Raw genomic sequence first — 115,343 nt, 5'->3', positions numbered from 1 at the left:
TCTTCATCTATTTTATTATACAGGCTGTCCCGCTCGACTGGAAGTTTTACCGCCACCTGTTCAGCACCGATTTGCTGCATCTCAATTTCTATGGGCTGTTCAGCCTGTCGAAATACGCGCCGCAGTTTTTCGGTATAACCGGCTTTGGCAACTGGCTGGTAGCCGCCGCAATAGCAGCGATGGGTACCGTGGTATGGCAATTTGTGCAAAAACGTGAGCCGGACTATGATGCTTTGCACTACTGGTTGCGTGTGATATTACGCTACCGTTTGGCTATCGGCATTATTGCGTATGGGTTAATCAAACTGTTCCCCTTGCAAATGCCTTACCCATCGTTAAGCAACCTGCATACTAATTACGGCGATTTTTTTGCCTGGAAAATTTACTTCCACACCATCGGCATTACGCAGGGTTACGAAACCTTTTTAGGTTTTGTAGAGATACTGGCCGGCGTGCTGCTTTTCTTCAGGCAAACCACAACCTTTGGTACAGGTATTATACTGGGTTTTACCGGTAACGTGCTGGCGGCCAATTTTGCCTATGATGCTGGCGAGCAAGTGTACAGTGCCTACCTGGTGGTTATCGCGTTGTTTTTGTTTGCGTATGATGTACCGCGTTTGTACAATCTGCTGGTGCAGCAGCAATACACCATTGCCAACAAGTTTGTGCCGGTTTTCAGAGATAATAATCTGAAAAAGGTACGTATTGCATTGCGCGCCGCGTTTGTGCTGTTTGTAGTGTTATTGGGTTTTAGTACTTATGCCAACTACACCAGCGGCCCCTACAAATTACCCCGCACACCGGGGCTGAAGGGTAGCTACGGCTACTATAATGTAAAGCAGTTTAAGTTGAATGGCGAAACCATCCCGTACTCCGTTACCGACCCTAACCGTTGGCAAAACGTGGTGTTTGAAAAGTGGGCTACCATCAGCATAAAAATTGCGAAGCCCATTAAACCCGACAGCGATACCGGCGGAGGTTATTATTTGAATGATATCGACCGCAACTTTGAGTCGGCAGGGGTGGGTGGCCGCAGGTATTTTGCTTACACGCATGATACGGTTGCTAAAACCATCGTGCTGAAAAATAAGAACAAAAATCACGCTGAAGAAACATTCAATCTTACTTACACACAGCCAAATGATTCAACCATCATACTAAAAGGGTTTAACGAGAAAAAGGATTCGGTATATGCCGAGCTTAACCGCATTACCCGCAAATATATGTTGTTTGAGGGCCGCCGTAAACCAGTTAAACTATAAGCTATGGCAATTGCAGACGTTTTTGAAGCTGAAGTTTCAACCAGGCGAAATCAAAACATTACTACCGCACCCGCAAAGGTGTGGAAAGGCTACGAAAAGGTAGCCTTCAGGATCTTGTTTATCTTCTTTTTTCTATTAACTGTACCTGTTGACCCTGAGTATTATACGCAATGGTTCAACATCGACTGGACTAACCCTCATATACGCGATTTGGGTGGCCTTGGTGGTTATGGCTACCGGTTTACAACCATAAAAACAGAGAGCGGTATATTTGGGTTAGCCAGTTATGTTAATTGGGGCATAGCGTTATTAATTGGTATTGCAGGCGGTTTGGTATGGACGCTTATTGATCACAAAGCAACCAATTACCGGGTGTTATATTACTTTATAACAGTAGCAGTTACCTACGCCATGATAACCCGCTTGCAGGGGCTAACCTTTTCCAAAATATTCCCCTCGCAAATGCCGCCGCTGGCCGAAACGCAGCTGAACACGCCGCTGGGCGATTTTGTGGCACAAAAACTTTACTGGATACAATTGAGTTTAGTTCCTAAATACGAGGTATTTTTAGGCTTCGCCGAATTACTGGTAATGGGGCTGCTGTTCTTTAGGGGAACCCGCGCGTTAGGTGGCGCTTTGGCTATCGCGATGATTGGCAATATCGCTATATCAAACCATGTGTATGATGGTGGCGTGCATGTGCTGGCATCGTTTTACGCGCTGGGAGGCGCTTTTGTACTGTGGCCTTATTTACGGCCAATTTGGAACCTGTTGGTGAACCAGAAAGATGAAGTGCTTACCATTTACCAATTCCCGTTTAAAAAGCCCTGGCAAAAGGCTATTCGTATCGGTTTGAAAGGGTTTACCGTTGCTATATACTTTGTGTTGAGTGCTTATTTGCATTACGATAACTACGAGCACGACTCTTACAAAGTACCGGCACGCTCGGGGCTTACCAACTCAAAAGGGTTTTACCGTGTAACCGAGTTTAAGGTGAATGGCGAGGTTATCCCATATTCTTCGCTTGATTCGCTACGCTGGCAGGATGTAACGTTTGAGAGGTGGTCTACCATATCATACACCGTATTCAACACCTTTAACATACATGGCGAAGCAGGCCGGGGCAAGCAGTTTAAGGATGTCGACCGTACTTATGAATCGGCGGGAACCGGAGGCGGCAGGCGGCATTATTATTACGAGGCCGATACCGTTAAACACACGCTCACCTTATTCAACAAAAATAAAAAATATGTTAACGAGCGTCTGCACCTGCACTATCAAAGGCCGTCGGCAACACGATTTATTTTGACAGGTACTGACCAGTACCAAAACAACATTTACGTGGTGCTTGACAAACAAGACAAAAAATATCCATTATATGAGGGAAGGCACGCTGCGCTAACCTATCAACCTTAATTAATATTACCATGGCTGATGTTATTACCGAACCTGATGTTGCACAGGAAAAAAAACTGAAAACGATACAGCAACCGGCCTACGAGTTTAATGAGTGGACCAGTATCGAAAAGGTGGTTTTTCGTGTGGCGTTCATTTTTTTTGGCTTATTTGCCATACCGTTAGATCTGGGTTTTTACCAGTTTTTATGGACGATTGATTACTCGCATTTAACCTACCGGGAAATCAACGAGTCGATAGCATTTTATAACCCACAGTTCATCAATATCTTCTCCGAAGGTGGTTTCTTCGGGTACGAAAGTTATGTGAACTGGCCCTTTGTGCTGCTTATCGCAATAGCAGGTGCAGCTATCTGGACATCGCTCGACAAAAAGAGCCGCGATTACAATAAGCTTTACTATTGGGTAAGGGTACTGGTTACCTACCGTGTGGCTTACGCTGCCATTGCCTGGGGTTACAAAAAGATATTTATTATGCAGATGCCCGCAGGCAATGAAGGCCTGTACAATACCGAATTTATCGACTTCTTCGCCAAACGCCTGTATTGGGAGGCCATCGGAGTAGCCACAAAATATGAGTTTTTTTTAGGCTTCGCCGAATTTATAGGCGGCTTTTTGCTGTTGTTCCGCAAAACACGGGGCATTGGTGCGGCTATTACCTTTGTGGTATTCGGCAATATCGCTGTAGCCAACCATGCTTATGATATTGGCGAGCAGGTGCCAAGTGCCGGTTTGGCGTTGCTGTCGCTGTTTCTGATGTGGTATGATTTGCCTGCCATCTGGAACCTGATTGTAAACCAGGTAAACACCCGCGTGGTGCATTACTACCCGGTTTTCAAACAAAAATGGCAAAACTATCTTCGCCTCGCGGTTAAATGGAGCGGCAATTTTGTATACGTTATACTGTTTTTCGCACTTGAAGTTTATGGCTATATGCACAACGATTTTTACAAGCTACCCAATACACCGGGATTAGCAGGCAGCAAAGGGTATTACAATGTAACCGAATTTAAGTTAAACGGTAAGGTTGTGCCTTATTCGCCGTTTGATTTAAAGCGCTGGCAGGATGCGGCCTTTGAAGAATGGTCGTCGCTTAGTTTCAAGGTACACAACCGTCCGCAGCAGATAGAAATGTTCGCGGCAGGCAGTTATCCGCGTAACGATGAGGTGTACGATGGCAAATGGTATTTCGATTGGCGCGGTGATGTGCGCCGCTTTGGCGATACCAAAAAACACAAGAAATACGATCCTGCCAAACGCGATTTGAACATTACCTGGGAGTTATCGGGCCTGGGTGGACGCCAGTATTATTACTACAAGGCTGATACCGTAAATCATGTGCTGCATCTCATCAACAAAAATAAAGCGCACCGTGACCAGACGCAGGAATTGCACTACAGTCGACCGACAAAAGACAGGGTTATACTGTGGGGGACAAACGAGTTCAAGGATTTGATTTACGTAGTACTCGACCGTACGCATCAGCAATACCCGCTTAAAAATGGCCGCCATGCAAATTTATCATATATACCTTAACAATATTTTCATTAAAATTAAAATCACCCAAGACAACAATGAGTAAAAATTTAATTCCCGAAGATTGGGCCATTGTGCTGTTAGGCTTCATCATCATCGGCCTCTCGCTGGCCGGTGTACTACTTGCAACGCCCGAGTACAACTGGGCAACTTCTGCCGACCTGACATCAAAAGTACTGGTTACCGGTAACCTGCTCAAAATAGGCTTGCAGTTTGCTTTTGTATATATTATAGCCATATTGGGTGCAGTTTTAACCGGAAAGGCTGTTGCTAATACGCTTAAAGTATTTCCATTTATATACCTGTTAACAGTATTGGCGCTTATTTTAGCAGGCAACAGTACCATTAAAGATTATAATCTTGAAGCTGTTATTTTTAGCCTTATAATAGGTTTGCTTATAGGTAACCTGTTTAAGCTGCCGCAATGGTTTAAAAACGCGCTTACATCAGAGTTTTTTGTGAAAATAGGTTTGGTGCTTTTAGGTACTACCATCATTTTTGCGGATATATTGAAGGCCGGTTCGCTTGGACTGGTGCAGGCTTTGCTGGTAGTGGTTTCAGTTTGGTATTTTTCTTACTGGATATGCAAGCGCCTTAAAATTGATGATGAGTTAACCATGATGCTATCAAGTGCGGTATCCATTTGCGGGGTATCGGCAGCTATAGCCACTTCGGGCGCTATTAAAGGCGATTCAAAAAAGCTGTCATTAGTTATATCATTGGTGCTGATAACCGCCGTACCTATGATGGTGTTTATGCCTTACATCGCCAAAGCGTTAGATTTATCTCAGGAAGTTACAGGTGCCTGGCTTGGCGGTAGTATTGATACCACCGGAGCGGTTGTAGCATCAGGTTCGCTGGTAGGCGAAACAGCGCTTAAAATAAGTACCATTGTTAAGTTTTCGCAAAACGTATTGCTGGGTGTTGCCGCCTTCGCTATTTCTGTTTACTGGACATACACCAAGCATCCAAACGCTCATGACAAAGAGAACAAACCAACGCTCGCCGTGATATGGGACCGCTTTCCCAAATTTGTTATCGGCTTTATCGCTGCTTCGGTACTGTTTTCATTTTTCCTATCGGGAGATGCTATAGCGCCGGTTAAGTTGCCCCTTAAAAATTTGCAGGGATTATGGTTTGCGCTGGCCTTTACCAGCATCGGTTTAGAAACGAATTTTCGTGATCTGATAAATAAAGAAAGCCGAAAACCTGTATATGCTTTTTTAGTGTCGCAAGGTTTTAACGTGGTTATTACACTGGTTATAGCTTACTTATTATTTTAAATATGCCGCTCGAGAAACGTGATTATGATGCAGTTGCAGTAGGTTCGGGGCCTAACAGGCTTGCGGCGGCTATACTTTTGCAGCAACAGGGCTTGCAGGTAATTAGCAGGACTATGGCAGGGGTAACTAAATTCAAAAAGCAGTTCTTGAAGTAGGTGCAAAAAAACGCTCTGATAAAAGCTAATGTTTTGATAAGATTGGGATTCTTCAGAAGTATCCGACCTGTACTCGGTGCTTACAAATTTAGGGTAAAGTTTTTTTTGTCGAACTTTGCAATCATATCAAACTAATTACCTTTATTTAATAAAGGATTTAAGAACTCTTTAAAAACAGCAAGTAGTTAGGAGTGTAGTAAAATATTGAATTGTTAAAACATTGAAATATAGCGGATTAAAAGCAGGGTTCGAATCCTTCCCTCGCCGCTAAAAAAACCGAAACTAAAAATTCAATTTTTTATATGTCTTTTAATAATTGTAAAAAATTGATTGTCAGAATTTTATAATTCTTAAACCAAAAAAATCTGCGGTACATTATCCTGCTTTTAACTGTCGACATGGAATTTAATAGTGGATTTTCACCGGTTTTATTTATCAAATTCCGTTAAATGGGTGCCCAGTGGCGGCAGACACACCCTGTTTCGCAATGCTTTTTATAGGTGGGTACACGGTTCATCAAGATGCTGTATTCCCAATTAATATTGCTACCAACTTTTAAACTAAGGCTTAATTAGAAATTCCGGGATATGAGACCACAATGAGCACCTGAAATTTGCTTGATGTTAATCCGTTACCAATTATGAGTGTTAAATTCACGAGTATCACGGATAAACGTGCCAACAGGATAATGTCTCTTAAGAATGTCGGGTAAAGTTTTACCTGTTCGTTTAGTTTCTTAAATTTTTTTCACTCAGTAATTTCCTTGAATATCAATTTGATTACTTTGTTGCTTAGCAGAACAATATTGATTTCTCGGTAACGCTCATTCATTTGTTCAGCAATGCCAGCTGAGGTGGCCGAAATTTTTTGGATACTCTTCTGATAGTGCTTGCGAGCATTTATCCATGAAGAAAGTTACTGTCTTTAAGTCCGTTTCGCTTTTGGAAGCAAAACCGGAAAGAAATTCTAAAATTAAATTTTTAGGGGAATGATGGAACCACACTTTCTCGGTCTCGGGTCGAGCATAATGAACACAAGCGGGCGGAGTTGGCCAAGAGCGCAAACTGTTTATTTTATTAATCTTCGCCTCACACGAAGCCTTTTAGACAGCATAACTGGTATCGCAAGTAAATCAGCACAGATCATCTTAAGCGAAGCCGGTAGCGACATGAGCCGGTTCAATACTGCAGATCACCTTACCGCATGGTGCGGGCTGGCGCCGGGTAATCATGAAAGTGCAGGCAAAATCGGTTATAAATATAAATCCGTAAGTAAAGTATATTGATGAGCCGGAGATTATTCACGCTGTTCAATTTAAACAAATCGAGAATAGCGGCGTGTTGTATTCAATCTAAAACAATTGCTTGGTACGCATAGATTGCTTACAATTACTTAAATAGTATGTACCTCAAATCTTTATTCAAAACTAAGTGGCGAATTGAACCAGACCGTGTAGTTATCTATCTTACCGGCTGTTTTACATTTTGCGGTATTTATAGTTGTATCTTCAGCGGGGTTATTGGCTGTATACACGGCATCCCGCACCCTTACTAATATCAGCCTTGCTGATCATAGCCTTACTTGTTGGATTTGCCTCATATATCGAATTTAACAACAGGCATGTGCAACCTATCGTCATTTAAATACTTTGAGCAATACGGTATTGTTTACGCCATCAAGACCAAAAGACAGGTGCCTTGATATTCGCGCCTTTTTCTAGGGTTAGGCGCCTGAATGTTCACGGTGCCCGTTGGCAACTATATTGATAATAGCTTTCTTGCTACCGATGGGGCTTGTAAAACGCACAGGCTTATTCAGCTTTTTTAATATGCATTACGATTTCAGCAACTTTACTGGCATATCGGGATGGTTTTTAAACGAGATTTAAAAAATTAAAACGGTCATGTAAATAACGCCATTGTTCTCTCTCTTTTGACGACTGAACCTGTAATCTGTCCATACCAGTTGCCATTTACATTGTTATAATGCAGAATTTTCAGGCACGCGCGATTAATAGTAGCTCAAAGCGGATGCAGGTAGAGCTACGTTAACGCGTACTATATTCTCTCAAACGTTCGCGTATGTAAGCACCTGTTTCTGTCAGCTGTGAAACAGGCCAGCCACCCTTGGCAGAGGCTCCTGGCTGAATGATGGAGCACAGTTCGTTACGCTTATCGGAAATGGACCAGTTTATCCAGCTTATCTGGTTCTTTTCCAGATAGGTGAACCAGGCTTGCCACTCTTTGTAGTCTATACGGCCGCTGCCAGTAGCTTCGGTTCCGTTGCATTCGGATACAAATATCGGAATGCCCTTATTTAGCGCGTATGTACAGTCATCGCGCAGCCATTTGCCATGTGATGCCGCGTAAAAATGCACTGTATACATAATATTGTTAAACCCCGTGATAGGCGATTTAGCTACGGTTTTAATACTTTGATCCCATTTAGGATTACCCACCAGAATAACGTTGTGGGCATCGTACTTTCTGATCGTTTTAATAATTTCTATGGAGTAAGCCTTAACGTCATCCCAGGTTTCATGGTCAGGCTCATTATACAGTTCATAAATTATATTGGGGTACCCGGCATACGTTTTTGCCATTTCAGTAAAAAACTCCTTCGCTTCGGTCGTATGAATATCATGGGCATGGAAATCAATAATAACATAAATGCCGTTTTTTATGGCTGCATCTACAACCGTTTTTACCAGTTTAACCTGGGCAGCGCGGTTGCCTTTTACATATCCACCTGAAAACTCAACGCCCATGGCGGCCCTCAGTACATCTACCTTAAAATCGGTAGTCATCCAGTTAACCACATCCGCGTTCCAAAACTGTGGCCAAAAATTACTCCAGCCATAGCTTTGTCCCCTTAGCATAGCATTATCGCCTTGCTGGTTTTTAAGGTATCGCCCGCTTACATGTAGTTGGCCATGAATGGCTACAGGAGTACCCGGTGGTGCTTTAACAATTGGTTTATCAATAATATTAAAAGAATTCTTGCCGCCTGAATTTTCTGCGAAAAGCGTATAAACGCAAGCGGATAAAATTAAAGACGATAGGATGATATATAATTTTTTCATTAAAAGTAGTGGGGGATAACGTGCATAGAAAATATGCCTGCATCCGCTTAAATCCTATTTTTTATTTACTACCACAAATACCGCGCCCCGTGCCGGTACGGTTACCCTGATGCCGTTTGCAGTTGCGGCTGAGCGGGCCTTTATTGAGCTGTAACCTGCAGGGCCGCCTGCCTCGAGTGCAGTGCCGCTACCATTCACAGTTACCTTGCGCGAAAATTCGCCATTATCATTACCGCCCTCCAGGCTATACCAATAAAAACGGCTGCCCGGATTAAAGTTGTTAAACTTCAACAATACATTTTGCGCTGTTGATGATGTGTTAACCAGGCTTACATTAGCTTCGCCGGATGAATAGGTTGTGGCGTAGCTTTTAACGGCGGTAGTTCCTGTTACGGCGGAAGGGATCATCCTATCGCCCAATAGCTTTTGAAAATAGTACATATAGTAAAATGATGGCCGGAGGTTCCATTTCGGGATACCCGGTTCATCGCCACCGCTAAACAAGCCATGATCGTTGCCATTATCCCAGCCGTTTACCAAATCCCAGCGGGCGGCCATGCCATACTGGTTTTTTATAGCCTCCGCCTGCACTATCACGGCAAATAAGCCGCTCACGTTAGATACCTGCTGCTTGGAGCCTGATGCAAAAATGTTCCATTCATCAAGCGCGATAGGTTTTGGGGTAGCGCCATATTTTTGAAACTCCTGCCCCATAAAATGTGCCATCTCTGTTGTTACGGTAGATGCCGAGTTTAATATGGCCGTAGCGTTTTTGTTACCGCTGCTGGTGTAATAATTATGGATCACATAAAAATCGGCCTTGTTTTTTGATGCGTTCAGCACCCCGGCGTTCCAGGTTTTAGTGGTTTGTGTTTGCCATGATTCGGTAGCCGCTGCTTCGTAAAGCACTACACCTATATGGATGGTTTTATTGATGTCTGCCGCTGCTTTGCGCATCGAATCAATAAACACATTGGCATGATTTCCATAAAGCTCACCGGTAATTATCTCAGGCTGGCCGTCTTTATTAGCTGCCTTATTTATACGATAGCCTGCCTGCCAGCTCCCGTAATGCTCATTGCCTATTTCCCAGTATTTGGTACGGCCATTATCAAAACGTATCCATTGGGCTGCCAGATGCGCAGCATTAGCTACCGGCGTGGCTGATGTACTGTAACGTGCGTACGAATAATTTACAGAAATTATACCTTTTGAGTTAGTGCTTTGTAATAGCTCATAATAATTATTAAGGTTGAACTGCCAGTTGAGGTTTGTTTTGCCATATAGATAACTGGCAGGCTGGGTAACACCATTTTCATTTACAGCGGTGTTTGGCACATCATCCGGGAGGTGGCCTTCTTCTTCATTCCAAAAATAATTATTGGCGGAGTTTCCGCCGGGGAAACGAATAGTACCGGCGTTCAGATTTTTTACATCGGTTACAGCCTGCGCCGGTAGCGGCCCCATCCACCACACCGCGTTATGCCCAAAAATGGTGCGCGGTATCCTGGTGATCACTGATGAAGCGTCAATGGTGACCGTTCCTGCAGCTTGGGTAGGAATAGAAGCTTCGGCATAGTCGGGCGTGGTAAATTGCCGTGCAGACCATTCATCAGCAAAAAAACCAATCGTTTTTGCCGTTTCCGGGTCATCAACAGGCACTACCTGCGTAACCGGATCTATTGGAGGATCAACTTTTTTATCATCGGCGGGTTTGCTTTCTTTTTTGCACGATACGGCAGCAATAACCCAAAGGCACATCAGTGTGCAGGTATTCAATAGTCGCATAATATATACAGGTAATAATCGGCTTAAAATATGGTGTAGCACGCTGCAATACTATCAAAATAAACAGCCAACCAAATTATCACGCCGTGCAAAAACGTATCATTTAATGCCCTAAAATGCGTTATAGCTACAATTATAACTTGCTTTTGCCGATCACATAGTTTTTAGGGCTTATACCATACTTTTTTGAAAACGAGCGGCTGAAATTGGCAGGTTCAGAAAAGCCTACTTTATAAGCTACTTCGGCTATGGTAAACTCACCGCTCAATAACAGCGTGGCCGCTTTCTCCATCCGTATGTCCGTTACAAAATCATGTACCGTTTTGTCTGTAAGCGCGCTTATTTTTCGGTAGAGTTGCCTGCGGCTCATTTGCAGGCGTTCAGCAAGGGTGTCAATATCAAAATCAATATCCGCTATGTTATCCTCCACAATTTTGACCGCCTTTTTCAGGAATTGCTTATCAATAGGGGATAGTTCAGTTTGCACATGCTTTTCTTCAATTTTGGTGCTGTACAATTCGCGCAGTTTTTTGCGCGAATCCAGTATGTTCTGTATCCTCACTTTAAGCAAAGCGGAGTTATAAGGCTTGGCAATGTACGCGTCAGCCCCTGTTGTGTAGCCTTCGATCCGGTTCTCTTCGGTTTGTCGTGCTGTTAAAAGTATAACGGGTATATGGCTGGTTTTTTCGTCTGTTTTAAGTTTATGGCAAAGTTCGAGCCCATCATGGCCGGGCATAAGTATATCGCTTATCACCAGGTCGGGCACAATGTGCAAGGCCATTTCGTAGCCTTCCAAGCCGTCGCACGCCTGGTATACCTGGTAAGTTTCCGACAGTTCCTGTGTAATGTAATGGCGCAGGGTTTCATTATCCTCAACCACCAAAATAACAGGTGCATGAGCATTAACGGTGTCAGGTATAATCAGCAAAGCGGTTTGCTCTTCATGTTCGTAGGCTTGTTCTGTTTTAGGTTCAGAGATATTTTCATGCTCATCATCCAACCCTAAGCCGACAGGTATCTGCACAATAAAATCAGTGCCTTTGCCTTCTTCACTTTCAACCCTGATATTGCCGTTGTGCATGGTAACCAATTCCTTTGTGAGCGCCAGGCCTATACCGCTTGATTCCTTGGCAAAACGTTGGGTGCCCTTTACCTGGTAAAAAATGTTAAATATCTTTTCCTGGAACTGCTCCGGTATGCCTATCCCGGTGTCGGTAACATGTATCTCAATAAATTCCGTGTTGTTTACGTTTATTTGTTTTACAAACACCGTCACCGTTCCGTTATCGGGCGTGTGTTTAAAGGCGTTAGCAAGCAGGTTGGTTAATATTTTATGCAGCTTATCGCTGTCGAGCCAGGCGTAGGTGACGTTATCGTCTATCCGGAGTGAATATTGGATGTTACGCTCGTTGGCTTTCAAACTAAAATTGTCAAATACATCCGAAACCAATGCTGCCACACGCACTCTTTTCAGATCGGGGTGCATATTGCCACTTTCGAGTTTTCTAAAATCGAGCAGTTGGTTTACCAGGGCCATTAGCCTTAACGCATTTTTATAAGCCAGCGCACTGTATGAATTTACTTTTTCAACACTGATATCACCTGTGGAAATTTTGCGGATAGGGTCAATGATCAGCGATAAAGGCGTTCGTAGCTCGTGCGATATATTGGTGAAAAAGTTAAGCTTTAATTGATTTAACTCCTGTATTTTGCCTGCTGTTAATTTTTGATATTCAATTTCACTTTTCAGCTTCTCCCTCGATACTATTTCGCGGTAGATGGCATACAAAATACCGGCAATAGCCGCTATATATATAAGGTAAGCGGTATTGGTTTTCCAAAACGGGGGCTTGATAATTATTTTAATGGATGCGCCCTGCCTGTTCCAAATGCCATCATTATTTGAGGCTATCACCCTGAAGGTGTAATCGCCCGGATCAAGGTTGGTATAGGTAACCTTTCTTTCATTTTTTATGTGATTCCATCGCCTGTCAAATCCTTCAAGGCGATAGGCATACCGGTTTTTTTGAGGGATGGTATAATTCAGCGCGGCAAATTCTATAGTAAATACCGACTGATTATGAGAAAGCTCGATCTCGCGCGTTTCGTTAATATTGAGTTGAAGCGGAGAGTTCTTGTTGGCTACGGGTACCGATTTGTTAAACAGCAAAAAATCGGTTATTACAACTGGCGGAATGTGCCGGTTGATTTTTATTTCATTAGGATCAATCAGATTGAAACCATTAAGCCCGCCAAACAATAAATCATTGTTATTTAACGTGATCCCTGCCCCTAAAAAAAACTCGTTGCCTTGCAGGCCGTTAAGCACTGTAAACGTTTTGAATTTTTTGGTACGCGAATCATACTGATTAATGCCATTGTCGGTACTGATCCACAGCGTGCCGTTTTTATCCTCACTAATCGAATTAATAATATTACCGGCAAGTCCGTTTGATCTGTTGAAGGGCTTAAAGCGGTGGGTAGCATTATCAAATAAATGCAGGCCGCCACCCATGGTGCCAACCCATATGTTTTTTTGTTTATCCTGGTAAATAGCGTAAATAATATCGCTTTGCAGGCCACTGTTAAGCGTGTTATAATAGGTGAATTTGCCGGTTTTATGGTTAAGCATATTCAGGCCACCGGAGTAGGTACCTATCCAGATGTTTCCGTCAGCATCTTCACACAAACTCCTGACGAAATTACTGCTGATGCTTTGGCCATATTGGGTATACATGTAATTTTTAAACTTGCCGGTAGCCGGATCAAGCATACTTACCCCGCCGCCGTTGGTACCGGCCCAAATGTTGCCTTGCTGGTCTTCTATCAAAGTATATACAGCATTGTTCTTTAGCCCGGTATTATAAAATACGGGATGCATGGTGCTAAGATCCATTTTGATCAATCCGTTGCCATAAGTACCTGCCCACAAAATCTTTCTATCAGCCGATAGCTTAAGCGCCAAAACAGAAAGAGAGGGGAAATAATGTTGCTTTGATTGCGGGTTAAAGCCTGTAAACCAATTGTTTTTACGCTGCCAATGATATAAGCCACCACCATCGGTGCCTACCCAAACATCACCATCAGCCTCTTCGGCAAAGGAGCTTACGGTATTGGTGTTCAGGTTTTCGTTATTAAAATTACGGTATAGTTTAAAGCTGGTTTCGTTTTTGTCGTACTTGTTTATGCCACCGTTATAAGTGCCCACCCATAAAATACCCACATTATCAACTAATAGAGAATATACCGAACTGTGACTTAGTGACCGTTCATCAAAAGGCAATTCCTGGTAATGCGTGAATGTTTTTGATGATAGCTCAAAATGATCGAGCGCGCTTTCTGTTGCTACCCACAACTTTTTGGCCCCATCGTTACTTATCGCGTTAACTACATTGTTGCTCAGGGTTTTATTGTTGTTGGGCGCATTTTTGTATACTTCAAACTTTCTACCATCTGCGCTTAGCTTGTTAAGTCCGGCATTAGTGCCTACCCAAAGGTTTCCCGAAGCATCCTGGTTTATGCAATTAACCTTATTGTCGCTCAGGCTGGTTGCATCGTTACTATTATTTAAAAAAGTTTTACACCTGCCTGTTTTAGGATTCAATAGGTTAAGGCCCCCGGCAGTTCCTACCCACAACCTGTTTTTTCTATCCTGATATACGCAATTGATGGTGTTGTTTGACAAACTGCCTGACCTTGCGTCAAATTGTTTTACCTGCCCAGTTTTACGGTTTAACAAATTCAGCTTGTTAAATGTACCCACCCAAAAATTTTTTTGACGGTCTTCATATATTGCGGTTATGGCCAGGTCGCTTATTAAAGTTCCTTTAGGCCCCTTGACGCCTACCGGAATAAAGGCATCCTTACCGCGATCATACAGCACCAGCCCGCCATCGCTCGTGCCTATCCATAAGTCGCCGTTACTATCCTCAAAAAGGCAATTTATGTTATTTCCGGCTATGCTTGTGCTATCTTTTAAATTGTGCTGATAAACCTTAAAACTGTAGCCATCGTACCTATTAAGCCCATTTTGGGTGCCAAACCACATAAAGCCCAACTTATCCTTCAAAATACAATTTACCTTGCTTTGCGATAAACCATTAAGCGTAGTAAGATGCGTGAACTGCACATTGGTTTGCGCATAGCTCTTACCTAATAATACAAACATGCAAAAAAGCAGCACCAGCCTCGCAACGGGTTTAAACATAATTAAACGAGCTATCGGTAATGTTATGAACGGTTTATAAAGCGCACATTATTCGATATCGCGCTTGGAATTTTATCCAAAACAATATAATCTAATTGTTAATACCTAATTGTATGCCGATTTTTTGTAAAAATCTACGCTGTGTAGTTAGTTAATCGTGTGTTAGGCGATCTGTTAAACTGAATTGACCGGCAAGGATGTATAGCAATGCTGTCTGTCATATTTTGATAAGTAAAAGTTGTGTGAAACTGAAGTAAATAGTGACACAAATCCGCCTGTTTTGGTATTGGACTGATATGAAGGGTTTAATCTAAAAGGCACTCATTGATAAGTAATTAATGCTTATATGTATGCGCATTTTAAGGGTGTGAAGTATATGTTTTTATTGATAAATTATTGTATATCAATTAATTATTTACGGTTAACATTTGTTTTATTAATATTTACATTACTTGTATACAATAATTAGTACGCATTATAATTTCAGCAACAGTAAATGCGATGAATCCTGTTTCGCATTGCCGACCAATTTTTATAAACCGATTTCTTAATAAACACAACAACTATGGTAAAAACTGTTACTACCAAATAACTGTGCTCAAATTTGCGATTGATTTTGACAGTCATGCGTTTTAAATTCGCCGTTATTTTCACTGCGCATTGTGTAATGCGCCTTCACTTCATAAATCAGTAACGCCAAAGCCAATTATAGCGTGGTGACAAAACCATGCTTGTGCTATATATCCAATAAACCTAATTAATTAACCATGCTACAAATTTTACGAAGTATTTTTATGCTGTGTTTGCTTGCCTGTGTTTCCATAGGCGCTTATGCGCAGAACCGGGTAATAACCGGTACGGTTACTGATCCGAACGGCGAGGCGCTCCCCGGCGCCACCGTTACGGTTACCGGTACTACAGTATCTGTTGCTACCAACAAAATGGGCGCTTTTTCCATTAATGCCCCGGCCGCCGGTAACAGTTTAACCATAACCTTTTTAGGGATGGAAAAACAACAAATTTCCATCGCCGGAAAAACAAACGTTAATGTTTACCTGAAACCATCAGCAACATCGTTAGAAGAAGTTGTGGTAAAGGTTGCCTACGGCAGCGCCAAAAAGGCCAACTTATCAAGTGCGCAAACATCTATCTCAGCCAAAGAGCTTAATCGCACGGTAAATACTACGGTTGAGCAGGCGCTGCAGGGCCGTTCGGCGGGTGTTTACGTTACACAAAATTCGGGGCAGCCGGGTGGGGGCATGTCAATCAATATCCGTGGCGTGAGTACCATCAATGGCGCTACCGATCCGCTATATGTTATTGATGATATACAAATAGCGCCAACGCAAATCGGTTTTGGCCCGCAAAGCTCAAGCAACCCGCTCGCGGGTATAAACCCGGCTGATATTGAGGATATACAGGTACTGCAAGGCCCGGCAGCCACGTCATTATACGGCTCACGTGCTACTAACGGTGTTGTGTTGATCACTACCAAAAGAGGTAAAGCGGGCGATGTTAAGCTTACTTACAATTATCAATATGGCTTGCAAACCGCCCCCAAACATCTGGATGTGATGGATTTAAGGCAGTATGCGCAAATGGTTAAGGAGTACCATGCTATTGCCGGTGGCGAAACACCGCTTGAATTTCTTGATCCGTCATTACTGGGTAAGGGTACTAACTGGCAGGATGAGCTTTTCGGCAACAGCGCGCGCCAAAATCATACATTGAGCCTTAGCGGTGGTACCGAGAAAACCAAGTACTATTTATCAGGCGATTACCTTGACCAAAAGGGTGTTGCAGCAGGTTCGGGCTTCAAACGCTACTCTGCACGCTTAAATATGGATAGCAAGGCCAAGGAATGGTTAACATTTGGTACCGATCTTAACTTTAGCCAAACCAAAGAGAACCTGACAACCAGCCAGGAAAATCTAATATCCAACGGTATTCAGCTAACACCGCAAATACCTGTTAAAAACATAGATGGTTCATGGGGCGGTGGCGATTTGAATAATGGTGCCAACCAGTTTGCGCCGGTTAACCCGGTTGCTATTGCCAACCTGGTAACCAACAACTTTTTAAGGCGCGAATTTCGCGGTGGTTTAAGGGCCGATGTAAAAATATTGCCCGAACTGCATTTCAAAACATCGTTAACTACAAACGTTGGTTACTCTGAATCGCAGAACTATATACCTACCTACAAAATTGGCTGGGCAGAGAATGTTACCGCTGCTTTTACCAACGGTACAGGTTCAAATACATATTGGAATTGGAACCAGTTGCTGGAGTATAACAAAAGCTTTGGCAGGCATAACTTTAACCTGATAGCCAGCCACGAGGCGCAGGCCGGTACATGGAAAAACCTGTCGGCACGCCGAACTGGGTTTTTAACCAACGATATATTTGATATTGAGGCAGGTGATCCCAACACGGCAAGTAACGGCGGCGGATCAGGGCATTGGGCTTTAGAGTCATTCCTGGCCAGGTTGAACTATAACTATGCCGACCGCTACATCGTTTCAGGAGCCATACGTGCAGACGGTTCATCCAACTTCGGGTCAGAGAATGTTTGGGGATATTTCCCTTCGGTATCGGCAGCCTGGCGTATTACTAACGAGGAGTTCTGGAATGTATCAGCTATCAATGAGTTAAAATTACGTGTTGAAACCGGCTTAACCGGCAACCAGGGTGGCGGCGCCGGTATTTATTCGCCTTTGGCACCCGGTGCAACGCCAACAAGTACCGGCTTTTTACCAAGCAAATTTGCTAACCCGAACTTGAAGTGGGAAGAAACGCGTACCTACAACGTTGGCCTGAACATCGGTTTGTTTAAAGACCGTATTACCCTCGAAGCCGATTATTATGATAAACAAACCAGCAACCTGTTAATGGATCTTTCGCTGCCTTGGTATATGGGTACTAACGGTACAGGCGCTGTTGGCGCTCCGCTGGTAAACATTGGTACCTTATCAAACAAAGGCTGGGGTATAACATTAAATACCACTAACATCACTAATAAGGATTTTACATGGAACACCAACTTTAACATATCGCACTTTAAAACCGTTATCAAAAAACTCAATAGTGAGTCGGCGTTTATTTCACGTACATCGTGGTGGTTAGATAACTGGACGCAAAAATCAGCCGTAGGCTCAGCGCCGTGGTTATTCCAGGGATATATTGAAGAAGGCTTGTTTCAATCGGTTGACGAGATTAACAGCAGCGCCGTGCCGGTTGATAACAACGGCAACAGGTTGCCAACCGCCGAAGTTAATGGTGTTTGGGTTGGCGATGTAAAGTACAAGGATATTAACGGTGATGGTAAAATTGACGTAAATGACCTTACCAACATTGGTAACCCGTGGCCTAAACTGTATGCCGGTTTCACCAACAACTTCTCGTACAAAAACTTCAACCTCAGCGTACTGGTAACAGCCGCTTATGGTAATGATGTATATAATTATTTGGCACGGGCAAATTCAAACCCTAACAATATCAATCTGAGCCGTAATATGCTGGTTAACGCCATGAATTATGCACGTCCGGTAACCAATGCTGATGGCTCGGCCTCGCTGGCCAACCCGGGAACCAACGTTGCCAGGATATCATTCGGGCCAAACGGCAACTACGCCCGTATTACTGATAAATGGGTAGAGGATGGTTCATTTATCAGGCTAAAAAACGTAACCCTGTCATACAATGTGCCGGCCGCTTTTTTGGCTAAGCAAAAATTTGTTCGCGGTGCGCGCCTTGCTTTCGGTGTACAAAACCTGGCCACCATAACCGGTTACAAAGGTCTTGACCCTGAAGTGGGCTCATATGTAGGCCGTGATGCGCAGGCTACTAACCAGGCTATAGGCCTTGACAACGGGCGCTATCCGCTTACGCCGTTCTACACATTCAGTTTCGGGATTGACTTATAATATTTAAGATATGAAGATCATTAAAAATAAGATTTTCTGGGGCGTTTATTTACTCCCCGTAATTTTGCTGTCGGCATGTAAAAAAACCTTTTTAGAAAAGGTACCTACCGACGCTATCGTAGATGCCAGCTTTTACAAAACAGACGACCAGGTACTTGCCGGTACGGCTTTACTATACAGCAAGGTTTGGTTTGATTATAATGATAAAGCATCCTATAACCTTGGCGATTTTAGGGCAGGTACGGCTTTTTCAGCTTATAACGACCGTGGTAACGTATTGTTTAATACCACAGGCGATAACCCCGATAACTCTGCTGCCTGGCGTGCCTTCTTCATCGTGGTAGCGCAATCAAACTTAACCCGTCAAAACATTGAAACCTATGCTGGCGATGGTGTATCGGCTACGGTAAAAAAACAAGCCATTGCCGAAACACGCTTTATGCGTGCCCTGGCTTACCGTTTTTTGGTGATGAACTGGGGCGAGGTACCGGTTATTGAAAATAACACCAAGCTGTTGTTAGATACCAGCCTGCGTAAAAACACAGTACCAAGTGTTTGGAAGTTTATTATTAACGATATGCGCGCAGCGGCTAATGATTTAACTGCTACACCTGTACGCCCGGGCCGGTTAACTAAGTGGGCAGCCGAAGCGATGCTGGCACGTTTTTACCTCAACAGGGCAGGGGTGGGCAGTAACAGTGCGGGGCAACGCAACCAATCAGACCTGGACAGTGCCAAGTATTTTGCCGACAGGGTGATTAAGCAAGGCGGATATGCGCTGCTTCCTAATTATGCCAATTTGTTTTTGTTTCCGTATGATAATAACACCGAGTCCATCTTTTCATTGCAATGGGTGTTTTCGCCTGGTGCCTGGGGTACGCAAAACTCTACACCTGCATATCTGGCCTACAGTGGCGATATAGCTAACGGCGATGGCTGGGGTGGCGATAAAAGCGCAACCTGGTGGATGATGAAACAGTATGACGGCTTTACCGTAAATGCTGCCGATAATGAACTTAAGGGCCGTACGCTCGATCAGCGGCTCAAAGCTACGTTCATGCTTCCGGGAGCTTCGTATCCTGAAATCACCCAGTCAATACCAGGCGGTGAGCAAAGGCTGGTGTTCCCTTTTACGGGTAGCGACAATAATTTCCTGTCAATCAAAAAATATGTAACCGGTAAAGCTAAGGATAACGCAGGCCTTGCAGCACAGCAATATTACGGGCACGATACTTATATGATGCGCCTTGCGGAGATGTATTTGATTTATGCCGAAGCCGAATTAGGCAACAGTTCATCAACTACCAATGCGGTTGCGGTAGATTACTTTAATAAAGTGCACATGCGCTCAGGTTTACCTGCGTTTGAAGATCCGCTAACACTGGATGTAATATTTAAAGAACGTGTGTTGGAGTTTGCAATGGAGGGCATGGCCTGGTACGATCTGGTAAGCATGCATTATTATAATGCGCAAAAGGCATACAGCATCCTTAACGCGCAGGACAGGGGCTTGTTTTTCACCAAACCCGATCAGTTCCCGAACCCTACACAGTGGACGCTTACCAAAACGCCATGGGCCACTACCGATAGGGTAATTAACGCTAACAGCGGCAATTTTCTGCTGCCTATACCTACACCCGAGCTTGATCAGGCACCTAACCTGAAAAAGCCGGCAGTTGATTATTACGCACAATAACATGACTTATCAAAAATCAGATAGAGATGAAAAATATATTTAAGACATTATTAACACTTGTAGCGGTTACGCTTACGGTGTGCATCTATTCGTCATGCTCAAAAAATGATAAGGACGAAACAGGCACCCCAACTATAAGTTACATCAGGATAACAGACCCAAGCTCATCCGATTCATTATTGGTGTCGGCGGGACAGGGCAATCTTATAGCCATAGTAGGTACTAACCTGCAAAACGCTCGTGAAATTTGGTTTAACGACAGAAAGGCCATCGTAACTACCACTTATGTTACCAATACCTCGATACTGGTGAGTGTACCCAGCGAGATACCGGTAGATATTACCAATAAGATCCGGATCATTTTTGCTGACGGCAAAACGCTGGAGCATGATTTTAAGGTGAGTATAGCAGAACCGGTAATCTCCTATATGGATTGCGAGTATGTGCCTACCGGCGAAATAGCCACCATAAACGGCAACTATTTTTATCAGCCGCTAACGGTAACCTTTGCGGGAGGTGTTGAAGGCGAAATAGAGTCAATTACCGATGCGATTATTAAGGTACGCGTTCCGGCGGGTGCACAACCCGGCCCGATTACGGTGAAAACCAATTTTGGCGAAACTAAATCCGATTTATTCTTCAGGGATAACCGTAATATCATCCTCAGCAGTGATCCGTTTACCGGCTGGTGGAACTCTTCATTCGTGGTTAGTTCTCCGGGGCCTGACGATCCGATCGCCATCAACGGCAACTACATTCGCGTAAAACGTGTAATTGGCGCCTGGGGCTGGACAGAAGTTGCCGGAGGTCCGCCTGATGCTATGGGGCCGATCAGTAAGAATATTCCGGATGCTGCCATTCTGAAGCCTGAAGATTATAACCTTAAGTTCGAAGTGAACACCGTTAAGCCTTATAACAACAATACCATACGGTTCAATTTCGGCTTGTCTGATTTTAATAACGATGCTTACTTATGGAACCCACCTATTGATACCAAAGGCAAATGGCAAACTATAACCATTCCGTTTGATGAGTATGCAGATGCCTTTAAGTCGCCGTTAACGGTGAGGCCTAATGGTTACTACACGCGTGTGCTATTCCTCGGCCCGGGAGAGTTGGATGCAGATATATCGTTTGATAACTTCAGGGTAGTACCTAAAGTAAATAAAGACTAAAGCTTTTATAACCCACTCAAAAAAGATGAAATTAACATATCATAAACCTTTACTTACCGTAATTACCGGCTTTATGCTGGTAATTACGATGGCCATGTCATGCAAAAACACCGATAACGAAGTTAACTCTGGTAGGGTAGAATTACAGAGTTTCGGGCCTGCAGGTGTTAAACACGGCGAACAGATACGCTTTATTGGTAAGAATCTGAAAAAAGTAACCGAAATTGATTTGCCCAGCGCAACCGTTTCAAGTTCAGCTTTTGTTGAGCAGAAGGATGACCTGATTGTCATAACCGTTCCGCAGGAAACAGAAAAAGGTTTTGTAACCCTTAAGAGCGCTGATGGGGATGTTACCTCAAAAACGGAGATACAGTTTGAAGTACCGGTAACCATAGCATCAGTACCTGCTACTGCGCGCGCCGGCGATAACATTACCATAACCGGCGATTTTGTGAACTGGGTAACCGGTGTGCAATTTGCGCCCGATGTTTTGGTTGAAGATTTTGTGAGCAAATCTTTAACGCAGATAGTAGTTAAGGTACCTGCGGATGCTGCTACCGGCACTGTGGTTTTTTACACCGGCGGCACTAAACCATTGGTTATCGAATCAGAGAACGAACTGGTTATTACCCCCTGAGCCTTATATAATAATTGTATGCGTTAGGTATAATAAAGGCGCCTAACATCCCTAAACTCCTGCAGCGTTATATTTAACCGCAGGAGTTTTTCTATTTATAATAGTGCGGCAACAATCTTTTTAATGCGGATTGTGATAGGTATTTGATAGATTTGATAACCTGATTATGACGAAGGTCTTATTTACACGATACCTGTTTGCGGCATTATTGTTATGGCAAAACGCGTTTGGCCAAAATGATGAATACGCTTTTTCGCACATCAATGTAAATACAGGCTTATCGCACAACAATGTAACCGCTTTTTTAAAAGATAGCCGTGGTTATTTATGGATAGGCACGCAAAACGGCCTCAACCGCTATGATGGTAATACCTTTAAATTATACCAGCATAATGTGAATGATCCGGCATCAATAAGCGACAATTTTATCATCAGCATATTTGAAGGACCGGGCGATAAGTTCTGGATCAAAACACAATCGGGTTACAGTATATATGACCAGGCCACTGAAAACTTTAACGATGATGTAGGCAAGTACCTTAAACCTTATGGTGTACCCGATTACCGGGTGATGAAAATTGTAAAGGGCCTTAACGGTAACTATTATTTTTTACATGCAGTTGAAGGGCTGTTTATATACAACCCAGCAACAGGCAAAACCCGCAGCTATCCATCAATTAAAGGTAATCCGGCTTCACTGTATTCCATAAACGTGGCAGATATGTATCCCGATTCAAAGGGGAATATCTGGATAGCGTATAAGGATGGCGTTATAGATAAATTTGATATTGGGAAAGGTAAAATAACCTATCGCTCAACCGCCATTGCTAACGCGCTGGTAAGCAAAAGCTACCAGATGTACCGGATTTTTGTTGACGCGCAAAACGATATCTGGTTCTATTCTGGGCCGATAGGTACTTATTACTTAAACCCGAAAAGTAATGCCATAAAGCATTTTTATAAGGACGCACCCGGCCACAGCCTTAACGCCAACATCGTGAACAGTGTAATACAGGACGATAAAGGCAAGATATGGCTGTCTACTGATCCGGGCGGTGTGAACCTTATCGACAAAAGAAATTTTACCATCAGCTATCTGCAAAAAAAGGAAAACGATGATAAAAGTCTAAGTCAGAACAGTCTTACAGAATTATACAAGGACGAAGCGGGTACCATCTGGGTAGGCACATATAAAAAGGGAGTTAATTATTACCATCAAAATATTGTTAAGTTCCCGTTGTACAAGCATAATCCACTGCTTACAAATACTATTAATTATGACGATGTTAACGCTTTTGCTGAGGACGCTAAAGGCAATTTATGGATCGGTACTAACGGTGGGGGACTGATTTACTACGACCGCAAGGCTGAAAAATTTACCACCTATCGAAATAATAAGAACAACACAAACAGCCTGTCAAACAACGTGGTGGTGAGCCTGGCGATAGACCATGAACAGAAGCTTTGGATAGGTACCTACTTTGGCGGGCTTGATTGCTTTGACGGCAAAACCTTCAGGCACTACCGGCACAGTGATGCTGATCCGTACAGTTTGTCTGACGATAGGGTGTATGAAATAAAGGAAGACCACTTGCACAGGTTATGGATCGGCACTTTATCCGGCGGCTTAAATATGCTGGGTCCTGATCGTGATAAGTTTACGATATACCGTGCCTTCCGCGAAAATTCAATTCACTCTGATTATGTTTTCAGCATTATTGAAGATAGCAGAAACAATATCTGGGTAGGCACGTCTGACGGGATCGATGTAATTGCGCCCGATAATAAAATAAAGCATTACAAACACATAAATGGCGACGTTAATAGCCTGGTTTACAACAATGTTTATGCTTTACTTGAGGACAGATACGGCAATATCTGTATAGGTACCCGCGAGGGTTTGAATATCCTTGATCCTAAAACCGGTAAATTAAAGCTCTATCGCAAACAGGATGGATTGCCCGATAACAACATTGTATCATTAGAGCAGGATAGAGAGGGCAATTTATGGATGGGTACTGCTAACGGCTTATCAAAGGCTCAAGTATCTATGGCTAACGGACAGATGAAATTACAATTCATCAATTTTAATGAGCGGGATGGTTTGCAAGGCAGGCAGTTTAATGATGATGCATCACTGATCACCCGCAGGGGCGAGCTGCTATTTGGCGGCGGCAACGGTTTTAACCTGTTCATTCCTAAAGACATCCGGCTTAACAGAACCGCGCCTAAGCTCATTTTTACCGATTTTCAATTATTTAATGCCAGCGTAAAACCCGGCGGCGAAGTAAATGGCAAGGTGATTTTATCAAAGCTGATTACAGACACCAGGAACATCAACCTTGATTATGATGATAATTTTTTCTCCATAGATTTTGCCGCGCTCAACTTTCTGAATCCGGAGAATGTGAGGTACAGTTATAAACTACAGGGTTTTGATGAGGACTGGATAACGGCCGACAATAAAGTACACAAAGCCACCTATACAAACCTTAGTCCGGGTACTTACACGTTTATTGCCCGTGCCGCCGCGATAGACAATTCATGGCCTGTGCAAAAAATATCATTGCGTATAAAAGTTTTGCCGCCATTTTGGCAAAGTACTACGGCTTATTTATGTTATATAGCTTTTGCCCTTGCTATACTGTTTTTTATACGTTACCGTGGGATTAAAAAGTTGAAAGCGCGTTTCGCGCTTGAGCAGGAGCGGGAAGAAGTAAAGCGGCAACGCGAAATAGACTCAATGAAGATAAAGTTTCTTACCAATATCAGTCACGAGTTTAAAACGCCGATATCATTAATAATGGCGCCTGCCGATAAATTGTTAAAAGATCCCAAGCTTAATGAGCAGGGTAATGATCTGGCTATTATCAAAAAGAATGCTAACCGGTTGCTGAACCTGGTAAACCAGTTGCTGGATCTGCGTAAAATGGAAACCCGCGAATTAAAGCTGGATTTGAAAGAAGGTGAGATCATTGCCTTTATAAAAAATATTACACATTCCTTTAATGATATTGCCGAGAAGGGTAACATCCAGCTCGCGTTTGATACGGATACATCCCTGCTCAAAACCGTTTTTGATCAGGATAAAGTAGAACGCGTTTTATTAAACCTGCTATCAAACGCGTTTAAGTTTACACCTGACGGCGGTAATGTAAGCGTTCTGTTAAGCTGTAAGCAGCATGTACAGGTAAGTGAGCACTGCATCCTGAAAATAAACGTAATTGATACAGGTATTGGGATACCGCCCAATAAGGTTGATAAAATTTTCGAACGCTTTTTTCAGCACGATGCGCCGGTTGCTATGATGAATCAGGGCAATGGCATAGGACTGTCTATCGCTAAGGAGTTTGTTAAAATGCATAACGGAAATATCAATGTAGAGCATGTAGCCAACGGCGGAAGTTGTTTTATTGTTGAACTGCCTTTGCCCGTACTATCAATACAAACAGCCGGAACAGCAGAAGTGGTAATTGCAAAAATCAAAGCTGTTGAGCCTGAATTGCAAAAAAAGAAAAAGGTGCTATTAGTTGAGGATGATGACGATTTTAGGTACTACCTGAAAGATAATCTGGCGGAGCATTATAATATTGTTGAGGCTGTAAACGGTAAAGAAGGCTGGCAAAAAGCGCTGGCATTTCATCCCGATTTAATCGTGAGTGATATTAGTATGGCTGAAATGGATGGTTTACAACTGTGCAGCAAAATAAAGTTAGATAACCGTACATCTCATATCCCCATAATTTTACTTACCGCCATGCCGAATGAGGAAACACTGCTGGAGGGATTGAATACAGGCGCCAATGATTACCTCATAAAACCGCTGAATTTTGAGGTGCTGCTATCAAAAATTAAAAACCTGCTTGCACTCCAAACAGTAACCAAGGATAACCAGCGTAAAAAGATAGACATTCAGCTAAGCGACCGCAACATACCTTCTGCCGACGAGAAATTTATGGCTGCGGCCTTGCGGTATATTGAGGCCAATTTACAAAATGCTGATTTCACTGTAGAAGAACTCAGCAAGCATATGTGTATGAGCCGGGTATCATTGTACAAAAAAGTGCTGTTGCTTACCGGCAAAACCCCTGTTGATTTTATCCGCTCGATAAGGTTGCGCAGGGCGGCCCAGCTTTTAGCCAAGAGCCAGCTATCGGTATCAGAAATATCATACGAGGTAGGTTTTAATACGCCCCATTACTTCGCAAAAACCTTTAAGGTAGAATACGATATGCTGCCCTCAGATTACATTAACCATTTCAGGAACGAAAAGGTGATTTAAGATTTTATTCGCTTTTAAAGTTATTAACTTTTTTAGAGTTAGCTATAAAACAGTAAAACCGGCAGTCTTCATACTGCCGGTGTACCTACTATTGACTTATCCGTTTCAAAAGTTATTCCTTCGTAGTCTGAGCTTATGTATTTGCGTAATTCAACTTTACCGTTGAAGGCGTTTTTCCAACGTTCTTCCATTGATGTCTTCGGTGCAAAACGTGATAAACTCGTCATAGTGACCTTCCGCCAAGACGCTGTTCGCCAACAAAAAAACTTCTGTATTAGTCATAACAAACATTTTTAAATGTGTTTTATTCGCCAATCTGTACGCCGATTTTACCATAGAAATCAGGATCACTATCTCTAAATTCAAGCAGGCTGTGTGCCTTACCTATTTCTGCCAACGGGTAAATTTTATTTAATACAGGTTTCAGTTTGCCTGATTCGATCAGTTTGGTGAGTTCGTCCAGTTTGTTCCGGCTCTGTCTGGTGAACACAAAATGATAGGTTGCATTTTTTCCCCACGCGTGGATTAGGTTTTGCGGTCTTTCAATGTCAACCAATGTTACAACCTGTCCCAGTTGATTTAAGATCCTACCACTGTCTGAAAGTGTATCTCCGCCGATCGTGTCGATCACCACGTCCACACCTTTATTGTTGGTTAGTCTCAATATTGCGTCTATATAACTTTCTTTCTCATAGTCAATTACATAGTCCGAACCTAAGCTTTTCAGAAATTCATGGTGCACAGATCTGGCTGTCGTGAATACGGTCGCACCCATCGCTTTGGCCAGTTGAATGGTTGGTATACCTACACCGCCGGCACCACCGTGTATCAGGATAGTTTGATTGATCTTCAATTGTGCCCTTGTATAAAGCATCTCCCAGGCTGTTCCGGCAGCCAAGGGAAATGTTGCGGCTTCCAGATGGCTTAAATTTTTAGGTTTAATGCCAATAATTGACTCTTTGGCAACATGATACTCTGCATAGCTTCCGTGGCCATTGAAAATTTCGGGGGTGTAATACACTTCGTCGCCGACTTTGAAATTTTTAACGCCGGATCCAACTTCTACTATCACGCCGGATACATCATGACCAGTAATTACCGGAAGCTGCAATTCATTTTTATAGTCGCCGCGGCGAACCTGAAAATCCAGGGGATTTACTGAAGTCGCCAGGACTTTCACAAGCACCTCGTCAGATCCCGGGGTAGGGGTAGGCACCTCTAATATTTCGAATTTTTCAACCGAGCCAAACTCGTTTAACACTGCTGCTTTCATATTACATTTATTTTAATGGTTTGTTAAACTTTTTAGTTATTTAGGTAAATTTCTAAATTGTACTTTAAATTTTTTATAAGTTATCTATTAGCAACTGTGCAAATTCTTTTATCGCTTTTTCGTTGCGTTTGTAGTAAGTCCACTGATCTTTTCTGGTTGCGATCAAAACGTCAGCCGTTGCCATATTTTTAAGATAGACCGAAACTGTAGGAATAGACATTTCCGCTTTTTTAGCGATATCTGAAACACAAACCCCCAACTCCGGATTGTAGTCAGCCAACTCTTCCGCCGGAAAATTTGCGAAAGGGTCTTTCAACCAGTTCAAAATATCCAAACGTGTTTGGTTAGAAATTGATTTAATTACTTCTAAAACTTTCATCGAACAAATTTAGGTATTTACCTAAATACCTACAAGCGTATTGTTCAGAACTTACAATTTTATGATAATTATGTTTAACTCGATGTTTAGCAGAGTTAAATTAGCTACTTTGGAAGTGGTTTTACTAAAAGCTATTATGGCACTATTAAAATATGTCGGATTGCTTTCAAAACCAGCTTGTTTTGATGTCGATGCTTTGTAGACTACTTTTTTGTATATATGTTATACGATCTTTCCTTTACTACGAAACGTCCCCAAGTAACCAGATATTCCAATAAGGGGATAAGTGTTTTGCCAAAATCAGTTAATGAATATTCAACTTTCAAGGGCGGTTTTGTATTAAAAACCTCCTTTTTTATGATCCCGTCCTCTTCTAAACTCTTCAGTTGAATTGAAAGCATTTTTTCGGTGATATTTGGGATCAATTTTTTTATTTCATTGAATTTTTTTACCTTCTATCAAGTACCAAAGAGCTGACCGATGAGGCCAGTGTCCAAAAAGCCTTTGACCTGATCATCGCTGAAGAGGGCTGGATCGACGTATTGGTAAATAATGCCGGCAGCGCGATCTTTGGCGTGGCTGAAGCTTCAACACCTGCGGATGTACAGTGCATGTTCGATATCAATGTGATCGGGCCATGGAGGCTCATGAAGCAGGCATTGCTGTATATGCGTAAACAAGCAGTGGGCCTTATAATCAATGTAACCAGCGGTTATGGTAGGGTAGTTTTCCGTTCTCAGCCGTCTATGCCGCTTCAAAATTCAGACTGGAAGGTTTAAGCGAGGGACTATATTATGAAGTTCGCCCTTTAGGTGTTGATGTAGCCATTGTTGAACCGGGCGGTTTTCCGACAGAGATGTCAACCAAGATACAGTTTGGTGCCGATGCTGCCGTCAATGATGGGTACAAGGCACTTGACGAATATGTGGGCAAGCTGGTTACTGCAATGGGGGAGTTAACTGAGACTTACAAACCAGATCCTCAATTAGTGGCCGATGCGATCGTTAAACTGATCGGCACACCAAAAGGTGAAAGACCATTGAGAACAGTGGTAGACCTGTCTACCGGTAAATTCATCGAGGCGATCAACACATCTACCCAGGTGGAGTTTAACAAGACGTTTGAAGCATACGGTCTGAAGGAACTTTTAGCTTAAGTACGGATCATAAATGCAACCGGCATAACAACCTCTGAATGTCTGAACTTGCTCATGCCTGTTCCAGCCATTCAGGGGTTTGTTGTTTATTTATAATATTTTATGAAGGCACTGGTTGAACCGGGTTGAGACAAACTCATTTTCAAAGACAACCATCGCCGCTCTTTATACCTATCAATACTTTTTTTAAAAGAAGGAAACGCACTCAAAGAGATTATCAGCTAAACGCTGATCAATCATTCCAGCTGGAACTCGCCGTCAGCTTTAATCCGGATAGCATCGCTGATCAGCGGAGCCTGGAATTTAACGCCGATATTGAAATCCTTACGGCTGATGGTACCGGTGACCCTGTAGCCAGCGGTAAGTTTTTCATTCATAGGATTTTTTATCGTTCCTATGTAAAATAGTGTCAGCGCTACCGGCTTCGTCACGCCATGAAGCAATAATTTACCATTTAACTTAAATGTGTTTTTTCCAGCCGGTTTGATGCTGGTACTTTTAAAATTTAGCTCCGGAAATTTTTTTTCATCGAGGAAGTCTTCCGATTTAAGATGCTCATCCCGCTTTTCTACCCGTGTATCGATCGATGCAACCTTAGCTGTCATTTCAATCGTCGCATCGCTAAGATCTGGCTTCCCCGCCACGAGGGTGGCCTTAAAATCGTTGAATGTGCCTGAAACGTCTGAGATGCCCATATGTGTTGCGGTAAACATCAGTTGCGAATGCGCCTGGTCGCTCTTCCAGGTTTTTCCAGTCAACGTGAATGCTGTCAATGTAAACAATACTAAGGCGGTAATAATTGATTTTTTCATATGGTAAAGGCTACGTGTTATATGCAAAGTTTGGCTTGAAATCACAACAGGTAAGAGCAGTACAATTCGATCACTATTGATACCGATCAGGCCACTCATCGGCGCTATCGCACTGAACACAAATATCACCGGTATCCTTCAGAATAAAGATGACATATGCCGTATAATATTGTAGATTAAGGTCGTTTTTGAATCGCGCGTGTTCAAAGCCGAGCACGCTTCTTCGGTTTATGGCTGCTTTATTTTGAATCTGCCTCGAAGATGAAGGTTTTAAATGCCATTTTGCCATACCGGAACTTTCAGATAACACAATTTCTGATGTAATGGTCTGATCTGATTCGGTTTTAAACTTATCCTGCCAATCGCAACAACTCTGTCATCGTTGTCTGTAAGGTAATTCCATGTCAATATAGATTAATAACCAAGGCTGTCCATTTTTGAATTTCCGGTACTTTTCTGAATATTCGGATGTAAACCCAGAAAAGCCTCAAGTGCCCGTGAAGGCTTATCATCTTTTCGGTATATTAAAACGGTATTCATGATACCTAACTGCTTGTTCAAAGACTGCATCCTGATCTTTCGGCCGGGATAATATGTCGACACTATCTCTTCCGGTAAAACAGTGATCCCGAGTCCCGCTTCAACAAAGTTGATGATTCCTTCGATGGAGTTCAAAACGGTACTTTTATAATGGACGATACCTTTAGAACTTAACCAGGCTTCCAGCCTTGCCCTGAAGACACAACCTTCAGCGAAGACCACGATCTTTACGGGCTGCCCGGCAAGCAGATCCTTTAGCTCAGGTCCCCGGGAAGCGCTCAAAATCACCAGTTCTTCCTGTTTTACGGCGATCTGATCAAGTCCGCTGATATTGACCGGGGCAGAGACATAAGCGGCGTCAAGATCGTAGTTGAGTACGTCATCGATCAGTGCAGCTCTCATCGCTGATTTAAATTCCAGTTCGACACCCGGATATTTTTCCTCGAACTGCGTAAGAATTTCAGGGGCTTTAAGCGCCATGGTAGTTTCAATACAACCGATCCTCAATATGCCGGCAACTTTGTCAGCATTCAGGATGCTCGCTTTTGCCTCAGTCACCAACCCAGCGACCTGTTTGGAATAGCGCATGAGTATTTCACCCGCCGGTGTTAGCTCGACTTTACGGGAAGTTCTGTTAAACAGCTCAGTTCCGAATTCTTCCTCCAAACTACGTATTCTGGCAGTTACATTGGATTGTACCGTAAACATTTCGGAAGCAGCTTTAGTAAAACTTTTGTGTGCTGCAACCGATTCAAAAATCTTCAGGTCATTAGTGTTCATAATATCATTAAAAACGATTTATGTTATCTTTTTTAATCGTTTTTAATAATCAAATATCCACTTTAATTTTGAGAAAAAAAAATATATGAAAATCACGATCAAGTTACTCGCTGCTATAATACTGATCAGCCTATTGCAGATAAGCACTTCCACTGCGCAAATGAAGGCGGGCAAAACCAATACCGTTACAATAACTCAAATGCCGTTCACTACCGTAATATAAAGGTGGGCAATCTTAAAATATTTTATCGGGAAGCAGGTGATCCGCAATCGCCAACGATCCTGCTCCTGCACGAGTATCCTACCTCATCGCACATGATCCGCAATCTGATACCAATTTTAAAGGAAAAGTACCATGTGATTGCGCCCGATCTCCCCGGTTTCGGCTTTTCCGATGCGCCGGAACATACCCATTTCAAATACACCTTCGATAACCTGGCCGGCACAATGCAAAAATTTATCGACCTATTGAAGATGAAGCGCTTCGCGGTCTATATATTCGACTATGGATCACCTGTGGGTCTACGGCTCGCTATGGCTAACCCGGAAAAAGTGACCGGTATCATCTCGCAGAACGGCAATGCCTATGAAGAAGGGTTAAGCAAAGAATGGGGCCCTATACAAAAATATTGGCGCGATTCTTCTCAGGCGAACCGTGTCGCTTTAAATGATTTTGTATCTGAAAAGGCTACCTGGTTTCAGTATCACCAAGGCGTCAAAGATACTTCGCTTATTTCACCTGAAGCTTATACACTAGATCAGCATTTTTTAGACCGCAAAGGCAATATCGAGATCCAGCTGGACCTGGTGAGAGATTATCGCACCAATGTTGCGCTTTACCCTAAGTTCCATGCCTATTTCAGGAAATATCAGCCAAAAACTTTACTGGTCTGGGGGAAGAACGATCCATTCTTTTTACCTGCCGGCGCAACGGCTTATCTTAAAGACCTGCCGAAAGCAAAACTGAAATTTTATGATACCGGGCATTTTGCCCTGGAGACGCATGTCAAAGAGATAGGGGCGGAGATACTTAAATTTTTAGGAACATTGCCGCTTTAAAATTTCAGTAATTCTTTTCCGGAACCAATTGGATGAAACTTTCAGCAGAATTGGCTGAAAGTTTCATCTGTTTCTGGAGCATGCAAGTTGCGTCGACGCTGTAAGAAAAAAACGACTTCAACATCTGTAGCAATAAGGACCAACATTCGAAAATTGGCGAGCAGCATATTTCTATGAAGCTCTGTTTTTATGTTCCTTTAGGACTCAATTAATCTCAGCGCAAATCGTGCAAGAATGATAATTCGGTTTATCTTTGATTGTAACAAATAATCAACCATGACCCCTGAGCAGTTCGAACAACTTGAAAATATCCATGTCGCGGCTTGGAACGAGAAAGATGATATTAAACGCTACGAATTGTTGAGAAGCATCTATGCCGATGGTATCCAAATGTATGATAAGGATAATACTTTTGACGGCCTGAGATCTGTTTCTGATTTTATAGGCAAACTTATTACCGAAGATCCTCTTTATCGTTTCACTGCTGTTAAAACTATTGAGCCACTACAAAACAGTGCAAGGCTCTTCGGCCAGATCAACACCAGCGGCCCTATGCTTAACAGCATGGATTTCTTTCTGCTTGAAGGTGACAAAGTAAAACAGCTTTACGCCTTCCTGGAACCCGCGAAAGCGTAATGTTGTGAGCATTAACTTTAATTTGTATTAATTAACCCGACCGTCAGGCGGTGGCGTCAGCATTTTGCTGTTGATGTATTCAAAAAAATCCTTTCGGTAAGCTTCCCCAATAGAGATCCCCTGGTCTTCGTTCACTATTCTCACCATGTTACCTTCTATGGCCGTCAGGTGGCTTAAAGATATAATGTAGGACTTATGGATTCTAACGAAGCCCCGTGAGGATAAACTTTCAGTCAATTCCTTTAATTTGAGATAAGTGGTGATCTTTTTACGGTCATCAAGATGAATGACCGCATAGTTGCTCAGCCCTTCGATATATGTGATCCTGCGTGAGTCGATCTTTAGCAGCTTGCCTTTCTGTTCGGTTTTGACGAAAACATAGTGATCCTGTTCAGAAATCATCCGCGCATTGTTGTGGACGGTCCATAAACGATTAACCGCCTTTAGGAAGCGGAGGAACTGAACCGGTTTCAACAGATAATCAACAACGGCGTGCTCAAATCCGTCCAGAGCATATTCCTTGTAAGCAGTAGTCATAATGATATGACTGTCTTTGCTGATCAGCCTCAAAATTTCTATGCCGGTCAGCTGCGGCATCTGTACGTCAAGAAATACCAGGCCCGGCTTCAGGTCTGTAATCATGACCACTCCTTTGACCGGATTCGTAGCAGTTCCCACAAGACGCAGAAAATGCACCTGACTGATGTGCTGGGTGAGCAGGTCTATTGCATGCTGCTCGTCATCTACTATTACACAATCTATCATAGCGCAGAATTTATGTTTAAGCTTATGCTGAAATTATCACTGTCGTCTTTAATAATAAAGGAGGAACGCATGCCATATGTCAGATTCAGCTGCTGGCGAATATTCTGCAGCCCAACGCCATTGGAAAGTTCTTTAATGCCTTTTCCTTTTTTATTCGATATGTAAAATTCAAGTTCATTCACGGCGGTACTTATCCGGATCACCAATGGTCGATCCGGATCGTGCAGATCACCATGTTTGAATGCATTTTCAACCAACGTGATAAGGATCAAAGGCAGAATACTAATCGACTGGTCATCGATTTGTTCCTCATACCGAATGTTCAAGCCATGGTTGTAGCGGCGCTGATTGATCTCGATCACGTTCTTCAGATGTTCGAGCTCGTCCATAATATTTACTTTCCCGTCTATACTTTCACTCGTACCCAGGGCGTAGCGCATGATATTAGCTAACATTAAAACGGAATCAGCAGTCTCTTTATCCGTTTTGATCACCTTGCCATAAATGAAACTTAGCGAGTTGAACAAAAAGTGAGGATTGATCTGATGCTTTAGGGCGATCAGTTCCGCTTCGCTCTTTTGCTTTTGCAGCATAATTCGTTCTTTGCTTTTATTCACCCATTCGACCAGTAAGGCAACCGATAGGCTGCTCACCAACGTGAAAACGTAGGAGAGCAGCAGGATCCAGCCCAGCGAAACGCCGGACAGTTTGGAAGCAGCCAAGTTCCCGCGGCCACTTTGATACAGGTAAGTACCATAGTTGACCGAAAACTTGATGACGAATAAGAGCACGGTAATGATCAAAGCACTTTTGCGACGGCGCTGGCCATGCATGGCGGGCAGGATAACCACAAAAATCAGCATATAATGCGTGATCACCGCCTCGATAACAAAATTCAGCATACCAAAGACAAGGCCATCCTTACCAGCGAAATTCTTAAGGGTCTGCTCAGGCGTAACTAAATACGACAGCATAAAGAAAGAGCCGTAGATGAATAGTGAGAACACAGCCAAAAGAAGCAGGCGTCTGCTGTTGATCCTGAGGAATGTTAACACTGATCCAAACATAATGGGCTTAATTTAAATTGCTGTTTAGCAAGGTTTTATTCGTATTTAATGAATGTTGCTGTAATTTTTTTTTGTTTTATATCAACTGTAGAAGAACTGGTTGTACCGGTAACATTTTTCTTTTTCGATTGTGTGATGACGCCTGTTCCGGTTTGTTGAGTGCTTACAACTTCTTCTGTAAGGGTCATAATGACGCCATCGGCACCCTTAGCCTTACCCAATTCTATCACTTTTTGCTGAGCAGATTCCAGTGAGCCAAAGCCTTTGCCGATGCTGGTGGTACCAATGGTGGTGTGATTCTTTTTTACGTCTGCTTTATCCAGATATACATCTACATTTTGTGTTGGAGAATAGGTTTTGCCAAAATACTTTGGTGAGGAACATGATGTTATAAAACCTGAAAATAAAACCATTAACAGGCAAATCGACCTTACATTTTTCATTTTTAATTCTTTTGAACGTTAAACAATTTTTATTGGATTGACAAGTTCTACCAAGGTGCCCGCGTTGTGGCTGATGCCCCCTGGAAACAAATCTTTCTCAAAAATAAGTCCGGTGCAGCTGACGCTGAACTTTATTATGTGAACCGGCGTTTTGTCTATGTAAACGCGGAGACTCTGAACAGACCGCGGCAAAAGTCCGATTACGGCACAAGAAAACACACCGGCGGGTATTTAACTAAACTTGTAATGTGCCTTTGAAAACCTGACATACCAACGGATTCATCGGGCATTACTTCAGTTTGATCATCCGTATAGCAGCGCTTAATCAATAGTTTCCCCTGCGTCTCAAAAAAACACGCGCATACCATACATACAAGGGCCGGTCAAACAGCCATAGAAGATATTTATTGACCGGTACATACCGTATGCTTTTCCCGTTTATAGCAAAGGATAAAGCAGTGGCGATCTTTTTTCCGCTGGCCGGGACTCTGACCAAGCTAAACTTTTTGCCTTCTTACCGTCCGGAAGCAGAAAATATTTGTTCGGCCGATCTGACAACAACACTTACAGCAATCTAAGGGATTAGATCACCAAAAAGATCGGATAAGCAGTGCGGATTTTTTGCGCGAGCATGATTAGTAGCAATACGACAAAAAGAAACCCCAGTACTAAAAGTAGCTTTCATGCATTTCCCTTAGAATTTAAATGCTATTAATGAACTGATAAAGAAACCATCCTTGTGCTGCCGGATCACATCGTTGATGAAATTCCCGGTCTTGAAATACTGCACGCCTGCATTATAGGTCAGGAATCTGCTAATCTGCCAGGATACAGTCGATACATAGGCCGTGCCTATATAACGGCTCTTCGAATTTGAGGAAGCCAGACTAAGTGAACCGTCCGGACGGTAGATCCCGTCCTGAAGTGACTGTCGCCAGTAGCAAACCGTTTCTAAAGAAAGCAATACTTTTTTGCCCGGATTCCAGGTGACATTGGGGTGAAGAGAAAGGAGATTAGCCGGACCTGCCTGCGGGTTCATACCAAAATAACCGCCGTTCGCATACAAGGCGTTGAAGGAGCCGAGTTTGCCATCGCCTTTGGTGTCATCACCTGAAATGAAATCGCTTCGTAGCTTTATTATCGGAGCGCCGTTCAACTCAGCCAAGCGGTACCCAATGTCCATCGATCCGCCCCATGCGCGAATATCAGAAGTGCCGAACTTGCCAAGCTGATAACCAATTTCGAAATTATAAAGCAAGGTTTTGCCGGTTGCCCATACGCGGGTACCAAGCGTATGACGGGTTTCATGTGCAGTTCCTTCATCAAAGCGGGATTCGGCGCGGTCTATGCCCAGATAATAGATGTCAAAATTGAACATCCTGGTCACCGCGCGTGCGCTATAAACGCCCCACAGACTCGACCTCCTGTTAATAGGATTATCAAATACAGCTGTCTTAACACCGCCATTCACCACTGCAAAGGCATCCATATTCCATTTTGGGGATGAATAAGCGACCTTTGCTCCGTCGAAATACCAGCGAAGGTTAGGTCCCTCGCGAACATCGATCAGTCGTCCGCTGCCATATTGCAGTTCCTGCCTGCCTAAACGAATGGTTAACGTTTTATCTAACTTTTGATAAGGGATGAGGTCGATAAATAGATTCTGGACGTTCAACTGGTCCTCGTCTATAGGGCGCGGACCGGTCTTTCGCCCATTTTCGAGTCCGCTTCGCAGTTGGCCAAAGATCCTGACCCTGTCGCTTAAATGGAGGTCGGCGTGCAACTGATATCGCTGTAGCAGAAAAACGTCACTGCCGAGGCCTCTGGCGCCCCAATCTTCGTGTAATGCCCTATCAACTTCGGCACGGATTTCACCGCCAAAAGAAACATAGGCTTTACCGTTGTTTGACAACGGCACGTATTTTAGTTTGTTGTAAAATGTTTTGGCACTGTCTTTCATGCCTGAATAGTCTTCGTCGAAGCGGAGCAGCTTAAAGTTTTGTGCGAGGGTCGGTTTTACGATCGATAGCAGAAGAATTATAAGTAGTGTTTTAAGTTTCATAGGTCCATATGTTTCAATAGATATGCAGATGTTTTCGTTGGCAATTATCGGCTGGCAATTCCACTGAACTCAGAAGCGATGCTTACGTTTGCTTTGAGTATCTTTGAAATCGGGCAGCTTTCTGCTATTCGGATCAGCCGCTCCTGCAGTTCTGTGTTTGCAAGGCCAGGAATGATGATCAATCGGTCGATCTGCATGGATGCACCTTCATTACCGATCTTTTGAAACATGTTCGCCTCTACGCGTATTTCAGGAATGTTCAGTCCTTTGTGATCGATGTACATCTTTAAAGTCGCCAGTGTACATGCGACCAATGAGGTCAGCAATAGGGTAAACGGATCCGGACCGAGGTCCTGCCCTCCGATTTTTTCAGGTTCGTCAGTTATCAGTATGCCATTCCGCCAGTGAATTGTGGTCTGGAATTTCTCTGTCCCAATGCGCCCCGTAACAGGATGTTCCAGTATGTATTTCATTGATGTCAGTCTTTGCTCCAAACACTTTCGTATTCGGATGGGTGACGCCGGAATTGGGCGTTTACGTATGGGCAAAGCGGAACGATCTTTACGTTCTTTTCAATTGCATAACGTACCAGTTCGTTTAACAATAATTTTGCGAAACCTTTCCCTTCAAACTCAGGAAAGACCTCCGTATGAAAAACGGCAAGTCTGCCGCCGGTCATGGCGAGGCTCATTTTGCCAACAAGAACTTCGTTCGAAAAAACTGGACCTCACCATGGACACGGTCCCTGAAAACAACTTTTGTATTTTCCATAATTATGTAGATGATATCGATAAATGACAGATGTGTTATCCAAAAAGAGTTATTGATCCCGGTGCAGGGTTCATGCCGGGCACCCGCGTCGACTTTCCAACGGCACGGTAGCGCTGGCTATTTTTGTTGCTGTCCGGTAAAGTTTACCGGGGAAGAAATCAATTCCACGAACCAGAACCGGGTCTGGTACCTCAATCTGCAATTTATTTATTTTCATGGGTATGTTAGTTCGCGTGCTCAATGAACGAAATAGCGTGGCATCGTCTGGGCGATGCACGAGACAGTGGTTCCACCGCGGACAAACAAATTTCCACAGAAGGAATTGATCAGAAAGATGACAATTGTAAAGAAAAGATGTAGATAAAGGTCTACTTTTACCTCAGTAAAAAGCAAAAGGGAAGGGTTATTTCAGCTTTAGCTTTCGCTTGACGCGACTTAAAGTATCCTTATTGACACCCAGATAGGAAGCAATAATATGTTGCGGAAAACGCTCCGCAAAAGCCGGGTAACGTTCGATAAGGTCGGCATAACGCTTGCCGGCAGTGTCTGACAGCGCCGAAGTAAGGCGTCGGTTATGAGCAATTTCGGCCGCCTGATCAAGCTTCAATTTCATTTCCGTATATGCGGGAACTTTTTCCATAAGTTCAGCATCCCCTTCTCTTTTTAGGACCAGCAGTTCGCAGGGTTCGAGCGCATCAATATTGTAGCGGCTGGGGATACGGTTAAAAAAACTTTCCCGGTCGCCCATCCACCAGTCTTCGAGACCCAGCCGGATAATATGTTCTTGTCCCTTATCATCCACAGAATACATCCGCATGGCCCCATTGACTACAAAACCGTAATCCATACAGATATCGCCGGCCTGTAAAAAGTATTCTTTCCGCTTCAGTTTGAACGGCGTAAAATTTCTTCTGATCATCGCTTTATCCTCACCTGAAAGAGGTGTGGCACTGTATTTTTTTAAATAATCAAAGAAAGCGTTATACATAGGAGTGCTTCGGTTATCAAAAGGTGTTTAAAGATTACAGGCAGACTTGTAAATATAAAATAAAATGCTCGCAATTTTCAATTCGCCGCCTCGATGAAAATTTTAACTATTTGAATATCTATTAATTATAAATTTTATGTGCAGATAATCAGCGCGATTTATTAAATTTTTCATAGACGAATGTCTACGATATTTTGCAACAATTATCATCTTTTTCTTTGTGGCAATATTTTTAAAATTGTCGCATCTACTTCAATTTATATCATATGAGAAACGCGAAGAGCTCGTCTGCATGCCGCCGCAGTATAGCTGATCATTTACAGGTCCAATATAGATCGGTTAGACCTGATTGTATTAATCTCAATACCGAAAGTCCGATACTTTAGCCCTCGGACAGCAAACCGGAATAATTCATCAATATCTTAAATATAAAAACATGTCAGACATCCAAAAAAAAGGCCTTGAGGCCCTGTTACGTCCGGAAGACAGCATCGTCGTTCTGATCGACCATCAGCCCTTTCAGTTCTCTAATCTGAACAGCCACGAACCTGCTATGGTCGTTAATGCGGTGACCGGACTGGCCAAGGCGGCGAAGGCTTTTAATGTCCCTACCATTCTGACCACAGTTGTTGAAGAACGCGGCGGTTTCCTCATTAAGCAGATCCAGGATGTTTTCCCGGAACAAAAGCCGATCAACCGTACATGGATTAATACCTGGCAGGATAAAAACGTCACCGATATAGTAGAAAAAAGCGGCCGCAAACAGTTGATCATAGCAGGGTTATGGACCGAAGTATGTGTAGCAATGCCTGCGATCCAAGCTGCAGCAGAAGGCTATGATGTTTTTGTTGTCACAGATGCATGCGGCGCAGTTTCGAAAGAGGCGCACGATATGGCCATCAGACGTATGGTCCAGCACGGCATCACACCCATCAACTGGATAGCCGTGACCTCGGAATGGCAGCGTGACTGGGCGCGTGTGGATACAGCAGCGCTGCTCGTGCCACTTATGATCGATCATACCGGCGCAACAGGTGTGGCGTATGCCTGGGAGCAGCAATTGTTGAATACACCGGTACCTGCACAGTAAACGGTTGCCTTTCCTTTTCCTGTTAAACTCATTAATAAATGTTATGCTGGATATTGTCATCGCCTCACGCCAGGCAGAAATCATTCCCGGTTTTGTCGTAAAACGTCTTCTGCCTTATCAGCTTCGCCGTATGGTGGGCCCGTTTATTTTTATGGACCACGGCGGACCGGTTGCTATTCCAAATGCTGTTCATAGCAATCTGGATGTGTTGCCTCATCCGCATATTGGTTTGTCAACAGTCAGTTACCTGTTCAGCGGTGAGATCATGCACCGGGACTCCCTGGGCGTTGAACAGGCTATTAAGCCAGGCGAAGTGAACTGGATGACAGCGGGAAAAGGCATCGCCCACAGTGAGCGTTTTGAAGATCCCGCGATACGAGCCGGTGGCAGCTTGGAAATGATACAAACCTGGGTGGCTTTGCCCGAAAAAGATGAAGAAGCGGATCCCGCCTTCTATAATTATAAACCGGAGCAGTTACCAATATTTACGGACGCCGGGATATGGATGCGCCTGATCGCTGGTGAGGCATTCGGACTGAAAAGCGCTGTAAAAACCAGTTCGCCGCTATTTTACATGCATGTCGCTCTTAAAGCCGGCGCAAGGTTTGGAATACCCACCGGGTATGCGGAAAGAGGCGTTTACATTGTTCATGGAAGTGTCCTTGTAAATGGTAAGGCTTACCTGGCAGGTCAGCTCCTGGTGTTCAGCAAGGGCGTTGACCCCGTCATTATTGCCGCTGAGCAATGCACGTTAATGATGCTGGGCGGCGAAAATCTGGGCCAGCGTTACATCTGGTGGAACTTTGTTTCCAGCAGCAGGGAAAGGATCGAACAAGCAAAAGAAGATTGGATACAGGGGAGGATCAAGCTTCCACCTACAGACAACAGCGAATATATACCCTTGCCCGAGGATCGCTCAAAGCCGTCCGGCGGGCCGGCACCAAACACGTTGTCATAGCGATAGGAATGAGAGAAGAATTTTAGTTTCCCAATAATGAACAGGACAATACTAACCATGAATAAATATCAACAATAATGGAAATAGGTATAGACAGTTTTGCCTCTGCAAGGTACGGCAATAACGAATTAAGCAATGTTGCGGCAATGGAACAATTACTGGATCGCATCGTTGCTGCGGATCAGGCAGGACTTGATGTTTTCGGTATCGGTGAACATCACAAAAGAGAATATCTGGATTCAGTACCGGCAATAATACTTGCTGCCGCGGCAGCAAGGACCAAAAGGATCCGCTTAATGAGCGCGGTAACCGTATTGAGTACATCAGATCCCGTTCGTGTATTTCAACAGTTCGCCACTCTTGATATCATTTCAAAGGGGCGGGCAGAGATCATCGCCGGCCGTGGCTCCGCCACAGAGGCATTCCCGTTGTTCGGTTATGACCTGAATGATTATGATGCTCTTTTCAAAGAAAAACTGAATTTACTGATCCAGATCCGGGATGAGGAGTTTGTTACATGGTCTGGAAAATTCAGGCCTGCTTTGCATAACCAGCCGGTCTACCCGCGCCCGGTACAGCAGAAATTGCCTGTTTGGGTTGGCGCCGGCGGAACACCCCAGTCATTCGTACGGGCCGGAATGTTAGGGCTTCCGTTAATGGTGGCGGTTATCGGCGGTGAAACCGAGCGTTTCCGGCCGCTGGTCGATCTGTATCGAAAGTCAGGCGCAGAGGCCGGATTCAAGCCGGAGGAATTGAAAGTCGGATTGCACTCACCCGGTTATGTGGGTGACACAGATGAGTCCGCTTATGCCGAATACGGTCCCGGTTATATCGAGAACTGGACTAAAGCCGGTAAAGAACGGGGTTGGCCACCTGTAACGAAAGCGCAATTAGATGCAGGCGTTTCACCGAGAGGTGTTTTAGTTGTAGGTGGTCCGGAAACAGTAGCGGAAAAACTAAAGAGGCATAGCGAAGCACTTGGCGGTGTTGACGTATTCACATTCCAGATGGATATTGCCGGCCTTAGCCATCAGCAGTTATTACGGTCTATTGAATTGATCGGGAGCAAGGTTAAACCGCTTATTCAAAAAGAAAACCTATCTCACCAATCATCCGAATCCACACAAATTTAAACACTACGATCGTATATAATGAAAAAGAGAAGTAGTTTTTCAACCCAGGGACAAAGAGCAGATATAGGCTACCTGGAAATATCGCGTGTGCTGCCCAACAGATATGCTGATGCCGTAGGACCATTCGTGTTTTTAGATCATATTCTGCCTAGGGTTCAGACAAAAATCAATAAAGAAGGAACGGGCGCGCATCCTCACCGGGGGATTGCCACGCTGAGTTACATATTGAATGGCGAAGATGAACATTTCGACAGTGCAGGGAACTATGCCAAGGTACATTCTGGCGGGGTACAATGGATGAATGCCGGTAATGGTATCATTCATGATGAAACACTGAATTACGATTCGAAAACAGATTCGAAACTCGTTCATGGATTCCAGTTCTGGATCAATTTACCATCCTCTATCAAAGCGGAAAAGCCTGAATATTTAGCCATTGAAGGTAAGGACGTGCCTCAAAAAGAACTTTCGGAAGGAAAAGGCTGGATCAAAGTGATCGTGGGAAAATACGAAGAGCTCAGCTCGCCAATCCCAAATTACTCAGAACAATTCTTATATCATATACACTTGGTCGGAGACGCTGTCCTTAAATTGGACTTCGCGGACAAAATGGAGGTAGCGGCTTACCTGCCGGAACTCCCAGGCGTTATAAACGATGAAATTTTCAATGTCGGCGACTTTATCGAGTTTGACAGGAACGAAGGCACCATCGAAATCAGGAACAAATGTCAGAAGGAATGCGATTACCTGATCTTTGGCGGAGAAGCCTATCAGGAACCCATCTTCGCCGATGGCCCCTTCGTGATGAACTCGAAACTTGACACAGCTATTGCTTACCGCGATTTCTATAATGGGGAATACGGTAAGATCAATTACGACAAACAGCGATCAAAATGCCAATAGCTCACAAATCTCGACGACCATTTAAAAAATATCCATACAGCTTAACCATAAAGTGATGGACCAATATGCTTATGAAAAATATAACCGTTAAATGTTTGCAGGCCATAGAGAGTTTAAAAGATGTACCTGATGATGAGCTGCAGTGGTTTATTGACTGCGGAAAGGTTATTGAATTGCCGGCGGGAGACGCTATTTTCAGACCAGGTGACCTCCTTCCGGGCCCATTTGTGGTTGTGACAGGGAAGGTTAAGTTATGTATCCCTGTTGGTTCGGAAATGCAGGAAGTGGGCATATACGAATCCGGCGCTATTGGAGGTAACCTTCCTTTTTCAAGAGCAAAGATCGCTAATGTACTTCCTCAGGCCCTGGAAGATTTGACCTACTTGCAGTTTCCTCTTGAACTGCTCGATGAGATGATCCGGTTGCACTTCCGTCTTACGCAGGCCCTGGTACATGTAATGGCCAACCGCATCCGTGAATACACTGCTTTTGAGCAGCAGAATGAAAAGATGATGGCTTTGGGGAAGCTCTCTGCCGGACTTGCTCACGAGCTCAATAATCCGGCCGCCGCGGTGGTTCGGGGATCTGTATCCCTGTTAGAACACCTCAAGTTAGTACCGGACGCTTTCAAAGAAGTTATTTCCCTCGGACTTAAGGCGGAAGACATCAGTTTTTTTCTTGACAAATTAATATCCGTTCCACCCGATGAAAAACCGGTGCTGAGCATGATGGACCGTTCTGAACTGGAAGACGATCTGGCAGACTGGCTTGCGGAGAAAAGGGTACCCTGCGCTGCTGATCTGACTGAAAACCTGGTTGAACTGGGCGTAGGTACTTCGGATCTGAATGATATCGCAGCGCGCTTGCCGGCAGCTTCGATACCAACGATGTTTCGCTGGATCAACAGCCAGCTCGCAACTGAAAAAATTTCAGTCGACTTAAAGGAAGCATCCGGGCGTATAGCAGATCTGGTCGGGGCAGTCAAGTCTTTCACTCATATGGATCAGGGGCGTGGAAAGCAGTATGTGGATATTCATACGGGTATACAAAGTACATTGAAGATGCTGCAGCACAAGATCAGAAATGGTAATGTACAAATCGTCGAGAATTTCGACCTGGACCTGCCGGAGGTTAATGCGATGATCGGCGAACTTAACCAGGTCTGGACAAATCTTGTTGATAACGCACTGGATGCAATGGAACCCAACGGAAATGGTAAGTTAACCATTTCGACCGGCCGGGCGAAAGATTGTGTGCGGGTAATCATATCAGATAATGGGCCGGGTATCCCGGAAAACATCAAAACCCGGATATTCGACCCCTTTTTTACAATCAAAGAAATCGGCAAGGGCACCGGGCTGGGTTTGGATGTAGTGATGCGGATCGTAAAACAGCACAAAGGTGCAGTTAAGGTACAATCCCGTCCGGGGCAAACGGACCTTATTGTAGAATTTCCGATTAATGGATAATTAGTTTTTAACCTCTAAATTTTTGATCATATGAGTCTACCAATCATATTTTGTATAGATGATGACACACAGGTGTTAAGGGCAATAACGCGTGACCTGAAGAACCGGTATCGTGACCGTTACCGCGTGTTGAGCACCACATCGGTCAGGGAAGGACTCGAGAGTCTGCTGGAAATGAGTAATAAGGGTGAAGCTGTCGCTTTACTATTGTCCGATCAGCGTATGCCCGAGATACAGGGTGTGGAATTTTTAGCGCAAGCTATGCGTTATTTCCCCGAGGCGAAAAGGGCGCTGCTTACCGCTTATTCTGATAAAGATTCCGCGATCAAAGCGATCAATGAAGTAAAATTGGACTACTACCTGGTAAAACCATGGGATCCGCCTGAAGAAAAGCTTTTTCCTGTAATTGACGAACTGCTGCATGACTGGCAATGCGATTATCATCCGGTATTCAAAGGAATTAAGCTCGTAGGTTACCAGTATTCTCAAAGCTCCCACGAGATTAAGGATTTTCTGGCCGGTAACCTGGTTCCTTATCAGTGGCTGGATGTACAATCAGAACAGGAAGGGCGAAATTTATTAAAAAATAATGGATTGACTGAAGCCGACCTGCCGGTCGTATTTCTTGAGGATGGAAGTTTCCTGAGCAAGCCCGGCTTAGCGGAAATCGCTGGAAGTATCGGTTTGAACCCCAGGCACGAACGCGAGGATGTCTACGATGTGGTCATTATAGGTGCAGGTCCGGCTGGACTGGCCGCGGGCGTATACGGGGCCTCAGAAGGACTAAAAACCCTGCTCATTGAGCGCCGTGCTCCGGGCGGTCAGGCAGGAACCAGTTCCCGCATAGAGAATTATCTGGGTTTTCCGGCGGGATTGAGCGGCGCAGAACTCACCCGCCGAGCGACGACTCAAGCCATGCGCCTGGGAACCAGTGTGCTCTCACCCTGTTCTGTTCGGGCTATAGAACAGCAAGATGGCTACAAGAGGCTCGTATTAGATGATAATGAAGATATCGTTACCAGGAGTGTCGTCATCACAACCGGCGTTGACTACCGCAAACTTGATACACCCGGCATAGCAGATTTTACGGGAGCGGGCGTTTACTATGGTGCGGCGATGACTGAGGCAACTGCCTGTAAAGACAAGGAAGTTTACGTTGTCGGCGGTGGAAACTCGGCCGGTCAGGCAGCAATGTACCTGTCAAAATTCGCTAAGAATGTATATATCCTGATCCGAAAAGCCAGCCTGGACATTACTATGTCGGCTTACCTCATAGATCAGATCGCTGCCGAGAATAACATCCATGTAAAGCCCGAGGTGGAGATCACTGCGGCCAAAGGATCCGAAAAGCTCGAAAGCCTGGAGATCAAGTTCTTCAAAACCGGACATACTACAACTGTCTCAGCCGATGCGCTTTATATTTTTATCGGCGCTAAACCATTTACCGATTGGATAGGGCTGGGGATTATTAAAAACGACAAAGGTTTTCTGGAAACCGGGCGCGACCTTAAAAGCCGGTCCGATTATCCCAGAATATGGAAGCAAAAACGTGATCCCTATTTGCTAGAAACGAGTTGTCCGGGGATCTTCGCCGCCGGTGATGTCAGGGCCGGTGCCATGAACCGCGTGGCATCTGCGGTCGGCGAAGGTTCAATGGCAATTAGTTTCGTGCATAAATACCTGGCAGAAGTAAAATAGTAGTTGTTTTTTTTAAATTTCATTAAGAGGCAGATATGTTCCGTTTGTTATTCATGTTGTTGTCGACTGGTTCATTCGTAATCCTTTTCGCTTTTCCGCTTAAAGCACAGGTGCTGCTGAAGACTCCGAAATTGCAGGGGGACATCGTCACTTTTCCAATCGTGCTTGTGAATGGTTATCCTTTTATCCCCGGAACTATAAATGGCGTTACCGGTAAATTTATGTTCGATACGGGGCTTGGGGCATCCATTATGCTTAATGAAAATTATGTCCAATTGCCGAATAAAAAAAGCGCAGGGGGTGGGGTTACTGGTAGCGGACAAACCTTTACAACGAATATGAATGATACGATCAGGGAGATAAAATTTACTAATGGTATCACCTACCGTAATTTGGAAAAGATCAAGAGTGGGAATTATGATTTTATACTAAAGATCATCACGCCCGACTTTGCCGGCTTTATCGGATATGATTTCTTCAAAGACTATCTATTCAAAATAGACTACCTCCACAGAAAAATTACCTTCTACAAAAAACAGCGGGAACGATATTTATCTAAAGATTTTTTGACGGGGGAGAAAGTGCTGGCGGTGATCGATTTTGAGATCGGCAAATTAGAGAATCACCCTCATGTTCAACTAAAGATTGCCGGGGTAAATGTTTTAGGGCTGTTTGATACCGGCCAGAACGGCTATCTGCAATTGGACGAAGCATCTGCAAAGCGACTTAATGAGAAAGGTATTGTTGTTATATCCGGTACAGATAGCGGTGGTGATACGTTACTGACGATCAAAGATATCGTGATAAACGGAAAACTCAAGGCTACTATGAAAGGAGTTGAAGCTGTGTCCTACGAAGGGACTCAGGTAATCAGGAAGCAGGCCGGGTTAACGGCAGCCAATTTGATGACGTTCGGTTTCCGCTTCCTCTCGCAATATAAAACGGTGTGGGACTATGGTCAGAAAAAGATCTACGTTCTCGAATACTAGTCAATTTAAAAAACAAATCAAGCTGTAGAGAGTAATGTATAATTTTTTTATTGACAGTATCAAAAAAAAGGAACTATTAATCGTCCGGTTATACAATGGCGGCCATGGTCGACAATATACTAGGTTTCAGCAAGGCCAGGCTGGGCGACGATTGGGTGGCGGATATTAAGCCTGAATACAGACTCAAGGAAAAAATTGGAACAAACTGTAGCCGAACATCTGATTAATTCAGGGTGACGCATTAATTGAAGTTGAGATTGATCTGAATGAAGCAATAATGTGCGACATATTGAATAAAGCTGTCCCTAACAAGCCGCTATATATTCAATATGCCTATAACAGCGCCTGGCTCAATACACCGGCCATCAAGTTCTTTGGTCTCGGGACCAAAAAATTCAACGTGCTACCTGGAACTGTGCTTGAAAAAGATAAAAACGGAAATTTTATCGGTATTGTGGACGGCTATACTTTTCAGTTTCACCTGATGGGTGGCATGTTGCCACAGTCGAACTTAGAAGAGGAAGTGAGTTTATTCAGCTATCTGATTAATGACCTCAACCGTTTCGGGCTTACTACAGTCATCGATAATTCAAGTCTTATAGGTTATCCGGAAGGGCATAGGTCGCTCCAGATGCTGATCAAAGATAACAAACTGAATATCCGCTTTCCGTTCGCTGATCTTGGGTTTAGCTATGATCCAAACAAAATCTGGGCGGACACCGAAATAGAAAGGATCACCAAGATATCTCCACTAAGCCCCGGACAGAATCTACATCCGGACATGGAGCATGGGTATGAATATGAGGGTACGGGCGAAGTACTTCGCGCGGAAGGTCATGACCATGAAAACTTTGACCGACCGACCATGGTCACCAATGAAAATTTTTGGCGGATATCACTTTGAAACAGTAAAAATACCTGAAGTCCCACAATAATACCGGGACCGGGACAAGATATAAAACGTCCTAAAATGACGTGGCAGAAGTTGAATCAAAACTTTTGCTGCATTAGGATATTAAAAGAACAGGTACGGTAGGACTGTACATCAGAATTTCGTTATTATTTAGTAAATTACGGTGGTAAAGGGGTCTTAATAAATGTATCAAAAACTCATTGATTATATTGAAGAATATTCAGGTTTTAAGTTAAGCGTCTCAGAGATCGAGTTGATCAAGAGTAAAGTTCATCCTAAAATGTTGCGCAAAAGGCAATACCTGCAAAGAGCTGGTGATTTAGGAAAGTATACGGCATTTATCACTAAAGGTGCAATGCGTCAATTTTGCGTGGATGACAAGGGTAATGAAAAGATCGTTCAGCTTTACATTGAAAATTACTGGGCGGACGACCGTGCAAGCCTCACGAGGTCGGAGCCGTCGGAATATAATATTCAGGCTTGGGAAGACACAGAAATGCTCATTATAACGGTTAAGGACTTCTATTTGCTGGCTGAAGAGATCCCTGCGATTGTTCAGATGTTACGTGTCATGGATGATCGGCACGTTATAGGATTGCATAAAAGATTAAACTCCATGATATGCACCACGGCAGAAGAGCGTTACCTGCAATTCATAAACAGACATCCGCATTTTCTTCAAAGGTTTCCCCAGCATTTTATTGCTTCCTATCTGGGTGTGACAAAAGAGACACTAAGCAGATTGAAAAGGCAGACGTTTTAGGAGACATCTTTTTCCGCCGTACCTGGGGACCTGTTTTTGCTACCCGACCTTGCTTTCTAATTCATGGCGATAAAAATCAACGCTATGCAAATTATTTGCGTCCGCCAAGAGCGAAATGAGTGTTCAATTAATCACTGTTGATCAGACTTGCTCTCTTATCAAAAAATAAAAATCGGAAGATATAAATGAAGTTCTCGCTTTTTGCGAAACATAAATCTGTCTTAAAAAAAACAAACCATGAGTAATTTGAACAAAGTACTGATCACCGGCGCGTCAGACGGTTTTGGCATGGTCATCATAGATGCGTTAATTGAGGAAGGTTACAGGATCACCGGAGCACTTCGCGATGCGGAAGGAAGAAATAAACGAGCTTCTGAGGAATTGCGGAGAAAAGGTGTTTTTGTTATTGAGATCGATGTCACTAACGATGAAAGCGTTGTAACAGGGGGCGGAACTGCGGCCTCTCACATGGGGGGCATAGATATTTTGATCAATAATGCCGGGATCGGGACCGTTGGCAGGAATCCTTTACGGCAGAAGACTGGAAAAAGGTTTTTGATGTAAACGTGTTTGGTATTCAAAGTTGCCCAATTCATCGCAAAATTCATTGTTAACAACCCTAATGCCTTTAACCTGACCAATGTTGTTGCCTTTTTTAGTGTTAATAACAGAAACGGCTCGGTTATAGCGGAAGTTTATAAAAGCGGGGGAATGCCCTAAGGGTGAAAATCTGTTTTACGCCCAGGAGTTTCATGTTTGGGCAACAAAAGCAAATTATTATCCGGTTAAGCTGGATGAGCAATTGTTCTTCGCTGCCGGTGAGTCATTCCGGGTAGTCATTCATATACCGTCGGGAATAAATATCCACTAGGGATGGGATAGCTGATCAATGAAGCCACGACGGAGAATAATTTCCGATTAGTTTTGATTTGGAAGAAGCTGGACTATGCTGGCTAACGCTATCAATGCACATGGCTATGGCTGGAATGTCATCGCGCAAAGCCTTGAACTCTCATCCGGCGATTTTATTACTTGCTCAGCCTCCCTGGCGTTTTACTCTGCTGAGTGTATCTTTGTTGACACCAATATAAGAGGCGATAACATGTTGTGGAAATCGTCTGTTCAACTCAGGATAACACGTAACAAAATCCGAAAAACGCTTATTTGCAGTTAAGCTGATTGCAGAGGTCAGCCGATGATTATTGGCCATAATATTTCGCTCATCAAGTTTGATCCTCATTTCACCATATGCGGGCACCATTTTTTGCAACGTATCGACGCCGTCCTTCGTAATATAAAGTAATTCACAATGTTCCCATGCATCGATGTGATAACGGCTTGGCGTTTGATTCACAAAACTTTCACGATCGCCCATCCACCAATCCTCCACTCCAAGACGAACGATATGTTCGACCCCTCGATCGTCGACCGAATACATCCTCATTGCGCCCTTAACAATAAATGCGAAATGTTTACAATGATCGCCGGCCTGCAGTTGAAATTGCCTTTTCCTCAACCTGAACGGAATGAAAGTTTTTTTGATCAGTGCTACATCCTCGTCCGAAAGCGGGGTCGATGAATATTGTTTTAAATAACGTATGAAAACGTCGTGCATTGCCACTCCTTTATAAATAATATGTTGTTGGTGATTGTGCAAATATAGTATATATCAAAAATTTTCTTCATACCAGCTTTTCTTACCGTATTTAACATGGCTATAAACAATCATTTATCAAATGAAAGGTGGTTATAGCGTCCAATTTTTTTGAATCAATAGATATTTGTCGACATCATTTCCCTACAAAGGTCATCTTTCCGTAAACGTTTTATCATTCAAATTTGCCATGTCAATGAACTGATAGCTTTCAAACAATATAGTAGAGCCGGCACTTCCGCAAACCGCACACCTGCAGGCATCTGGCGATAACGTGAACGGCAAAAAAGTTGTCAGACTGCTGTTAGACCAACGCTGTAGCTCACGTTCATTGAATAGTCGGAAAAACATTTTAAATCATACAACTACAACACATGTCAAACAAACAGAAAAGAAGGCTTGAGGGCCTGCTATTTATAGGGAACGGTGTCCTTATTCCGATTTGTAATCACTTGTCACAATTTACAAGCTCGAACAATCATGTTCCGATCGCGGAAATCAATTCGACCTCATTACTTGCAAAAACTGAAAAGGTGTTCAAGGTGCGGAATATGCAGCCAAGTAAATTTAAAAATTTCGCCTGCATAACAACTTTAACAAATAAAGAGAGGCTCAAATATCAAACTATGAGAGGACTAATGGCGCTGGCCATATCTTTAATATGGATTGTACAGGGCAGAGCGCAATCGGCTGAACAACAAACCGGCGCGGATATGATCGTATTCAACGCTAAGATTACTACGGGAAGCCTGACCAAACCCCAAGCTTCAGCACTCGCGGTCAAACGGGGCAAGATATATGCTGTTGGTACCAATAAAGAGATCTTAAATCTTAAAGGAAACGACACTAAGGTGATCGATGCAAGCGGCAAACGCCTCATACCCGGCATCAATGATGCCCACATCCATATTCTAAATGACAGGAGTTACAATTACAACGTCAGATGGGAAGGCGTACCGACATTGCGGCGCGCCCTGGAAATGTTAAGTGAGCAGGCAAAACGGACACCAGAAGGGCAATGGGTAAAGGTGATCGGCGGTTGGTCGCCATACCAGTTCAAGGAAAACCGTTTGCCAACCATTGAAGAGATACGGAAGGCCGTTCCGAACCGGCCGGCCATCGTACAGTATGCTTACAACCGGGCATATTTGAATGATATGGCAATGAAGGCTTTCGGGGTAGGCACCAGTAAATTTCCGGCATTGCCAGGTACGGTTTTCGAGAAAGATAAAAAAGGGAACTATACCGGAATTGTTGAAGGGTATACGTTTACGTTCATTTCTTTAGAATCGATGGTGCCACAACCTTCTTATGAAGAACAGCTTAGTTCCATAACCAATGTAATTAATAGTCTGAACCGGTTTGGCGTGACGACAGCCCTTGATGGGGCCGCTTTGATTGGCCATCCTAATGGTCATACCCCGATAAAGCAGCTTGTAAAGGAAAATCGTTTGAATGTAAGAATGCCATTCATCGATCTTCAGTTCGGAGATGCTAGCAGTGGCAGCCTTGTCGACGCAGAAATAAACGCTGTAACTAAAAAATCACCGGTTAGTCCGGGAGAGAACCTGCACCAGACTATGGCACATGGTCATGAATATGAAGGTGCCGGCGAACTGCTTAGAATGGAACTTCACGATCACGAGAACTTCGACAGGCCGGCAGTGATTATCAATAAGGATTCAATGCGCCGTTACATCAGAGAGGACATTACCAAGCTTGTTGAGCGGGGTATCCCTTTTCGCATGCACATCAGCTATGATGAAAATATCACCCCATTTCTTGACGAACTTGAGGAGATAAACAAAAAGACTCCGTTTGACGGTTTACGCTGGAGCATTGAACATGCCGAAACGATTTCTTTGGAGAACGCTGCCAGGGTAAAAAGACTGGGTGGAGGTATCGCGCTGGATACAAAGCTGGCCATGCATGGTGAGGCATTTGTAAAAACCTATGGAGCGGAAAAAGCTTCACAAACTCCGAGATTGCGGGAGTTATATCACAGTGGAGTTCCGCTAACGATGACGACCGATGCATTTAGGGTAGCCTCTTTTAATCCATGGATAGGCATAAGCTGGATGACCACTGGGAAGTCAATATCGGGTATGGAAGTGCTGGCAAAAAACAATCGTTTAACAAGGGAAGAAGCGTTGAAATTGTTTACAGTAGCGCCAACCTGGTTCGAAGATAACGAGAGAGAGATGGGAAAGATCATTCCGGGTAATCTGGCAGACTTCGTCATACTCAATAAAGATTATTTCACCATTCCGGATGATGAAATAAAGACGATCTCATCTTCATTGACAGTCGTAAATGGGAGAGTAGTGTTTGGCGCGGATGAGTTTAAAAATCTGTCTCCTAAGTTGCCTGAAACGCTTCCGCTATGGTCGCCATTCAGATATTATGGTGGGTTTTATAACAACAAGGATTGATCATCATGATCTGGAGCGTTGCAAGCCAATAGATATGGACATTTATTTGTGAATTTTACTTTGGAATAGTGTTGTTACTAATAGCACTTTTAGATGCTTATATAAGTTCGATAGTTCCAAAATTCAACAAACTTGCGTTAAGTTTCCAACTGAGAAATTTGTTAATTAATAGATTTGTGTGAGAAAATATAGTAATATTAATAACTAGTTTGCAGTTTTGAAAAAAACAGTGTGACATTGGTGGCGACGTTAAAAAATAATGTAAATGATTGTCTATCAGCATTTAAAAAAAGGTGTTAATTCCTTCCTCACCGCTAAGAGAACCGAACCTGAAAGTTCGGTTTTTTTATGTCTTTTATAAGTTATAATGTAGATACTGAATGTATTATAATTTATAAAAAGGATCGAAAAAGATCGAGGGTTCAAATCCTCTATTTCCAAGCTAATTCGATATTGTTTTTTTTCTAATTTTTTCATTAATATACTGTTAACATTAATGAACTAGCTTTGATATACACTTTCATCCGATAAGTTATGAGACCATACAGCGGATTTCTGCAAAGAACTATACCTTTCTTTCTGTTAATTTTTATAATTCAAAGCGCTTGCAAAAAGGAAGGTAAAAATCCAAATTACCCTTCCGGAAGTAATGAGTATATAAATGATTGGGTAATGGATAGTATGAAAGTTTATTATTATTGGAATAGTATACTTCCGTCAAACCCTAATCTTAATCAGCAGCCACTTCAGTTCTTTTCGTCGATCAAACACTCAGGCGACCGGTTTTCAAGGCTTACCAATCCTGCAATTCGAGAGAGCTATTACCCTTCTCTTGTTCGTAATTTCGGTTTTGACCTGGCTGTTTTCCGGGAAAGTTCAGGCGTAGTCAAAACCTTTGTGGTGCTTGTTGTTCCTGGAACCAAAGCCCAGGCAATTGGATTGCAAAGAGGAGATGTGCTGAAAACTATTAACGAAACATCGCCATCCGGCAATAATATTGAAGGCCTGATAGAATCCGCAATTGCACAACGTTCTATCAGCCTTGATGTAGAAAATAAGGGCAATATAACGCTCGGTGCTGAACTTATCAGCGAAAACTCAGTATATCTTCATAAAACATTTGATAGTAATGCTAAAAAGGTTGCATATCTATTTTATAACTCCTTTGAGGGCCGGTCTAAGTATGATCTTCAGGAAGCCTTTGCTGATTTCAAGAGCAAAAACGCAACAGAACTGATCATCGATGTAAGGTATAACCCGGGAGGTGATATTGGCGTTTGTGCGGCGCTTTCCGCAGCAATTGCCAATGTTAACCCAAGTGATGTTTTTGTAGAATACAGGGGCAATGCTAATGCCGGTATACACCGGGAAACTTTTGGAAAAACCATCTCGCTTATTTCACCCGGCTATTCGTTAACCTTTGATGAACTGAGTGCAATGCGGCTACAGCTAAACCGGGTGTTTATCCTGACCGGGCCGCACACGGGTTCAGCGGCAGAGTTTCTGATAAAAGGTTTGAGGCCATGGATAAGTGTTATCCAGATCGGTGGCACTACATTAGGAAAGGATATGGCATCCTTTACGATAAAAGACAATAACCCTGAAAAATATAATAATTGGAGTATTGAGCCGATGATTTTTAAGTTATATAATAGCAGGGGTGAGGGTGATTATAATTTAGGTTTAGCGCCTGATATAGCTACAGATGAATTCAGTGAAACAATAGTTCCGTTTGGTAGGTCTGACGATCCGCTTATTAAAAGTGCCTTAGCCAGAATCAACGGAAGTTCAAATAGTGATGATATGGCTACTAAACCTGCTGTAAGACGTTTACTTTATAACTCAAGGCAGAGTATCGATAAAAATTCAGCAGATGTAAGGATAGATAAAGCCGTCTTAAGAAACATCAATTAACACATTTATAACATGAAATTAATTAAAGGCAGCACTCAATATAGATAACTTTGATGTAATAAGGCATCTACTTATGGAAAGTTTAGAAATAAATACGGTCAAAAGATTTATAGAAGGTGATGAAAAGGCCTTTGATCAGATCTTTACGTTGTTGAGCCGTAACGTTTGGCTTTATTTCTATCAAAATACACGTTCGCAAGAAATAACTGAAGAGTTGGTTCAAGATGCGTTTATGCGCCTTTGGAAGTATCGTAGCAATATCGACCAGGAACAGGGAATCAAAAAGTATCTGAATAAGATAGCACGTAGTATTTTTTATAACTGGTTGCAGGAGTTGGCAAAAGAAAGAAAAATGCAATCAGAATATATTGATCACTGTAAACAAGGTGACCAGGCAGTGAAACACGAAGATATTTATACGCGGATGGACCTTAACTCCCTGATAAAAACAAGTCAATCATTACTCCCAGAGAAAAGAAGGAAGGTGTTTTTAATGTCTAAAGTGGCGGGCTTGTCTTATAGTGAAATTTCAAATGAGCTTGCAATCGGAAAAGAAACTGTAAAAGACCATATCAGTAAGGCAACAAAAAAATTAGCGATACTCAATCAATCCGGAGAGTATTTATAGCCGCCATGCTCTTTGCGCCCGGAAAATATTTTATTACATACAGCCCCCCTTACCCTTTAGTTTTACTGTATATATCATTGTAATCGGCCAACTACAACATGCCGGCCGGTGATAGACGATGAATCAAGACAGGAAAAAGGAACTTTTAAAGAAATTTGCCGAAAGATCGCTTAGCCCTTCCGAAGAACAGGAGTTTTGGGAAATGGCAGCAAGCGGTGAATATATGTCATTGCTTGATGATGAAGCGGATCTCGATATATCCCAAACTATAAGCACACCGGATGATATTGGGGATTCCATAGCTTCTATAAAATATAATTTAACTGCCAAAATCCGCGCAGATAAGAGAAAATCGTTAAAGCCGTTATTGCGAATAGCTGCAGCTATAGCAGCCGTTTTGTTGATTTTTGCGGGCATTAAAGGTTATCAATACTACAGGTACGTTCAGGATACCAAAACGTTTATCACTGTACAGGCAAGCGTAGGGAAAACTTTGCGCGTTGTTCTTCCTGATAGTTCAAGCGTAACCGTATCGTCAGGATCAGTTCTGCGCTATCCAAAAGCTTTTCCAACTGACGAGCGCCGGGTATATCTTCAAACGGGTGAGGCTTTTTTTGAAGTAACAAAAAATCCAAAGAAGCCTTTCAGCGTCGAATCCGGAGAGTTACAAACCACTGCGTTAGGTACCTCATTTACAGTAAAGTACAACCCGGTACATCATTGGAGTAAAGTGAATCTGTACACTGGTAAGGTTGCTATCACTCCAACCGATAAAAGCTCATCTCGCTCGTCTGTGTACTTAAGCCCGGGTAAGGCTTATGAATACGCCGCAGGCGGAGGAACCTTAAGTAGTTTCACCCTTAAACCCTTTAACCCCCTTACTACAGGCCTGGCTTTTGAAAGAACATCTTTCAAGGAAGCAATTTATAAAATGTCCTCTTGGTATAAAATAAATATTGAATTTGATAAAGTTGCTACCCGGAACTTCACGGTTAATGGCGATTTTAATGGTAAAAAAGCCGAAGAAGTGCTCTCATCGCTTGCGTTTATATATCAACTTAAACTCACAAAAAAAGATAGTCTCACCTATGAATTCATAACACAATCCCGCTACTAAAAATCAAATTTAAAAAAGAAAGTGCCGTTCGGTAAAACGGCACTTTACAATGCGGGTAGCAACCCCGCTACTAAAAATTAATTTTCATACAAAAAAATCGTACAAAATTTCACGAAAATATGTTTTTCACTTTAGATATCCAAACGGATAGATTAAGAAAGAATTATCGCAATGCTCTTAAATTCAATCTTCTGTGTGTTTTTATTTTGCTTGGAACATCTTTATACGCCCAGGCTTATACCAAAATTCCTGATCCCGTTAGTTTTCAATTCAATAAAAAGGTAAACGCGGTTACCCTGTTTAAAGAATTGGGTAAGCAAACAGGTTACCAGTTTTACTATGACAACTCACTTGAAAAGGTGTTGATAGAAAAAACCCGTTATAACAATGTTTCTTTAGGAAAAATTTTAATTGATTTAACCATCCAGGGCTTCAACTTTTCAATCAATAAAAAGTCGGTTTCGGTAAATTATACTAAACCCAAGCAAACTGAACCGGCAAAACAACAGCCCGGCCGGATAGCCGGCAAGATCATCGACGAAAAGGGGGAGCTTTTGCCGGGCGCTAACGTAAAAATAATTGAACTGAACAAGGCTTTACAAAGCAGTGTCGACGGGTCTTATCAGTTTATCGTTCCGGTCGGAAAATATACCATTGAGGTAAGTTACATATCATTTCAAACCATACGTATTGCTGATGTAGTAGTTAGCAGCAATAAACTTACAAGTTTAAATGTGGCGTTAAAGCCATCTACCAATGCGTTGCAGGAAGTTGTGATTAAATCATCTTATAAAAAAGAAAGCGTAGCGGGGCTTTACGCACAACAAAAAAATGCAGCGTCGGTAACTGATGGTATTTCTGCAGAGCAGATTGCCCGTACACCTGATAATAATGTTGGCGCGGTATTGAAGAGGGTAAGCGGCCTTACAGTTCTGGATAATAAGTATGTTGTGGTGCGCGGTTTAACCGAACGTTATAATCAGGCGCTGATAGACGGCCTTACTCTCCCCAGTACTGACCTTAACCGGCGTAATTTTTCGTTTGACATTGTACCAACCGAGTTGGTTAGTAGTGTAGTAGTTAACAAAACGGCTACCCCCGATGTTACTGCTGAATTTGTTGGCGGGCAGGTAATGGTGAATACTTTAGCCATGCCGAATAATAATTTCTTAAGTATAAGCTTTGGAGCCGGGTATAACGATCGCGCTACTGGTAAAGATTTCCTTTCTGCCGGCGGCAGGGGCAAGAGTGATTACTTTGGATTTGATGACGGCAGGCGCAAACGTCCGGATAACTTGGTTTCCTGGAGCCTGGCACCCGGGCAGGATGACCCTCGTATTGAAGCTACCAATGCCAACGGATTTAAAACAGGTTATGCAGGAGCCATAGAGCAAAGCAAACGTTTTAATGCCGAAAGCTTTAAACGGTATAGTTATACAGCGGCGCCTAACCAAAACTATCGGATAACGCTGGGCCGATTGTATGACCTTGACCAGGAAAAGGGTGTTAAAATAGGGTTTATTGCCGGACTAACTTACCGCAATACACAACAGGTTAATCCTTTTAAATCAATAAGGGATGAATTTCCGACAACTGACGTATTTAACGGCGAGGATACTGACACCCTGAGAAAGGGCACAGCATACATTTTCAACACTACTTTGGGGGGAGTGTTAAATGCAGGCCTGCAAAGTCGAAAATTTAAATTGAACGTTAAAAATATATACACACGTATATTTAATGAGGAATACTATTACAGTAAAGGGCTTGACGGAAATGACCAGGGTGCTAAGCAGGAGCGCAACTTTACAGACCCTGTTTTTACTACTGTTTTACAGCATAAAATTGAAGGAGAACATAGCTTAGGACAAAAGGGCCTTAAAATAGATTGGAGCGGGGGATATGGCAATTTTAACCAGCAGCATAATGATATGCGTAAGTTTACTTATTATACTGTTGATAATACTTTTGGAACTTACTATCAACGACCAAATGTAACTACATTGGCCGCAGTTGTAGGTAATTATATATGGGATTACCGCCTATGGACAGCTATCAAAGAACATGACTTCAACTGGGCGCTGAATTTAAGTTACCCTTTCTCATTTTTTAAAGATAAAAGCCTTGTTAAAGCTGGCTACACAGGCTGGTACAAAAAAAGAAGCCAGGATATTTATTTTGCTAAAATATATGCCAAGCGTGATCAGCATTCGTTTACTGATCTTTATGAAACATTGCTTGCGCCGCAAAATGTGGGTTATGGTCTTAACCAGGCCTATTATTATTTGGATAATGGTAATGGCGGGCTTTTTAATGCCGATTCCAAATATCATGCGGCGTATGCAATGTTGGATCAGCACCTTTTTGCCAACAAACTGCGTTTAGTATATGGTGTTCGTGCCGAAAACTTTAACCTTGCCAACCGACAGGAAAATGAGGTGCGACGCAGGCAAATTGAGGAGGCAACAAAACCACCGGGTAGTGTGATTAGCCAGCCTGTACCAGTATTAACGGGAGAAAAAAACTGGAATTTTCTACCTTCCATAAATGCCATATATAGCCTTAACGAAAAAACAAATATACGTGCAGCTTACGCCAAAACCATGATCAGGCCTGACTTTAGGGAAACTGCCACCTTTGCATTCCCGGATCCATTTTTACAGGCCTCAATCAGCGGCGGCAATTTAAGCAGTACTAAGATTCAAAATGTGGATCTGCGTTTTGAATACTATCCAACTCCAGGGGAAATTTTGTCCGTATCCGGATTCTATAAATATTTAGACCGCCCGGTGGAACTGGTTAACTTAAGTCCTGCATCGTCTGTATTAACTTTAACCTATCAAAACCAGCATTCGGCTAAAAACACCGGTATAGAAATGGAATTTCGTAAATCGCTTAATGTCATAAGTCCAAATCTGGCAAACTTTACTGTTTTTGGTAATGCCGCCTATATATGGAGCGAGATAAAAACCATTTCAAAGATTAATAATCCGGCTTACCAGGATGATCCTGAAAATCAGCCTGAAAAAATAGAAGTGGTGCAGGATTTCAAACGACCGCTTATAGGACAGTCACCATATATAGTTAATGCTGGTTTAGCTTATCAGTCTAAATATGCAGGTGCAACCGCAAGCTTTAACCGGTCGGGCTATCGTTCATATGTTATTTCGGTAGACCCAGCACAAACTGAATTCCAAAGAGCGCGTACGTTGCTTGATTTACAGTTGAGTGGCCGCCTGTTAAAGCAAAGAGCTGAAATTAAGCTTAATATCGCCAACCTTTTAGATACCCGTGATGAATTTTATAGAAATGAGAAGTCATGGGAAGGAGGTGGCGATAAATATACCAGAGTTAAAGGGACGGATAATTATGAACCTGAAGATGGCGACCGCTTGCGGTACCGGATGACATATGGACGCACCTATAACTTAGTGTTTACATATAATTTTTAGCCGATACGCTGCACTATTGATAGGGCTATGCGCGGGTGAAGTATCATAACTACTCACAAATACCTGTAATATTTAACATTTGTGTACTGATATAATCCTAAAATGGTAAACCAAATTAAAAATGCAGGCGTGGCAGCTATGGTAGCCGCCGCCCTGTTTACAACAAGTTGCAAAAAAGAGAAAAGCAATGATGGTAGCGGTTACCACAATCGTTCAAAATCAGCAGGTTTCACTAACCCGACTCAAAGCATTCCGGTAAATGCTGACGGTGCTATACAGGACAACTTTGACGGTAATGCTACAGACAATGTTATTAACCTTACCAACAGCACGGTATGGTTAATAGATGGAATTAGTTATGTGCCAAGTGGTAAAACCTTAAAAATTCCTGCCGGAACCATCCTTTCATCAGGTGCGTTTAAAACTTATGCCGCTACTGAAGAAGGTGTTTCGATCATCAAAGATATACGCGGTGTACTGCTAGTAGTAAAAGGTGCTAAGCTTGACGCGCAGGGAACTGAAGCCCTTCCAATCGTGTTTACATCGCCGAATGCTCCGGGCAGCAGGGCAGCAGGTGATTTTGGTGGTATAATCTTATTAGGTGATGCCCCTACAAATCAACCGGACTATACTGAAATTGAAGGTTTGCCATATATACCCGGAACTAATACTACATACGGCGGTACAGATGTTACAGATAATTCCGGTATTATGCAATATGTCCGTATTGAATATGCTGGATATTTATTAATTGCAGACCAGGGTGTAAATGGTTTGACCTGTGGCGGAGTAGGGTCAGGTACTACTTTAGACCACATCCAGGTTACCTACGCTGGCGATGACAGTTTTGAATTTTTTGGCGGCACTGTAAACGCATCTTATTTAATTGCAGCGGGCGGATTTGATGATGATTTTGATTTTACTTACGGTTATACCGGAACCATCCAGTACGCCGTAGTTCTTAAAGCATTAAACTCTACACATAGCACAATTGGTACACCTACTATTTCTGATGCTAACGGTATCGAGTCAGATAATGACAGGCAGGGTTCATCACTTACGCCAAAAACACGTCCTGTATTAAAGAATTTCACCGTGTTAGGAACCTCTACAGATAACCCAGTGCTTAGATTAGGTGCCCGTTTCCGCAGAAACACAAATTTTGATCTGCAAAATTCAGTTATCGGCGGTTTCCCTGCAGGTGTAACTGTTGAAAATGGCTCAAGTGGCATATTTGGCACCAACATAGTGCATGCGTTCAGCGCTACCGGTGCCTATACACCTGCAAGTACGGCTACGCCTGCAAACAACTATTTGTTGCTTGGTGCTGTTGGTACAAACCCATTCTATACAGACCATACTACCGCTTACAATATTAATGCCTTGATCCCACGCTCAACTTCACCTATCGCTGCTACTCAGGGTGCTGTTTCTAAGGGTACAGCTGCGGGTGCTACCTGGTTAAAAAATTGGACGCTGTTTACTGCCCAAAATAAAGTTTATTAAGGCTATTAGCAAATGTCTGCAACCTGACACATCATGTCAAAATTTACTTTAGGTAAAGCTTTTAACAAACTGTATATTAATTATTTAATTTAAAAATTAATATTTTCTTAACAATAAATAATTTATCTTAGCAGTACTAAAAATTAATCTACAAAAAAATGGTAAAACAAATCAAAAATGCAGGCGTGGCAGCTATGGTAGCCGCCGCCCTGTTTACAACAAGTTGCAAAAAAGAGAAAAGCAATGATGGTAGCGGTTACCACAATCGTTCAAAATCAGCAGGTTTCACTAACCCGACTCAAAGCATTCCGGTAAATGCTGCAGGTGTTATCCAGGACAACTTTGACGGCAACACTACAGACAACGTTATCAACCTTACCAGCAGTACTGTGTGGTTAATTGACGGTGTTAGCTACGTGCCAAGTGGTAAAACCTTAAAAATTCCTGCCGGAACCATCCTTTCATCAGGTGCGTTCAAAACTTATTCCGCTACTGAGAACGGTGTTACAATCAGCAAAGACATCCGCGGTGTATTGGTAGTAGTAAAAGGTGCTAAGCTTGACGCGCAGGGAACTGAAGCCCTTCCAATCGTGTTTACATCGCCAAATGCTCCGGGTAGCAGGGCAGCAGGTGATTTTGGTGGTATAATCTTATTAGGTGATGCCCCTACAAATCAACCTACTACAACTGTTATCGAAGGCTTGCCTACTCCTCCATCTGGTGTAGATATCACTTATGGCGGTACAGATAACGTAGACAATTCAGGTACATTAAAATATGTACGTATCGAATATCCTGGATTGGTATTGTTCGCTAACAACGAGATCAATGGTTTAACACTTGGCGGTGTTGGTTCAGGTACTACTTTAGATCACATCCAGGTAACTTACTCTGCTGATGACAGCTTTGAGTTCTTCGGCGGTAAAGTAAACGCTACTTACCTGGTTGCAGCCGGTGGTGATGACGACGATTTCGATTTCGATTTCGGTTATACCGGTTCTATCCAGTATGCAGTAGGTGTTAAAGCCTTAAACTCTACCCACAGTACCTCTGGTGGTGTGTCTGATGCTAACGGTATTGAGTCGGATAATGATAAAACCGGTTCAACAGGAACTCCAAAAACGCTTCCGGTATTGAAAAACTTCACGCTGTTAGGAACTTCTACCGATAATGCGGTGCTTAAATTAGGTGCCCGTTTCCGCAGAAACACAAATTTTGATCTGCAAAATTCAGTTATCGGCGGTTTCCCTGCGGGTGTAACTACTGAGAACAGCGCAAGCGGTACATTCAGCACCAACATATTGCATGCATTCAGCGCTACAGGTGCCTATACACCAGCAAGTACGGCTACGCCTGCAAACAACTATTTGCTGCTTGGTGCTGTTGGTACAAGTCCATTCTACTTAGACCATGCTACCGCGTACAATGTTAACAACTTGATCCCACGCTCATCTTCACCTATTGCTGCTACTCAGGGTGCTGTTGCTAAGGGTACAGCTTCTGGTGCTACCTGGTTGAAAAACTGGACACTGTTTACTACCCAAACTAAAGTTTATTAATTAATCTTCACATTATCCACATTACCAGGCGGCTTCTAAAAAGAAGCCGCCTTTGTTAAGTATATTTAAGTATGAGAAAATTTTTAAGATGTACCTTATTAGCCTCAGGTATTTGTTTACTGGTATCAGCGTGTAACAAAGAAGCGGTTAATACAGCTGTTGATTTTGCATTACTGAACATTGATAATATAACTACTTATAAGCCCGGTGCATTAGCTATACGTTATAACGGCCAGGCTTTGAAGATGAGTAATAGCACTTTCAGCAATATAAAAGTACCGGCAGGTAAAGGCAACCTTTCCTTTACAGATTCAACCGGTAATTCTATAATAGATACCACCTTCACTTTTGTAGCGGATAAAACTATTAACTGGGTATTATTTCAGCCATCTAATGATGTAAGGCCTGTTGTATTGGAAAATAATAGTTCCAGCGAAGCGCAGCCAGATGCTGAACATATTAAGGTTAAGTTTGCTAATTTTGCCCCCAAAGCGCTTACAAAACCGTTTGATGTAATATTTTATTGGATTGACCCGAACACCTTTGAATTTATAGAGGGTGGCAAAATAGAAAACGTATCCAACAGTTTTCCTGATCAGTTTACAGAGCTGATTTATAAGCAAACAAGTGAAAGTATTATAATGATGCTTGTTGACCATGAAAGCAAATTGCCTTTGCTTGACGATGTTTATCTGGCATTGCAAGATAACTCGCAGCAAAAACGAATTCTGACATTGTTTATTTTTGAACCTCAGGAATTCGGCTCGCCAGTTACCGGTACTCCCTATAGGGTTGATGTGAAAACTTTGTTTGCCAACTAAAATTTAAACGCCTGATATGCAAGCTAAATAAATCGCATTATATTGTGATATATTTATAAAAATTCTTGCTGTGCCTCAAAACCGTCAATTAATGGACATACAGTTCTAAAGGCTGTAGTCGATGTTATTCAAGTAGATGTTCTAAGAGATTTCTGTCTATACTTATTAGATAGAATACAAGATTCCTATGCTATCAGCTCGAAAGATAAATGCAAGAGTCTTGAATGACTATTAATAGCGTCGCTATGTGATATTTAAGCCATAACTTGAAAATAATCACGCTTTGCTAAGCAATATTCATCAAGCTATTATTCGTAAATGAAAAGCCAATATTGAATAAAATTGATGGATTTTCATTTGGTAACTTTGAATGTTAAGCCATTTAAGCCCCAAAGGCATCTTAATATTCTTAATATGAACCGAAAATTTACAAGCTTATTTATAGTCATTTTTTTGTCAGTGGTGGGGTGTAGTCGTGCTGCTTATACTCAAAGTCAGAAAGCATACAATTTAATCTCTCCTGACGGAAATATTAAATTAGTTGTAGATCAGTCTACAGTTAAATTTGCGGGGGCAGCCAAATTTAGTATCTATTATAAAACGACCGGAAAGTATACACCCCTGACTTTAAACAACATCCTGGGTGTTTCAACGGATCAGGCGGAATTTAAAGTGGTGAATCTGAAGCGGGCCGGAGCAATAAACCGGATAAACGAAAAGTATGAAATGGTAACCGGCAAGCGGAGGCTTTGTGCCAATGCCGCTAACGAACGCAGTTTCACTTTCGCTAATTCAGCAGGTAAAACACTCGACGTTATATTCAGGGTTTATAACGATGGCGTAGCATTCAGGTATAAATTACCTAAGTGGACAAATACGCCCGTTAATATAAAAGACGAATACACCACCTACCAAATACCTGCCGAAACTGCGCGCTGGATACAAACCTATGACCCGAGTTACGAAAAGTTTTTTCCTTATAGCACTACAGGTAAGGGCGAAAAAAATCAGCAGTGGGGCTATCCTGCCTTATTTAAAGCCAAAAATTTACCGGTGTGGTACCTAATTACCGAAGCGGATAACAGCGATGTAAATTGCGCAGCCAGGCTCACCAACGAAGTTAATTTGAATACTTATAAAGTTACTTATTCGGAGCCAAGGAATACCTTTCAGCAGCGAGGTAACATATCACTATTACCCTGGACGTCACAATGGCATACTTTAATAATAGGTTCGTTGGCAACATTGGTACAGTCAACCCTTGTTACCGATGTAAGTAAGCCAAGTACGTTGAAAAAAACAGATTGGATTATACCTGGAAGCGTATCCTGGATATATTGGGCGTATAATCACGGCTCAAAAGACTATAAAAAAGTGGTTGAGTATGTTGACCTCGCTAAAAAGATGGACTGGCCTTATGTGTTGATTGACTGGGAATGGGATGTAATGACCAATGGCGGAAATATTGAGGACGCGGTTAAATATGCCCAATCAAAAGGCATTAAACCGCTCATTTGGTATAATTCAGGCACGACGGATTGGGCCGATGCAACACCGATAGACAGGATGCGTACCAGGGATAAACGTATCAAAGAATTTGAGTGGTTAAAAAAAATCGGCATTTATGGCGTTAAAGTGGATTTTTTTGCCGGCGATCAGCAGGATATAATTAAACTTTACCTGGATATTTTAAAGGATGCCGCCCAATATAAGTTAATGGTTGACTTTCATGGCGCGACTATTCCGCGTGGCTGGGCCAGAACTTACCCTAATTTAATGACTACTGAAGCGGTTTATGGAGCAGAATGGTATAACAATTCGGGAGTACTTACAAATAAAGCAGCTGCGCACAACACAACACTGCCTTTTACCCGTAATGTTATCGGTTCAATGGACTATACACCGGTTACGTTCTCTAACAGTCAGCATCCGCACATTACATCTTACGGGCATGAGCTGGCATTGGCGGTTGTATTTGAATCCGCCTTGCAAAATTACGCCGACCGCCCCGAGGCCTTTTACACATTGCCTGATGCGCCGCGAGATTTTCTAAAGGCAGTTCCGGCGGCATGGGATGAAACGAGGCTTATAAGCGGCTATCCGGGTGAGCATGTCGTTATAGCAAGGCGCCACGGCAGCAAATGGTACATCGGCGGCCTAAACGGGCAAGACACATCCAGGACTTTTAAATTTAAACTGGACTTCATTAAATCAGGGTCAAAAATCAGCATTATTAAAGATGGTGACAATGACAAATCATTTGAAACGACTGCTCAAGAAGTCGTAAAGGGAAATTATATTGAAATAAAATGTTTGCCGCGCGGCGGGTTTGTCGCGGCTATAGAATAATTATCCTATTTATTATTTGACTTGCTTAAATACCAGTTTAGCAACTTTGCCTTTGCCTCACTAACAATATGCGACGGTTTTAAGCGTCTGATTTTGCCGGTTAAGCAGGCCCTAGGAGTTAACATATAATTTGACCAAGGATCTAAATATCTAAATGTATAATCAGTGTATGCTGCTGCTATCTAAACACGGCACCGGATAGCGACATTGATGTTTAGCGTAAATATCTAAAGCACCGAAACACCGATATCCTTTATACGCCTTATTATTGCATCAATAATCAAGCATACCGAAAAAAACGAAAAGTTACTTTTTTTTGAAACATTATTAAAACCGTGATCGTATACTGGTGTAAGCACTTAAAAATGTGCGGCAATTTTATGGTTAAATAACGGTTTAATACATATTATTATTCTATTAATTATATTATTAATAATAGAAGAGTGAATTCACGAAAATTTAAGTAATTTTTGTGTTACGAAATTTATGCGTGACGCAAATTAACTTAAACGATTTATTGTGCATTTAACTTCTCATTTTGTTTATATAATTCCACGATATGGGGCTTTTTATCTACACATTTTTTATTTGCCTTAATCAATACTTTAATATTTTAAACAATAAGGTTGTTATGTTCTATCTGAACTAACGTTTAAAATAAGTTATTGAGTCGATAAAAAAGAAGCTGATTATATAATGGTTTTCGATGAGGAGTGAAGCGCTGTAATTATTGGTTAATGTTGCCTTCTACAGATATCTTAACAGAACTTCGTTCCACAGTTTTGATCAAAACATCGTTGTATTTTTCAAGTAAAGCGATATACTTATCCTTCCAATATGATACATTATTTTGTGGGTCCGAAGCTTGTTCGCTTTGTGTGAAGTTTTGTTGAGTGTTGTTTCCCACTTCTGCGGTGCGTTTAAAATCATCACTTTTAAACAAATGGGGAAACTCTACTGAAAAGTCGTGATTAATAATCACCCCAATTTTATAGATGATATCGGCCTTTAAAAATTGTTGGTTAAACCAGTTATAAACTGAGCGTCGGTTAACCTTGCTCAGCCTGGCTATTTCACTAATACTATACCCTTCCCGCCTTATTACCCGCTCTACTATGTGACCGTGATGTACGTCCATATCAAATACAGTTACATAAATTACTGACCTGCCTTAATTGGGCTAAACCAGTGGTAAATTATTGTTGCTTAGGCTAATAACAAAGCCACCGATAGGGTAGCTAAAAACACAATACTGTTTACTATATGTGTTGCAGGTACTACATGTTCAGCTTTAACCTTTACCATAATTACACAATTGAGCTGGTCAATGGCCATAATTACGTTTTTGCCCGAAATTGTTTTTACAATGCCGTTAGTGTTATATAGTAGGCCGTCATTTATTCGCACCTCATCGCCAATGTTAAGTTTGCTCACGTCAACTATTTCCAGGTTTTGGTAGCTTTTAACAATTTCTTCGATCCTTAGAATCTCTGTGTCATTAAGCGTTACAGGTTTATTGTTATTGGTAACAAAACTTACCACGCCTGAAGTTTGCTTTACACGTTCAATTTCAGACAACGAAATGTTTACGAATATATATGATGAGAAAAGAGGGGTATCAACTGTCTTTATCCTGTCAGCCCATTTATGTTTTGATTTAACTATGGGGCAAAAAGAATTTATGCCTTGCTGATTTAGGTTTTTGTCTACTTTCTTCTCAAACCTGGAGCGCGTATAAACCACCATCCATTTTTTTGAAGCGTTATTAGGTTTCATCAAGTTATTTTCCATGGGATTATATATATGATAATTATCATACCACAATTATCATCTGATAGTACAGGCAAATCAATTAAAAATGTATCACGCTTTGATTTAATGAATTAAAACTTTATGGAATATAAAACTAAACTATTAATTATATTATTTTTAATATTCATAGTTTTAAAATGCATTATTAATAATAAAAAAATCTTTTTCTTACTAAATATAGAAAACATACGCATTAATCAAGTGCACAGATTTGACTGAGAAAATATGCGTTTACGGTATTTTTGTTTAAAGCGAAGTGTATAATTATTACATCCTTTGAATATTATAAATTCATATTAAATGCACATTTATGTTGCTTAATGATATCTTTTTACCTCATCAATAATCAAATTTTCTCTATTGTATATGTGGCTCACATGTGAATGATTCAATTTATACAAAATCGTAACATTCAACTAATTACGAAATAATTTAGTACTTCAAACTTTATTTTTGTGACATTCTTACGGTGTATTTAAAATGATCTATAGCCGTAGATGCCCTCACATTTCAGAGAAAGCATTCACTGTAAGTGAAATGGCGAAGCTATACCAGCAACCCATATTCAATCAAGCCGGGCATCGATTAAAAACCCCGGAAAACAAATTTAAGTTCACGCTTTCAACTATATTTTAATGATGAAATATCTTACGCTATTTAGATTTTTTGCGATTTCCATTTGTATTCTATTTACTTCCTGCAGCTCTTATAAAAATATACCTTATTTTCAAAACGTAAACCGCGGTAACAGCGCTAATGAAGCCATAGATAACTTTTCGCCGCTTACCGTGCAACGCGAAGATATTTTAGGAATAACCGTAAGCAGCCTTAACCCTGAAGCCTGGGGCGATTCCAGTAACAAAACTTCAGGTTATCGTGTTGACCAGGCCGGCGAAATACAATTACCATTAATAGGTAACTTGAAAGTTGTTGGCTTAACCACTGAAAACATCTCTAAAGAAATACAAAAACGCCTTACTACATACCTTAAACAACCGTCGGTTAATGTACGGGTACTGAATTTTAAGATATCAGTAATTGGCGACGTAGCCCGACCGAACATTTACCAAATACCTAACGAACGCGTAACCGTGCCCGAGGCGCTTGGTTTGGCCGGCGACCTGAACATTACCGGTATACGCAATAACGTATTGCTTATACGCGAAATTGACGGTAAGCGCCAGTACTACAACCTTGATTTAACATCGGCTGATCTTTTTAAATCACCATACTACTACCTCAAAAATAATGATGTGCTGTATGTACAACCTGATAAGACCAAGTCGAACTCAGGCGACAGGAATTATCGCAACGCGAGTTTGATACTTTCAGCAGCGTCGGTAATTACTATCATCCTAACCAGCATCAACAATTAAGCTTATGAAAAACCAACGTTTGTTTTTAACCACCGGTGGCAGTGATGCCGACGAAGATTCGTCCAAGGACCTGCGTGGTTTATTTAACAGGTATCTGCACGCCTGGCCATACTTCGCTGTTTGCCTGGTGCTTGCTTTTATAGCTGCATATATCCATGTTAGCAATACTAAGCCGGTGTATGATGTAAAAGCCAAGCTTGCCATAAAAGATGATAAAAGCGCTTCGGCAGAGCAGCAGGCACTGGAAAAAATTGATCTGGCCGGTCAGCCTAAGGATATAGAGAGTGAGCTTGAAGTAATTCGTTCAAGGCCATTGATTCGGCAGGTGGTAGATGATTTACAACTCTGGACTAACTATAAAGCGGCTGAAAGCTATAGTGATGATGATATTTATGCGACTACGCCAGTTAAACTTAATTTGTTAGAAAGTAAAAAAGGCCCTACTTATCAGTCAATCACTATCCAAATAAAAGATGCGAATAGCTTTATGTTATTGAATGGCGATGAAGAGTCTGGTCCATACAAATTCAATACACCACTTAAAAATAGCTTAGGCAAGTGGAGCCTGACAGCAACCCCTTTTGTTGGTGATTACATAGGTAAAAAGATAAGCGTAAATACGCAAGGCGTTGAAGATGTGGTAACCTATTATCAAAACGCGGTTCTGGTATCTCTAAATAAGGATGCGCCGATAATCGAGATGGAAATAGAAGATGGCGTGCCGGAGCGAGGAAAAGCTTTTTTAAACCAACTGATAAAGGCCTATAAACTATCAAGCATTGAAGATAAAAAAAGAGCTACGCAAAGCACGCTTAAATTTATTGACGTACGCTTGTCCTCATTAAGCGGTGAATTAACTTCGGTAGAGAAAGATGTAGAAGGATTTAAAAGCAGCCGCGGCCTTACCGATATATCATCCAAATCAAAATTTTACCTGGATAACGTACAAAGTAATGATACCCGCCTGAGCGAAGTTAATGTTCAACTGAACGTTATCAGCGGCATAGAGCGTTATGTAAATTCAAGCAATAACGATGGTACAGTACCCGCTACTTTAGGTATATCTGACCCTGGATTGATAAGCCTGGTTGATCAGTTATCCAAATTACAATTGCAGCGCGATAAACTGCTAGCTACGACACCTGAGCAGAACCCCATATTTGAGCCCGTTAACAGGCAGATAAACGCTACAAAAAGCGCTATTAAAGAAACTATTAAAGGTATCAAATCATCATTGGTTTCTGTACAACGGGAATTGCAGCAAAACAACTCAGGCTTTGAGGCATCTATCAAAAATATACCCGGACAGGAGCGCCAATACATCAGCATAAAAAGGCAACAAAGTATAAAGGAAAACCTGTACATCTATCTTTTGCAGAAAAAGGAAGAAGTATCGTTAAGTTATGCTTCAACTTTAACCGGTATACATACCGTTGAGGAGCCTTATTATATATCGCCTAAGTCAAAAAAACAAGTGCCTTATGTGCTGGCATTTCTGTTGGGCATTGGCATACCCGCGGCATTTATTTATGGTCGCGATATGGTCAAGAACAAGGTAATCAACCGTGCTGAAATCGAAAAGGCCCTGACAGCGCCTGTAATTGCAGAGATCAACCAGGAAAAAGCTAACAAAGGCATTGTAATGTTTGATAAAAAAGGTTACGTAATTGCCGAGCAATTCAGGGTGTTGCGTACAAACTTACAAATGCTGTTGCCTAATAAAACCGGCCGTGTTATCATGTTCACTTCCAGTGTGGGTGGTGAGGGTAAAAGTTTTGTAACCAGTAATATGGCAGCTGTGCTGGCTGCTACTAATCGCAGGGTTATAGTACTTGAATTGGATATGCGCCGCCCTAAGCTTGCGGAAACATTAAAGTTTGACACTAACCGCCCGGGTTTAAGTAATTACTTTAAAGGTGAAGCTACGCTCGAGCAAACTGTACAAACATCACCGGTGCACAGCAACATTACCGTAATTGGAGCAGGGCTGATACCTGAAAATCCGTCTGAGCTATTGATAGGTGAGCAACTCGATATTCTCATACAAGAATTACGCAGAACATATGATGACGTGTTGATAGACACCCCGCCGCTGCATTTGGTTACCGATGCATCTGTATTATCAAGAGTTTGTGATGCGACACTTTATCTGATAAAACAAGGGTATACCGATAAATCTGAACTTAAATTCATCAGGCAGGTGATTAACGAAGATCAATTGCCGAACCTTAATATCGTATTTAACGGTATTCAGCGCACAAAATATGGTTATGGCTATAATTATGATGATAGCTACTACATCAGCACAAAACATAAGAAAAGATTAGCATAGTCGGTACGCTGTAAATGAAAACCGAAACTACAACCGCGCTGCCGGTATCAAAGTATACTAAACTGCTTGAATTAGGGAAACTGGTAACGATTACTGGCGCAGCCCAACTAATTATCCAATTAATTGGTTTTGTTAGTGCCGTAATTGTTATCCGGTTATTGCCAACACAGCAGTACGCATTGTATACGCTTGTTAATACTATGCTTGGCACCATGATTTTATTAGCAGACGGCGGCATATCAACCGGCGTAATGTCGCAGGGTGGCAAAGTATGGCAAAACAGGCAAAAGCTTGGCCTGGTAATAGCAACAGGACTGGATCTGCGGAGGAAGTTTGCCGTAGGTAGTTTGCTGGTGGCGGTACCGGTTTTGTTATATCTGCTCGTTCATCATGGTGCAAGTTGGTTAATGGCTTTATTATTAACATTGGCACTTATCCCGGCGTTCTTTTCGTCGCTATCGAGTACCTTACTTGAGGTTGCTCCTAAACTGACACAGGATATTGCGCCGCTACAAAAGATACAGGTACATACTAATATTTTGCGCCTGATACTTACATCGCTTACCATATTTACATTTCCGTGGGCATATGTAGCCATATTTGCCTCAGGTTTACCGCCAGTTTGGGCAAACTGGCAGCTTCGCAAAAAATCAGCAACTTATGCTGATATTGACCAGAGCCCGGATCCGGTTATCCGTAAGGATATTTTAACCTTTGTAAAACGCATATTGCCGGGAGCTATTTATTACTGCGCATCAGGGCAGATCACCATTTGGCTGATCTCTGTATTCGGTTCAACTACAGCTGTGGCACAAGTTGGTGCTTTAGGCAGGTTGGTGATGGTTTTAAGTGTTTTCAACGTTCTATTTTCAACCTTGATAGCGCCCCGGTTTGCAAGGCTACCCGACAGTAGAAACTTGTTGATGGGAACGTACCTGAAGATAACATTCGCCATGATATTGGCGTTGGCCGTGTTACTATTATTTGTTTGGTTATTTCCAGCGCAAATACTATGGGCATTAGGTCCGGCTTACGCTAATTTACATACCGAGTTGTTCTTAAACATTGCAGGCAGTTGTTTGGGTTTACTTGCAGGTTCTTCATTTTCGCTATATACGCACAGGGGCTGGGCTATAAAACCTGTTATACTTATACCACTGAGTATAGCTGCAATAGCAGTATCAGCCTATTTTTTAGATATATCTACACTGCAAGGCATTTTATTGCTTAATATATGCGTAGCCGGTTTTGAGGCTGTAATGCATATGTTGTTCAGTGTAATAATGATCAATAAAGTTTCCATAACAAATTAACAATATGTCGTTGTTAGCACAGTTGCCACAGGTAAGCAGCAAAAAAGGTTGGGCTTGGACCAAGGAAGTTGATCCACGTATTTATGATACGCAAAAACACTGGCCAAAAATTTCGATAGTTACCCCAAGTTACAACCAGGGTGTTTTTTTAGAGGAAACCATTCGTTCAATCCTGCTTCAAAATTATCCTAATCTTGAGTACATCGTAATTGATGGCGGCAGTACCGACGATAGTGTTGACATTTTGAAAAAGTACGACAAATGGATAACCAGCTGGGTTAGCGAAAAGGACAATGGGCAGGCTAACGCGATAAATAAGGGCATTACATTATGTACCGGTACTATATTTAATTGGATAAACAGTGATGATTACCTCGCGCCAATGTCGTTGTTTTATATCGCTCGCGCGTTTGTTAAAGGCGGCAGTGTAGCTGGTAAAGTGCATAATTTTTATCAGGACAATCCGGGGTTTAAGGATATTATACAAAACAGTGATCTTGATATAAACAATTTTTTATCGCTCAGAGATACCTTTCATCAGCCCGGTGTTTGGTGCGATCTGGATAACATACGCCAAACCGGTAAGTTCTCCGAAAGCTCATCTTACTATTTCGACCGTATATTTTTCACAAAATATTTTCTGCAATTTCCGCAGGTGATATATAATCAGAACGTGTTTGTACACTTTAGGTATCATGCAAGTTCAAAAACTATTGTAATACGCGATAGTAAAGCCGACGAACTGATCAGCCACTATTACAGGTTGATAGATGACCCAGCTTACAGGAATTACAAGAAGGAACTACAATGGGCGCTTGACTATCAATTGCTGCCCGAAAAACGCATCAGCCAATGGGAATTTGATAACATTGGCAAGCGTTTACATAACCGTCTATCCAGCTATGCCGCATTGCTGGTCAGGTATCCGGGATTGCTTCGCACACGGCACTATTTTACCAAGTTGAAACGCAGCGTGATATAACGTTTAATACGCTGCCCATTTTCTATTACAAATGAAATTCTTTTTTATCTGTGGATCACTGCAAGTCGGCAAAGATGGCGTTGGTGATTATGTGCGCCGCTTAGCTTGTATGCTGATAGTCGATGGCCACCAGGTAAATGCCGTTGCTTTAAAAGATCATCACGTAACTGTACATGAAGACGGTGTGCAGCAACTTAACGGCATCGAATTACCCGTATTACGGCTGCCCGCGACGCTAAGCAGCCACGAGCGGTATAAGTTGCTGAGCAAAAAAGTTAAAGCCTTTTCGCCAGATATGATAAGCTTACAATATGTAGGTTTCGGGTTTCAAAAATATGGCTTGCCTTTTGAAATGCTTTCAGGTTTTAAAAAAGCAATTGCCGGTATAAAATTGCATGTTATGCTGCATGAGCTTTGGTGTGGTATGGCTGTAACCGCGGGGTTTAAAGAGCGGGTGTTGGGGATTATGCAAAAGCATTTTTTGAAGACTTTAATATCAAAGCTAAAACCACAACGTGTATTTACCAGCATTAAACCCTACCATAATTACTTAAAACAGATACAGGTTGAAGCGGATATAGTGCCCATATTCGGTAATATACCCGTTAACGAATATGGTGATGATCAAGAGTGGAAGCAACTCGGTTTAAGCAAACACTTGTCACTATTATCTGGCATGGAAAACAGGTGGTTGATAATCGGTTTTTTTGGCACAAGCTACAACTGCCCCGGCTTGCATGAAATGCTGGAGACCATTGATCAGGCTGCAAAAAAAGCCGGATTGAAATTAGGCGTATTGCTGATAGGCCATAGTCGCATTCAAAACGTCGCTGAAATACTCAAAAATATTCCCGGTGCCGTTTATTGGCAAACAGGTGCGTTAGCCCCCGCCATGATAAACCGCTGTATGCAGTTGGTTGATGTTGGCATAGTTACCAGCCCGGTAGATGGCATCAATAAAAGCGGGGCAGCCTTAGCATGGATGGAACGTGGAATTCCGGTGCTGATATCCGCTTTTGATAAAACGTATGACGATAAAGAAATGAAAAAGCTTGGCATATTCCAGGCGTCATCTGTAAATAATGTTATTGAGGCTTTAAACGCCAGGAACAAACTTACGCCTCCGAACTATTTAAATAAAGCAGCCGAAGCTTATCTGAAATGTGTGTAACACGAAGCGGCAACAATCACTTATCCGTGAATAATAAAAAAAATATTTTGCTAATGGGGCATGTTGATGGCCTCGGCGGTGCCCAGATAGCTTATCGCGAGTTGATTGACTTTGTTAAGGCTGAGGGTCATAATCTCAGGATCATCAATATTACTGACGATAAAAAAGGCGGTCGTGCAATTGATGCCGAACTTGTTTTAGGCCGTGTTGAACACAAGGCTCCAGGCTTGTTTGATAAGATAAAAAAATACCGCTCGCTGCAATCAGCAGCAAAAAAGGCAAAAAGGTTTAAGCCTGATGTATTTGTTAGCATCGGCTTATCAAACTCATCAAATTTTATTACGCGCTATCTAAGTAATGATTGCTTTAAAATAGCGCAGGACTTTATAGCCAACCGCTCAAAGGATGAGGAAATATGGGCCAAAAGCCGCGGCAGCTTTAACGGCATCGCGGTACAGGCGCCATCCATGTTAATATATTGGCAAACCAACCTTGCTGATGCATCGGGCGTAAATTGGTTGCCGTGTTTTCCGGCTCCACCCGTAAGTGGTGTATTACGAAAACAGAATGACAGCGCTAAGCAGCAGATAAGACTGGCTTATTTCGGCAGGTTGGCAGGCAATAAAGGTTTACCGTTACTATTTAATACGCTGAACACTTTGCCGGACAGACAAAATATAACGCTTGACCTGTGGGGAAAGGGCGAGGAAGATGCGAACCTGAAAAAGCTTGCCGGAGAACTTGATCTGAATAATATAGTGAATTTCAAAGGTGGTTATCCGGCCGACAGAGAAGGTGCTGAACTGATGGCATCATATGATGGCTTAGTGCTTACGTCTACTGAAATGGAGGGGCTACCACTGGTGCTGCTTGAATCAATGGCTTACGGCCTGCCGTTTATGGCCACCAACATTGGCGCAATACGCGATTGCTGCATTGATAACCCGGATACTGTTTTGGTTGAACCGAACCAACGAGCTATAAGTGAAGGTTTATCAAAACTGATTGCCAGCATAAAAACCAAGGCTTTTGATCCTATTAGATTGAGAAATTATTACGACCAAAACTTCTCACATAAAGTAATGGCCGACCGCTGGCGTATTTGCTTTAACAACCCTAAACAATTCTTCAATGAAGTACAATAAAACAATCCTGATAACCGGTGCGTCCGGCTTTTTAGGAACCTGGCTTGCTGATGAATTAGCTGAGCAAGGCTATAACCTGATCGGCATTGATATGCGTGCACCATTGCGCCCGGCTTTGTGGGATGGCTTTGCCACGTCATCATTAGAAACAGTTGATTTGGACAGGTTGCTGCAAGGGCACAAACTGGATGCGGTTTGTCATTTAGCAGGTGGAGCTTCAGTTGCAGCCTCAGTTAATGATCCTTACAGTGATTTTTCGAGTCTGCTGCCCGGCACGGCGAGGTTAGCTTTATATATTGCAAAAGCACAATCCGAAGCTAAATTGCTTTTCTTTTCGAGCGCCGCGGTGTATGGCAATCCTAAAACATTACCTATAACAGAGCAAACACCGGTTATGCCGATATCGCCATATGGTATACATAAGGCCACGGCAGAAACCTTGCTGATGAATTATTCGCGTGCTTTGAATTTACAGGTTGTTGTATTCCGCATATTTTCGGTTTACGGACCGGGCTTGCGCAAACAACTGATATATGACGTTACCCAGCGCGCCATACAAGCGGCTACCTTGGGTCAAAAAAGCATACAGCTGTTTGGTACCGGTGCCGAGAGCCGCGATTTTATGTATGTACGTGATGTATGCCGTGCAGTAACCAGCGTTATTAATCAGCAACAAGGCGAAAAATATTCGATATACAACCTGGCATCAGGGATTGAAAGTACCGTTGCGGATGTTGCCCGCTGCCTGATCGGTAGTTTGAATATTGATATGGAGATCGCTTTTGATGGTAAAGTGCCGCCTGGCGACCCTACCAACTGGCGAGCCGATGTAAGCAAGTTAGACGATATTGGTTTCAGTTCGGTTTATTCGCTTAACGAGGGGCTTAACGAGGTTGCGCAGTGGGCGAAGGTTACCGTTTAAGATATTAACATTAGCTTGAGGGTATAGCCGATACATGAAACACAACTACCAGCTTGATGCCATGCGTGCCATAGCCGCTTTAGCTATTATCGCCTATCATTACACGCTTTTTCCTTGCGGATGGATCGGGGTGCAATTTTTCTTCGTGTTGTCTGGTTTTTTGATATCGGGCATTGTTATAAAAAACAAAAAAGCTTCAGCAGAAGTAAAAACCGGCGCGTTTTTTAAAGATTTTTACAAACGCCGCGCATTACGTTTGTTCCCATTATACTTCGGCTACATTGCAATACTGGCACTGTTTAATTTTTTCGCCGGTAAGCCCGAAGCTTTCGATAAAGAATGGCCCTGGTTGGTGACCTATTCAATTAACTTCAGGTGGCTGTTTCAGGATTACACATTCCATATGGTCTACGGCCACTTATGGAGTTTAGCGCTTGAATGGCAGTTTTATTTGATATGGCCTTTCTTTTTGTGGTTTGTACCTCAAAAACGGATTACCTTAATATTAATATGCCTGCTTCCACTAAGCATGCTTGTAAGAATAGCAGGCTACTCCGTTAACGAACATTTGCCATACCTGGTTGGCTATAACGGAAGTGCCACAGCTAAAGCGCTTGCACCATATGTATTACCTTTTTCGCATATAGACGCTTTTGTGTTTGGCGCTTTGCTTTGCAAGGTAAAGGTTCGCAATTTTTTAAGCAAGCCACAGGTAATTTACACCTGCATGGCGCTGGTTGTTATCACCGGGTTATTATTAGTAGCCTTTATACCATCTTATTCGTTAGCCGCTATAGGCTGGCCAAGCAATTTGCCGATGGCTTATCAGTGGGTGTGGGGATATTCGCTTTTAAACCTTACCAGCGCCGCCATCATAGCCGGTATCATTGAAAAAGGACGGGCGAGGATATTGGCTTTGTCGAGATCATCAGTGCTACAGTACTTAGGTAAAATATCGTATGGTATTTATGTATATCATCCCATTGTGATATTCGGAATGCTTAATGTTCGTGATAAAGCGCCTGCGTTTGCCGGCAAACCTATGGTAGAGCTAATTATTGTAACAGTAATTTCGATAGTTATTGCACACCTATCATATGAGTACTTTGAAAAAAGATTTCTCACAAAAAGAAAACCTCAACAGGTAACAAACGACTTTACGTCCAAAGTTACCCAAGCACCTGCCGAACGCCTAACACTCGAATTGCAGGAAGTTAACAACTAAACATGATGAATGATAGCCACAGGCAATTATTAGTGATTGCGCCTACTTGTCCGCCGGGTGTATGCGGTGTGAGTGATCATGCTTTCCGTACGGCGCTGGCTTTGGGCAAATATTACCTGGATATAAAAATCGGCGTACAATATTTTCCGGCAGATGAAATAGAAGTTCCGCTGGAGTTGAGTGCTGATAACTGGGAAACTGCCTTAAACGGTAGTATCAGCAGCACCTATCCGACCGATGTGTTATTGAACTATACACCAAAAAGCTATTCACGCTTTGCATTACCTTTCAAGTTGCTATCGGCATTAAAAAAATTCAAGAAGGCTTCGCCTGCCAACCGTTTGTTTGTGTATTTCCACGAAACGTGGGATGGCGGCAAAAATTTAAAGCCACACCATAAGTTACTCGATGCCTTTACAAAGTACACGGTAAAGGTTTTAAGTAAGCAAGCCGACGGCATTACCGTAGTTACCAACGAGCAGAAACAAAAATTAGAATCGGTATTGGTAAACCCAAAAGTGCACTTAAGTATGGTAGGTGCCAATATTTTACCATTTGATAAGGAGTATGGACTTAAAAGTGCCCGCAATCCGGGCGAGTGGATCATATTTGGTTTAGCGCACACGCGATTGTGGACATTGCAGCAGCATTTACCATTAATTAAACAGCTTTATCAAAAAGGGGGCATTAGTAAATTATACGCTATCGGCCCTAAAGATAACGCCTATGCAGAGCAGGAATTGAACTTGTCCAATGCCGAGATAGGCGAGGGTGTGCTGGTACAGATGGGTGTGTTAAAACCGGCAGAAGTATCTGCCATGATGCTGAGCGCCGAAGCCGCACTGGTAGGGCAAACTGCCGATAGTTTACGTAAATCAGGAACTTTTGCAGCTTTATCAGCCCACGCCGTGCCTGTAGTTTGCGAGGCCCCGCTTACGCTGGATGAGCCGCCGGGTTATGCCCTGTTTCGTCCGCAGGAATTAATGGAAAATTATAGCCTTGTTGGTACTGCTGAGGGCGAAAAGCGTCGTCAGTTACTGCACCAATGGTTTTGGCTTACCCGCAGTTGGGAAGCCATAGCGCTGGATATGTACAGCTGGATAAAAGAATAAAGGATGAGTGTAGTTATTTCACATCCAACCGGTAACCGCAACGTGCGCGCTGTTATAGCCAGTTTGGCTAAATCAGGCATGTTGTCTGCATTCCATACCACGCTGGCTACTCATCAGGATTCAGCCTGGTTAAAGTTGCTGCCCGCTAAAGTGCGCGCTGAGCTTATGCGCCGGTCGTATCAGGTACCTATGGGCAGTTTATATACGCGTCCTGCGCTTGAATTGGTTAGGATGACGCTACCTCGTTTAGGTATTAACAGTTGTACTGAGCATGAAAAAGGCTGGGCAAGTATTGACGCCGTTTACCGCGACCTGGATAAAGCCACAGCCAAGCGTTTAAGATACTTCTCGCGAGATAAAAACATAAATGCGGTTTATGCCTACGAAGATGGTGCATTGGCAACCTTTAAAGAAGCTAAGCGCTTAGGTTTAAAATGTATATATGATTTGCCGATTGCTTATTGGGAAACAGCACAAAAGCTGCTTAATGAAGAAGCTTTACGAATGCCTGAATGGGCTATCACTTTAGGTGGCGGCATTAATGATTCGGAAGCTAAGCTTGAGCGTAAAACCCGTGAATTAGAGCTGGCTGATGTTGTCGTGGGGCCGGGTTCATTTGTAATGGATTCACTGCCGAAATGGGCTGCAGCCAAACAGCGTATTGTTTCGCCGTTTGGATCACCATGTTTTGAGCATAACAAAGAAACCACTGATATAAACAAGCCGCTGCGCGTGCTATTTGCCGGTTCAATGGGCCAGCGAAAAGGACTTGGCGATTTGTTTAAAGCCATTAAACTCCTCAATACAAAAAATATAGAATTGGTGGTAATGGGTTCATTACTCGCGCCGATGGAATTTTATCGCAAGCAATTGCCCGGATTTACTTATGAGCCCGGTCGGTCGCACGATCAGGTATTGGAGTTGATGCGATCATGTGATGTGTTTTGCTTGCCCTCAATTGTTGAAGGCAGGGCATTGGTAATGCAGGAAGCCATGAGTCAGGGCTTGCCCATCATCATCACACCAAATACCGGCGGTGCTGATCTCGTAGAAGAGGGTAAAACAGGCTTCCTGGTCGATATCCGCTCGCCACAAGCTATTGCTAAAACGATAGCCTGGTTCGCAGACAACCGCGATCAACTCCCTGAAATGAGTAAAAAAGCACAAGTGAAAGCCGCCGCCTACACATGGGAAAATTATGGCGACAATATTATGCAGCAACTAAGCACTTATACACAGTAATGAAACAGCTTAATAATACTGTTCTGGCAGGTGTGTATAACAGCCTCGATCTGACCAAGACGCATATTCTGGAGCCGGTAAAGGAGAAGGATGCTAATTTATTGCTTAAACGCGGTATATGGGCTTACTTTCTGTTACTGATTTTTGAAGGAGCCTTGCGTAAATGGGTGTTACCGGGTTTAGCCACGCCGTTACTTGTAGTGCGCGATCCAATTGCGCTTTGGCTGGTAATGCTGGCCTGGAAGCGTAACCTGCTGCCTGCAAATTTATATGTGACCGTTATCATGATCGTAGGTGCGTTGGGTGTAATAACCGCGCTTGCATTTGGGCATGGCAACATAGCAGTAGCCATTTACGGGGCCAGAATATTGATGTTTCATTTCCCGCTCATATTCGTGATAGGGCGGGTGCTTGATCGTGATGACGTAATACGGGTCGGGAAATTTACGGTTTGGCTCACCATACCCATGGCTATACTGATAGCCATGCAATTTTACAGCCCGCAATCGGCGTGGGTAAACCGGGGTATTGGCGGTGATGCCAAAGGCGGTGGTTTTGATGGCGCAATGGGCTTTTTCAGGCCACCGGCAACTTTTTCGTTCACAAACGGCACAGCCTTGTTTTTTGGCTTTGCATCGGCTTATATATTTTACTTCTGGCTAACGCCTAAAAGTATAAATCGAATAATATTAATAGGTGCCACATTGGGTTTATTAATGGCTATACCGCTGTCAATCAGCCGTAGTTTGCTATCATTAGTGCTGGCTTGTATATTATTTACGCTGATCGCTATGTCACGTAATCCCAAATACATTGGCAAAATCATTATGGCGGCAGTTGTATTAGCAATATCAATTGGCGTATTGAGCCAAACTAAATTCGCAGCAACACCAATAGCTGTTTTTACCGACAGATTTACGAATGCCAATGAAACCGAGGGCGGTGTTAGCGGCGTATTTGTTGACCGCTTTTTAGGGGGCATGGTAGGCGCTATTATAGAATCAGCAGAGAAACCGTTTTTTGGCTATGGTATAGGCATGGGTACCAGCGTAGGCAGTATGCTTATAGCCGGAGATCATACCGTTTATCTGATATCCGAAGGGGAGTGGGGGCGATTGATCGGTGAAATGGGTATTATTATGGGTTTTGCAGTGATTATCATCCGTGTAATATTTGTAATCAACCTGGGGTGGGACAGCTTTAAACGTGTCAGCCAAAATGATTTTTTACCCTGGATGATTTGCAGCATCGGTATCCTCGCTATTATGCAGGGGCAATGGGCGCAGCCCACCTCATTAGGGTTTGACGTAATACTCGGCGGCATAACAGTAGCAGCCTTACGCAAGCCTAACCGCAAGTTATGGCTGGTTAAAACCCTCGAAGAGAATGAGGCTACACCCGTAGTCCGTTCCGGCAAATAATTCCTGTATCTAACTACTCAAAACATTTAACCTTAAATAAGATGCTTGAATCATCATATAACCAAAGCCTTTATGCTGCTGATGCCGGTATGTCCTATCTGCAGTCGGTTGATGAATTAATAAAAGTACTATCGGCAAGCGTGCAGCTTGAAGAGGGTATAGATACCGCCGCTCAAGCTATAAAAAGATGCATACTGAATGGCGGCAAGCTCATAACCTGTGGCAATGGCGGGAGCGCAGCTGATGCACTACATTTAGCCGAAGAACTGGTAGGCCGCTACAAAGCCGAACGCCGCAGCCTGCCCGCTTTATGTTTAAATGCTGATGTAACCGCGATAACTTGTATTGGGAACGATTATGGTTTCGAACATATCTATTCGCGACAGTTAGAAGGCCTGGGCAAACTTGGGGACGTGTTAGTAGGGTTTAGCACCAGTGGTAATAGCCCTAACATAATCAAAGCTTTTGAGCAAGCCGCAGCCCAGGGTATTACCACCATATTTATGGGCGGTAAAGATGGCGGTGCAATAAAAGATATGTGCGATATACAATTGATTGTACCAAGTAATACCACGGCCCGAATTCAGGAAGTACATACCCTGATATTGCACCAGTGGCTTGAGGAACTGGATGCCACCGATTGGAGCAACCTTAAATAACAGTTGCATGAACCTGACTTATTTGCTTAAAAACCTGAATACCGTAAAAGTCATGGTAATCGGGGATATGATGCTCGACCATTACGTTTGGGGCAACGTTACCCGTATATCGCCGGAAGCGCCGGTACCGGTTGTGCACGTAGCTGATGACAGCTACACGGCAGGCGGCGCGGCCAATGTAGCTTTAAACCTGACTAACCTGGGTGTAGAAACTCATATTATTGGCCATTGCGTAAAGGATGACGCAGGTGAGCGTCTGCTTAAAATTCTGGCAGATAAAAATGTAAATTACATATCACCTGAGGTACTGTTTCAATCGCCAACTATTGTAAAAACCCGCGTGGTAATACAATCGCAACAGCTTTGTCGTATTGATAGGGAAGGCCAACGTGAATTTTACGCCATTGATTCATCACCTGATTTTGAGAAAATGCTTGGCACGGCCATGAGCGAGGTTGATGCCGTTATCGTGTCAGACTATGCGAAAGGTGTTATAACGCAGTCTTTGCTGGATTCAGTTTTAAAGATTGCTAACAGCATGCCCAACCTATTGGTAGCGGTTGATCCGAAACCGGCGCGCAGGCTATCGTTCAGCGGTGTTGGCTTACTAACTCCAAATAGAAACGAAGCACTTGAATTGGCAGAGTTACCGGCACCGGCCATTGGCGAAAAATATCCGCTTGACGAAGTTTGCCGTCGCATACATGAGATTTATAACCCCGAAACTTTAATAGTTACCCTTGGCGCCGATGGTATGGCCATAAGCGAAAAGGGCGAAGTTATTGAACATTTACCAACCGTAGCCAGGCAAATATTTGATGTATCGGGCGCGGGCGACACCGTGATCGCTACTCTTACAGCGGCAATGGCCGCCGGCGCAAGCGCTGCCGAAGCCGCACGTTTAGCCAATGCTGCGGCGGGTTGCGTAGTAGCTCACTTAGGGACAGCACCTGTATTAGCCGACGAGCTTGAAGACTGGCTGCTGAAAGCGGATTTAACCTATCATACTATATAACCAAGGTGGCAGAGTCAGCTAAAAAAGTACTTATATACAGGCTCGGCAGCCTGGGCGATACCATTATGGCATTGCCATGCTTTCATAAAATAAAAGAAAGTTTTGCCGATGCTGATATCACCCTGTTAACTAATAAACCGGTAATGGCAAAAGCCGCCGCGGCTGAAGCTGTTTTGGGTAGCGGTTATTTTTTCGATCGCATTATCAATTATCCGGTGAGCACCCGCAGTCCACGCATATTGTTTGCGTTGATTATGCAGATACGCCAGTTAAATATTGATACGGTGGTAAATATTAATCCTGCCCGGTCAAAAATGTCGTTACTACGTGATTATTGGTTTTTTAAGGCCGCGGGAATTAGGAATTTGATAGGCTTTGATGCACAAAACGAAGATTTTGAAGTTTGCGTTGATGAGGCTACCGGTATAAACGAGTGGGAAGCTAAACGTTTGGCACGTCGCATTAAGTCATTGGGGGCATTGCCGCTTGATGATGATCGGTACTGGGATTTGAAACTAAATCATCAGGAATTGCAAACTGCGGATGCCATGACCGCTGCATTGCCAGATGACATGCCGATTTTAGCCATATCATTAGGCACTAAAAATCCTGCAAACGAGTGGGGAATTGAAAACTGGCAGTTGCTGTTGCAGCAGTTATCCGGTAGGTTAAATGGTTGGGCACTGATGGTTATTGGCGCGGCTGACGAAGTTGAAATAGGCGAAAAGTGCCTTAAAGCCTGGTCCGGAACTGGAATAAATTTTTGCGGAAAATCATCACCCCGTGTATCAGCAGCTTTACTACAAAAAGCCACGGTTTTCATCGGGCACGATAGCGGGCCTATGCATCTGGCTGCATGCGTAGGTACGCCGGCTATAGGTATTTACTCGGCACGCAACATGCCGGGGCAATGGTTTCCCCGCGGCAGCAATAATCGTATCATTTACCGTTTGCCGGAGTGTGCGGGTTGTGGCCTGGAAGTATGTATTGATCAACAAAAAAAGTGCATCCTATCTATTACCGTTCACGAGGTAAAGCAGGCGCTGTTTGATATCCTTTCTGTAATAAATGAGGGCAAACAACAACAAAAGCTTATAGCGCAATATTAGCAATGAAAATACTTCACGTTATCAGTAGCATGAACCCTGAAACAGGCGGTGTTTGCGAGGCTGTGCGCTTATTGGCCGAGGGATTAACCGAGACTGGCTTTTATAATGAGATAGTTAGTGTTGACGATAAAATATACCATCCCGGCAGTGCCGTTAAGCAACACGCGCTTGGGCCTAAAAAAGGTCCGTGGTATTATAGCAAGCAGTTATTACCATGGTTACTGCAGAACTTAACCCGCTTTGATATGGTGATAGTTCACGGTTTGTGGTTGTACCATGGTTACGCAGTTAATAAAGCGATTAAACAGTTAGATAGAAATGCTGAAGGCATACTGCCACGCTTTATGGTTATGCCACATGGTATGCTCGATCCTTATTTTCAGCGGGCTAAAGGTCGTCGTCTTAAGGCGCTTCGTAATGTAGCTTATTGGGCATTGATTGAGAAAAACGTAATTAATAATGCAGACGAGCTGCTATTTACCTGCGAAACGGAGCTGTTGCTCGCGCGAGAGCCTTTTAAACCATATTATCCTAAAAGAGAAACTGTAGTAGGGCTGGGGGTGCAACCGCCGCCGGCCTATACACAGGCAATGACGGATGCTTTCCTAAAAAAAGCACCTGATTTGCAACAGAGATCTTACTGGCTGTTTTTGAGCCGTATTAATGAAAAAAAAGGTTGCGACTTAATGCTGCAAGCATATAAAAGCTTAGCAGAGCGGGTAGCCGCAACGGGAGATACATCGCGCTTTCCACAATTAGTGATAGCAGGCCCCGGCGTAGAAACGGCCTATGGCGAGCAGTTGGAAAATATGGTAAAGCAATCAGCTGTTTTGAATGACCGTGTGCATTTTCCGGGTATGTTGAGTGGCGATGCCAAGTGGGGCGCTTTTTATGGCTGCGAAGCATTTGTATTGCCAAGCCACCAGGAAAATTTCGGCATTGCTGTGGTTGAAGCATTGGCTTGCAGCAAACCTGTGCTGATATCTGATCAGGTAAATATCTGGCGTGAAATCAACAAGGCCGCTGCAGCTATCGTAGGCCCTGACACTGTGGACGGAACATTTAACACGCTGAAAAAATGGTATAATCTATCAGCTGAAAATAAGCAACACATGAGCAATGCCGCTATAGAGTGCTTTGAGCAGGCCTTCTCAACAAAAGCGAACATCGAACGCTTCAGCGAAGTGTTGCTAAATAACCATTCATTAAGTATAAACAAAAACAAACTGATTGATCAGTATGCTTTCATATCATAGCGCCGATAGTTCTGACGGGTATTTGAGGCCGGTATTCTCGTTTTCAAATAAGTTACGACGCTTTTGCTGGAATATAACCTGGCTGTTACTTTGCCGTTGGACGCCCAACCCCATGCATCGCTGGCGCGTGTTTATCGTTCGCATATTCGGCGGAAAAATAGGCGACAAAAATGTGATTTATCCGGATTGTAAAATTTGGGCACCATGGCTTCTTGAAACGGAAGAAATAGTGACTATCGGTCCTGGCGTTGAGATTTATAACCCCGGCGGCGTTTACTTGTCTCACCACGTAATATTGTCGCAATACTCGTTTTTATGCGGCGCTACGCACGATTATAACACGGCCGACTTCACGTATATCATGAAAAAGATAGTGCTGGAGCCGTATGTATGGATCTGTTCAAAAGCGGTAGTATTACCCGGGGTTTACTGTAAACAGGGTAGTGTTTTGGGTGCTTCTTCAGTAACCTCGTCAAACCTCGAAGCCTGGACAGTGTACGGCGGTCATCCGGCAAAAGAACTGAAAAAGCGTACCGACTTTGTTAATCATAAATAAACCTTAACCATGTTACTAACTGATGATGCTGAAGCTTATGACCTTTGTGTTATAGGCAGCGGCCCGGCCGGAATTATTCTGGCATTAGATTATGCGCGGCTCAATCCGCACAAAAAAGTTTTATTGGTTGAGTACGGAATTAAGCAACAAGTAAAAGAAAATCAACTTGATAGCAGCATTCAGATAAACAATCCAGTTAATCATCATCAGCCTTATGAGTGTACTAACAAGGGCTTGGGTGGTACATCTGCTACCTGGGGCGGGCGCTGCGTGATGTATGACGAGGTAGATTTTGAAGACAGGCCAATACTTAACGGTAATTGCACCTGGGATAAAAATATATTGACTGACATAAAGGATCATCTACCAAAAGCTGCCGAATATTTTGAATGCGGAAAGCCTGATTTTGATGTTGCGGCTTTAACAAACGTAACACCAAGACCGATAGCCGAGGGCTTTAAACAAGGTATTGTAACTGATACCATGCTTGAACGATATAGTATGCCTACACGTTTTGGCGACAGATATGCAACAGAAATAGCCGCTCAACAAAACATCACTTTGATTGAAGGTTTTGAAGCGCGAGATTTTGAACAGCCTAACGCGAAAAGCAAGGTGTCATTTTTAACGCTGCAACATGTTGCTACGCAAAAACAAGTAATAGTAACAGCCGATAAATTTGTTTTAGCCGCAGGTGCACAGGAGAGTACCCGCATATTACTCCGCAATCCACAGTTATTTAAAAACGTTGGCTGCGTGCCTGCTGCTTTAGGCAAATATTACCAGGGGCATTTATCTGGTAAAATAGCATCAGTGCAATTTTATGGTGATCCTAAAAAAACAGATTACGGCTTTATAAAAGATAGTGATGGCGTTTACACACGCAGACGTTTTCAGTTCAATAATAAGTTTTTAAAGGACAATAATTTACTTAATACCGCATTGTGGCTTGATAATCCATTGTATTTTGACCCTAAGCATCGCAGCGGTGCCATGTCCTTCATGTATCTGGCTATGATAACGCCGGTATTAGGCAAAAAACTGGCGCCTCCGGCTATAGCGCATTCTATTACTAAAGGCAGGATAAACAATATACCGGCACATTTAGGTAACATAGCCAGGGGAGCGCCCCGGTCGTTTACAAAACCGGCCGCTATTTTTTATAAAAGATACATCAGCAAACGCAAATTACCGGGCGTATTCCTTTATAGTCCTAAAAATACATACGCCTTACATTTTCACGCGGAGCAAATTCCTTTTGAAGAGAACCGGATGAGGCTGGCACCCGATGGGGAAAGGCTGATCGTCGACTATAAATTAACTGATGCCGACGTTGCCTCAGTAATTAAACTGCATGAAGTACTCGATAATTGGCTGCGCACCATCCATTGCGGCGAACTTAAATACTGGTTTGATAAGGATGAACTTCCTCAGGCAATCAAGAACATGTCAAAAGATGGATTGCACCAATGTGGCACTACACGCATATCTAATTCGGCCGAAAAAGGCGTTGTTGATACCAATCTGAAAGTTTGGGGTACAAGTAACATTTACGTTTGCAGTAGTTCCGTGTTTCCTACATCAGGGCAGGCGAATCCAACCTTCATGCTTGGTGCTTTTGCTGTAAGGTTGTCGAGGTATTTAAGCTATACCGAAAAGAAAAGCAAAAAAACATTTAAAACACAATTTCAAGGTGTTAAATCTATCGATTTAAACTGATCATGATTTCCGTAATTATACTTACCAAAAATGAAGAAGCTGATCTGCCCATCTGCTTACAATCATTGCAATGGACAGACGATGTGCACGTGCTCGACTCGTTGAGTACGGATCGTACAGTTGAAATCGCTTATCAATATGGCGCTTCTGTAGCAACCAACGCATTTGAAAGCTTTGGCAAGCAACGCAATTTTGCCCTGCAAAATATCAGCTTAAAATATAACTGGATCCTGTTTCTGGATGCGGACGAAGTGGCAACTCCGGAATTTGCAGCAGCTGTCTTAAAAACAACTGCCGAAGCTGATGAAAATATAGCAGGTTATTATTGCTGCTGGAAAATGATGTTGGAAGGGCGCTGGCTAAAGCGTTGCGATAACTTTCCGAAGTGGCAGTTACGCTTGTTACGTAAGGGTAGAGTTACATATACCGATTTTGGCCACGGGCAAAAGGAAGATCAGGTATTAGGAAAGGCTGAGTATCTGAGAGAACCGTACCTGCACTATGGTTTTTCAAAAGGCTGGTCGCATTGGATAGAACGGCATAATCGCTACTCAACGCTCGAGGCTGAAGCCAGGTTAAAACATCGCCCACCGTTTAAAAACATTTTCAGTAAGCATGGCAGTACGCGTAATCCGGCCTTAAAATCGTGGTTGAGCCGTGTGCCAGGCTGGCCGTTGTTGCGGTTTATACATGCATATATTTTTGCACTCGGTTTTACCGAAGGAATACAAGGGCTTACCTATTGCATCAATATATCTTACTATGAATACATGATCATTATTAAAATGAGAGAGATCATGACAAATAACAAGGTGAAAACGCAAAACGTTGACGCACCTGCTCATAACGATACCGAAGCTGCAGCACTGGTGTTGCAGGCATCCGAATAAATATTCTATTTTAACTATTAGTGCCCTCCCCGGGGTGCGTAAATTAAACCAACATTATGGCTAAAGATGTACCTGAGCGTGAACAGAGCAATTTAAACGCTCCGTTAAAAAGTATTTTGCTAATCGGCATTAACTTTTCGCCTGAACTTACCGGGATAGGTAAGTATACCGGCGAAATGGTTGACTGGCTGGTTGAAAATAATTTTCAGTGTAATGTGGTCACGAGTTTTCCGTATTATCCTTACTGGCAAATACAAAAACCTTATAAAAACAATTTCCACACCCGCGAAACACTGAAGAACGGCCGGCTTAACATTTACCGTTGCCCTATGTATGTGCCTGCGCAGCCAAGCGGCATGAAAAGGCTGATCCATGAGTTCACCTTTTTCTGCTCGGCGTTGCTTATGGTAATATATTTGCTGTTTAAGCCAAAAAAGGATTATATTTTTTGCGTGGCACCACCATTTCACATCGGTTTCCTGGGCTTGATTTACCGCTTTTTTAAAGGTGGAAAAATTCTATACCATATTCAGGATTTGCAAATTGAAGCGGCACGTGAGCTGCAGATGCTGAAATCTGACAAAGCCTTTAAAGTACTATTTGGTATGGAAAGGCAGATATTGCAGAGGGTTGATTTTGTAAGCACCATATCAAGCGGTATGCTTAAAAAAGTATCAAAAAAGGCAGATAAAGAGGTTTTGTTTTTTCCGAACTGGGTTGATACCAATGCCTATTGTCCGTTGTATGATAGCGCTGAACTGAAAAAACTGTGGGGTTTTCATGAGGATGATAAAATAGTGCTTTATTCAGGCAGCATTGGCGAAAAACAGGGTTTGGATAGTATTTTAAGTGTTGCAAGACATCTTCAATCATCAAGCTTTATCAAGTTTGTGATTTGTGGTACCGGCCCTTATAAGGAGAAACTGATGCTAAGCGCCAAAGAGCAAAGGCTTAGCAATGTGCACTTTTTACCATTACAGGAACCGCATCTGTTTAACAACTTTTTAAATATGGCTGATGTGCATCTGGTATTGCAGAAAAAGAATGCAAGCGATCTGGTTATGCCATCAAAACTTACGACCATATTAGCTGTTGGCGGCCTTGCTTTGATTACCGCTGAGCCGGGTACTAACCTGTTCGAGATCATCAATGATAACAGAATGGGCGTGGTGATCCCATCAGAAAACCTGCAATCCTTAGAGGAAGCCATTTTGCGCTGTTGTACCATTGATAACACTGCCGAGAAGATGAACGGCCGCAGCTATGCGGAAACGCACCTGGATAAAAACAATATCCTGACGAAAGTAATGCGGTTAATTGGTAATCATAATTTTAAACCGGCTCAAGTAACCGAAAGGCATATTGAATATTTGGAGCTGGAGAATAATATTTAATATTTTGAAGTAACATAATTCTAACCTGGTTAACTTATTATTTCATAACACTAATAACATTTCATAGCTTTATCCGTACAACGGGATGTATTATCACTCCTGTTTATGCCAATAGCAATGGATCAAGCTCAGTTAACAAAAGTTTATTTAACCGACTTAGAGCGGAACCTTACTTTTTTTGGCATAGTTAATACATTAAATGAGGTAAACAATAACATGGAGGTTCACCTTACCGATGTTAAGGTTTATGAATATGAATCATCAAATTACCTCTATAGCTTGCCTGATGTTACTTTTACTCGTCCTAAAGCAATTTTGCATATAGAGGCTGCTTAACCGGTTTCTCTCTTTCTTTTTTTAAGATTCAACTTCTATTTAATTACAGGCACTTAATCTATTAGCTACCAATTAGCTATGATTTAATAATGCTTATTCCTCTATAAATATTACTTTACATTTTATGAAAAAAAAGGCCCTTATCACGGGTATCACCGGGCAAGACGGTGCATACCTTGCTGAATTATTATTGTCAAAAAACTATGAAGTTCATGGTATAAAAAGACGTAGCTCTTTGTTTAATACCGAGCGTATTGACCATTTGTATCAAGATCCGCATGATGAAAACCGTAACTTTATTATGCACTACGGTGATCTGAGCGATTCTACCAACCTGATCCGCATTATTCAGCAAGTTCAGCCCGATGAAATTTACAACCTGGGTGCCATGAGCCATGTTAAAGTGAGCTTTGACACGCCGGAGTATACTGCTAATGCCGACGGCATAGGTACATTGCGTTTGCTGGAAGCCATTCGCATACTTGGCCTGAATAAAAAAACCAGGATTTACCAGGCCTCTACATCTGAACTTTACGGTTTGGTGCAGGCCGTTCCCCAATCAGAAACTACACCTTTTTACCCGCGTTCGCCTTACGCGGTAGCTAAACTGTACGCCTACTGGATAACGGTAAACTATCGCGAAGCTTATGACATGTTTGCTTGCAACGGCATTTTGTTTAACCATGAAAGCCCGCTGCGCGGCGAAACATTTGTTACCCGGAAAATTACCCGCGGTGTTGCTAAAATAGCTTTAGGTCTTCAAAACAAATTATACCTGGGTAATCTTGACGCCCGCCGCGACTGGGGCCATGCTAAAGATTATGTTGAGGCTATGTGGCGCATACTTCAGCAGGATAAGCCAGAAGACTTTGTAATTGCAACCGGCATAACTACAACCGTGCGCGATTTTATTAAAATGGCCTTTGCGGAGCTGGGAATCGAGATAGTGTTTAAGGGCGAAGGTGTCAACGAGCGCGGTTACGTTGTTGCCTGCAATAATATTGATTACCTGGTTGAGGTAGGCAAAGAAGTAGTAGCGGTTGATCCGGCGTATTTTCGCCCGACAGAGGTTGAACTGTTGATAGGCGATCCTACCAAAGCAAAAGAAAAATTAGGCTGGAAGATTGAATATACCCTTGATATGCTGGTGAGCGACATGGTGCAATCAGATGTAACGCTTTTCAAAAAAGAACGGATACTTAAGGAACTTGGCTACGAGATCAAAAACCAATTTGAATAATAAATCAATCAAAAATAATAACGTTATGAACTTACTTATTATTGACGACGAACCTATCCAGCATCTTATTTACGATAAGATGCTGGATATTTATGTGCCGAATGCATCATCGCATACCATGCACAGCTACGACGGCGCCAACGCGCTTGAGTTTTTAAAACGAAATAGCGAAAACGCTAAAGCGCTGCCTGATATGATCTTTCTGGACATCAACATGGCATCGTTAAGCGGCTTTGATTTTTTAGAGCGATTTAAAAAACTGAGCCAAAAGCTGATCAAACATATTGAGATTTATGTAATCTCTTCATCAATTGATCCGGATGATATCAACCGCTCAAAAGCCTATACTTTTGTTAAGGATTATATTATAAAACCGGTGACGCAAATCGCTATCAAAAACATCTTTAGCAACAATGGCCAGTTCCCTAATAACATGGCTTTGCTGAAACACTACGGGCAATAGTTTTAAAACTATCCGTGTTCTCAATTTAATAAGCGCCTGACTTTGAAATTTTGGCGTTTCCCTGTTTAAACTATTTGATCGTTTATTCTAATACTTCTTTAATAGGGAGTATGTGTTTGTTACGCCCGCCTGGTTGCGGCTTACTGCTTAGCAAAACAATTATAAACTTAATAACACCAAACAAATGAAAAATTTAACAACTACACTTAACCGGTTTGGATTCCGTGTAATGAACAACGAAATGAAAGGACTTGATGTGGCAATTATTGTTGCAGTTTGTTTAACCATTTCCATGGCGGTAATCTTATTAATTGGCGATCCGTCTCAACTTGCTAACAGGTAATTTTAGAGATATTTGTTTTACTAACAGGCGCGCGATGCGCCTGACTCAATGGTCAGTTAATGTCAAGGCATGCCGGTTTCGGTGTGCCTTTTTTGTTTTTGCTATTATTTATTATATAGATAACAAAAGCGTTTACGATCACTTTTCTATGGTTTGCATCAAAGGATTGGGGTAATTATCGCTTTGATCTTCTATTGAATTATCAATGCACACAAAATCTTTTTCAACGAGTAGGTACATCGATGGATTCCTGTCCTCAAAACCCACACGCTCCGTATTAATCCATTCCGCTGCCATCTGTGCCGACATATGGATCACTATCTTATTACCATCAAACGTTGTACTTAAACCTGCGGCTGGCGTTTGCTGTAATGCGTAAATAAGTTGACGTTGGCCAAAATCTACTACCTCTTCAATATATCCGCGGCTGCAAAAGCGTTCAACCTCAGAGCGTGTAAGGCGGTATCGTATAGAATTTCCTTTAATGCGTATTTTCATAATTTACTATATTTAAATGGCCGCCTGCTCGGCAAGTGTTACTACTTTCCCTATTATTATCATAGCCGGATAGGTAAGTTTATGCTGATCAATCAACATGGGCAGATCTGCTATTAATCCTACTGCCTTTTGCCGGTGCGGGAGTGAAGCGTGTTGTATAATAGCAACCGGTGTATCACCACGGCCCTCCTTTATATAAGTATCAGCAATGGTATTTGCCTGTTTCATACCCATATATATGGCTACAGTTGCGTTGCTTTGCATTGCCAGTCGCAGGTCGGCCGATAGGGTTCCATCCTTTTTGGTGCCGGTTATCATCCAAACACCCTCGCTTATGGTACGGTGAGTAAGTGGTATATCTTCAAAGCCTGACGCTTGCATACTTGTTATGCCGGGTATGTAAAAAGCTTCGATGCCATTTTCCCTGGCGAATTGCATTTCCTCGAAACCCCTTCCGAAAATAAAAGGATCGCCACCTTTCAAACGTACTACGCTGCCCGTTTTAAATGCCAGTTGTTTTATTAATTCATAAATGGTTTCCTGTGGCGTGTACGATCCGTAGGGCTGCTTTCCTACATAAAGCTTCTCGCAACTTGCGGGAGCTATGTCCAATAGCTGTTTATTGGCAAGGTTATCATACAATATCACCTTGGCTTCCTTTAAAATATTGTATGCTTTTACAGTAATCAGGTCCGGATCGCCGGGTCCGGCACCCACTATGTACAGGTTTGGCCTCTTATGTTGGTTGTTTTTCATCTAAATTGGGTTTTTTTTAAATAAATTAGATTTTATTACGTTTTTATAAACATATAAATGATGTAATTGAGATTATTTAGATAGAAAATAAACACAGTATTTCATCATGATTTAAAATATTAAAAATGATCTTCATTTTTTTTTATAATTAATTACTAAAATCATAATTATTATAAATTTTAACAAATTTTTATTGCTTTAATTATGATTTAAAATAGTAAATACCTATAATTGTTAACAAGAAATCATTTTTAGGTCGCTTTTAAAAATGTTTTCTCGTTTAAACAGGCTTTAACACACTTAAAAACTTTTTTATGTTGCAATCAACCATCATCGTGATTGGCAATGGCATGGTAGGATACAAGTTTTGCGAAAAACTTGTATCTAAAACCAGTAACTTCAATCTCATTGTTTTTGGCGAGGAGCCAAGGCATGCCTACGACAGGGTGCATCTGAGTGAATACTTTAATGGTAAAACGGCCGATGACTTATACATGTCGTCCCATTCATGGTATGAACAAAACAACATAACGCTTCATCTTGGTGATCCGGTGAATGAAATAGACCGGGAGAATAAAACGGTTCATTCACTTAAGGGCTTAACATTAAATTACGATTATTTAGTGCTGGCTACAGGCTCAGCACCATTTGTGCCCGATATCCCCGGCATTGAAAAAGATGGCGTATTCGTATACCGGACTATTGAGGACCTGGAATTAATTAAGGCATACGCATCAAAATCACGTTCGGGCACAGTAATAGGTGGCGGCTTGCTCGGCTTGGAAGCAGCCAAGGCGCTTATTGACCTGGGTATACAGGAAACCCATGTAGTTGAATTTGCGCCCCGCCTGATGCCGCGGCAAATTGATGATGCAGGTAGTAACATGCTGCAATCAAAACTTAAGCAGCTAAACGTAAATATTCATCTAAATAAATCCACCTCGGTTATTGAGGGCGAGGGGGCGGTAAGTTCATTAAAGTTTAACGACAACACAGAGCTTTTTACCGATATGCTGATAATATCTGCCGGTATTCGCCCGCGCGATGAGCTGGCCAAGCTATCCGGTTTAGAAACAGGTATACGCGGCGGTATAACGGTTAACGAGTGTATGCAAACCAGCGACCCCGCGATATACGCTATCGGTGAATGTGCTTTATATAACGGAATGATATATGGCCTGGTAGCGCCGGGTTACGATATGGCCGAGGTAGCTGTGTCAAAGATATTGAACACCGGCAAAACCTTTAACGGTTTTGATATGAGCACCAAACTTAAACTTATAGGGGTTGATGTAGCCAGCTTTGGCGATGCTTTTATAACAGAGCCTGATTGCCGCACAGTGGTTTTCGAAGATTCGCATAAAGGAGTTTATAAACGCATAAATATCAGCAGTGATGGTAAGCAACTGCTGGGTGGTATATTAATTGGAGATGCATCGGCCTATAACATGTTGCTGCAAACGGTGAACAACAAGATTGTTTTGCCGCCCGATCCGGAAGATATGATATTAGGTACACGTGGCGCTGGCGAATCTAATGCCGGTGCAGGTGTAATGAGTTTGCCCGATGAAGCGCTTATTTGCTCGTGCGAGGCTGTTACCAAGGGCGATATATATTCAGCTGTTTGCAACGACGGCGTAACAGATATTGCCGGGATGAAAAAATGCACTAAAGCCGGTACAGGCTGTGGTGGCTGCGTACCGCTGGTGAAGGACCTGATTGCCGGTACCATGAAGGCAAACGGGCAGTATGTAAAAAACGTTATCTGCGAACATTTCGATTACTCCCGGCAGGAACTGTTTGACCTTGTTAAAATGGATAAGGTAAAGAATTATGACCTTGTGCTTGACCATTTTGGTAAGGGCGACGGTTGTGAGGTTTGCAAACCTGTGGTGGCAGGCATCCTCTCCAGCCTTTGGAACGATGTTATAGTGAAACAAGATACTATACAGGATAGCAACGACCGCTTTTTAGCCAACATACAAAAAGGCGGAACATACTCTGTAGTACCCCGCATTCCAGGCGGAGAAATAACGCCCGATAAGCTGATCGTAATTGGGCAGGTTGCAAAGAAATATGGCTTATATACCAAAATAACAGGGGGGCAACGCATCGATCTTTTTGGCGCGCATGTAGGAGATTTGCCTTTGATATGGGAAGAACTCATAGTAGCCGGTTTTGAAAGCGGACACGCATATGGCAAGGCGCTTCGTACCGTTAAAAGCTGCGTTGGGAGCACATGGTGCCGCTTCGGCCTGCATGACAGCGTTTCGTTTGCAATTGAGGTAGAGGATCGGTACAAGGGTATACGCTCTCCGCATAAACTTAAGGGTGGTGTAAGCGGCTGTATACGCGAATGCGCCGAAGCCCAGGCTAAAGACTTTGGCATTATCGCGACTGAAAAAGGCTGGAACGTGTATGTATGTGGCAACGGCGGCTCCAAACCTCAGCATGCACAGCTGATAGCAGCCGATGTGGATAAAGAAACCTGCATAAAATACTTAGACAGATTTCTGATGTTTTACATAAAAACGGCCGATCCGCTTACCCGCACGGCCACATGGTTAAATAAAATGGAAGGCGGCATAGCTTATCTTAAAAACGTGGTAGTTAACGATAGTTTAGGCATAGGCGCTTTACTGGAAGATGAGATGCAGGGCCTGGTTAATACCTACCATTGCGAGTGGAAGGAAGTTGTTGAGAATCCGCAATTGCGTAAACGGTTCAATCATTTTATAAATGTTGATGAAAAAGATCCAAGCGTGAAGTTTGAAACTATGCGCGGACAGGTAAAGGCAAACTGGTAATCATCTATAAATTAAAAAAGAAGATACACACATGGAAACTACAATAGCATTACAATGGATACTGGCATGTTATGCCGACGATGTGCCCGAGAACGGCGGCGCTTGTATAAAGCATGGTGATGAGCAAATAGCTATTTATAACTTTAAGCGTAGGGGAGAGTGGTATGCAACACAAAACCTTTGCCCGCATAAACAGCAAATGGCGTTATCACGCGGCATGATAGGCAGTAGCGGCGAGACTTGTGAGCCAAAAGTGGCATGCCCCTTTCACAAAAAAACATTCTCATTGCTCACCGGCGCGTGTTTAACCGGCGATGAGTGTAATATAAAAACCTACCCGGTTAAAGTTGACGAAGGGCGGGTGTACATCGGTATAATGTAATTAACCTGGTAAAGCCCAAAAGCACTTGCCTATGGTAAAAACAAAGAATTATGTAAATAAAAAAGCCCTGTCGGGAGGTCGCATTCCCGGCCAGGGTTAGATAGTTCTTATTGCTTTAACAAATAAAAAACCATACCAAATGTACAAATTTGCATTTAACAGCCATGTCTTTGCATTTTTTTTGTCGGCTTATTTTTGCTTTTCGGTATTTGATACCAAAGCACAGCTTACATTCACGGGGCAATTAAGGCCGCGCACCGAAATAAGGGATGGTTACGGTACGCTGAAAACCAAAGGCAACAAAACGGCGGCATTCATATCTCAACGAACGCGGCTTGCATTAAATTATAAATGGAATAAGCTCATATTTCAAACATCCGTGCAGGATGTAAGGCTTTGGGGGCAGGATGCTTCAACGATTTCTGCCGCCGACGGCAATAAACTTAGTATGCATGAGGCTTGGGCCGAACTAATAATCGCTAACAAAAACGATACTTCTTTCAAAACATCTATCGTTGATTATCTCACCATCAAAATAGGGCGGCAGGAATTGGTTTATGATGATGAAAGGTTGTTGGGTAATCTGGATTGGATGCAACAGGGCCGGAGGCACGATGCGCTGGTTTTTAGGCTACTGGACAAGGGTTGGCAGGCTGATCTGGGTTTGGCTTTCAATCAGCATAGTGATGCTATCAATTATAACGGCACTTTTTATACACCCGCCAACGTACCAGCAACGGTTAAAGATAGCCGCGGAAATCTGGCCAACACACCTGCGGGATTTATCCCATTGGTTAATGCTGCAGGGGTAAGTGCTAAAAACGGCAATCCGGTATATGCTAATCCGCCCAACAGCAACGCAGCCAGTCAAAACTATAAATCACTACAATATTTTCACGTTGCCAAAAAAATCAGTAAAACCAAAATATCAGGTGTTTTCCTGGCCGATCAATTTGGTAAATATATAACCGACTCTGTAAAAAATGTTGCCGGCGAAGATATGGGCTACATTTATGGCAAACGCTTTAATCAACCTGGTGCACACACCCGCATAACTACCGGTTTGCTGGCTGCACCAGTGTTTAGACTAAAAGATCAATGGGCTGGTACCGCCGGCGTTTATTACCAGGGCGGACGTGACAGGGATGGCGTTGCTCTCTCTGCATGGATGTACACGGCTTCAATAAGTTATCGGCCGGAAACTCTAAATTATACGTTGGGCTGGGATTATCTTTCAGGCAATAATGCATTTTCGTCGTCAGCCACCAATCGCCGGTTCGATCCCTTGTATGGTACACCGCACAAGTTTTGGGGTTACATGGATTATTTTTATGCCGTTAGCGGTGCACCTGCCGGTGGTTTGAGTGACCCGTATGCCAAAGTACGTTATACCTCCCCCGGAAAGAATTTCTACGCCGAGCTAGCCGGGCATTATTTTTTATTGAGCGCTGATCAAAAAGATACAACAGGACAACCGGTAAATAAAAACCTTGGTACTGAGCTGGATTTTACTGCCGGATACAAATTTAATAAATACACAGCGGTCGATTTAGGCTTTAGCTATATGGCAGCAACACACAGTATGGAATATGCCAAGGGTATTACACCCGGCACTGCTGAACTACAACCCATGTGGGCTTATTTGCAATTAAACATAAAGCCGGAGTTTTTAAATAAATAACCATTCATCTTTTCGCATATAATTTAATTATCACCACAAATCAAAACAATCACAAATGAAAAACCAACTGAATAAGATCAACATATTCTCGATAAAAGGTGTGCAAATGCGCACTTTTCATATCACCTGGCTCATGTTCTTTGTTTGTTTTTTTGGATGGTTCGGGTTGGCACCCCTAATGCCAACCATTCGTGCCGAATTGGGCCTTAGTAAAGCCCAGGTAGGTAACATCATCATCGCATCTGTAACGGCTACTATTATAGCCCGCCTTATAATTGGTAAATTATGTGATACCTGGGGGCCTCGTAAAACGGCTGTAAGGTTACTGCTTGTAGGTTCCATACCCGTATTTCTGGTTGGCCTGGCTAATGATTATACCACGTTTTTACTGTTCAGGCTGGCAATAGGGGTTATCGGCGCATCCTTTGTAATTACGCAGTTCCATACATCCATGATGTTTGCTCCGCAGATAAAAGGTACAGCGAACGCCATTACCGGTGGCTGGGGTAATTTGGGTGGTGGCATAACCAACATGGTAATGCCACTGATTTTTGCCGCAATTGTAAGCTTTGGTTATACCGATGCGCAAGCCTGGCGTTATGCAATGATTTTGCCCGGGGTAATGATGCTTGCGGTAGCATTTTTGTATAACAGATACACTAAGGACACCCCAAACGGGAACTACGATGAAATTGGCTATACGCAAAATAAGGATACGAAAACCGATTGGAGCGTACTTTCCGACTGGCGTATATGGGCGCTAACCATTGCTTATGGTATGTGTTTTGGTATGGAGATAACGTTTGACAATGTAGCCTCACTGCATTTTGTTGATACGTTTGGCTTGCCGCAAAGCAGCGCAGGTTTTTGGGCAGGCGTGTTCGGTTTCATGAATATTTTTGCCCGTGCCATGGGCGGCATCGTGTCCGACAAGGTAGGCGCCAGATTTGGTTTGCGCGGCAAAGGATTACTGCTGGCTGGAGTGCTGTTATTAGAAGGTATAGGGCTTATCATATTTGCGCAGGCGGGTTCACTTACGCTGGCCATAATCTCCATGTTAACGTTTGCGCTATTTCTCAAGATGTCCAACGGTGCCACTTATGGTATAGTACCTTTTATAAACTCTAAAAACGTCGGTTTGGTAAGTGGCATTGTGGGTGCCGGCGGTAATTTAGGCGGCATGTTCTTTGGTATGCTGTTTAAAGCAGAAAGTATTACCTATGTGCAGGCCTTTACCTACATAGGTTATGTGGTTATTGCTGCGTCTGTCATCGTATTACTCACGCGCTTCCAAAAGCAACCGGCATTAAAGCCTGAAACCGATAGCCAATTGCTCACCAGTACCGTTGCCTAATCAAATTGCTGTTATGCCGTCCAAAAATAAAAAAGATACGCGTGTTACATCCACTTGCTGCTACTGCGGGGTTGGCTGTGGCGTACTTATCAATAAAGAGCGGAACGGCTCAATTACCGTTGAAGGTAATAAGGATTACCCGGTTAATAAGGGCATGCTTTGCAGCAAGGGCATGAACCTGCACTATACGGTTAATGACAAAAGTGATCGTTTGCTTTATCCGCAAATGCGGTACAATAAAAATATGCCGCTGCAGCGTGTTTCGTGGGATGACGCCCTTAACCGCACCGCCGCCGTGTTTAAAACGTTCATCAATAAATACGGACCAGACTCAGTGGCGTTTTATGCATCCGGACAATGTTTAACCGAAGAATATTATGTGATAAATAAACTCATAAAGGGTTTTATTGGCAGTAATAATATTGATACCAACTCGCGTTTGTGTATGAGCAGCGCTGTAGTAGGTTATAAAATGGCATTGGGCGAGGATTGCGTACCCGTTTGTTATGATGATATTGAACTGGCCGACCTGTTTTATGTTACAGGCGCTAACCCCGCCTGGTGCCATCCAATTTTATGGCGACGGGTAGAGGCGCACAAAGCGGCTAATCCTGATGTAAAGATCATCGTAGTTGACCCCCGGGTTACCGATACCTGCGCCTTGGCCGACCTGCATTTACAGATAAATCCGGGTACAGATGTAACGCTTAACCATGCCATTGGCAGGGTGCTGATAGAGAATGGCGACATTGACCTGGATTTTATAACCAACCATGCCGAAGGCTTTGAGCAGTACAGCGCAATTGTTTTTAAACGGACTATTGCCGAAGCAGCTGAAATTTGCGGCGTAACAGAAAGTGATATACGTTTGGCAGCACTTTACATCAGCGAAGCCAAGGGCTTTATTACAATGTGGACGATGGGGCTTAACCAGAGTGCAATCGGCGTAAATAAAAATCTTAGCCTTATAAATCTCAACTTAATAACAGGCCATATCGGCAAACCAGGTTCGGGGCCATTGTCGCTCACTGGTCAGCCTAATGCAATGGGCGGCCGGGAGGTTGGCGGTTTATCAAACCTGATGCCCGCACACCGGGATTTGAATAACCCTGTGCATCGTGAAGAGGTACAGAAGTTTTGGGGTGGAAATGCTATAAACCCAAAACCGGGATTAACGGCTACCGAAATGTTTGAAGCGTTACATGACGGTCGGCTTAAGGCCATATGGATCATCTGCACCAATCCGCTTACAAGTTTGCCAAATGCGAGATTAGCTGAGGAGGTCCTTAAAAAAGCGAATTACGTTGTCGTGCAGGACATCAGCAACAAACCCGAAACTCTGCAATATGCTGATGTGATACTACCTGCCGCGGCCTGGGCAGAAAAAGAGGGTACCATGACCAATTCTGAAAGGCGCATAAGTTACCTGCACAAAGCCGTTGACGCTCCCGGCGAAGCTTTGCCCGATGCGGAGATTATATGTCGCTTTGCTCGCAAAATGGGGTTCAACGGTTTTGATTACCAAAAACCGGCCGACATTTATGCCGAACATGTACGCCTGACGGCAAAAACCAACATAGATATCAGCGGGCTTAATTATGATATCATTAAAGAGCATGGTTCGGTGCAATGGCCGTATAAAAAGAAACGATACGTAAAAGACAGTAGTCGCCTGTTTATCAACCGGCAATTTTACACCCCAACACAAAAGGCCTGCATACATGCAGTACCAGATGAACTCACCAGCGAAAATACAGATAGTAATTACCCTTTTGTGCTTACCACCGGTCGTATACGAGATCAGTGGCATACAATGAGTAAAACCGCAAAGGTGAACAAGCTTAACCAGCATTACAAGCAAGCTTTTGTTGAAATACATCCTAATGATGCAAACGGGCTGGGTTTGACTGACGGCGATATAGCTGTCATTAAATCGCGCAGAGGGGAGGTGCGGGTTAAAGTCCATATTTCTACCGAGATAAAACAGGGCGTTATATTTTTACCAATGCACTGGGGTAAAATACTGGGTAGCGATCTTAACCGTGCCAATAATCTTACAAATGATCTTATTGACCCTGTATCAAAGGAGCCTGACTTTAAATTTTGTGCGGTAAGCATAACCAAATATACCAAGCCCAAGCAGCATATTGTGGTAATAGGTGCCGGGGCAGGATCATATGGTTTTGTAAAATCGTACCGCGAACTAAACCCGGACGATGAGATTACCATCTTTAGTAAAGAGAACTTCCCGTTTTATAACCGTGTAATGTTGCCCGATTATATAAGCGGCGAGCAAAGTTGGGATCAACTGGTAAAAATGAAAGACTCAGAAGAACCGGCTTATAACATACAGTTACTACGTGGGATTAGTGTAGAAGAGGTGAACCGGAATGAAAAATATGTAATTGATTCCAGAGGATGTAAAACCACCTATGATGTGCTGTTAATGGCCACAGGCAGCCGCGCTTCGGTACCTAAAAATGTTCCATTGCTCCCCGGCATATTCACCATGCGCAACCGCACTGATGCCGATAATTTTAGGAAGCACGTACCCAAAGGCGGGCACGTGCTCATTGTGGGCGGCGGTCTGTTAGGGTTGGAAATGGCTGCCTCACTACGTGAAATAGGCATTCACATTACCATTTTACAACGAACATCGCGCTTTTTAAACCGACAGTTGGATGAATTAGGCAGCCAGCTATTACACGAGGAAATGGTTGACCAGGGTTGCGACATTTATTATGACGACGAAGTGCAGCTTTTTTACGGGCGAAATAAACTGACTGGGGTAGGCCTGAAAAGCGGACGTAAAATAGATTGTGATGCCATGATACTGTCAATTGGTACCACGCCTAACCTCGAACTCGCTAAAGCTTGCGGGTTGGATTGCAAACGGGGTGTAGTAGTAAACGAACGCCTTATAACAAGCGACCCCAACATTTATGCTATCGGCGAAATAGCTGAGTTTGAGGGAACGCTTTACGGTATTACCGCAGCCGCCGAGCAACAGGCAGAAGTGGTTGCGCGCTACATGAACGGCGATATTGCCAGCTACTATAAAGGCAGCCTGTTTATGAATATCATCAAAATACATGGGTTTGACCTGTGCAGCATCGGCCTGTCTGAATGCCCGGATGATACTTTTGAAGAAATTGTATTTATTGATAAAGCCAAGCGCTACTATAAAAAATGCATTATTCATAATGACAGGTTGGTAGGCACGATATTGATTGGCGATAAAAGTGAGTTTAATGAGTTTAGAGAGCTTATTGCTAATAAAACAGAGTTAAGTGGTAAGCGTTTGCAATTATTGCGCAGCGGCAATAAAGCAGAGCCGGTATTAGGCAAGCTGGTGTGCAGCTGCAACAATGTTGGGGCAGATAACATTCGCAAAAAAATTGCCGAAGGATATACAGCGCTTATAGATATATGCTCGGCTACCGGAGCAGGTACCGGTTGTGGCTCATGCCGCCCGGAGGTTAAACGTTTATTGGAGGAAAGTTTAAATACTGCTTTGCAAGCATAATATGGAAACGCAACAACATACGGTCAAGGTTAATCTATGCGGCGGGGTAGTATCCGCCGGCGACCTATACGAAATTTTGTTGATAGCACAGCGCGCCGGTGCTACAGAGGTGTGTTTCGGTACAAGGCAGCAATTGTTCTTTAATATTAACAGCAACATGCTTGAAGATTTGGAGTACAGCATGCTTGCCGCTGCTATAAATTATGAATTGAACGCTGATCAGCGTCCTAACATGGTTAGCTCGTACGTTGCTGATACTATATTCAACTCCGAAGGCTGGCTAACCGAAGGTGTTTATAAAGATATATTCGACCTGTTTACCCACCAACCACAGGTTAAAATAAACCTGGTAGATAGTTCTCAAACTTTTGTGCCGTTCTTTACAGGCAACCTTAATTTTATTTCTTCGGCAATAAGTAACTATTGGTACTTATATGTACGCTTTCCAAAAACCAATCAAATATGCTGTTGCCCGGTATTAATTTATTCGGATGATATACCCGAAGCAAGTAAAAAAATAGAGCAGCTTATATTTCACCATAAAGACGAGTTTTATGAGCAGCTTAACGTGAATGAACTTCGCTTTTTTGAACTACTTAAAGAACGGGTTGGTTTCTCTCAACCCGTTACCGATAAATTGATATTGCCAGATTTTCAACTACCGTATTATGAAGGGTTTAATAAGCATGGCAACAAGCTATGGTTGGGAATCTATCGTCGTAACGAGTATTTTTCTATAGATTTTTTGACCGATGTTTGTCAACTGTGCCTGCAAACACGCATAGGGCAATTATATATCACTCCATGGAAATCGCTACTGATTAAAAATATAGATAACAACGATAAGTCGGCCTGGGGCAGGTTACTTAACAAGCACCGGCTTAATGTGCGCCATGCCGCCAATGAACTCAACTGGCAAACAGAAGACCAATGCCGCGAAGGGCTCGAACTAAAAAAACAATTAGTGCGTGAGTTTGAAGAAGCAGACTTGCGAACTTATCGTTTATGTTTTGCCATAAAAACACAGGCGCGCAGCGGGTTGTTCGGTTCAATTATACTTAAAAAAAGAGACGCTGATTGGGATGTAATGTATACCCGTGATTTTAACCCTAACTCTAAAGATTTTGTTACCTACAAAAAGCGTGTACCACGCAACGGGTTAAGTAAAAGTTTGGAAGAGCTGTGTCAGCTGTATTATAATTTTTATAGCGATAACGAACCTGATATAGCAGTCACAGGCAAAGCCGATAATACGTACGGCTCATTGCCTGACACTAAGCAGGTGTATCAATGTGTTCATTGTTTAAGTATTTATGATGATGCTTACGGCGATGAGCTGAAAGGTATTGCGGCCGGCACTGATTTTAACGTGCTTAATGATTATGATTGCCCGGTTTGTAGCGCTCCTAAACAAGATTTTATCCTTATAAATTGGTCTGTCACAACACAAAGCTTGTAAGCAGATACAGCTGCACTTTTCTAACATTTAGGATATACTCTATTAATCTAAAGTCAGTTTCTTTACAACAGTTACGCAAACGTTACCGTAGATTAGGTTTGCACTGAACAATAGTAATGGTTAGTTTCAAAACAAATAACCAAAAAATGAAACCGACCTACTTGTTTTGCCTATTCCTGCTCTATTCTGTAAGCGCTTTCTCACAACAAACAATAAAGAGATATTTGTCGGGTACGGATAAAGACCACACTGTGCTTTGGGATTTTTATTGTACCGAAGGGCGTAAAAGCGGCCAATGGACTAAGATACCTGTACCATCTCAATGGGAAACGCATGGTTTTGGCAATTACAATTACGGGCACGATAAGGTAAAGTATAAAGAACAGGGTCAATATAAAACTACTTTCGCAACCGAGCCCGGATGGAAAGGCAAACATATTTTTATTGTGTTTGAAGGATCAATGACAGACACCAGGGTAATGGTGAACGGCAAGCAGGCCGGTGATATCCATCAGGGTGGATTTTACAGGTTTAAATATGATATTACCGATCTTTTAAAATTAACTGGTCAAAATTTATTAGAAGTTACTGTAGATAAGCAGTCGGCCAATAAATCCGTAAATAAAGCTGAGAACGGCGATTTTTGGATCTTCGGCGGTATCTTTCGTCCGGTATATCTGGAGATAACGCCCGAAACATATATCGACCGTTTGGCCGTTAATGCGGCTGCAGATGGTACATTCACAATGGATGTTTACGCTGCTAACCTAAAGGGCGGCGAAACTATTGAAGGCCAGGTTCAAAAATTAAACGGGCAGAAAGTTGGCAAGCCATTCAAAACAATAGCGCAAAGCGATAGGGAATTTCAACAGCTAAACACAACATTTGTTAACCCCTTAAAATGGAGTGCTGAGTATCCGAATTTGTATCGGGCTGTTATTAGTATAAAAAGTAAAAACGGTGCCGTATTACATCAGGTTAAACAAAAGTTCGGGTTCCGTACAATCGAAATACGTAAAAATGATGGACTGTATCTGAACGGTGCAAGGATTGTATTAAAAGGTGTTAATCGCCACAGTTTTTGGCCGGAAAGTGGCCGCACACTTAGCCGCGGCGTTCACATGTTAGATGTACAAGCTATTAAAGGAATGAACATGAATGCGGTACGAATGTCACATTACCCGCCCGACCAGGAGTTTTTAGATATATGTGATTCTGTTGGCGTATATGTGTTAGATGAATTAACAGGCTGGCAGGCAAGCTATGATAACATTGTAGGCCGTAAATTAGTTAAGGAATTGGTAGTACGTGATGTTAATCATCCATCTATCCTGTTTTGGGACAACGGCAACGAAGGTGGTTTTAACCGCGGCCTGGATAATGATTACAGGTTGTATGATCCGCAAAACAGAACTGTACTGCATCCCTGGGAAAAATTTAACAACACCAATACCAAGCACTATCCGGATTATAACTACGTGGCAAACACGTTACTAAAAGACGCAGATGGTGGCGTATTTTTCCCCACAGAATTTATGCATGGCCTTTATGATGGTGGTGCAGGCGCCGGCCTGGATGATTTTTGGAATGCCATGTTAAGATATAAAGCTAATGCGGGCGGCTTTATATGGGTGCTGGGTGATGAAGCGCTTATTCGGACTGATAAAAATAATGCTTATGATGCCGATGGTAACCATGCACCGGATGGTATAGTTGGCCCGCATCGCGAAAAAGAAGCCAGTTACTATACAATAAAGGAAATATGGTCGCCTATCTATATTGATCCGCAGCCTATTAACGAAAAATTTGACGGGAAGTTAGCTATCGAAAATCGATATTCATTCACCAATCTCCAGGCCTGCACATTTAAATGGAAGCTTGTTAAATTTCCGGGCGCTTCGGTAAAAACAACAGCTTCCGTAATAACACTAACCGGAAAACCGACCCCTTTATCATTAGCGCCTGGGGCAACAGGTATCCTCAACTTAAAATTACCCGCGGGTTGGGCTAACAATGATGCCCTATATTTAACCGCGTACGACGTCAACAAAAAAGAAGTATTCACCTGGAGCTGGCCTATCACCGCGCCGGCCAAAATAGCAAAAGCAAAAATCCCGTGGGTGAAAATGCCAATTATGGGCAAAGAAAATGCTGAAGAAGTTGTAATAACTGCTAATCGTATAAAATACTACTTTAATAAAAGCACCGGTTATTTGATTAAAGTTGTTAAGCCGAATACAACGGTCTCATTGTCAGGAGGCCCGGCGTTAGCCGGTGTGAAAACACGGTTGAAAAATTTCAACTATAAACAGGAAGATGGCAGCCATACAATTGAAGCGGATTACGACGGTGATGCCTCGCTACACGTAAGGTGGGTATTTGCCTGGGGCAAGCCCGTACAGTTACAATACACGTACAGGCAAAGTGGCGATGTTGATTTTCACGGTATCAGCTTCAATTACCCGGAGAGCAAAGTTACAGGGGCGAAGTGGCTTGGTCGCGGGCCATATAAGGTTTGGAAAAACCGGTTGCGCGGTCAACAGTTTGGCGTATGGTATAAAAAATATAATAACGGCATCACCGGAGAAAAGTGGGATTACCCTGAATTTAAGGGATATCACCAGGAGGTTAACTGGATAACCATCGAAAATAACGAAGCGCCGTTTACCGTATACAGTGATGACAAAAATATCTTTGTGCAATTGTATAAACAGGATAGGGCTAATGCTACGCTTGACAGGGTAGAACCGCCGATGCCCGCCGGTGATATCAGTTTTTTGCAGGGCATAAGCGCCGTTGGTACAAAGTTTCAGGATGCTAAGGATCTGGGCCCACAGAGTCAAAAAAACAAACTTACCGGCGAAGCTATAAGCGGTACATTATTGTTTGAATTTTAAGGCAATTACTTTGATAGATTTTTATTTAGCATTGATTATGAGATAAATATAAATTTAACTTGCATTGTAATACGACAATGCATACCTTGCCAACACTTGCACGGGGTGCTTTTACAACAGTAAAGGCTGAGATAATACCCGACAACCTGATACGGATAATACCGGCGGAGGGATGCATAGGTTTCATTAGGATGTTACAGCTTTATAGCTGTTCAATTTAATATAAAAGCCTTGTTTCTGTGCCGCTTTTACGGTACCGGGAGCAAGGCTTTTACTTTTAATACCTATCTGATGGAACTAAAACAAAACGGCGACTTCTGGCTCATGACCCGCAGCCTTACCAACTGGCAAGGCCGAAAAGAATGGTTTTTTAACCGCGAACATACTGACACTTACGAGCAATGGTACGAAGGGCGTTACAAGCGTGCCGAGGTATGGCAAAAAAAAGTAATGGCGCAGTTACTTAAAAAGGATGCACGTGTTAAAGAACTGCTGGAGTTTGGCTGCGGAACCACGCGCTTTACCCGCTGGTGGCACGAGATAGGCATTGAAGCTACCGGTGGCGATCTTTCGCCATTTATGCTTGGCCAGGCCGTACACTTGTTTAAAGGAGATTTGGTTAATGCCGATTCGCACTATATGCCATTTAAGGATCATACTTTTGACGCCGTTGCATTTATAACCACATTTGAGTACTATCGTGATCCGGTACAGGTTATCCGCGAGGCGGCAAGGGTAGGGCGGTACGGCATTGCCTTCGGTATGATGAACCGCAATTCGCCCAAGGTGCTGCGTCGGCGAGTACAGCAAATATTCGGTAAAAACCCATTTTACGTAACGGCTACTTTTTACACACCCGGTATGCTGATCGAAAAGATAGAGGAGGCGTTGCAAGGGCGTAACTATAGTTTGGAATGGACTTGTACCGGTTTGCCCGAGTGGTTCCCGGTGCAGCAGTGGAATGTACCCGTGGGTGATTTTTTTGGATTGTATGTAAAGTTCAACGATAAAACTTAGCCGCATGAATCAACTATCCGGAAAAATTTCTGGCGGCGGTTTCAGTGAATTGATATTGCCGCGCCTGGGCTTTGAGCGAAGCAATGTTAAGCATGGACCGGCCTTTGGCGTAGATGTTTCAGTGATTGATATTGGTGCGGGTACCGGTTTGGCGCTCACAAGCGACCCACTTTCACTCATTCCATCACTCGGACTGGCGGAGTCTGCATGGCTTTCGGTTCATTTAATGGCTAATGATATGGCAACAACCGGTTTTTCGCCTATGTATGCACAAATGGTGCTTAACCTGCCTCAAACTTTATCGCAGCCTGATTTCGCTGTTTATTGGGATCATATACATCACTATTGTAAAGCTATAGGAGTTTCCTTAACAGGAGGGCACACCTGCAGTATAGCCGGGCAAAACTCCACAATTGCCGGCGGAGGCACCATGTTACTTACAGCTCCTGTTAATGATATTTTAGTGAGCAGTAAGGCTCAGCAAGGCGATGTAATCATCGTTACTAAAGAATGTGCCTTATCGTCAGCTGCTATACTGGCCATGAGTTTCCCGGAAACGGTAAAAAACAAACTTGGCACAGCGATTTACCATAATTGCTGTGACCTATTTCAACAAACCTCTTCGCTACCAGATGCGCTTGCCGCTAAGGCAACCGGGCAGGTAACCGCCATGCACGATGTTACGGAAGGTGGAGTGCTCGGCGCTGTTTACGAGATGGCACTTGCGTCAGGGCTCGGCGTACGGGTTAATAATTATGCTTTGCCGATAGGCTACGTACAGCAAAAGCTAACTGAGCTTTTTGGTATTGATCAGCGCTATTGTGTAGGCGCAGGCTCAATGATTATAGCCGTTACGCCAAGAGCGGAGCAAACCGTAATAGCGGCGCTTAATGCACATCAAATTAAAGCCACCGCCATAGGCAGTTTCGTTAATCAGCAACACGGTTGTAAATTGATTGATGTAAATAATAACGAACAAATTATGCCATACTTTGAGAAGGATCCTTACTGGGATGCTTTTTTTAAAGCTTACAACGAAGGGTGGAAATGAGTGAAATTAAAGCTATAACTGGCGGCGTATATTTGGTTATTGATCCGGCTATGGAACGGTCGCTGCTGCTATCAAAGCTTGCGGCAGCTTTAAAAGCCGGACTCGCGGCCGTTCAGCTCTGGAATAATTCGTTGGCGGGTACCAATAAGTTGGAATATATCGCCACGGTTTCCGGGTTATGTGCTGCTTATAACGTGCCTTTATTTATTGACAATGAGTGGGAACTATTAGTTGAGTCACCTTTTTTGGATGGCGTACACTTTGATGCCATTCCTAATGATTACGAGTTGATCAAGCGACACATCAGCCGTCCGTTTCTGGCAGGTATAACCTGTTCCGGTGATGTTGATGTTGTTAGATGGGCTGATAAGAACCGCTTGCACTATGTTTCATTCTGTGCTATGTTTCCATCACTTTCGGCAGGTAGTTGTACTATTGTAACGCCTTCAACAGTGAAACAAGCGAAAGAAATTACCACGCTGCCTTTGATTGTTTCAGGTGGTATAACGCCTGATAATATGCTCGATCTTAAAAGGCAAACGCCGTTTGATGGCATCGCCGTAATATCTGGTATAATGAGCGCTGCCAATCCGTATCACGAAGTTTTACGTTACAAAAACGCTTTAACAAAAAACTATAATAATTATGAAAATCAATACGATAAATAAGCTTTGCTGCCCGTTTGATAAGCAGGATTTGCAATTGAAAATATTGGCTCAGGATACAGGGAAAAATGTAATAGAAGGCTTGCTGTCATGCAAGTGCTGTAGCAGGGTTTACCCCATAGTTTACGGCGTGCCTATTATGGCGCCTGACGAGTACCGGCAAATACAAGTGGAGCAGCCGATTATTGAGCGTTGGAGAATCGAATATAAACTTGATCCGCTTAATTTGTTACCCGGTTAATAAAACAGACCTGTTCATTAAAATACTGATTTGTGGGACGCCGTTATTTTGTTTTTGATAAGCGAAAGGGGATAGGTTACTTTAATTTTATTCGGGTAAAATCAGTAAATGTTATAACCGGTTTAAAAAGTAAACATATAATAAAGGCGTGTGCCTAAATCGCGATTGTAACTTATCTAGGGAGTAAACAACAAAAACGTATTATATTCTGTTTATCGGGTATTCTTAATACTATTTGATATATGGAATTTGACCTGCATAAGATATTTGTTAATGATCTCGACTTAAGTTATATCACGGAGATTGTTTTACGCACTGTTTTAATGTTCGCTTTCATCTTAATATTGCTCCGGCTGTCGGGCAAGAAAGGGGTGAGGCAACTCAGTATTTTTGAGGTAGCAATTATTATCGCGCTTGGCTCTGCAGCCGGCGATCCGATGTTTAATAAAGATTTTGCCATTCTTCCATCGCTTTTAGTATTTGTGATCATCTTAGCATTTTACCGCGTACTTACTTATTTTGCAGCTAAAAACGAAAAGTTTGAAAACATACTTGAAGGTAACGCCATGTACATAATTGAAGATGGCATGTTTACGTTACAGGAAGAGACTGATAATACATTTGCTAAGGATGAATTTTTTGCTGAGATGCGCGGCATGAGCATAGAACATGTAGGGCAGGTGCGCACTGCCATCCTGGAAACTAACGGGCAGGTAAGCTTTTTCTTTTATAATGATGACGAAGTTCGGCCGGGGTTACCTGTTCTACCAAAGCCCTACAACCAGCGCTCAAAGCATGTTAAAGCAGACGGTGCCTATGCTTGCACATTTTGCGGGCAGGTTGAAGAACGAACCACCGCGGGGCAGTGTAAGCGTTGTAACCATGACGAATGGGTTGCTGCAATCCAAACGCGAAGAACAACATAGGGATAAAAGTTTTATAATTTATTAAAACTTAACATCGATAATTAGGTAAACATTATACATAACAATATTTTTGCAGACCCTTATTTTTACTATGTCTGCACCCTCAATATCGATATCTTCGGACGTCAACAAATGTCCGAAGTGTGGTAACGTAATTTTAACCCGGCTTAAACGCAATTTACTTGTTAAAACTATCTCGCCCGGTTCTAAACGCTATAAGTGCATGAAATGCTTTACTACTTTTCATGTAAAAAATCAGTAAACTTAATAGATAGTTGAAGTAAATTACCTACTGGGTTGTCCTTAATTAATTGGAACGGAGTTATCCGGCTGCGAAAAGACAAATAAATCCGTTTCAATCATAGTGTGTGATTTCTCAAATGTTTTTGCTGCTGTAAATCAAATGCAAAACAGGATCGGCTGAATAGGCTGCCCACAATTCATCAAGTGTTTTACCTGACAGGTCAACCCAAGTACTTTCTTTAAACGTGCCGTTTCTGAGCTGTTTATCAATAGCTACAATCATTCCTGGTTTGATTTTTTGGTCTATCCATTCAAAAAAACGAGCTGTAACGCGGTAGCTGTCTTTATAACCCTGCGGTTTAGCCTTAAATGACGGCAGAAACCATTTTGAACCCACATTATCTACACCGTATTTGTAGCGGATAAAGTCGGCGATACCCTCGGTCAGCCAAACCAGATCACGGCCGTAACTGTACCCATAACCCTGAACAATATGCATACCTTCGTGTGTAACTACGTCAACATCATAGGGAAACTTGTTCATGTATTTCGTAGAAAATAAAATACGGTTTCCTGAAGCCTCGGCTACGCCATTGTAAGCTGTATCGGTTACAAATACCACATCGTGCGTGGCTTTATCGTTAAACATGCTTACAAGTTTTGGATAAACCTCGAAATACGTTTCGATCAAATTCTTTTGAATTGTAGCGTCAAAATTTGAGTTTTTATTAATAAATACCAGCGAATATCCGTCTTTTTTTACTGTATCTACCGATGACCAGTTTTTATGAAACGCGTTATCAAGATGTTGTGCTAAACCTGCGAGGTTCTTTTTATTTTTGAGCCATTTACCATTAACTACAATTTCTCCCGGGATAGCTTTTATTGTAAAGCTTTTAGCGGTATCTATAATGCGCATCGTTACTTCACGCTTTGTACGATAACCATCGGCTGTAGCAAAACCTGGATAGGTATTTCTAAAAGCGACGCCAATCTTAGCCGTGTCAACCTTGGTTTTTGCAACATCATTGATTATTATGCTGTAAGGTTTTGGTTGAAAGCGCCGGCGCTGTGTGTTTTGTCCGTTAGCATTGCCTGATGTGCTTTGAGCAAAAGCTGCTACGTAAAAAAGTAAAAGCAAATTTGTGCTGGTAAATAGTTTAATCATTTGTTGGTTGGTTTTTAGTGTAAATATAAGTTATGCCAAACTAAGCGCATGTAAAAAGGATGTTGCTTTTATTTGGATTTTAAACCAACGCCAATAAATTCTATCTAACTAAAAATATTCTAATAATTAATAGTATGTAAACTATAGGTTTTTCCCTTTTGAGCCGGTTATTAGAAATACCTCAGTAGGAGCGAGGAAACCAGGAGGGCAACGGTAGTATGTCAGCTTAGTACAAGTACCCGATTTCGCATCAGGAGTACACCACTAAGATAGATAAAAGATTTACAATACAAAAAATTATTAATTTTTTTTTGTACTGTAAATCAATGAGTTACAAACTTAAAAAAAATCATTTATGGTTAAAGTGCTTTTATTCAGCTTTGCAACAATACGATCTTTTAATTTACTATCATTTTGCATAGTATAAACAGGCTTTAAATTAGCGTCATATATAGTAACGTTATCAAAACCTAAACCAAAAGATAAATACAAATCCTCTTTACCATCAGCACGAGAAATTAATAACAAATCCTTATCTAAAATCTGTTTTGAACCCTTAATCAGAAAGATTGTCGGAAAGTCACGACCCGAGGCAAAAACAACGTTAGATAGTTGCGGTTTTTCCTTATTAACGTGAATAGACAAGGAAACAGACGGAATAGAGGATGTGCAGTAGTTTAGCTGAGCAGAGGCATTTAAACCAATACCTAAGAGCAATAAGGTTAATAGAGTTTTCATTTTAATGTGTATTATGAATATGACCAAATATAGCTAAATACTCTTGATAGTCAAGCGACGGAGGAGGTATGTCAACCAGGCGACCATGTGAAGTAACACCGAGTTCATTAAGTTGCTTTTGATACCTAAAAAACGTCGAACGAGGCAAAAGGTTAGATTTGCGAAGATCATCAAGCGAATAATATTGCGTAAGCAAAGACAAAGCCACGACCATAGGTTTATTGAACGAGTTTTTGCGCCGCAAAGCCGCATCACTAAGCTCATCTCGTTCTTTATTCTTTTGATCTACCCGCTCAATAACATCCATAATAGACAGTTTACAATTAAGCTGAAATTTTTTAACATAACCCCAAAAGAAACGATACAACTCATCAAAAACCG

The 115,343-nt window shown here is 42.7% G+C and carries 92 protein-coding genes, 3 pseudogenes and 1 riboswitch (2 of these 96 running past the window's edge); of the genes and pseudogenes, 70 read left to right on the top strand and 25 right to left on the bottom strand.

Annotated features, from left to right (window positions below; all coding sequences use genetic code 11):
* From ABD960_RS09285 to ABD960_RS20990, 6 genes are all read left to right on the top strand, one after another.
* On the top strand, positions 1 to 1,262 hold the 3' portion of the coding sequence (locus ABD960_RS09285; RefSeq protein WP_345330874.1) for a DoxX family protein. Its footprint begins 73 nt before the window's first position; 1,262 of the gene's 1,335 nt are visible here — the last part of the coding sequence; its start codon lies beyond the left edge, outside the window; its stop codon occupies positions 1,260 to 1,262.
* Between the two features lie 3 nt (positions 1,263 to 1,265).
* Positions 1,266 to 2,678: a hypothetical protein gene (locus ABD960_RS09280; RefSeq protein WP_345330873.1), complete on the top strand. Its 1,413-nt coding sequence runs from the start codon at positions 1,266 to 1,268 to the stop codon at positions 2,676 to 2,678.
* Positions 2,679 to 2,689: 11 nt separating this feature from the next.
* A complete protein-coding gene (locus ABD960_RS09275; RefSeq protein WP_345330872.1) occupies positions 2,690 to 4,213 on the top strand; it encodes a hypothetical protein in 1,524 nt (507 codons plus the stop codon).
* Positions 4,214 to 4,251: 38 nt separating this feature from the next.
* Positions 4,252 to 5,496, top strand: a complete 1,245-nt coding sequence (locus tag ABD960_RS09270; protein WP_345330871.1) for a YeiH family protein — start codon at positions 4,252 to 4,254, stop codon at positions 5,494 to 5,496.
* Between the two features lie 2 nt (positions 5,497 to 5,498).
* Positions 5,499 to 5,651 (top strand): hypothetical protein, encoded by a 153-nt coding sequence (locus ABD960_RS09265; protein ID WP_345330870.1) that lies wholly within the window; start codon positions 5,499 to 5,501, stop codon positions 5,649 to 5,651.
* Positions 5,652 to 6,639: 988 nt separating this feature from the next.
* Complete coding sequence (locus tag ABD960_RS20990) at positions 6,640 to 6,936, top strand: transposase (protein WP_425563468.1); 297 nt, start codon at positions 6,640 to 6,642, stop codon at positions 6,934 to 6,936.
* A gap of 762 nt (positions 6,937 to 7,698) precedes the next feature.
* On the opposite strand, the gene ABD960_RS09260 is transcribed toward ABD960_RS20990, so the two are convergent.
* The 3 genes from ABD960_RS09260 to ABD960_RS09250 form a co-directional block, all read right to left on the bottom strand.
* Positions 7,699 to 8,733, bottom strand: coding sequence for a glycoside hydrolase family 5 protein (locus ABD960_RS09260; protein ID WP_345330869.1), 1,035 nt, complete (start codon positions 8,731 to 8,733; stop codon positions 7,699 to 7,701).
* Positions 8,734 to 8,787: 54 nt separating this feature from the next.
* Positions 8,788 to 10,521 (bottom strand): alpha-L-arabinofuranosidase, encoded by a 1,734-nt coding sequence (locus tag ABD960_RS09255; protein WP_345330868.1) that lies wholly within the window; start codon positions 10,519 to 10,521, stop codon positions 8,788 to 8,790.
* Between the two features lie 133 nt (positions 10,522 to 10,654).
* Complete coding sequence (locus ABD960_RS09250; RefSeq protein ID WP_345330867.1) at positions 10,655 to 14,689, bottom strand: hybrid sensor histidine kinase/response regulator transcription factor; 4,035 nt, start codon at positions 14,687 to 14,689, stop codon at positions 10,655 to 10,657.
* A gap of 806 nt (positions 14,690 to 15,495) precedes the next feature.
* On the opposite strand from ABD960_RS09250, the gene ABD960_RS09245 reads away from it, so the two are divergent.
* The 5 genes from ABD960_RS09245 (at position 15,496) to ABD960_RS09225 (ending at position 26,441) form a co-directional block, all read left to right on the top strand.
* Positions 15,496 to 18,651 (top strand): SusC/RagA family TonB-linked outer membrane protein, encoded by a 3,156-nt coding sequence (locus tag ABD960_RS09245; RefSeq protein ID WP_345330866.1) that lies wholly within the window; start codon positions 15,496 to 15,498, stop codon positions 18,649 to 18,651.
* Positions 18,652 to 18,661: 10 nt separating this feature from the next.
* The gene (locus tag ABD960_RS09240; protein WP_345330865.1) at positions 18,662 to 20,347 is read left to right on the top strand and encodes a RagB/SusD family nutrient uptake outer membrane protein; all 1,686 of its coding nucleotides are present in this window, start codon (positions 18,662 to 18,664) and stop codon (positions 20,345 to 20,347) included.
* A 26-nt stretch (positions 20,348 to 20,373) separates the two neighbouring features.
* On the top strand, positions 20,374 to 21,522 hold the full coding sequence (locus tag ABD960_RS09235) for a glycan-binding surface protein (RefSeq protein WP_345330864.1): 1,149 nt from the start codon (positions 20,374 to 20,376) through the stop codon (positions 21,520 to 21,522).
* A gap of 25 nt (positions 21,523 to 21,547) precedes the next feature.
* On the top strand, positions 21,548 to 22,159 hold the full coding sequence (locus ABD960_RS09230) for a hypothetical protein (RefSeq protein WP_345330863.1): 612 nt from the start codon (positions 21,548 to 21,550) through the stop codon (positions 22,157 to 22,159).
* A 166-nt stretch (positions 22,160 to 22,325) separates the two neighbouring features.
* On the top strand, positions 22,326 to 26,441 hold the full coding sequence (locus ABD960_RS09225) for a hybrid sensor histidine kinase/response regulator transcription factor (protein ID WP_345330862.1): 4,116 nt from the start codon (positions 22,326 to 22,328) through the stop codon (positions 26,439 to 26,441).
* Between the two features lie 68 nt (positions 26,442 to 26,509).
* On the opposite strand, the gene ABD960_RS09220 is transcribed toward ABD960_RS09225, so the two are convergent.
* The 4 genes and pseudogenes from ABD960_RS09220 to ABD960_RS09205 all read right to left on the bottom strand — a co-directional run.
* Positions 26,510 to 26,668: a hypothetical protein gene (locus ABD960_RS09220; RefSeq protein ID WP_345330860.1), complete on the bottom strand. Its 159-nt coding sequence runs from the start codon at positions 26,666 to 26,668 to the stop codon at positions 26,510 to 26,512.
* A 77-nt stretch (positions 26,669 to 26,745) separates the two neighbouring features.
* On the bottom strand, positions 26,746 to 27,714 hold the full coding sequence (locus tag ABD960_RS09215) for a zinc-dependent alcohol dehydrogenase family protein (RefSeq protein ID WP_345330858.1): 969 nt from the start codon (positions 27,712 to 27,714) through the stop codon (positions 26,746 to 26,748).
* Between the two features lie 73 nt (positions 27,715 to 27,787).
* Positions 27,788 to 28,093, bottom strand: a complete 306-nt coding sequence (locus tag ABD960_RS09210; RefSeq protein WP_345330856.1) for an ArsR/SmtB family transcription factor — start codon at positions 28,091 to 28,093, stop codon at positions 27,788 to 27,790.
* Positions 28,094 to 28,296: 203 nt separating this feature from the next.
* Positions 28,297 to 28,533: pseudogene (locus tag ABD960_RS09205) on the bottom strand (winged helix-turn-helix transcriptional regulator); the annotation flags it as partial.
* On the opposite strand from ABD960_RS09205, the pseudogene ABD960_RS09200 reads away from it, so the two are divergent.
* Both ABD960_RS09200 and ABD960_RS09190 read left to right on the top strand, forming a co-directional pair.
* Positions 28,507 to 28,904, top strand: a pseudogene (locus ABD960_RS09200) (SDR family NAD(P)-dependent oxidoreductase); the annotation flags it as partial. The pseudogenes ABD960_RS09205 and ABD960_RS09200 overlap by 27 nt on opposite strands.
* A 45-nt stretch (positions 28,905 to 28,949) precedes the next feature.
* On the top strand, positions 28,950 to 29,249 hold the full coding sequence (locus ABD960_RS09190; protein ID WP_345330854.1) for a hypothetical protein: 300 nt from the start codon (positions 28,950 to 28,952) through the stop codon (positions 29,247 to 29,249).
* A gap of 236 nt (positions 29,250 to 29,485) precedes the next feature.
* Here ABD960_RS09190 and ABD960_RS09185 read toward each other — a convergent pair whose 3' ends face one another.
* The 3 genes and pseudogenes from ABD960_RS09185 to ABD960_RS09175 all read right to left on the bottom strand — a co-directional run.
* A complete protein-coding gene (locus tag ABD960_RS09185) occupies positions 29,486 to 30,160 on the bottom strand; it encodes a YceI family protein (RefSeq protein WP_345330853.1) in 675 nt (224 codons plus the stop codon).
* Positions 30,161 to 30,475: 315 nt separating this feature from the next.
* Positions 30,476 to 31,159 carry a LysR substrate-binding domain-containing protein gene (locus ABD960_RS09180; protein WP_345332797.1) on the bottom strand — a complete coding sequence of 228 codons (684 nt, stop codon included), beginning with the start codon at positions 31,157 to 31,159 and terminating at the stop codon, positions 30,476 to 30,478.
* Between the two features lie 48 nt (positions 31,160 to 31,207).
* Positions 31,208 to 31,381 (bottom strand): annotated as a pseudogene (locus ABD960_RS09175) (LysR family transcriptional regulator); the annotation flags it as partial.
* Positions 31,382 to 31,466: 85 nt separating this feature from the next.
* Here ABD960_RS09175 and ABD960_RS09170 point away from each other — a divergent pair.
* The 3 genes from ABD960_RS09170 (at position 31,467) to ABD960_RS09160 (ending at position 33,076) form a co-directional block, all read left to right on the top strand.
* Entirely contained in the window at positions 31,467 to 31,604 is a 138-nt protein-coding gene (locus tag ABD960_RS09170) for a hypothetical protein (protein ID WP_345330851.1), read from the top strand.
* 2 nt (positions 31,605 to 31,606) lie between these two features.
* Positions 31,607 to 32,440, top strand: a complete 834-nt coding sequence (locus ABD960_RS09165) for an alpha/beta fold hydrolase (protein WP_345330849.1) — start codon at positions 31,607 to 31,609, stop codon at positions 32,438 to 32,440.
* Between the two features lie 276 nt (positions 32,441 to 32,716).
* The gene (locus tag ABD960_RS09160; protein ID WP_345330847.1) at positions 32,717 to 33,076 is read left to right on the top strand and encodes a nuclear transport factor 2 family protein; all 360 of its coding nucleotides are present in this window, start codon (positions 32,717 to 32,719) and stop codon (positions 33,074 to 33,076) included.
* Positions 33,077 to 33,103: 27 nt separating this feature from the next.
* Here the strand turns inward: ABD960_RS09160 and ABD960_RS09155 are convergent, their stop codons facing one another.
* The 7 genes from ABD960_RS09155 to ABD960_RS09125 all read right to left on the bottom strand — a co-directional run bounded on the left by ABD960_RS09155 (position 33,104) and on the right by ABD960_RS09125 (position 39,172).
* Positions 33,104 to 33,841 (bottom strand): LytR/AlgR family response regulator transcription factor, encoded by a 738-nt coding sequence (locus ABD960_RS09155; RefSeq protein ID WP_345330845.1) that lies wholly within the window; start codon positions 33,839 to 33,841, stop codon positions 33,104 to 33,106.
* Positions 33,838 to 34,815 carry a sensor histidine kinase gene (locus ABD960_RS09150; protein WP_345330843.1) on the bottom strand — a complete coding sequence of 326 codons (978 nt, stop codon included), beginning with the start codon at positions 34,813 to 34,815 and terminating at the stop codon, positions 33,838 to 33,840. Before ABD960_RS09150 ends, ABD960_RS09155 begins: the two co-directional genes overlap by 4 nt.
* A gap of 128 nt (positions 34,816 to 34,943) precedes the next feature.
* A complete protein-coding gene (locus tag ABD960_RS09145; RefSeq protein WP_345330841.1) occupies positions 34,944 to 35,351 on the bottom strand; it encodes a YdgH/BhsA/McbA family protein in 408 nt (135 codons plus the stop codon).
* Positions 35,352 to 36,045: 694 nt separating this feature from the next.
* Positions 36,046 to 37,413 carry an alginate export family protein gene (locus tag ABD960_RS09140; protein ID WP_345330839.1) on the bottom strand — a complete coding sequence of 456 codons (1,368 nt, stop codon included), beginning with the start codon at positions 37,411 to 37,413 and terminating at the stop codon, positions 36,046 to 36,048.
* Between the two features lie 44 nt (positions 37,414 to 37,457).
* Positions 37,458 to 37,886, bottom strand: coding sequence for an OsmC family protein (locus tag ABD960_RS09135; protein ID WP_345330837.1), 429 nt, complete (start codon positions 37,884 to 37,886; stop codon positions 37,458 to 37,460).
* A gap of 5 nt (positions 37,887 to 37,891) precedes the next feature.
* A complete protein-coding gene (locus ABD960_RS09130; protein WP_345330835.1) occupies positions 37,892 to 38,104 on the bottom strand; it encodes a GNAT family N-acetyltransferase in 213 nt (70 codons plus the stop codon).
* Positions 38,105 to 38,587: 483 nt separating this feature from the next.
* Complete coding sequence (locus ABD960_RS09125; protein WP_345330833.1) at positions 38,588 to 39,172, bottom strand: Crp/Fnr family transcriptional regulator; 585 nt, start codon at positions 39,170 to 39,172, stop codon at positions 38,588 to 38,590.
* A gap of 436 nt (positions 39,173 to 39,608) precedes the next feature.
* Between ABD960_RS09125 and ABD960_RS09120 the strand changes: the two genes are divergently transcribed.
* The 10 genes from ABD960_RS09120 (at position 39,609) to ABD960_RS09075 (ending at position 49,652) form a co-directional block, all read left to right on the top strand.
* Positions 39,609 to 40,262 carry a hydrolase gene (locus ABD960_RS09120; RefSeq protein WP_345330831.1) on the top strand — a complete coding sequence of 218 codons (654 nt, stop codon included), beginning with the start codon at positions 39,609 to 39,611 and terminating at the stop codon, positions 40,260 to 40,262.
* A gap of 43 nt (positions 40,263 to 40,305) precedes the next feature.
* The gene (locus ABD960_RS09115) at positions 40,306 to 41,220 is read left to right on the top strand and encodes a pirin family protein (protein WP_345330829.1); all 915 of its coding nucleotides are present in this window, start codon (positions 40,306 to 40,308) and stop codon (positions 41,218 to 41,220) included.
* A gap of 77 nt (positions 41,221 to 41,297) precedes the next feature.
* The gene (locus ABD960_RS09110; RefSeq protein WP_345330827.1) at positions 41,298 to 42,353 is read left to right on the top strand and encodes an LLM class flavin-dependent oxidoreductase; all 1,056 of its coding nucleotides are present in this window, start codon (positions 41,298 to 41,300) and stop codon (positions 42,351 to 42,353) included.
* Positions 42,354 to 42,371: 18 nt separating this feature from the next.
* The gene (locus ABD960_RS09105; protein ID WP_345330825.1) at positions 42,372 to 43,256 is read left to right on the top strand and encodes a pirin family protein; all 885 of its coding nucleotides are present in this window, start codon (positions 42,372 to 42,374) and stop codon (positions 43,254 to 43,256) included.
* 71 nt (positions 43,257 to 43,327) lie between these two features.
* A complete protein-coding gene (locus tag ABD960_RS09100) occupies positions 43,328 to 44,725 on the top strand; it encodes an ATP-binding protein (protein WP_345330823.1) in 1,398 nt (465 codons plus the stop codon).
* Between the two features lie 30 nt (positions 44,726 to 44,755).
* Positions 44,756 to 46,423, top strand: a complete 1,668-nt coding sequence (locus ABD960_RS09095; RefSeq protein WP_345330821.1) for an FAD-dependent oxidoreductase — start codon at positions 44,756 to 44,758, stop codon at positions 46,421 to 46,423.
* A gap of 35 nt (positions 46,424 to 46,458) precedes the next feature.
* Positions 46,459 to 47,412, top strand: coding sequence for a pepsin/retropepsin-like aspartic protease family protein (locus ABD960_RS09090; protein ID WP_345330819.1), 954 nt, complete (start codon positions 46,459 to 46,461; stop codon positions 47,410 to 47,412).
* Between the two features lie 289 nt (positions 47,413 to 47,701).
* Positions 47,702 to 48,316, top strand: a complete 615-nt coding sequence (locus ABD960_RS09085) for an amidohydrolase family protein (RefSeq protein WP_345330817.1) — start codon at positions 47,702 to 47,704, stop codon at positions 48,314 to 48,316.
* 193 nt (positions 48,317 to 48,509) lie between these two features.
* On the top strand, positions 48,510 to 49,088 hold the full coding sequence (locus ABD960_RS09080; RefSeq protein WP_345330815.1) for a Crp/Fnr family transcriptional regulator: 579 nt from the start codon (positions 48,510 to 48,512) through the stop codon (positions 49,086 to 49,088).
* Between the two features lie 237 nt (positions 49,089 to 49,325).
* Positions 49,326 to 49,652 (top strand): SDR family NAD(P)-dependent oxidoreductase, encoded by a 327-nt coding sequence (locus ABD960_RS09075; protein WP_345330813.1) that lies wholly within the window; start codon positions 49,326 to 49,328, stop codon positions 49,650 to 49,652.
* Positions 49,653 to 50,124: 472 nt separating this feature from the next.
* Here ABD960_RS09075 and ABD960_RS09070 read toward each other — a convergent pair whose 3' ends face one another.
* Positions 50,125 to 50,703, bottom strand: coding sequence for a Crp/Fnr family transcriptional regulator (locus ABD960_RS09070; RefSeq protein ID WP_345330810.1), 579 nt, complete (start codon positions 50,701 to 50,703; stop codon positions 50,125 to 50,127).
* A 413-nt stretch (positions 50,704 to 51,116) separates the two neighbouring features.
* Between ABD960_RS09070 and ABD960_RS09065 the strand changes: the two genes are divergently transcribed.
* The 9 genes from ABD960_RS09065 to ABD960_RS09025 all read left to right on the top strand — a co-directional run bounded on the left by ABD960_RS09065 (position 51,117) and on the right by ABD960_RS09025 (position 66,520).
* Positions 51,117 to 53,174, top strand: coding sequence for an amidohydrolase (locus ABD960_RS09065; protein WP_345330808.1), 2,058 nt, complete (start codon positions 51,117 to 51,119; stop codon positions 53,172 to 53,174).
* 534 nt (positions 53,175 to 53,708) lie between these two features.
* Complete coding sequence (locus tag ABD960_RS09060; RefSeq protein WP_345330805.1) at positions 53,709 to 55,088, top strand: S41 family peptidase; 1,380 nt, start codon at positions 53,709 to 53,711, stop codon at positions 55,086 to 55,088.
* 73 nt (positions 55,089 to 55,161) lie between these two features.
* A complete protein-coding gene (locus tag ABD960_RS09055; RefSeq protein WP_345330803.1) occupies positions 55,162 to 55,716 on the top strand; it encodes an RNA polymerase sigma factor in 555 nt (184 codons plus the stop codon).
* Between the two features lie 202 nt (positions 55,717 to 55,918).
* A complete protein-coding gene (locus ABD960_RS09050; RefSeq protein WP_345330801.1) occupies positions 55,919 to 56,833 on the top strand; it encodes a FecR family protein in 915 nt (304 codons plus the stop codon).
* A gap of 206 nt (positions 56,834 to 57,039) precedes the next feature.
* Positions 57,040 to 60,285 carry a TonB-dependent receptor gene (locus tag ABD960_RS09045; RefSeq protein WP_345330799.1) on the top strand — a complete coding sequence of 1,082 codons (3,246 nt, stop codon included), beginning with the start codon at positions 57,040 to 57,042 and terminating at the stop codon, positions 60,283 to 60,285.
* A gap of 102 nt (positions 60,286 to 60,387) precedes the next feature.
* Entirely contained in the window at positions 60,388 to 61,791 is a 1,404-nt protein-coding gene (locus ABD960_RS09040) for a hypothetical protein (protein WP_345330797.1), read from the top strand.
* Between the two features lie 158 nt (positions 61,792 to 61,949).
* Positions 61,950 to 63,350, top strand: a complete 1,401-nt coding sequence (locus ABD960_RS09035) for a hypothetical protein (RefSeq protein ID WP_345330795.1) — start codon at positions 61,950 to 61,952, stop codon at positions 63,348 to 63,350.
* A gap of 71 nt (positions 63,351 to 63,421) precedes the next feature.
* On the top strand, positions 63,422 to 64,171 hold the full coding sequence (locus ABD960_RS09030) for a hypothetical protein (RefSeq protein ID WP_345330793.1): 750 nt from the start codon (positions 63,422 to 63,424) through the stop codon (positions 64,169 to 64,171).
* 345 nt (positions 64,172 to 64,516) lie between these two features.
* Complete coding sequence (locus tag ABD960_RS09025) at positions 64,517 to 66,520, top strand: glycoside hydrolase family 97 protein (protein WP_345330790.1); 2,004 nt, start codon at positions 64,517 to 64,519, stop codon at positions 66,518 to 66,520.
* 727 nt (positions 66,521 to 67,247) lie between these two features.
* Here ABD960_RS09025 and ABD960_RS09020 read toward each other — a convergent pair.
* Positions 67,248 to 67,658: a helix-turn-helix domain-containing protein gene (locus tag ABD960_RS09020; RefSeq protein WP_345330788.1), complete on the bottom strand. Its 411-nt coding sequence runs from the start codon at positions 67,656 to 67,658 to the stop codon at positions 67,248 to 67,250.
* Positions 67,659 to 67,726: 68 nt separating this feature from the next.
* Positions 67,727 to 68,311 carry a UpxY family transcription antiterminator gene (locus ABD960_RS09015; RefSeq protein ID WP_345330786.1) on the bottom strand — a complete coding sequence of 195 codons (585 nt, stop codon included), beginning with the start codon at positions 68,309 to 68,311 and terminating at the stop codon, positions 67,727 to 67,729.
* Positions 68,312 to 68,967: 656 nt separating this feature from the next.
* On the opposite strand from ABD960_RS09015, the gene ABD960_RS09010 reads away from it, so the two are divergent.
* The 23 genes from ABD960_RS09010 (at position 68,968) to ABD960_RS08900 (ending at position 93,553) form a co-directional block, all read left to right on the top strand.
* Positions 68,968 to 69,708, top strand: coding sequence for a polysaccharide biosynthesis/export family protein (locus tag ABD960_RS09010; RefSeq protein WP_345330783.1), 741 nt, complete (start codon positions 68,968 to 68,970; stop codon positions 69,706 to 69,708).
* Between the two features lie 4 nt (positions 69,709 to 69,712).
* Positions 69,713 to 72,040 (top strand): GumC family protein, encoded by a 2,328-nt coding sequence (locus tag ABD960_RS09005; RefSeq protein ID WP_345330781.1) that lies wholly within the window; start codon positions 69,713 to 69,715, stop codon positions 72,038 to 72,040.
* Positions 72,041 to 72,054: 14 nt separating this feature from the next.
* Positions 72,055 to 73,353 carry an MATE family efflux transporter gene (locus tag ABD960_RS09000; RefSeq protein WP_345330779.1) on the top strand — a complete coding sequence of 433 codons (1,299 nt, stop codon included), beginning with the start codon at positions 72,055 to 72,057 and terminating at the stop codon, positions 73,351 to 73,353.
* Between the two features lie 4 nt (positions 73,354 to 73,357).
* On the top strand, positions 73,358 to 74,335 hold the full coding sequence (locus ABD960_RS08995; RefSeq protein ID WP_345330777.1) for a glycosyltransferase family 2 protein: 978 nt from the start codon (positions 73,358 to 73,360) through the stop codon (positions 74,333 to 74,335).
* A 31-nt stretch (positions 74,336 to 74,366) separates the two neighbouring features.
* Positions 74,367 to 75,506, top strand: coding sequence for a glycosyltransferase (locus ABD960_RS08990; protein ID WP_345330775.1), 1,140 nt, complete (start codon positions 74,367 to 74,369; stop codon positions 75,504 to 75,506).
* Positions 75,507 to 75,532: 26 nt separating this feature from the next.
* Positions 75,533 to 76,651: a glycosyltransferase gene (locus tag ABD960_RS08985; RefSeq protein ID WP_345330773.1), complete on the top strand. Its 1,119-nt coding sequence runs from the start codon at positions 75,533 to 75,535 to the stop codon at positions 76,649 to 76,651.
* Positions 76,638 to 77,573 (top strand): NAD-dependent epimerase/dehydratase family protein, encoded by a 936-nt coding sequence (locus tag ABD960_RS08980; RefSeq protein WP_345330771.1) that lies wholly within the window; start codon positions 76,638 to 76,640, stop codon positions 77,571 to 77,573. The genes ABD960_RS08985 and ABD960_RS08980 overlap by 14 nt, the downstream gene beginning before the upstream one ends.
* Before the next feature lie 34 nt (positions 77,574 to 77,607).
* Positions 77,608 to 78,798, top strand: coding sequence for an acyltransferase family protein (locus tag ABD960_RS08975; protein WP_345330769.1), 1,191 nt, complete (start codon positions 77,608 to 77,610; stop codon positions 78,796 to 78,798).
* Between the two features lie 2 nt (positions 78,799 to 78,800).
* Positions 78,801 to 79,910 carry a glycosyltransferase family protein gene (locus ABD960_RS08970; protein WP_345330767.1) on the top strand — a complete coding sequence of 370 codons (1,110 nt, stop codon included), beginning with the start codon at positions 78,801 to 78,803 and terminating at the stop codon, positions 79,908 to 79,910.
* 3 nt (positions 79,911 to 79,913) lie between these two features.
* On the top strand, positions 79,914 to 81,152 hold the full coding sequence (locus tag ABD960_RS08965; RefSeq protein ID WP_345330765.1) for a glycosyltransferase family 4 protein: 1,239 nt from the start codon (positions 79,914 to 79,916) through the stop codon (positions 81,150 to 81,152).
* Positions 81,152 to 82,573: a hypothetical protein gene (locus tag ABD960_RS08960; protein ID WP_345330763.1), complete on the top strand. Its 1,422-nt coding sequence runs from the start codon at positions 81,152 to 81,154 to the stop codon at positions 82,571 to 82,573. The genes ABD960_RS08965 and ABD960_RS08960 overlap by 1 nt, the downstream gene beginning before the upstream one ends.
* A gap of 41 nt (positions 82,574 to 82,614) precedes the next feature.
* Positions 82,615 to 83,232: a D-sedoheptulose-7-phosphate isomerase gene (locus ABD960_RS08955; RefSeq protein WP_345330761.1), complete on the top strand. Its 618-nt coding sequence runs from the start codon at positions 82,615 to 82,617 to the stop codon at positions 83,230 to 83,232.
* A 7-nt stretch (positions 83,233 to 83,239) separates the two neighbouring features.
* Entirely contained in the window at positions 83,240 to 84,247 is a 1,008-nt protein-coding gene (locus ABD960_RS08950; RefSeq protein WP_345330759.1) for a bifunctional heptose 7-phosphate kinase/heptose 1-phosphate adenyltransferase, read from the top strand.
* A 5-nt stretch (positions 84,248 to 84,252) separates the two neighbouring features.
* Positions 84,253 to 85,356 (top strand): glycosyltransferase family 9 protein, encoded by a 1,104-nt coding sequence (locus ABD960_RS08945; protein WP_345330757.1) that lies wholly within the window; start codon positions 84,253 to 84,255, stop codon positions 85,354 to 85,356.
* 2 nt (positions 85,357 to 85,358) lie between these two features.
* On the top strand, positions 85,359 to 86,612 hold the full coding sequence (locus ABD960_RS08940) for a glycosyltransferase (RefSeq protein WP_345330755.1): 1,254 nt from the start codon (positions 85,359 to 85,361) through the stop codon (positions 86,610 to 86,612).
* Positions 86,596 to 87,168 (top strand): LbetaH domain-containing protein, encoded by a 573-nt coding sequence (locus ABD960_RS08935; RefSeq protein ID WP_345330753.1) that lies wholly within the window; start codon positions 86,596 to 86,598, stop codon positions 87,166 to 87,168. Before ABD960_RS08940 ends, ABD960_RS08935 begins: the two co-directional genes overlap by 17 nt.
* 9 nt (positions 87,169 to 87,177) lie before the next feature.
* A complete protein-coding gene (locus tag ABD960_RS08930; protein ID WP_345330751.1) occupies positions 87,178 to 88,887 on the top strand; it encodes a GMC oxidoreductase in 1,710 nt (569 codons plus the stop codon).
* Positions 88,888 to 88,889: 2 nt separating this feature from the next.
* On the top strand, positions 88,890 to 89,777 hold the full coding sequence (locus tag ABD960_RS08925; protein ID WP_345330749.1) for a glycosyltransferase family 2 protein: 888 nt from the start codon (positions 88,890 to 88,892) through the stop codon (positions 89,775 to 89,777).
* A 56-nt stretch (positions 89,778 to 89,833) separates the two neighbouring features.
* On the top strand, positions 89,834 to 91,171 hold the full coding sequence (locus ABD960_RS08920) for a WcaI family glycosyltransferase (protein WP_345330747.1): 1,338 nt from the start codon (positions 89,834 to 89,836) through the stop codon (positions 91,169 to 91,171).
* A 117-nt stretch (positions 91,172 to 91,288) separates the two neighbouring features.
* Positions 91,289 to 91,507, top strand: a complete 219-nt coding sequence (locus tag ABD960_RS08915; RefSeq protein WP_345330745.1) for a hypothetical protein — start codon at positions 91,289 to 91,291, stop codon at positions 91,505 to 91,507.
* A gap of 124 nt (positions 91,508 to 91,631) precedes the next feature.
* Entirely contained in the window at positions 91,632 to 92,747 is a 1,116-nt protein-coding gene (gene gmd, locus ABD960_RS08910; protein WP_345330743.1) for a GDP-mannose 4,6-dehydratase, read from the top strand.
* A 25-nt stretch (positions 92,748 to 92,772) separates the two neighbouring features.
* Positions 92,773 to 93,210 carry a response regulator gene (locus tag ABD960_RS08905; protein WP_345330741.1) on the top strand — a complete coding sequence of 146 codons (438 nt, stop codon included), beginning with the start codon at positions 92,773 to 92,775 and terminating at the stop codon, positions 93,208 to 93,210.
* A 184-nt stretch (positions 93,211 to 93,394) separates the two neighbouring features.
* Positions 93,395 to 93,553, top strand: a complete 159-nt coding sequence (locus ABD960_RS08900) for a hypothetical protein (RefSeq protein WP_345330739.1) — start codon at positions 93,395 to 93,397, stop codon at positions 93,551 to 93,553.
* A gap of 138 nt (positions 93,554 to 93,691) precedes the next feature.
* Here the strand turns inward: ABD960_RS08900 and ABD960_RS08895 are convergent, their stop codons facing one another.
* Both ABD960_RS08895 and cobA read right to left on the bottom strand, forming a co-directional pair.
* Positions 93,692 to 94,051 carry a DUF7009 family protein gene (locus tag ABD960_RS08895; RefSeq protein ID WP_345330737.1) on the bottom strand — a complete coding sequence of 120 codons (360 nt, stop codon included), beginning with the start codon at positions 94,049 to 94,051 and terminating at the stop codon, positions 93,692 to 93,694.
* 12 nt (positions 94,052 to 94,063) lie between these two features.
* Positions 94,064 to 94,807, bottom strand: a complete 744-nt coding sequence (gene cobA, locus ABD960_RS08890) for a uroporphyrinogen-III C-methyltransferase (RefSeq protein ID WP_345330735.1) — start codon at positions 94,805 to 94,807, stop codon at positions 94,064 to 94,066.
* Between the two features lie 314 nt (positions 94,808 to 95,121).
* Here cobA and nirB point away from each other — a divergent pair, with 314 nt between their 5' ends.
* The 12 genes from nirB (at position 95,122) to ABD960_RS08830 (ending at position 112,813) form a co-directional block, all read left to right on the top strand.
* Positions 95,122 to 97,614: a nitrite reductase large subunit NirB gene (gene nirB / locus ABD960_RS08885; protein WP_345330733.1), complete on the top strand. Its 2,493-nt coding sequence runs from the start codon at positions 95,122 to 95,124 to the stop codon at positions 97,612 to 97,614.
* 31 nt (positions 97,615 to 97,645) lie between these two features.
* Positions 97,646 to 97,996 carry a nitrite reductase small subunit NirD gene (gene nirD / locus ABD960_RS08880; RefSeq protein ID WP_345330731.1) on the top strand — a complete coding sequence of 117 codons (351 nt, stop codon included), beginning with the start codon at positions 97,646 to 97,648 and terminating at the stop codon, positions 97,994 to 97,996.
* 139 nt (positions 97,997 to 98,135) lie between these two features.
* Positions 98,136 to 99,677 (top strand): alginate export family protein, encoded by a 1,542-nt coding sequence (locus ABD960_RS08875; protein ID WP_345330729.1) that lies wholly within the window; start codon positions 98,136 to 98,138, stop codon positions 99,675 to 99,677.
* Positions 99,678 to 99,732: 55 nt separating this feature from the next.
* Positions 99,733 to 101,031: an MFS transporter gene (locus tag ABD960_RS08870; protein WP_345330727.1), complete on the top strand. Its 1,299-nt coding sequence runs from the start codon at positions 99,733 to 99,735 to the stop codon at positions 101,029 to 101,031.
* Between the two features lie 13 nt (positions 101,032 to 101,044).
* Positions 101,045 to 104,557, top strand: coding sequence for a molybdopterin-dependent oxidoreductase (locus ABD960_RS08865; RefSeq protein WP_345330724.1), 3,513 nt, complete (start codon positions 101,045 to 101,047; stop codon positions 104,555 to 104,557).
* Position 104,558: 1 nt separating this feature from the next.
* Positions 104,559 to 106,016 (top strand): rubredoxin, encoded by a 1,458-nt coding sequence (locus ABD960_RS08860; RefSeq protein WP_345330722.1) that lies wholly within the window; start codon positions 104,559 to 104,561, stop codon positions 106,014 to 106,016.
* 146 nt (positions 106,017 to 106,162) lie between these two features.
* On the top strand, positions 106,163 to 108,913 hold the full coding sequence (locus ABD960_RS08855; RefSeq protein WP_345330720.1) for a glycoside hydrolase family 2 protein: 2,751 nt from the start codon (positions 106,163 to 106,165) through the stop codon (positions 108,911 to 108,913).
* A gap of 91 nt (positions 108,914 to 109,004) precedes the next feature.
* Positions 109,005 to 109,103, top strand: a riboswitch (TPP riboswitch).
* A 101-nt stretch (positions 109,104 to 109,204) separates the two neighbouring features.
* Positions 109,205 to 109,930, top strand: a complete 726-nt coding sequence (locus tag ABD960_RS08850; protein ID WP_345330718.1) for a class I SAM-dependent methyltransferase — start codon at positions 109,205 to 109,207, stop codon at positions 109,928 to 109,930.
* 4 nt (positions 109,931 to 109,934) lie between these two features.
* Complete coding sequence (locus ABD960_RS08845) at positions 109,935 to 110,981, top strand: AIR synthase-related protein (RefSeq protein ID WP_345330716.1); 1,047 nt, start codon at positions 109,935 to 109,937, stop codon at positions 110,979 to 110,981.
* Positions 110,978 to 111,649, top strand: coding sequence for a thiamine phosphate synthase (locus ABD960_RS08840; RefSeq protein ID WP_345330714.1), 672 nt, complete (start codon positions 110,978 to 110,980; stop codon positions 111,647 to 111,649). The genes ABD960_RS08845 and ABD960_RS08840 overlap by 4 nt, the downstream gene beginning before the upstream one ends.
* Positions 111,627 to 111,887, top strand: coding sequence for a Trm112 family protein (locus ABD960_RS08835; protein WP_345330712.1), 261 nt, complete (start codon positions 111,627 to 111,629; stop codon positions 111,885 to 111,887). The genes ABD960_RS08840 and ABD960_RS08835 overlap by 23 nt, the downstream gene beginning before the upstream one ends.
* 242 nt (positions 111,888 to 112,129) lie before the next feature.
* Positions 112,130 to 112,813, top strand: coding sequence for a DUF421 domain-containing protein (locus tag ABD960_RS08830; RefSeq protein WP_345330710.1), 684 nt, complete (start codon positions 112,130 to 112,132; stop codon positions 112,811 to 112,813).
* A 376-nt stretch (positions 112,814 to 113,189) separates the two neighbouring features.
* Here the strand turns inward: ABD960_RS08830 and ABD960_RS08825 are convergent, their stop codons facing one another.
* The 3 genes from ABD960_RS08825 to ABD960_RS08815 form a co-directional block, all read right to left on the bottom strand.
* Complete coding sequence (locus ABD960_RS08825) at positions 113,190 to 114,224, bottom strand: basic secretory protein-like protein (RefSeq protein ID WP_345330708.1); 1,035 nt, start codon at positions 114,222 to 114,224, stop codon at positions 113,190 to 113,192.
* Positions 114,225 to 114,563: 339 nt separating this feature from the next.
* Positions 114,564 to 114,962, bottom strand: coding sequence for a hypothetical protein (locus tag ABD960_RS08820; RefSeq protein WP_345330706.1), 399 nt, complete (start codon positions 114,960 to 114,962; stop codon positions 114,564 to 114,566).
* Between the two features lies 1 nt (position 114,963).
* Positions 114,964 to 115,343: the 3' portion of a phage/plasmid replication domain-containing protein gene (locus ABD960_RS08815; RefSeq protein ID WP_345330704.1), read on the bottom strand. 946 nt of this gene lie beyond the right edge of the window; only the last 380 of its 1,326 coding nucleotides appear in the window; its start codon lies off the right edge, out of view; its stop codon occupies positions 114,964 to 114,966.

The sequence above is a fragment of the Mucilaginibacter defluvii genome (genome assembly GCF_039543225.1).
In the GTDB taxonomy this organism is placed as follows: Bacteria; Bacteroidota; Bacteroidia; order Sphingobacteriales; family Sphingobacteriaceae; genus Mucilaginibacter; species Mucilaginibacter defluvii.
Note: the sequence above shows the minus strand (reverse complement) of the source record. Positions and strands in the feature narration are given on the sequence as shown.

Coding starts and splice junctions, on each gene's coding strand:
- ABD960_RS09100 (WP_345330823.1), top strand. CDS start 43,328: ATGAAAAATATAACCGTTAAATGTTTGCAGGCCATAGAGAGTTTAAAA.
- ABD960_RS08960 (WP_345330763.1), top strand. CDS start 81,152: ATGAAACAGCTTAATAATACTGTTCTGGCAGGTGTGTATAACAGCCTC.
- gmd (WP_345330743.1), top strand. CDS start 91,632: ATGAAAAAAAAGGCCCTTATCACGGGTATCACCGGGCAAGACGGTGCA.
- ABD960_RS09080 (WP_345330815.1), top strand. CDS start 48,510: ATGTATCAAAAACTCATTGATTATATTGAAGAATATTCAGGTTTTAAG.
- ABD960_RS08925 (WP_345330749.1), top strand. CDS start 88,890: ATGATTTCCGTAATTATACTTACCAAAAATGAAGAAGCTGATCTGCCC.
- ABD960_RS08965 (WP_345330765.1), top strand. CDS start 79,914: ATGAGTGTAGTTATTTCACATCCAACCGGTAACCGCAACGTGCGCGCT.
- ABD960_RS09035 (WP_345330795.1), top strand. CDS start 61,950: ATGGTAAAACAAATCAAAAATGCAGGCGTGGCAGCTATGGTAGCCGCC.
- ABD960_RS08905 (WP_345330741.1), top strand. CDS start 92,773: ATGAACTTACTTATTATTGACGACGAACCTATCCAGCATCTTATTTAC.
- ABD960_RS09220 (WP_345330860.1), bottom strand. CDS start 26,668: ATGACGAGTTTATCACGTTTTGCACCGAAGACATCAATGGAAGAACGT.
- ABD960_RS08915 (WP_345330745.1), top strand. CDS start 91,289: ATGGATCAAGCTCAGTTAACAAAAGTTTATTTAACCGACTTAGAGCGG.
- ABD960_RS08900 (WP_345330739.1), top strand. CDS start 93,395: ATGAAAAATTTAACAACTACACTTAACCGGTTTGGATTCCGTGTAATG.
- ABD960_RS08845 (WP_345330716.1), top strand. CDS start 109,935: ATGAATCAACTATCCGGAAAAATTTCTGGCGGCGGTTTCAGTGAATTG.
- ABD960_RS09170 (WP_345330851.1), top strand. CDS start 31,467: ATGAAAATCACGATCAAGTTACTCGCTGCTATAATACTGATCAGCCTA.
- ABD960_RS08895 (WP_345330737.1), bottom strand. CDS start 94,051: ATGAAAATACGCATTAAAGGAAATTCTATACGATACCGCCTTACACGC.
- ABD960_RS09155 (WP_345330845.1), bottom strand. CDS start 33,841: ATGATAGATTGTGTAATAGTAGATGACGAGCAGCATGCAATAGACCTG.
- ABD960_RS09240 (WP_345330865.1), top strand. CDS start 18,662: ATGAAGATCATTAAAAATAAGATTTTCTGGGGCGTTTATTTACTCCCC.
- ABD960_RS08840 (WP_345330714.1), top strand. CDS start 110,978: ATGAGTGAAATTAAAGCTATAACTGGCGGCGTATATTTGGTTATTGAT.
- ABD960_RS09255 (WP_345330868.1), bottom strand. CDS start 10,521: ATGCGACTATTGAATACCTGCACACTGATGTGCCTTTGGGTTATTGCT.
- ABD960_RS09120 (WP_345330831.1), top strand. CDS start 39,609: ATGTCAGACATCCAAAAAAAAGGCCTTGAGGCCCTGTTACGTCCGGAA.
- ABD960_RS09015 (WP_345330786.1), bottom strand. CDS start 68,311: ATGGAAAATAACTTGATGAAACCTAATAACGCTTCAAAAAAATGGATG.
- ABD960_RS09210 (WP_345330856.1), bottom strand. CDS start 28,093: ATGAAAGTTTTAGAAGTAATTAAATCAATTTCTAACCAAACACGTTTG.
- ABD960_RS08935 (WP_345330753.1), top strand. CDS start 86,596: ATGCTTTCATATCATAGCGCCGATAGTTCTGACGGGTATTTGAGGCCG.
- ABD960_RS09115 (WP_345330829.1), top strand. CDS start 40,306: ATGCTGGATATTGTCATCGCCTCACGCCAGGCAGAAATCATTCCCGGT.
- ABD960_RS08875 (WP_345330729.1), top strand. CDS start 98,136: ATGTACAAATTTGCATTTAACAGCCATGTCTTTGCATTTTTTTTGTCG.
- ABD960_RS09215 (WP_345330858.1), bottom strand. CDS start 27,714: ATGAAAGCAGCAGTGTTAAACGAGTTTGGCTCGGTTGAAAAATTCGAA.
- ABD960_RS09140 (WP_345330839.1), bottom strand. CDS start 37,413: ATGAAACTTAAAACACTACTTATAATTCTTCTGCTATCGATCGTAAAA.
- ABD960_RS08970 (WP_345330767.1), top strand. CDS start 78,801: ATGATGAATGATAGCCACAGGCAATTATTAGTGATTGCGCCTACTTGT.
- ABD960_RS09065 (WP_345330808.1), top strand. CDS start 51,117: ATGTCAAACAAACAGAAAAGAAGGCTTGAGGGCCTGCTATTTATAGGG.
- ABD960_RS09060 (WP_345330805.1), top strand. CDS start 53,709: ATGAGACCATACAGCGGATTTCTGCAAAGAACTATACCTTTCTTTCTG.
- ABD960_RS09250 (WP_345330867.1), bottom strand. CDS start 14,689: ATGTTTGTATTATTAGGTAAGAGCTATGCGCAAACCAATGTGCAGTTC.
- ABD960_RS08990 (WP_345330775.1), top strand. CDS start 74,367: ATGAAATTCTTTTTTATCTGTGGATCACTGCAAGTCGGCAAAGATGGC.
- nirB (WP_345330733.1), top strand. CDS start 95,122: ATGTTGCAATCAACCATCATCGTGATTGGCAATGGCATGGTAGGATAC.
- ABD960_RS09150 (WP_345330843.1), bottom strand. CDS start 34,815: ATGCTGTCGTATTTAGTTACGCCTGAGCAGACCCTTAAGAATTTCGCT.
- ABD960_RS08870 (WP_345330727.1), top strand. CDS start 99,733: ATGAAAAACCAACTGAATAAGATCAACATATTCTCGATAAAAGGTGTG.
- ABD960_RS08860 (WP_345330722.1), top strand. CDS start 104,559: ATGGAAACGCAACAACATACGGTCAAGGTTAATCTATGCGGCGGGGTA.
- ABD960_RS09235 (WP_345330864.1), top strand. CDS start 20,374: ATGAAAAATATATTTAAGACATTATTAACACTTGTAGCGGTTACGCTT.
- ABD960_RS08940 (WP_345330755.1), top strand. CDS start 85,359: ATGAAAATACTTCACGTTATCAGTAGCATGAACCCTGAAACAGGCGGT.
- nirD (WP_345330731.1), top strand. CDS start 97,646: ATGGAAACTACAATAGCATTACAATGGATACTGGCATGTTATGCCGAC.
- ABD960_RS09050 (WP_345330801.1), top strand. CDS start 55,919: ATGGCAGCAAGCGGTGAATATATGTCATTGCTTGATGATGAAGCGGAT.
- ABD960_RS09000 (WP_345330779.1), top strand. CDS start 72,055: ATGAAAACCGAAACTACAACCGCGCTGCCGGTATCAAAGTATACTAAA.
- ABD960_RS09040 (WP_345330797.1), top strand. CDS start 60,388: ATGGTAAACCAAATTAAAAATGCAGGCGTGGCAGCTATGGTAGCCGCC.
- ABD960_RS09160 (WP_345330847.1), top strand. CDS start 32,717: ATGACCCCTGAGCAGTTCGAACAACTTGAAAATATCCATGTCGCGGCT.
- ABD960_RS08855 (WP_345330720.1), top strand. CDS start 106,163: ATGAAACCGACCTACTTGTTTTGCCTATTCCTGCTCTATTCTGTAAGC.
- ABD960_RS09185 (WP_345330853.1), bottom strand. CDS start 30,160: ATGAGTGGCCTGATCGGTATCAATAGTGATCGAATTGTACTGCTCTTA.
- ABD960_RS09280 (WP_345330873.1), top strand. CDS start 1,266: ATGGCAATTGCAGACGTTTTTGAAGCTGAAGTTTCAACCAGGCGAAAT.
- ABD960_RS08820 (WP_345330706.1), bottom strand. CDS start 114,962: ATGAAAACTCTATTAACCTTATTGCTCTTAGGTATTGGTTTAAATGCC.
- ABD960_RS09225 (WP_345330862.1), top strand. CDS start 22,326: ATGACGAAGGTCTTATTTACACGATACCTGTTTGCGGCATTATTGTTA.
- ABD960_RS08980 (WP_345330771.1), top strand. CDS start 76,638: ATGAAGTACAATAAAACAATCCTGATAACCGGTGCGTCCGGCTTTTTA.
- ABD960_RS08825 (WP_345330708.1), bottom strand. CDS start 114,224: ATGATTAAACTATTTACCAGCACAAATTTGCTTTTACTTTTTTACGTA.
- ABD960_RS09010 (WP_345330783.1), top strand. CDS start 68,968: ATGATGAAATATCTTACGCTATTTAGATTTTTTGCGATTTCCATTTGT.
- ABD960_RS08930 (WP_345330751.1), top strand. CDS start 87,178: ATGTTACTAACTGATGATGCTGAAGCTTATGACCTTTGTGTTATAGGC.
- ABD960_RS09105 (WP_345330825.1), top strand. CDS start 42,372: ATGAAAAAGAGAAGTAGTTTTTCAACCCAGGGACAAAGAGCAGATATA.
- ABD960_RS09070 (WP_345330810.1), bottom strand. CDS start 50,703: ATGCACGACGTTTTCATACGTTATTTAAAACAATATTCATCGACCCCG.
- ABD960_RS09025 (WP_345330790.1), top strand. CDS start 64,517: ATGGATTTTCATTTGGTAACTTTGAATGTTAAGCCATTTAAGCCCCAA.
- ABD960_RS09275 (WP_345330872.1), top strand. CDS start 2,690: ATGGCTGATGTTATTACCGAACCTGATGTTGCACAGGAAAAAAAACTG.
- ABD960_RS09075 (WP_345330813.1), top strand. CDS start 49,326: ATGAGTAATTTGAACAAAGTACTGATCACCGGCGCGTCAGACGGTTTT.
- ABD960_RS08850 (WP_345330718.1), top strand. CDS start 109,205: ATGGAACTAAAACAAAACGGCGACTTCTGGCTCATGACCCGCAGCCTT.
- ABD960_RS08830 (WP_345330710.1), top strand. CDS start 112,130: ATGGAATTTGACCTGCATAAGATATTTGTTAATGATCTCGACTTAAGT.
- ABD960_RS09245 (WP_345330866.1), top strand. CDS start 15,496: ATGCTACAAATTTTACGAAGTATTTTTATGCTGTGTTTGCTTGCCTGT.
- ABD960_RS09135 (WP_345330837.1), bottom strand. CDS start 37,886: ATGAAATACATACTGGAACATCCTGTTACGGGGCGCATTGGGACAGAG.
- ABD960_RS09030 (WP_345330793.1), top strand. CDS start 63,422: ATGAGAAAATTTTTAAGATGTACCTTATTAGCCTCAGGTATTTGTTTA.
- ABD960_RS09005 (WP_345330781.1), top strand. CDS start 69,713: ATGAAAAACCAACGTTTGTTTTTAACCACCGGTGGCAGTGATGCCGAC.
- ABD960_RS09230 (WP_345330863.1), top strand. CDS start 21,548: ATGAAATTAACATATCATAAACCTTTACTTACCGTAATTACCGGCTTT.
- ABD960_RS09145 (WP_345330841.1), bottom strand. CDS start 35,351: ATGAAAAATGTAAGGTCGATTTGCCTGTTAATGGTTTTATTTTCAGGT.
- ABD960_RS09260 (WP_345330869.1), bottom strand. CDS start 8,733: ATGAAAAAATTATATATCATCCTATCGTCTTTAATTTTATCCGCTTGC.
- ABD960_RS09055 (WP_345330803.1), top strand. CDS start 55,162: ATGGAAAGTTTAGAAATAAATACGGTCAAAAGATTTATAGAAGGTGAT.
- ABD960_RS09125 (WP_345330833.1), bottom strand. CDS start 39,172: ATGTATAACGCTTTCTTTGATTATTTAAAAAAATACAGTGCCACACCT.
- ABD960_RS09130 (WP_345330835.1), bottom strand. CDS start 38,104: ATGAGCCTCGCCATGACCGGCGGCAGACTTGCCGTTTTTCATACGGAG.
- ABD960_RS08995 (WP_345330777.1), top strand. CDS start 73,358: ATGTCGTTGTTAGCACAGTTGCCACAGGTAAGCAGCAAAAAAGGTTGG.
- ABD960_RS09020 (WP_345330788.1), bottom strand. CDS start 67,658: ATGGACGTACATCACGGTCACATAGTAGAGCGGGTAATAAGGCGGGAA.
- ABD960_RS09265 (WP_345330870.1), top strand. CDS start 5,499: ATGCCGCTCGAGAAACGTGATTATGATGCAGTTGCAGTAGGTTCGGGG.
- cobA (WP_345330735.1), bottom strand. CDS start 94,807: ATGAAAAACAACCAACATAAGAGGCCAAACCTGTACATAGTGGGTGCC.
- ABD960_RS08865 (WP_345330724.1), top strand. CDS start 101,045: ATGCCGTCCAAAAATAAAAAAGATACGCGTGTTACATCCACTTGCTGC.
- ABD960_RS09190 (WP_345330854.1), top strand. CDS start 28,950: ATGTCAACCAAGATACAGTTTGGTGCCGATGCTGCCGTCAATGATGGG.
- ABD960_RS09090 (WP_345330819.1), top strand. CDS start 46,459: ATGTTCCGTTTGTTATTCATGTTGTTGTCGACTGGTTCATTCGTAATC.
- ABD960_RS09270 (WP_345330871.1), top strand. CDS start 4,252: ATGAGTAAAAATTTAATTCCCGAAGATTGGGCCATTGTGCTGTTAGGC.
- ABD960_RS09095 (WP_345330821.1), top strand. CDS start 44,756: ATGAGTCTACCAATCATATTTTGTATAGATGATGACACACAGGTGTTA.
- ABD960_RS08835 (WP_345330712.1), top strand. CDS start 111,627: ATGAAAATCAATACGATAAATAAGCTTTGCTGCCCGTTTGATAAGCAG.
- ABD960_RS08920 (WP_345330747.1), top strand. CDS start 89,834: ATGGCTAAAGATGTACCTGAGCGTGAACAGAGCAATTTAAACGCTCCG.
- ABD960_RS20990 (WP_425563468.1), top strand. CDS start 6,640: ATGATGGAACCACACTTTCTCGGTCTCGGGTCGAGCATAATGAACACA.
- ABD960_RS08955 (WP_345330761.1), top strand. CDS start 82,615: ATGCTTGAATCATCATATAACCAAAGCCTTTATGCTGCTGATGCCGGT.
- ABD960_RS09110 (WP_345330827.1), top strand. CDS start 41,298: ATGGAAATAGGTATAGACAGTTTTGCCTCTGCAAGGTACGGCAATAAC.
- ABD960_RS08950 (WP_345330759.1), top strand. CDS start 83,240: ATGAACCTGACTTATTTGCTTAAAAACCTGAATACCGTAAAAGTCATG.
- ABD960_RS08975 (WP_345330769.1), top strand. CDS start 77,608: ATGAAACACAACTACCAGCTTGATGCCATGCGTGCCATAGCCGCTTTA.